Raw genomic sequence first — 87760 nt, 5'->3', positions numbered from 1 at the left:
TGCCCCGCACCGACCCGCCGCAGGCCTTGATCACCTTGCGCGCCATCGCGCGCTTGCGCTGGTCGTTGACCGCCACCACCGTCTCGACCAGCCGCAGCGGCGTGCCCGCGTCCTGCGCGGTCTTGACCAGGGCCAGCGTGTCCTTGGGGAAGCACGAGCCGCCGTAGCCCGGCCCGGCATGCAGGAACTTCGACCCGATCCGGTTGTCCAGGCCGATGCCGCGCGCCACCGCCTGCACGTCAGCGCCCACCGCCTCGCACAGGTCCGCCACCTCGTTGATGAACGTGATCTTCGCCGCGAGGAACGCGTTCGCCGCGTACTTGGTCAGCTCGGCCGTCCGGCGGCTCATCGCGACGATCGGCGCGGCGTTGAGGTAGAGCGGGCGGTAGATCTGCTCCATGACCGCCACGGCCCGCGGCTCGTCGGTGCCGACGACGATGCGGTCGGGGCGTTTGAAGTCGGCGATGGCTGCGCCCTCGCGCAGGAACTCGGGGTTCGAGACGACCGCGAACTGCGCCTCGGGGTTGGTCTCGCGGATGATGCGCTCGACCTCGTCGCCCGTGCCCACCGGAACGGTCGACTTGGTCACCACCACCGTGAAGCCGCGCAGCGCGCGCGCGATGCTGCGGGCGGCCGCGTAGACGTAGCTCAGGTCGGCGAAGCCGTCGCCGCGGCGGGAGGGCGTGCCCACCGCGATGAAGACCGCGTCCGCCTGACCGACCGCCGTCTCCAGGTCGGTGATGAAGGACAGGCGGTCCTGGCGGACGTTCTCGGCGACCAGGGCCTCGAGGCCCGGCTCGTAGATCGGCATCCGGCCGGCATTCAGCGCGTCGATCCGGCCGCGATTGCTGTCGACGCACACGACCGTGTGGCCGAAATCCGCAAAGCACGCGCCAGAGACCAGACCGACATAGCCCGACCCGACCATCGTGATGTTCATGGAATCCTCGCCGCGATCGCACCGACGCTCGGGTCTACGGCGGCCCGACAGGGCCACCAACATCATATCTTAGGCGTACGCGGCTCTGCCGATCGGGCGTAGCGGCGACGATTCGGCCCGACCGGCCCGACCCCGCCGCGGCCCGTTCCGAACCGGCAGCCGGGCCGCCCCGAACCGCGCCTTACATCGCCATCCGGCCATGGCGGCGGCCGGGCGGCTACGCCATTCGGCTGATCCGGCGGCGCCGGTCGACGATCGCGCGAACATTTTCCCGGCGCATCACCCGAATTGTCAAAGACAGGCTGCTTTTTCCCGACCGCTTTGTCCGGGAGCGCGAACGGCTAAGATGCTAACACCGGTCTATAGAACTGAACTCCCCGAAGAGTTCCGGCGGAGGAGAACCCTGTTGGCGGCGCGTTTCTACTTCGAGATCGCAAATGCCGAGGAGACGATCCACGACCACGTGGGGGTCGAGGCCGCTGGCCTCGAGGAAGCCCTGATCGAGGCGCGTAGCGTGATCGCCGAGATGGCCGATGAGATTACGGGAAACGGCCGGGAGCCGCCCTGGACCCTCCTCGTGCGCAACGAGGAGGGCTGGCTGGTCGGCCGCCTGCCCATCCGGAAGTGACGGCCCGCGCCGCTCGGACGGCGCGGGGGTGCGGCCATTAAGATATCGTTAACGGATCGTCCGGAGGATCGGCTGAGCCCTCGAACCGTGGCCATCCGGAATGCCCCTCTCCCAGAACGTCCCGCACGCCGCCCGCCAGGCGGACGCGATGGCTGCCCAGATGGCGCTGGCCGCCCACGCGCTGCGGATGCGCGGCGATGTCGGGACCGCCGAGTCGCTCCTCGCGATGGCGCGACACAACCGGATCCTCGCGCTCAAGCTGCGGATCGCGCAGGATCTGGCGCCGGGCCAAGACCGCGCCGAGCGCCGGGCCACCGCCGGCCGTTAACGCCGCGCGCGATCGGCCCGGGACGGTCACGGAGCCCGCGCCGCACGCGACGGGACGCGTCTCACCAACCCGAGCCGGGCTCACCCGGACCGGCCTGCCGGCGGTCCGTCCATCACTGTGGCGAGGATTGCTGGCGGGCGCGGCGCCCGCGCGCGTCGTGTCGGCGCTCCGACCGGGCACCGACCGCCCCGCCGGGGACCGGCCCACGGTCGACGGGAATCAATGCAGAATCCACATCACCGATCATCGGCGCGGTTGGCGCCGAATAAAGTCCGTGATAGTGTAAATAACTAACATCCGACAGGAAATTCAGTCGTCGTGTCGCCCCCGGACGCCGGACATTCTGAGGTCAGCACGACCCTGGCGCTGGACATGGTGGCGCGCGCCTACCTGGCCCTGGCGCTCCTCTACGAGACGGCCCATCCGGGAGAGTTCGTCGACGTCCAGCAGAAGATCCGCGCGTTCGTCGAGGACAATTTCCGCATCATCCAGGAGACGAGCCGCGACGAGAGCCTGACAACCGGTACAGTTGACGGCGCCCTTCACCTTGTGAACAGCGTTTTGGTCGAGGTCGAGACCAAGATCGCCACAATGATCCGGCCGACGCGGCAGCTCCGCGGCTAGACGAGACCTTGAATTGCCCCCCGCTATTCAGTGACTGTTGCAGTCGAGCCATGGCGCGCGGATAAACGGCCCCGCGCCATAGGGGATCGAAGATTGCAATGGCTCCCGACGTCGACAGTCTTAAGTGGGCATGTTACCCGGCGGACGGGGCAGCAATAAATTATCAAGCACGATGATGGGCAACGATGATTGCGATCGGGGGGCGCGCAGCGCGGATGTCGCGCTCGAGGTTCTCGTCCGAGCCTATCACGCTCTCGCGGTCGTCTACGAGTTGTCCAGTCCCGGTGCCTACACGGCGCTCCACGGCAAGATGATGCCCTACCTGCTGGACGGCTTCCGTCACGGCACGGCGCCGGACGCCGTCGATCCGGACCTAGACGCGACGGTCTCGACGGCCCTGGAGCGGGTCCGCAGCGCGCTGGACGAGGTCCGGTCCGACGTGGCGGCCGTGCGGGCGCGCAGGGAGGAGCGCGACCGCTGACGCGCCGCTGCCGGCCCGGCCCAGCGCCGGCTCAGCGCGCCGGCTCGAGGCGGCGCTCCGGTCCGAGGAGCAGGCGCGGACCGGTCTCCCGCTCCGGCACGGACGCGGGCACGAGGCGCGCGAGCTTGGCCGCCAGGGTCACCGACAGGATGTGGCGCCACGCCAGGGGCGTGCCGAGCAGCTCCCGCAGGGCCGCCGCGTAGCCCTGGGCGCGCCGCCGGTCGAGGACGCGCCGGTGCTGCCAGCGCCGCGCCGTGGCGGCGCGGTGGGCCCGGAGAGCCACCCGCGCCTCCGGGGCGAGACCCGGCCGGCCCAGCATGGCGTCGTCGAAGGCCAGCATCGCCCCGAGGTCGTCCGTCCGGTGCTGCGCGCTCAGCGAGTTCGACCGCTCGACCGCGACGTAGCCGCAGGGCGCGGTCACGGCGAACGCCGCCCCGGCCGCCAGCGCCTCGACGTAGAGGGCGTAATCCTCCCCGAGCCGCAGGCGCGCGTCGTAGCGCAGCCCCTGCCGGTCCAGGAAACCCCGCCGCATGATCGGCTTCAGGAAGCCGAGCTCGCGCCGGCTCGCGCCGGGACGGGGGATGTTGCCGCTCACGAAGGCCGCGAGGGTGAGCCGCTGCGGCCGCCCCGGTCCGGTGACGAGGCCGGCGGCGGAGGCCGCCTCGCGGCCGCGGACCATGACGATGTCGTCGGCGATCAGATCCCAGGTCCGGGGCGCGGAGAGGAGCCGGCCGAGCCGGCCCTCGAGGAAGTAGTCGTCGGCGTCGAGGATGCAGAGCAGCGGGGCGCGGGCGGCCGCGATGGCGCGGTTCCGGGCCTCGGCGGGTCCGACATTCTCGGCGAGCCGGATAATCCGCAGGCGGCCGGTACCGTCGTCGGCCGCCGCGGCGGCCGCGCCGGTCGGGTCCGCGGAGGCGTCGTCCACGACGATGACCTCGGCGACCTCCGGCTGCCGGAGCGCCGAGGCGACGGCGGTCGCGATCGTGTCCGCGGCGTCCCGGGCCGCGATGATGACGCAGACCTCCGGGACGGGGGACGAGGCCTCTAAGCTGCGCACCGGACGACTCCGCGACTCTCCGGCCGGTCCGCGCCGCGGCCGGTCCGCCGGCACGTTAGGGCGACCCCGGCGCGGCGCGCGAGATCGTCCGAAAGGAGGGGGCCGGCCCCGGGCCGGATCGTCCGAATGATCCCCGGCCGGAGCCGCCCCCGCCGCTACGATGCGCGCCGCCGCGATCCTGCGGCGACTGGTTTGAGGACGTGCGCATGACGATCTGGTCCGGCCCGGGCCGCCGCCTCTGCGTGGCGGCGACGCTTCTCCTGCAGGCCTATCCCGCGAGCGCGGGCGAGACCGCCGCGCCGCCGGCCGCGGCCCAGGCCGCCTCTCCCGCCTCTCCCGCCGCGGCCCAGGCTGCCCAGGGCGGCGCATCCTTCGTGGAGCTGTTCAGCACCCTGAACGAACGCCGCTGGTACGTCTCGGACGGCTGGGTCAACGGCGACTGGCAGGGCTGCACGTGGTCGAAGCACCGCGCCCGGATCGCGACGCCCGGCGAACTCTCGCTGTCCCTGACGGACATCACCTACAAGGAGCGCCCCTTCAGCTGCGCCGAGATCCAGACCCGCGAGCGCTACGGCTACGGCACCTACGAGGTCCGGATGCGGGCCGGCACCGGGTCCGGCATGGTCTCGGCATTCTTCACCTATAACGGCCCCGAGAACGGCGACCGGCGGACGAACGACGAGATCGACTTCGAGTGGCTCGGCAAGGACACGAGCAAGGTCCAGCTCAACTACTTCGTCGGCGGCGTCGGCGAGCACGTCAGCCTCGATGCCCTCGGCTTCGACGCCGCGACCACCACCGCGGACTACGCCTTCGAGTGGCTGCCCGACCGCCTGCGCTGGTACGTCAACGGACGCCTGCTGCGCGAGGTCGTCGGCACGCCCGACCGGCCGCTTCCCTCCCATCCGAGCAAGATCATGCTCAGCGTCTGGTCGGGACAGGGCCCGGACTTCGCGTCGTGGCTCGGACCGACGGAGTATTCGGGACAGCCGGTCACCGCGCTGTTCGAGCGGGTCGCGTTCACCCGGATGGGCGATCCGTGCGGCTTCAAGGAATCGATCGTCTGCCGCTAGCCGCACCGGCGGGCGGACGCCGCACCGGCGACCGCCCCGGGCATCGGACCACACATGACACCGCGCCGGGCACCGGACCCTGGAACCGGACCCGACACCGGACCCGACACCGGGCCGGGCTAAATCTTAACGTCTCCGCGGCAGGCTGGGCCCTCGAACGCGCCCGGAGCCACGCGATGCATTGGTCGAGCCTCGTCATCGCCGCGTACGCCGCCGGCTTCGTGGAGTTCTGGCGGCTCTGCCTTCAGGCGCCGGCCGCCGAGGAGGATCCGGCCTGACGTGTCCGCTTCGCCGCGCCGGGCCGCACCGGGCCCGGACGGCTCACCGCTCGTTGGCGATGGGCCGCAGCAGGGCGCCGAGCAGGAAGGCCAGTTGCCCGCAGACCAGCAGCGCCGTCCCGCGCCGCAGGCACGCGCCGGCGCTCAGGTTGTAGACGAGGAGGCCGTAGCCGACCTCGGCCGCGACGATCGGGACGAAGACCAGCAGCCGCCAGACCGAGCCGAAGCGGCCCAGCATCACCCCCAGCAGGGCGTTGAGCATCATGCCCTTCATCGGCGCGCTCCGCGGCGGGCGCGGCGGGCGCGGCGCGGCCGCCCGGTCATGGCCCTAGCGGCTGCCGCGCTGGCTCAGCACGGCCGGAACCGTCTTGAGCAGGATGGCGAGGTCGCGGCGGAGGCTCCACTGGCTGGCATAGGCGCAATCGAGGGCGACGCGCTCGGCGTAGCCCGTGTCGCTGCGCCCGGAGACCTGCCAGAGGCCGGTCAGGCCCGGCGGAACGGAGAAGCAGGCGGTGAAGTCGGCGCCGTAGCGCACGACCTCGGCCTGGACGATCGGCCGCGGCCCCACGAGGCTCATCTCGCCGCGCAGCACGTTCCAGAGCTGCGGCAGCTCGTCGAGGGACGTCTTGCGCAGGACATGGCCCAGCGCCGTGACGCGGGGATCGTGGGTGAGCTTGAAGGACGCCTCCCACTCCGCCCGGGCCTCGGGATTCTCGGCGAAATGCCGCGCCAGCACCGCGTCGCCGTCCGCGACCATGGACCGGAACTTCAGGCATCCGAAGGGGCGCCCGTGCCGGCCGAGGCGCTTGTGTCGGAAGATCGGCGACCGGCCGTCGCTGCCCCAGATCAGCAGGGCGATGAACAGCAGCAGAGGCAGAAGCAGGAAGAGCGCCGTCAGCGCGATGGTCGCGTCGAGGAGGCGCTTCATCGCCCAGCTCACCCGGAGGCCGGGGCCGGCCTGCCGCGGGGCCGGCAATGTCTTGACCAACGCCTCGTTCAGCGTCTCGACCATATCCTGCGGCGTCGACGACTCGATCGGCGTCGGGGTCCCAGCCGGGCGCAACATGTCGGCTCCTTGACTCGGGGTGAGACGGGATCGGAACTTGCGGAGCGACGTGCGCAGCCGGCCGGTTCGGCCAGCCTCGCCGCAGCCGGCTTCGGCGGCGCTCGGCCGGTCCGAAGGGGCGTCGATCGCAGGCGGAACCCTTGCGACAACACTGGGCCCACGACCGGTTCGGCAACAAGACGGCCGCCGATCCATCAATGGAGGTAAGGCGTTGCTGGTCGTGCTGGTGTTCGCTGCACTGATTGGAGGAGCGATCGGTTTCGCGGTTGTTCTACCGAAGGGGTTCCTGCTCGCGCTGCTGGCCGCCCAGGCCGGGGCGGCCGTCGCCGTCGGCCTCGTCGTCCTGCTCATCCGCCGCCGCTGACGGCCCTACCGGGCGGCGGGACCGCTTTCGGGGAGGTCCCGTCCGCCGATCGAGGTAAGGGCCCCCGCGCGGGGGCCGGTCTAAACCGGGCTGCCCGGCCCTCCCGGCCGGGCCCGGCCGCGCGGGCGCGTTCTGCCCCGGCGCGGCGCGGTCGATCACCGGACAGGACGCGCCGTGGCCCCTTCAGAGCGCCGCATCAACGGGTTCGACGGCCTGCGGGCCCTGGCGTTCCTGATGGTCTTCGTCAGCCACAAGGCGCCGAGCCCGAGGACCGAGGCCCTCGGCACGGCCGGCGTGTGGCTGTTCTTCGTCCTGAGCGGCTTCCTGATCGTCCGGATCCTCGCCGCGGCCCGCACGGCCGTGGAGGCGGGCGCGTCGACCCCGCTCGGCAGCCTCGGGCTGTTCTACCGGAATCGCGTCGCCCGGATCGTGCCGGTCTACTACGTCTTCCTGTTCGTGCTCTACACGGTCCGGCCCGGCGACCCGGCCAGTCTCGGCAACGACGCGTTCAAGCTCGCGACGTGGTTCTACGTCACCAACATCTACATCGAGCTGAACGGCTGGGGCACCGAGCTCGGCCACCTCTGGAGCCTCGCGGTCGAGCAGCAATTCTACCTGCTGTTCGCGCCGGCGGCCCTGTTCCTGTCGCGGCGCCACCTCGGCACGCTGTGCTGGCTCCTGGTCGGGATCAGCGTCCTGGCGCACGGTGCCCTGTGGCGGGCGGGCGCCGCGCCGCGGTGCTTCGACGTCGACACCCTGGCCAATGTCGGACTGATCGCGCTGGGCGGCCTCGCCGGCCTGCGCACCCGGCCGCTCCCGGCCTGGCTCGCCCGCGACGCCGCCCTGGCCGGCGTGCTGGCCCTGTTCGTGGCCCTGCCGCTCCTGATCGCGCCGACCGGCTGGTGGCTCGTTCTCGGCCGCCTCAGCGGCGTCCTGGCGGCGCTGCTGCTACTGCAGGTGGTCGAGGCGCGGGAGGGCCGCGCGGTCGCCCTCCTGGAGATCCCGTGGCTGCGCCGGATCGGCGTGATCAGCTACGCCGCCTACCTGTTCCACGTGCCGCTCCACGCGGAGCGCGTGCTGGCCCTCGTCGGCCTCGACGTCGCCGGACCGCGCTCGGTCTCCATGGCGCTCGACCTGATGCTGACGCTGCTGCTGGCCGAACTGTCGTGGCGGCTCCTGGAGCGGCCCGCACGCCGGCTGCTGCGGGCCCCGCGCCGGCGGGTCGGCGCCTCCGCGCTGGTCGGCCCGTAATCCGCTCGCGCGTCCCCGGCTCAGCCCTTGATCGGCACCCGGCCGACCTCCGCGCCGGTGGCGTCGCGCACGACGAGCGTCCACGCGCCGGCCGGTCCCGCGACCTCCAGTTCACCCGCCATTTCGTCGATCACGCTGCGGGCCTCCGCGAGCGCCTCGGCCAAGTCCGCGGCTTCCACGCCCTGCGCGTCGCGGATCGTCTCCTCGCCGTTCTCGATGTCGAAATAGAAGCGACTGGGCACTCATCTCCTCCCTGATTTCCGCCCTCGGGAGGGCCCTCGGATACTACCTACGTAGTTCGCCCACGTCCGACAATGCTCAGTAGGAGACATAAACCTTAACAAACATCAAAACTGTTTTCGTTGGTTGCGTTGCAATAATGTCGAGATTCCAGCCAAATAATCCATTATAGGTATCGCCGATCACCCTTGCGGCCGCTTCGGCGATGGCGGCGCGCGGTGACGGGCCTCAGGGGCGTTCGACATGGCAGCCTCCGGCGATTCGAGCCTCAAAAAAGATTCTCCTGCCTCGGCGGAGAGGAAACAAAAATTGCGCGCCCACGTCCGGACGATTCTGGCGAAGGGCCTCAGCGTCCGGAATTCCCGCCCCACGGGCGACACAGCCCCCGACACGCACTGACCTGTTCCGGCCGTCGGGGCCATCCCCCGCAATGGGAGGGGATGGCGGCCGCCCTACGCCCTTTGAGCGTCGTGCGCGCCGATCGCTTCCGGCCAAAGTCGGGGGCGGTCTCGGAGGCCGCGCCCGGCGGCCCAGGAAGCGCGATGGCGGATCAACTCTTGTCCGATGCTCGGGGCACCTTCGTGGACGTCTCGTTCATCATGGCCGCGCACGACGCGGCGCCCTGGATCGAGACGGCCATCCGTTCCGCCCTCGCCCAGACCGGCGTCGCCGTGGAGGTGGTGGCGGTCGATGACGGCTCGCGGGACGGGACCGCCTCCGTGCTGGCGCGCCTGGCGGAAGCCGATCCGCGGGTCCGCGTCATTCCTCTCGCCGATGCCGGACCGGGCACGCCCCGGGGCCCGTCGAGCGCCCGGAACGCGGCGCTGAACGCCGCCCGGGGCCGGTGGATCGCGATCCTTGACGCCGACGACCTGATCCTGCCCGACCGCACCCGGACCCTGCTCGATCTCGCGCTCGCGGCGGATGCCGACATCGTCGCCGACAACCCGATCCCGTTCACCGACATGTTCGACCCGCAGGGTCCGGGGATGCTGGAGGGCGGCCGGGAGCCGTACCTGTTCGAGATCGACCTCGCCAAGTACATCGCCAGCAACCAGCTGCTCAGCCGGGTGACCAAGCTCGGCTACCTCAAGCCCATGATGCGCGCCGAGATCCTGCGCCGGCACGGCATCCGGTACGACGAGGGCGTCCGGATCGGGGAAGATTTCCTGCTGTGCCTGGAAGCCCTCGCGGCGGGGGCGCGGTTCGTGGTCACCACCTACGCGGGCTACGGCTACCGGCGCGGACCCACCTCGCTGTCGCACCGGCTGCGCCAGGCCGACATCGCGCGCCTCGACGCGGCCTTCGCGGCCCGGGCCGAGCACGGCCGCCTCGCCGAGGCGCGGTCGCGCTCCGCCGAGATCCGCCACGGCAGCCGCGCCTACCGCGACGGCCTCGCGGTGACGCGGCTGATCGCCCAGGTCATCGAGGCGGCCCAGGCCGGCCGCTGGCGCGCGGGCGCGACCCTGGCGCTCCGGCATCCCCGGATCTGGCGGTTCCTGGCCGCGACGCTGCTGGCGGCGGCGGGCAAGCGCCTGCGGCCGCGGCCGCACGCCCACCCGATCGGACAGAGGTAAGACGATGCGCCTGTGCATCTGCATCTGCACCTGCGAGCGGCCCGTGGGGCTGGCGCGCCTGCTCAAGGCCCTGGACCAGCAGCGGCTCGGCAGCCTCGCAGAGACCGCCCTGCGCATCCTGATCATCGACAACGGGCGCAGCCGCGCCGCCGTCCCGGTGGTGGAGGCCTACCGGGCGACCGGCCGCTTCCCCGTCACCTACGCCCGGGAGGAGACCCGCGGCCTCGCCGCGGTCCGCAACCGCAGCCTCGCTGAGGCCTCCGCGGCCGGCGCGGACTGGGTCGCTCTGATCGACGACGACGAGTTTCCCGACCGCGACTGGCTCCACAACCTGCTCGAGACCGCCCTCGCCGCGGGCGTCGCGGCCTGCGTCGGGCCGGTCGTGCCGTTCTTCGACCGGGTTCCGCCCGCCTGGGCGGCCGCCGGGGGCTTCTTCGCCAAGCGCCTGCCGGTCCGCGACGGCTACGTGGAGGACGGCTACACCGCCAACGCGCTCCTGGACCTGCGGGTGATCCGGGCGCTGGGCCTGTCCTTCGACATGCGCTTCAACACGATGGGCGGCGAGGACACGTTCTTCTTCCGGGCCCTGATGCTCGCCGGGCACCGGATCGCCTGGGCCGAGACGGCCGTGGTCTACGACAGCATCCCGACGCACCGGATGCGGGTGCGCTGGCTGCTGGCGCGCTGGTACCGCAGCGGCAGCGTCGAGGCCTATCTCGGCCGGCTCCGCCCGGAAACGGTGGGCGGCCGGCTCGCCAACGCGGGCCGCGGCTTCGTGCGCCTCGGCGGCGGCCTTCTGCGGCTCGGGATCGCCGGCCTGTCCCTCAGGCCGGCGACCCTGATCGGCGGCGGCTACACGCTGTGCCGGGGAGCCGGCCTGCTCGCGGCCGTGATCGGCCTGAGCTACCGGGAATACCACCCGTCGCGCTATCGCTAGCCGCGCCGACCGGGCGCGCCCCGGTGCGGTAGCAGGAAGGGCTGGCCGCCCGGCGGCACCCGCCCGACCGGCCAGCGGACGCCGAAGACCCCGGCTATGAGGTCGTCGGTCAGGACCTCGGCCGGCCGCCCGCCGGCGACCAGCCGGCCCCCGTCCAGCACCAGCAGCCGGTCGGCGTAGGCGGCCGCGAGGTTGAGGTCGTGGAGGATCGCCACCACGGCGACGCCGGTCGCCGCCAGCCCGGCGGCGGCGTCGAGCAGCGCGCCCTGGTGCCGGAGGTCGAGGCTCGCGGTCGGCTCGTCCAGGAACAGCACCTGCCGGTCCGCCACCGTGCGGCCGGCCTCCAGCTGGCAGAGCACGCGGGCGAACTGCACCCGCGCCTGCTCCCCGCCCGAGAGGGTCGGGTAGGCCCGGTCGGCGAGATGCGCCACGTCGGCCCGCGCGAGGGCCCGGGCCAGGATCGCCGCCCGATCGCGGGCCCCGAGGCCCCGGCCGATGCCGTCGAGGCCGATCCGGGCGACCTCGGCCGCCGCGAACGGGAAGGCGAGGCGCGCCGCCTGCGGCAGCACCGCCCGCGTCGCGGCGAGGCGCCAGAGCGGGATCGTCGCCACGGGCGCACCGTCATAGGCGACGCTGCCCCGGGTCGGGCGCAGGGCGCCGCTGAGCAGGCGGACGAGGGTCGACTTGCCGGCCCCGTTGGGGCCGACGATCACCTGCAGGGTGCCGCCCGCCACCGCCAGGGAGACGTCGCGCACGAGGTCGCGCCCCGCCACCGTGACGGTCAGGTCGCGGGCCGTGAGCAGGGCCGGATCAGACATTGTCAGACATCGTCAGACATCGTCCGGTCGCACCCGGCCGAGAAGCAGCCACAGGAAGACCGGCGCGCCGACCAGCGCGGTGACGATCCCGATCGGCAGCTCGGCGGGCGCGGCGACGCGGCGCGCCACCACGTCGGCGAGGACCAGGAAGGCGCCGCCGAGGATTGCCGAGGCCGGAAGCAGCAGCCGGTGCCCCGGGCCGATCAGCAGCCGCAGGGCGTGCGGCACCACGAGGCCGACGAAGCCGATCACCCCCGCCGCCGCCACGCTGGTGCCCACCGCGACCGCCACCAGCACGATGCAGGCGCGCTTCAGCCGCTCCACCGGGACGCCGAGATGGAACGCCTCGGCCTCGCCGAGGACGAGGGCGTTCAGGCCGCGGCCGAGGAGCGGGACCGCGGCCAGCACCGGCAGGATCAGCGGCGCCGAGGCCGCGACCTTGGACCAGGTGGCCCCGCCGAGGCTGCCCAGGGACCAGAAGGCGAGATCGCGCAGTTGCCGGTCGTCGCTGACGAAGGTCAGCAGGCCGGTCAGCGCGCCGCTCAGCGCCCCCAGCGCGATCCCCGCGAGCAGCATCGTCGCCACCGCGGTGCGCCCGGACCGGGTGGCGAGGGCGTAGAGGATGAGGGTCGCGCACAGGCCACCGAGGAAGGCTCCGGCCGGCAGCGCGGCGTAGGGCAGCGGCCCGGGAAGCCCCAGCCCGGCGAGGATCCGGTCGCCCAGGACGATGATCACCGCGGCCGCGAGCCCCGCCCCCGACGAGACCCCGACCAGCGCCGGATCGGCCAGGGGGTTGCGGAACAGCCCCTGCATCAGCGCCCCCGAGACCGCCAGCCCGGCCCCGACCAGCAGCCCCAGCAGGGTGCGGGGCAGGCGGATCGAGAGGATCACCAGCCCGTCGCGGGCGCGGGCCGGATCGCTCCCCTCCCCGATCAGGACCGCGAAGACCCGGTCCGGCGGGATGGGGATCGCCCCGAGGCTCACCGAGAGCAGGGCGGCGGCGAGCACCAGGGCCGCCAGGACACCCAGCACCCAGGGCGCCGCGCGGCGGCTCACGCGCCCCGCCCGCCGCCGCGCGGCTCAGTCACGCGGCAGGTCCGGGTAGAGCGCCCGCATCAGGTCGGTGGCGGCCTCGGGCGTGCGCGGCCCGAACCCGAGGAGGTAGAGGCCGTCCATGGCCACCAGCCGCCCCCGCGCCGCCGCCGGCGTCTGGCCGAGGGCCGTGCCGGGGGCGAAGATGCTCTCGGGCTTCGGCGGCTCGGGCCCGTTCTGCATCATCACCACCGCGTCGGGGGCGGCGGCCACGATGGCCTCGTCGGTCATCGGCTTGAAGCCTTCCAGGCCCGCGGCCGCGTTGCCGATGCCCGCCAGGGCCAGGATGCCGTCCGCCGAGGAGCCGGTGCCGCCGACGACGGTCCGGCCGCCCTGGACCGACAGGACGACGAGGGCCCGGGCCGCCCGGGCGATCCGGGCGCGCCGGGTCGCGAGGTCGGCGAAGCGCGCGCGGACCTCGGTCTGGAGCGCCTCGGCCTCGCGCTCCAGGCCGGCGAGGCGCCCGACCGTCTCGATCTTGTCCAGCACGCCCTCGGGATTCGGCGGCTCCGTCACCGTCTCGACGCGCAGCCCGGCCTCGCGCAGCTGCGCCAGGACGGCCGGCGGCCCGGCCCCCTCGGCGGCGATGATCAGGTCGGGCTGCTGCGCCAGAAGGCCCTCGGCCGAGAGCGCCCGCAGGTAGCCGACACTCGGCTTCTCGCGCAGCGCCTCGGGCGGGTAGAGGCTGGTCGTGTCGACCGCGACGATCCGGCCGCCGGCGCCGAGGCGGTAGAGGATCTCGGTGACGGCCCCGCCCAGGGCGGCGATGCGGGCGGCCGCCTGCGCGGCGGCGGCGCGCGGGGCGAGCGCCCCGGCCACCGCGGCGGCCAGGAGCGCGCGGCGCGACAGAAGGCCGGGGGCGCTCATCGGGCCAGCATCGGCGCGGCGCCGGTGGTCAGCCGCAGGCGACAGGCGTGATCGCCGTGGCGGTTGACGATCTTGCCCGCCGCCTCGGAACGCGCGACCGGCCGCGTCGCGCCGGGCCCCGCGCGCGTGCCGCCCGGGACGCGGCGATGACCTTCTCCTTCGACACACGACATGGACCGGTCACTCCAGATCTGTTCTTTATAAATTTTCAAATGAGAGGATCGCGACGACAGAAACGCAGCGTATCGGCAATCGATCGCGGACGCCACCCCGCGAAAAAGTCACGGTTTTACTTCGCTGACCGGCTTGAAAAAGCGGCCTATGTCATTTTCCAGGTCAGGATATCGTCGCGCGCGCGCCGGCGGTCGATTCCGGGCGGCGGACACTGGTACAAGCGGCGCCGGTCCCCGGCTCCGGTGGGCCGCCCGACGGCGTGGTCGGGACAGAACGGGCCTTCGCTGTGCCCGCTCGGGCGGAGCGCGGCACGACCAGGTCCGACCCTCGTCCTGAGGTGACGCGTCGCGGCCCCGGCGGAGAGCTCCTTCGAGGCGGCCGCCGCGCGACCGCACCGCAGGATAGGGGAGGATCGGACGATCCGGGTCGGCCGGCCTCGGAGCGTCCCCTCCCCGTGCGCTCAGCCGAGGCTGCCGAACCCGGCGGTCTCGCGCGTCCAGGCCAGCGCCTGCTCGCTCAGGGAGAGGCCGAGGCCCGGCCGGGTCGGCACGCGCATGCGGCCGTCCTCCAGCTCCAGCCGCTCGTTGAACAGCGGCTCCAGCCACTCGAAATGCTCGACCCAGGGCTCCCGCTGCAGCGCGGCGGCGAGGTGGATGTGCAGCTCCATCGAGAAGTGCGGCGCGATCGTCAGCCCGGCGAACTCGGCGAGCGCCGCCACCTTGAGGAAGGGCGTGATGCCGCCGACCCGCGGCGCGTCGGGCATCAGGAAGTCGGCGCCGCCCTGGCGGATGAAGTCCCAGTGCTCGGCGACGCTCGTCAGCATCTCGCCGGTGGCGACCGGCGTGTCGAGGGCGGCGGCCAGGGCCGCGTGCCCGGCGGCATCCAGGCAGTCGAGGGGCTCCTCGATCCAGATCAGGTTGAAGCGCTCGAAGGTCCGGCCCATCCGCATCGCGGTCGGCCGGTCCCATTGCTGGTTGGCGTCGACCATGAGCGGGAAGGCATCGCCCAGATGCTCGCGCACCCGCGAGACCCGGCGGATATCCTCGGCCCAGTCCGGCTGGCCGACCTTAAGCTTGATGCCGCCGATGCCCTTCGCCCGGGCGCGGTCGGTGTTGACGAGCAGCTCCTCCAGCGGCGTGTGCAGGAAGCCGCCCGAGGTGTTGTAGCAGCGCACCGAGTCGCGCTGCGCCCCGAGGAGTTTGGCGAGCGACAGGCCGGCCCGCCGCGCCTTGAGGTCCCACAGGGCCACGTCGAAGGCGCCGATCGCCTGGACGGCGAGGCCGCTGCGGCCGGCCGAGGCGCCGGCCCAGGCGAGCGTGTCCCAGGCCTTGGCGATGTCGCTCGGATCCGCCCCGAGCAGCGCCGGAGCGATCTCGCGGGCATGGGCGAACTGGCCCGGCCCGCCGGCGCGCTTGGAATAGCTGATTCCGAGGCCGCGATGGCCCTCCCGGCTCTCGACCTCGCAGAACAGGATCGCGATCTCGGTCATCGGCTTCTGGCGGCCGGTGAGCACCTTGGCGTCGCTGATCGGGGTCCTCAGCGGCAGGGCGACGGACCGCAGGCGGATCCCGGTGACGGCGTCCTCAGCCATGGTTTCCTCCAGGTCTTGTCCGCGCGGGCGCGCGCTGGAAGCCCCGGAGGCGGTTCTTGGCGGTGCCTCTCGGCGGCGACCGCGACGGCTCTCCCGGGGCCGGGCCCAGGAGTGGCGCAGGCCGGACGGCCTGTCCAACGTCATTGTTGGATCGATCGATGCGCACCTGGCATCGATGGCCCCGAGGGAAGACAGCCGGTCTCAGCCGGCGGCCGTCGCCGGAGGAAGCCGGAACGCCACCAGGGTCATGTCGTCCCGCCGGGCCTCGGTCCCGCGATAGGCGTCGAGATCGGCCTCGAGGGCCACGGTCTGGGCGGCGAGGGGCAGGTCGGCGTGGCGCAGGAGGCTGTCGGCCACGCCGCGCCGGCCGAGGAGCCGCGGCGCCCGGTCGGGCGCCGCGCGGCCCATCTGGTCGGTGATGCCGTCCGTCATCAGGTAGAAGGTGGCGCCCGCCACCGGAACGGCGATGTCCGCGACGACGTCCTCCGGCTGCCCGTCTCGGGCGGGGCGCGGGTAGCCGAGCCCCCGGCGGCCGCCGCGGACGCGCTCGGCCACGCCGTCCCGGACCACCGTGAGCGACAGGCCGGCGCCGGCGAAGTGCAGCGTCCCGGCCGCGCGGTCCCAGACGCACAGGCCGCAATCGAGCCCGTCATCCGATTCGGCGCCGCGGCCGTCCTGGCGGAGCTGCGTGCGGACCATCGCGTCGAGCCCGGCCAGGATCGCCGCCGGCGCGCGCAGGCCGCGCTCGTGCAGCAGCCGGTCGAGGGCGGTCGCGACGATCAGGGTCAGGAACGCGCCGGGCACGCCGTGGCCGGTGCAGTCGGCCACCGCGATCACGCAGAGGCCGTCGATCTCCTCCAGCCAGAAATAGTCGCCGCCGACGACGTGGAGCGGCTCCCACAGCACCGCGACCTCGACCCCCGCGCCCGCCAGGGCGTTGCGGTCCGGCAGCACCGAATCCTGGATGCGCCGAGCGTAGCCGATGCTCTCGACCACTTGGCGGTTGGCGCGCTCCAGCCTGTCGTGGGCCTGCTCCAGCTCGACGAGGAGTTGCTTGGCGGCGTCACCGCTCCGCAGGCCCTCGACCATGCGGTTGAAGGCCTGGCTGATGACGTCGATCTCGTTGCTCGGCCGGTAGGCGCCCCCGAGCTCCACGGTCGTCCAGCGCTTGTGCTCGATCTCCCGCATGGCAAGCAGCAGCCGCATCAGCGGCGCCATGACGTGGCGGCGCACGGTGGCGTGCAGGGTGACCACGAAGGCGATCATCAGCCCGACGCTGGCGCCGAGGGCGAGCATCACCTGCCACGCCGCGTTGTCCCGCAGCGCCTTCGTGGAGACCGTGACGGTCAGGCTGCCCGCCGGGCCGGCGCGGCCGGGCACCGACAGGTCGGCCTGGGCCGAGAGGGTGGACCAGCCCCGCGCGGGGGGCGCCGCGCCCGCCGTTCCGACGACGTGGCCCGTGGCGTCGCGCAGGACGGCGTGGGCGAAATCGGGCTCGGCGGCCAGGGCCTTGAGCGGGCCGTCGTAGGCGTCCGGGTCGCGCGCCCAGTCGGGCCGCGCGATCGCCGCGGCGGTGAGCCGGGCGAGGAGATGCGCCCGGTCGCCGTACAGCCGGAGCTGGTCGGTGTAGGTTACCCAGGCGATCCCGAGCTGGGTCAGCAGCAGGAGGGCGCCGATCACCGGGTAGATGCGCAGGAACAGGGTGTGGGACAGGCTGTCGAGGTCGCGGCCTCGGGCCGCCCCGCGCAGGGCGCCGGGCTTCATCAGCTCGTCCGCGGGCGCGCCCGCGGCCAGCACGTCGGCGAAGCCGCGCTTCGACAGGGGATCGCCCCGGCGGATCGGGCCGGCCCCGCGCAGGCCGCCCGCGCGCCCGGCGCCGCCGGCGGCCGGGACCGGATCGATGTCGGCGAAGCCGAGCCGCGCCAGGGCATCCCCGGTCCGCAGCGGTCGCGCGCCGCGGATCCCCCCGGCGGGACGCGGGCTGTCTAGGGCCGTGTCAGGTCCGCTCACGCGACGTCACTCCGTGTCACAGCGGTTCCGCTCCGAGGCCGGGCGCGCGGCGCCTCAGATCAGGGACGCGCCCGGTTCGGCCGCGCAGCGCACGCAGTCGCGGCCGGCATGCTTGGCAGCGTAGAGCGCCGCGTCGGCCCGCCGGAGCGTCGCCGACATCGACTCGCTCGGGCCGAACGCCGCGAGGCCGATGCTCACCGAGATCGGCAGCGGGCCGTGCTCCAGGCGCACCGGCCGCTGCGCCACCGCGCGGCGGAGCGCCTCGGCGATGACTTGCGCCTCGGCCATCACGGTGCCGGTGACGAGGATGGCGAATTCCTCACCACCCATGCGGCCGATCACGTCGACCGCGCGCAGGCTGTCGCGGCAGGTCTCGACGAAGGCCTTGAGGACCGTGTCGCCCGCGCTGTGGCCGTAGCGGTCGTTGATCAGCTTGAAGCGGTCGAGGTCGAGCATCAGCACGCTGGAGGGCGTGTCGCCCGACTGGGTCCGGGCCCAGACCTCCTCGCAGATCTGCAGGAAGCGGCGGCGCGACAGGGCGTCGGTGAGATGGTCGGTGTCGGCGAGGCGGCGGAGTTCGGCCTCGAGGCGCGCCCGGTGCTCGATCTCCGCCGAGAGGGCGTCGTTGAGGTGTCGCAGGGCGCGCTGCTGCTCGGCCATCCGCTGGTTGGCGCGGTGCAGGTCGAGCTGCATCCGGTCGCTCAGCCGCACCAGCCGGCGCTGCTCGTGGTAGCTGCGCCGGTAGGCGCCGGCGAGCTCCCGCACCCCGTCGCCGACCTCGGCGAGGCGGGCCAGCATCACCTCGGATCGGCCGAGAACGGCCTCCTCGGTGTCGAACAGGCTGAAGGCGTCCGCCGGCTCGGACAGGAGATCGTGGGCCGGTGCCCGGTGCGGGCTCACGCGGGGACGCTCGCGATCATCTCGAACCGGGCATGCGCGAAGTCGGCCGCGAAATCCTCGCCGGCCTCCTGGATCACGTCGTCGTCGGCGCCGAACATCCAGCGGATCGTCACCGGGCGCCCCTCGGCGGCGGCGTCCTCCAGGGGCATGAACAGGTTCATCAGCGCCTTGGCGCTCGACGAGTTGAAGTAGGCGAGCGCGACGTCGAAGGTGATCGGGCTCGCCTCGGTCGCCGCGAGGTGGCCGCGCAGGGCCTGCAGCAGCGGGCCGAAGAATGCGGCGGCGTCCTCCGGGTAGGATTCGCCGCGCAGGACGAGCCGCCCCGACGCGAAGTCGAAATCGACCTCGGGCGAGCGCTCGGTCCGGGGCAGCGTGATGCGGTCCATGTCCGTGCGATCCTCAGATGAAGGCTTTGAGGCAGAACAGGCTGCGCTCCGCGCCCAGATCCTGGAAGTCGTACTCGACCGGGGCGCTCGACCGGCGGGCGATCTCGATCAGTCCGATGCTGCCGCCAAGGCTGCCCTCGTCCGGCGGCTGGCGCAGCTTCTCGCGGTAGACCTTCCTGAGCTCGTCGCTCGACAGGGTGGCGATCTCGTCGAGCCGCTCGCGCAGCCGCGGCACCTCGGTCCTGCCGACCTCGTTGCCGCAGACCACGAAGAACCGCCCCTCCTCGGTGCCGACGGCGATCATGCCGGCGCTGACCCGGGCGGGGCCCGGCGGCTCGGCGGGCGCGACCTTGTCGGCCGAGTAGCGGATCACGTTCTGGGCCTGCTCGACGAAGATCGAGAAGACGCGCTTGGCGACCGCGGCGTCGGTCTCCTCGTGCCGCATGCGCAGCTTCAGCACTTCCCCGAGCGAGAACAGGATGTTCTCCGAGAGATCTCCGCCGAACGACAGGATCACGCCGCTGCGCTTCGACGCCTCGTGGAAGGATCGGAAATCGCTCGCTCGCAAGGAAGCCTCTCGACCGCTTCATCGCGGCAACACACCGCGTGTTTAGGGCCGACATTAATGCAGAAATAATCAAAGATTTCTTACCGGTACTGATCGCTTTCTGAGCAACATTGCTCGTATTGCGAGCAGTGCCGCAAGCTTTACGCTGGATCCTGTCGCGGACCGCGCGGCATCGCGCGCGAGGGTCCGGGCCGCCGGCTTCAGGCGGCCGCGCCCTGGCGGGCGCCCGCGTCCCACTCGGTGCCCCAGTCCTGCACGACGTGGCCGGGCGCGACCTCCCGGTAGAGGCGCTCCGGCGGCACGTAGTCGGGGGTCCGGATCGGGCTGCGGATCTCGTCGTCCGGCAGCGCGTGCCGCTCGCCCCGCCGGGCCGGATCCGGCACGGGCACCGCGGCGAGCAGCTTCTTCGTGTAGGGGTGCCGCGGATCGCCGAAGATCGCGGCCCGGGGGCCGATCTCCACGATCTCGCCGAGATACATCACCGCCACCCGGTGGCTGACCCGCTCGACCACCGCCATGTCGTGCGAGATGAACAGGTAGGCGAGGCCGAGCTCCGCCTGCAGGTCGAGCATCAGGTTCACGACCTGCGCCTTCACCGAGACGTCGAGCGCCGAGACCGCCTCGTCGGCGACGATCAGGCGGGGGTTCAGGGCGAGCGCGCGGGCGATGCAGATGCGCTGGCGCTGGCCGCCGGAGAACTCGTGGGGGAAGCGCGCGGCGGTCTCGGGCGGGAGCCCGACCCGGGCGAGCAGGTCCTCCGCCCGCCGCCGGGCCTCGCGGGGCGCGGCGAGGCGGTTGATCAGCAGCGGCTCCGCCACCGCCGCACCGACGCTCAGGCGCGGGTCGAGGCTGGCGAACGGGTCCTGGAAGATCATCTGCATGCGCTGGCGGCGGCCGCGGAGGGTGCCGGCATCGAGGCCCGTGATGTCCTCGCCGTCGAGCAGGACCGAGCCCGAGAGCGGCTCGACGAGGCGCAGGATCGAGCGCCCGGTGGTGGACTTGCCGCAGCCGGATTCGCCGACGAGCGCCAGGGTCTCGCCGGCCGCGAGGCTGAACGAGACCCGCTCCACCGCGTGGACGCGGCCGGTCACGCGGCCGAGCAGCCCGGAGCGGATGTCGAACCGGGTGGTCAGGTCGCGCACCTCCAGAACCGGGCGCTCGGCGGCCCTGACGGTGTCGGGAGTCTCGGGCGTCGGTGCCGCGAGGCCGGTGGCCCGGTCGACCACCGGGAAGCGCATCGGGCGCGCCCGGCCCGCCATGGTCCCGAGGCGCGGGACCGCGGCCAGCAGCGCCCGCGTATACGGCTCGGTGGGTTCGGAAAAAATCCGCGCGGTCGGGCCGGCCTCCACGGCGCGGCCCCGGTACATCACCACGGTGCGGTCGGCGATCTCGGCGACCACGCCCATGTCGTGGGTGATGAACAGGACCGACATGCCCTCCTCGTCCTGCAGGCTCTTGATGAGGTCGAGGATCTGGGCCTGGATCGTGACGTCGAGCGCCGTGGTCGGCTCGTCGGCGATGAGGAGCTTCGGCCGGCAGGCGAGCGCCATGGCGATCATCACCCGCTGGCGCATGCCGCCGGAGAAGCGGTGCGGGTACTCGTGCAGGCGCGACCGGGCGGCCGGGATCCGGACCTTGTCGAGGAGCCGGAGCGCCTCCGCCTCGGCGGCGGACCGCGACAGGCCCCGGTGCCGGATCAGCGCCTCGGCGATCTGGAAGCCGATGGTCAGGACCGGGTTCAGGGAGGTCATCGGCTCCTGGAAGATCATGGCGATGGAATCGCCGCGCACCCGCCGCATCTCGGCCTCGGGGGCGGCGAGCAGCTCGCGGCCCTCGAAGCGCACGCGCCCGCCGATACGGCTCGCGTCCCGCGGCAGGAGGCGCAGGATCGAGAGGGCGCTGACGCTCTTGCCGGAGCCGGATTCGCCGACGAGGGCCACGGTCTCGCGCGGGCCCACGTCGAACGAGACGCCGTGCACGACCTCGCGCCAGCGCCCGTCCGAGCGGAAGGAGACGGTGAGGTCTGAGACCGAGAGGATCGGGTCCACTGAATCCGTCATCGCTAGAGAACCCGTCGCGGGTCGAGGGCGTCGCGCAGGCCGTCGCCGATGAAGTTGATCGACAGCACCGTCAGGAAGATCGCGCCCCCTGGGAACAGCGCCCAGTGCGGGGCGACGTCGAGATGGTCCTTGGCGTCGAACAGGAGCCGCCCCCAAGTCGGGATGTCGGGCGGGAAGCCGAGCCCCAGGAAGGACAGGGTCGATTCCGCGATAATCGCGGACGAGACCTCGATCGAGGCCGCCACGATCACCGGACCGAGTGCGTTCGGCAGGATGTGGCGGCGCACGAGGTGCCCGGTGGTCGCGCCCTGCGAGCGGGCCGCCTCCACGAACTCCTTCTCGCGCAAGCTCAGGAACTGCGCCCGCACCAGCCGGGCCACCGGCATCCAGCGCAGGCCCCCGATCACCGCGACGATCATCAGGAACACGCCGCCCTGGCTGCCGAACACGGCCTTCAGGCTGTCGCGGAACAGGTAGATCACGAGGAGCAGCAGCGGCAGCTGCGGCAGCGACAGGAACAGGTCGGTCAGCCACATCAGCACCGGGTCGAGGAGCCGGCGCGACATGCCGGCGAGCGCCCCGACCAGCACGCCGATCAGGCTCGCCACCGCCATGGCGGCGAAGCCCACGGCCAGCGAGATCCGGCCGCCGTAGATCATCCGGGCAAGCAGGTCCTGACCGAGATCGTCGGTGCCGAACGGGTGGTCCCAGGACGGGCCCTGGAGCTGGGCCGCGAAGTCGATGTCGTCTATGGCGACGGGCCAGAGCAGGCCGCCGAACACCACGCCGGCGACGAGGAGCGCCAGCACGCCGACGCTGGCGAGCGCCAGCCGGTGCCGCCGGAAGCGCCGCCACGTCTCCCGCCCCGGCGAGGCCGGCGCGCGGGCGACGGGCACCGCCTCATCGGAGGGCGATGCGAGGGTCGAGCCAGCCATAGAGCAGGTCCGCGACGAGGTTGAACAGGATGACGAGGCCGGCGAACACGAAGGTCACCGCCATCACCACCGGCGTGTCGTTGGACAGCATCGCGTCGATCAGCAGCGAGCCGATGCCGGGGATCCGGAAGATCTGCTCGGTGACGATGGCGCCGCCGAACACCGCGGGGATCTGGAGGGCGACGAGCGTCACCACCGGGATCAGGGCGTTGCGGGCGATGTGCCGGCGGGTCACCGTGCCCTCGGTCAGGCCCTTGGCCCGGGCCGTGGTGACGTAGTCGAGCCGGGCGACGTCCAGCGCCGAGGCGCGCACGTAGCGTGTGTAGGAGGCGGCCTGGAAGAAGCCCAGCACCGCCACCGGCATGATCGCCTGCCGGACATTCGCCCAGACCCAGGGCAGGCCGGAGCCCGGCAGGTCGGCCTGGTAGACGAAGGGCAGCCAGCCGAGCTTGATCGAGAACAGCAGGATGAACAGCAGGCCGGTGAAGAAGGTCGGCAGCGAGAAGCCCACGAAGGCCAGCGTGTTGGCGACCTGGTCGGCGAGCGAGTAGGGCCGGCGCGCGGCGTAGAGGCCCACCGGCACGGCGATCAGCAGCGCCAGCACCTGGGAGGAGCCGACCACGAACAGGGTCGTGGGCAGCCGCTGCAGGATCAGCGTGTCGACGTTCACCCGGCTGGCGAAGGAGAAGCCCCAGTCGCCCTGCAGCATGGCGGTGAGCCAGTGCAGGTAGCGGGTGAGGATCGGGTCATCGAGGCCGAACTTGACGCGGAGCGCCGCCCGCACCTCCGGGGGCACGTTCGGGTTGCTGGCGAGCTCGCCGAACGGGTCGCCCGGCGCGAGCGCCAGGACGGTGAACAGGATCAGGCTGATGCCGAGCAGGCTCGGGATCGCGATCAGGAGCCGTCGCAGGATGTAGGCGCCCATGGCGCGGCGCTCCCGCTCAGGCCTCCCTGTACCAGTCGGGCAGGAACGACAGGTCGTTGTCCCAGCCGCTGCGGGGCGCCGTCAGCGTCGCGCCCACCGCCGAGACCTCGGCGCGGTGGATCAGCGGCAGCACGTTCTCGGAGACCGCGAGGTCGTTGCAGGTGATCAGCAGCGCCGCGCGCTTGACCGGGTCGAGCTCGCTCTGGGCGGCGTTGTAGGCCTTGTCGTAGGCGTCGTTGCGCCAGCGCACGACGTTGCGGCCCTGCCACTTGTTGGCCTTCTGGGCCACCTCCCAGGAGGCGTACATGAGCAGCCAGATCGCCGGATCGGCCTGGGTCATGCTGTAGGCGTACATCTCCATGTCGGCGTAGAAATGCGTGCAGGTGTCGGGGTTGGCCGGGTCGGAGGAGAAGAACACCGAGCCGGTCACCGATTTCAGCTCGATCTCGATGCCGGCCTTGGCGGCCGCCTGCTTGATGATCGCCTGCGTCTTCTGGCGCGGGGCGTTGATCGAGGTCTGGAAGACCAGCTTGAGCTTCTTGCCGTCCTTGGCGCGGATGCCGTCCGAGCCCTTCTTCCAGCCGGCCTCGTCGAGGAGCGCGTTGGCCTTGGCCGGGTCGAAAGCGAAGCTCGTGTTCTTGGAGACGAAGCGCTCCGGGCCATTGACCGTGTTGGCGGTGGGCTTGCCGGTGCGGCCGTAGATGTAGGTCTGGATCGACTTGCGGTCGACCAAGAGGTTCATCGCCTGGCACACCTTCGGGTCGGAGAAGGCGGGGTGCTTGGTGGTGATCGAGGCGCGCTCGCCGTCGACCTCGACGTTCGGGTCGGTGGCGTTGAGGAGCAGGAACTCGAGCTTGCCGCCGTAGACGACATCGACCCGGCCCTTGCCGCCGGTCTCCAGGCGCTTGAGCACCTCGTCCTCGATCAGCATGTTCCAGGCGTAATCGTACTCGCCGGTCTGGAGCACGGCCCGGGCGGCCGAGACCGCGTCGCCGCCGCCCTTCATCTCGACCGTATCGAAGTAGGGCCGGTTCGGCAGGTGGTAGTCGGGATTGCGCTCGCCGCGGACGATGTCGCCGGGCCGGAACTCCACGAACCGGTACGGGCCGGTGCCCACCGGGGCGAGGTTCTGCGGCGCGTCCCGGGACTTGGCGCCGCTGTAGGGTCCGAACAGGTGCTTCGGCAGCACCATCCCGACGATGCCCACGTAGGCGTCGCACCAGTAGGGCGTGGGCTTGTCGAACAGGACCCGGACGCTGAGGTCGTCGACCTTCTCGACCTTGCAATCCTTGTAGGACCCCGCCGTCACCGCCGCGGTGGCGGGGTCGCGGGCGTACTCCCAGGTGAAGACGAGGTCGTCGGCGGTGAGCGGCTTGCCGTCGTGCCACTTCACGCCGGGCTTGAGCGTCCAGACAACCGAGCGGCCGTCGGCGGCGAGCGCCCCGTTCTCCTTCGAGGGGATCGAGGCGGCGAGCACCGGCACGAGGTTGCCGTCCGCATCCCAGGCGGCGAGCGGCTCGTAGAAGATCCGCGAGGCGTCCTGGTCCTTGGTGCCGACGGCGAAATGCGGGTTGATCAGCGTCGGCGCCTGCCACCAGAGGAGCTTCAGCGCGCCGCCGCCGCCGGCCTTGGTCGGCTTGTAGCCGGCCCGGATATCGGCCGCCATCGCAACCCCGTTCCCGGCCAGCATCAGCCCGGCCATGGGCGCGGTGAGGCCCACAGCCACCATCCGCTGCACGAAAGCGCGCCGCGACAGGCGGCCGTCCTTCACCTGCCCGATGAGGCCGCGCAGATCCCGCTCGTCCATGTACGCTTTCCCGTTTACCGCCGTGACAGGCACAGCAACATTCCGGCAGCGGCCTTGGCAAGGGGCGGGCCAGTGACGGTTCAATCGGAACGTGTTGACGGACGCTTGGTTCGGGCAGGAGCATGGCCTGGGCGGTGCATGCGGTCAGGCAGCAGCGGGGCGCGCGCCGTGTCCGTCCTTGCGAGCGGAGCGAAGCAATCCAGCGGCGCCACGCTTCCCGAGGGCGCGCAACCCTGGGTCGCTTCGCTGCGCTCGCGAAGACGGCGCGGAGCCCGCTATGGTGGCGCGACCTCGATGCGCAGCTTTCCCGGAGTGGACCCGATGGACAACCGCAACGCCGTGTGGCGCCACGTCGACGCGCAGTCGGAACGGCTGATCGCCCTGTCCGAGCGGGTCTGGGGCATGCCGGAGGTCTGCTACACGGAGAGCCGCTCCTGCGCCGAGCACGTCGCCGAACTGCGCCACCAGGGCTTCCGGGTCACCGAGGCAGTCGCCGGCATCCCGACCGCCGTGATGGGCGAGGCCGGGGACGGCGGGCCGATCATCGCGTTCCTCGGCGAGTACGACGCCCTGCCGGGCCTGTCGCAGGAGGCCGGCGTCGCCGAGCACCGGCCGGTGGAGGCGGGCGGGCACGGCCACGGCTGCGGCCACAACCTCCTCGGCTCGGCGGCTCTGCTCGCCGCCACCGCGCTGAAGGACTGGCTCGCCGAGACCGGGACGCCCGGCCGCGTGCGCTACTACGGCTGCCCGGCGGAGGAAGGCGGCGCCGCCAAGGCCTTCATGGTCCGCGCCGGCGCCTTCGCGGACGCCGACATCGCGATCTCCTGGCATCCGGGCAGCTTCTGGGAGGTGGCACCGCCGGTCGCCCTCGCCAACACCCGGGCCGACTTCGTCTTCACCGGCCGCACCGCCCACGCGGCGGCCGCGCCCCATCTCGGGCGCTCGGCGCTCGACGCCGTCGAGCTGATGAGCGTCGGCGTGAACTACATGCGCGAGCACATGCCGTCCGACGCGCGGGTCCACTACGCCTATCTCGACGCCGGCGGCATCGCCCCGAACGTCGTCCAGGCCGGCGCGACGGTGCGCTACTCGATCCGGGCCCGCGACCTGCCCGGGATGCTGGCGCTGGTCGAGCGGGTGAAGAAGATCGCGCAGGGCGCCGCCCTGATGACCGAGACCGCCGTCGAGGTGCGGATCGTCAGCGCGGTGTCGAACCTGCTGGGCAACGATCCCCTGGAGCGGGCGCTGCACGGCGTCATGGAGGAGCTCGGGCCGCCGCATTTCGACGAGGCCGACCGGGACTTCGCCGGCAAGATCCGGGCGACGCTCACCGACGGCGACATCGACGCCGTGTTCCGCGCCGTGGGGATGCCGCGCACCGAGACGCCGCTCGCCGACTTCCTCGTGCCCCTCGACGCGCCGCGCAACCCGGCGGTGGGGTCCACCGACGTCGGCGACGTCAGCTGGGTGGTGCCGACCGTCCAGGCCCACGCGCCCACGGTGGCCATCGGCACGCCGTTCCACACCTGGCAGGTGGTGGCGCAGGGCAAGACCCCCGCGGCCCACAAGGCGATGGTGCAGGTCGCCAAGGCGATGGCCGCCACCGGGGCCCGGGCGGTGACCGACGCGGCCCTGCGCGACGCCGCCAAGGCGGACCTCGCCCGCCGGGTCGGCGCGGCGGGCTACGTCTCGCCGCTGCCGCCGGAGGTCGAGCCGCCGCTCGGCATGTCGCTGGGGCGCTGACCGGGGCCCGTCTCAGAGCGTCCGGGCGCGGAGCGCCGTCACGACGATCTCGGCCAGGATGACGACGCCGAAGATCGCGGCGAGCACCACGGCGACTTGGTCCCAGTAGAGCAGGTTCAGGGCAGTATCGAGCGCGACGCCGATGCCGCCCGCGCCGACCAGCCCCAGCACGGCGGATTCGCGGATGTTGATGTCCCAGCGGAACAGCGCGATCGACCAGAAGGCCGGCTTCACCTGCGGCCAGTAGCCGAGCAGCAAAGTCGACATCCGGCCGGCGCCCGCGGCCTGCAGGGCCTCGATCGAGCCGCGATTGGCCTCCTCCAGCGCCTCGGCGAACAGCTTTCCGGTGAAGCCGACGGAGCGGAGCGCGATCGCCAGGGTCCCGGCCAGCGGCCCCGGGCCGAACACCGCCACGAACAGCAGCGCCCAGACCAGAGAGTTCACCGAGCGCGAGGTCACGAACACGAACTTGGCGAAGAGGTTCAGCGCGCGGTTGGGCGTGACGTTGCGGGCCGCCATCAGCCCGATCGGCACCGCGATCGCGATGGCGATCAGGGTGCCGAGCGTCGCGATGTGGAGCGTCTCCACCAGCGCCCGCAGGGTCGGCCCGACATAGCCGGCATCCATCGGCCACATCCGGCCGAACAGGTCGGCCAGCTGGTCGGGGGCGTCGTAGAGGAATTCCGGGATCACCTCGATGGTGCGCAGGCTCGCCACGAAGGCCGCCACCGCGCACAGCGTGAAGGCGAGCCGCGCCAGCCGCTTCCACAGGGGGAAGCGCTGCCAGCGGCGCGGGCCGGCGGACGCGGGCGCGAGGGCGAAGCTCACTGGAACACCTTGCGGGCCCAGCCGGAGACGATCTCGGCCACCATGATCAGGGCGACGATGACGATCAGGATCGCCAGCACCACGTCGAAGTCGAAGCGCTGGTAGGCGGTGAACAGCGTCGCGCCGATGCCGCCGCCGCCAACGATGCCCACCATGGTCGAGTTCCGCAGGTTGGAATCGAGCTGGTAGGTGGCGAAGCCGATGAAGCGCGGCAGCACCTGCGGCTGCACGCCCATGATCAGCGTCGACAGGAAGCCGGCGCCGGTCGCGCGCACCGCCTCGACCTGCTTCAGCGAGATCTCCTCGATCGCCTCGGCGAACAGCTTGGCGATGAAGCCCACCGAGGCGACGATCAGCGCCATGACGCCGGCGAGCGCCCCGAACCCGATCGCCTTCACGAACAGGATCGCCACGATGATCGGGTGGAACGACCGGCAGAGCGCGATCAGGATGCGGGTCGGCCACGTCACCCAGGGCGGCATCAGGTTGCGGGCCGCCAGGAAGCCGATCGGCAGGGCGACCGCGATGCCGACCACCGTGGCGATCACGGCGATCTGCAGGCTCTCGAGGATGCCCGACTGGATCAGTTCCCAGCGGGAGAAGTTCGGCGGGAACATCCGGGCCAGGAACTGCTGCCCGTGGGCGAGGCCGCCGGCGAAGCGCTCGGGCGAGAAGCCGAGCTGGGTCGCCGCGTAGACCGCGTAGACGGCGAGGAGCGCCCAGCCGGCGCGGGCGGTCCAGTTGGGCCGGAACGCGACGCGGTCGGGGGACGCGTCGGGAGAGGCCGGGCGGGCGGGCGCGCTCATTCGAGCCAGTTCTCGCCGCCGTAGATGCCGCGCAGGTCAGCCTCGCTCAGCCGGTCCGGCGGCCCGTCATAGACCACGTGCCCGCCCGACATGCCGACGATCCGCGCGGCGAAGCGCTGGGCGAGCGCCACGTTGTGGATGTTGACCACCACCGGCACGCCGCGCTCGGCCGCGAGCCGGGACAGGATCTCCATGATCTCCACGGAGCTCTTCGGGTCGAGGGACGAGGTCGGCTCGTCGGCGAGCACGATCTCGGGCTCCTGCATGATCGCCCGGGCGATGCCGACGCGCTGGCGCTGCCCGCCCGACAGGGCGTCGGCCCGGCGGGTGGCGAAGCCCGACAAGCCGACCGCGTCGAGGAGGTCGAAGGCGCGGGCGATGTCCGCCTCGGGGAAGCGCCGCAGCCACGCGCGCCAGGCCGGCACGTAGCCGAGGCGGCCGCAGAGCAGGTTCTCCATCACCGAGAGGCGCTCGACCAGGTTGTACTCCTGGAACACCATCCCGATCCGGCGGCGCGCCCGGCGCAGGGCGGGGCCGGAGAGCCGGGCGAGGTCCTCGCCCCGGAACAGGATCTCCCCCGAGGTCGGCTGGACCAGCCGGTTGATGCATCGGATCAGGGTGCTCTTGCCGGTGCCGGACGGCCCGATGATCGCCGTGAGCCCGGTGCCCGGCACCACGAGGTCGATGCCCTTCAGGACCGGCTGGCCGGCCCGGTATGCCTTGGTCAGCCCGCGGATCACCAGCGCGCGCGGATCCTCCGCCCGGGGATCGCCCTCGGGTCCGGCCGCCACCGCGCGCGCCGCGCTCCCCGCCGTCACGGCCTGCGTCACGGCCTGCGTCACGGCTTAGGGGCGCCCGCGGCCTTCTTGCGCGCCGCCTCGGCCTCGCGGGCGGCCTCGCGCTCGTAGGCGACCTTGTTGTACGGCGTGCCCGATTCCTCCGCGACCTTGCGAACGATCGCCCAGTCCTTGAGGTAGGTGATCGGCGCGAACCGGTCGTCGCCCTCGAAATCCTTCACCATGTCGGGCGGGAAGCGGAAGTCGTAGAAGCACTGCTTCAGCTTCTCGGCGAGTTCCGGCTTGAGATCGTGGGCGTAGGCGAAACCCGAGGTCGGGAACTTCTCGCTCGTGTAGATCACCCGGTAATCGTCGCCCTTGATCGTCCCGCGGGCGACCATCCGGTAGAATACGTCGGAGGCCACAGGGGCGGCGTCGTAGTCGCCGGTGCCGACGCCCAGCGCCGACTTGTCGTGGCCGCCCGAGTAGATGAGCTTGTAGTCCTCGCCGGGCTTCAGCCCCTGCTCGGGGAACAGCGCCTTGGGCGCGAGGTTGCCGGAATTCGACGACGGCGCCGTGTGGGCCACGCGCTTGCCCTTGAGGTCGGCCAGCGTCCTGTAGGGGCTGCTCGCCTTCACCACGACGATCAGGTTGTAGCCCTCGGCGCCCTTCTCGGTGCCCTTGGCGGCGAACGGGATCGCGCCGGCCATGTTCACCGCGAAGCCGAGGGGCCCGGTCGAGAAGCCCGCCACCGTGAGCCGGCCGGAGCGCATCGCCTCGATCTCGGCGGAGTTCGACTGGACCGGGTAGTAGACGACGCGCTTGCCCGTGCACTGGCTCAGGTAGGTCGTGAACGGCTTGAACGAGTTCTCGTAGACCGCGGGATCCTCCACCGGCGTGTAGGCGAAGACGATCACGCTCGGGTCGCGGGTCTTGGCCGGAACGTCGGCAACGAGGTCCTTGTTGGCGTCGCAGTAGGCGTCGTCGAGCTGGCCGCGGTTGGGGCACTCGTCGGCCCTCAAGGGCGACAGGGAACCGAAGCCGCAGAGCAGCGCCAGGGCTGCGCCGTATCGGGCGATCGTCACGCGCTATCCTCCCTGCGGGGCCGTGCCTCGGGCCGGCGCCGTCATGTCCCGCCCGGTCCGGGCCGAGCTTGAGCCGGCAAAGGTGTAGGCGCCGGCTGACGGGAGACGCAAGGCGCGACAGCGAGCGGACGTTGAGGGAAGCCGCGCGCTGACAGGGGCGTCGTGGCGTCCGTCCGGGCGACCGTACGGGCGGCGGCCGGCCTCAGGGCGCGAGCCGCGTGAACACGTAGTCGTGGTCCCGGACATTGGCGCTGTGGCAGTCGAAGCAGGTCTCGTGCTGGGCCGCGTCCGCGGGCTTGCCGTCGACGAAGCGCCCGAACCCCCAGCCCCCCGTCGCCGCGTAGCGCCGCGAATCCTTCACCATGACCTGAACCGTCGTGGCGCCGCCGGGCACGAAGGCCGGGGCGAACTCCGCGGACGGCACCCGCGTCCAGGCGCGCTTCATCAGCACCGTCCCGTCCGGGAACGGCAGGGTGCCCGACCGGTAGGCGTCCAGCGCCCGCGCGTTGCCGACCACGGCGCGCAGCTCGTCGAGGGCCCCGGTCTCCTGCGCGACGCCGACGAGCTGCCAGTCGCGGTACCCGTCCGGGACGGTGACGCCGTAGATCGGCGAGGCCGCCGGGGAAGTCCCGGCATCCACGGCGCGCACCGCAGAGCCTCCCAAAATCAGGCCCGCAGCGAGCAGGGCCGGCAGCGCGACAGCCAAGAACCGCATGGCAACCTCCGTCATCGTCTCGGGATGATCGTGTGTCCGGGGATGATCCGGCCGCGCCGGCGCGGTCAGGCCGCGGCCGCGTCGATCACGGCCTGCGCGAAGGCGCGCGGGGCCTCCTGCGGGAGGTTGTGGCCGATCCCGCCGGTGATCAGCCGGTGCGCGTAGCGTCCGGTGAACTTGGCCGCGTAGCTGGCGGGGTCGGGATGCGGGGCGCCGTTCGCGTCGCCCTCCAGGGTGATGGTCGGCACGCCGATCGTGGGCGCCTGCGCGAGGCGGCTCTCCAGCGCGTCGTACCGGCGCTCGCCATCGGCGAGGCCCATCCGCCAGCGGTAATTGTGGATGACGATGCTGACGTGATCCGGGTTGTCGAGGGCCGGGGCGCTCCGCGCGAAGGTTGCGTCGTCGAAGCGCCAGCGCGGCGAGGCGGTCTGCCAGATCAGCTTGGCGAAGTCGGCACGGTAGGCCTCGTAGCCGGCCCGCCCCCGGCTGGTGGCGAAGTAGAACTGGTACCACCAGGACAGCTCGGCCCGCGGCGGCAGCGGCTTCTTGCCGGCCTCCTGGTTGCCGATCAGGTAGCCGCTGACCGCCACCAGCGCCCGGCACCGCTCCGGCCACAGCGCCGCGACGATGTCGGCCGTCCGCGCGCCCCAGTCGAAGCCGCCCAGGACGGCCTGGGGGATCTTCAGGGCGTCCATCAGGGCGATGACGTCCACCGCGAGTGCCGCCTGCTCGCCGTTCCGGACCGTGTCCGACGCCAGGAAACGGGTGGTGCCGTAGCCGCGCAGGTACGGCACGATCACCCGGTGCCCGGCCGCCGTGAGGATCGGAACGACCTCCGCGAAGGCGTGGATGTCGTAGGGCCAGCCGTGCAGCAGGATGACCGCCGGCCCGTCGGCGGGACCGGCATCGACGTAGCCGACGTCGAGCACGCCGGCCTCGACCTGCTTCAGGACGCCCGGCACGGCGCCGGGGACCGGGGCGCCGGGGGCCGAGCCGCCCTGCGCCCGCGCGGTCCGGCCGAGGCCGAGCTCGGCGAGGGCGGCGGTGGCTACCGCGCTCTTCAGGAGGCGGCGGCGGCTCCAGGCGGATGTGTCGGGATCGGTCTCGCGGGCCATGGACAGCTCCCTCGTCGGAAAGTCTTCGATGGAGCGAAATCTATCCCGATGCTCGACACCGCGCTTTGAGAGGACCTTGAGGACACCTTCAGAGGCCCATGATTTATGCCCGCCCGGGCCCGTGCTAGAGCGCCCTCCGCCGCGGAGACCGGTTCGGTGAGCAGGGCGCGGAACGAGGACATGGCCCCGCCCAGGAACGCCCCTTGATCTACCGGTTCGGATCCTTCACCCTCGATTCTGCCCGGCGCGAGCTCAGCCGGGACGGCGCCGAGATCGCCGTCGAGCCGCAGGTCTTCGACCTCCTGCGGGTGCTGATCGAGCGGCGCGACCGGGTGGTAAGCCGCGACGACCTGCTGGAGGCGGTCTGGAACGGGCGCATCGTCTCCGAGGCGACCCTCGGCAGCCGGATCAACGCGGCCCGGACGGCGATCGGCGACACCGGAACCGAGCAGCGCTGGATCCGGACGCTCCCGCGCAAGGGCGTGCGCTTCGTCGGCGCCGTGCGGGAGGCCGCATCGGAGGTCTCGCCCGGGATCGCTCCGGAAGAGGTGGCGGAGGCGGGCGTCACGTGGCGCACCGGGCCGCGCCTGCCCGCGGTGGCGGTCCTGCCCTTCACCAACATGAGCGCGGATCCGGAGCAGGCCTACTTCGCCGACGGGATCACCGAGGAGATCATCACGGCGCTGTCCCGCGTCAGCGGCCTGTTCGTGATCGCGCGCAACTCGACCTTCACCTACCGGGGCGCGGCGATCGACGTGCGCCGGGTCGGGCAGGAGCTCGGCGTCGGCTACGTGGTCGCCGGCAGCGTGCGCCGCGGCGGGTCGCGCCTGAGGATCACCGGCCAGCTGGTCGATGCCGGGACCGGCGCCCATCTCTGGGCCGACAGCTTCGACGGCGGGCTCGACGACGTCTTCGCCCTGCAGGAGCGGGTCGCCGCGCGCGCCGCCGCCGCGATCGAGCCCACCCTCCAGCTGGCGGAGATCGGCCGGCTCGGCCGCGACGCGCCGGCCCATCCGGACGCCTACGACCGGCTGCTCCGGGCCAATGCCCGGCTCGCCGCCTTCACCGCCGCCGGCATGGCGGCGGCGCTCGATCACCTGGACGAGGCCCTGGCGCTCGACCCGGGCTACGCCCCGGCGATGGCCGCGGCGGCCTATTGCCGGGCGCAGTGCCATTTCCAGGGCTGGATCGCGCAGGGCGAGGCGGAGCGCGCGGCGGCCGTGCGGCTGGCCTGGGGCGCGGTCGAGCGCGCGCCCGGGGACGCGCAGGTGCTGTGGATGGCGGCCTTCGCGGTCTGGAACATGTCGGAGACCGGGCGGGACCGGGCGCGCGACCTGTTCGGCCGCGCGCTGCTCGTCAACCCGAACTCCGCCCTGGCGCTCACCCTCGCGGGCTGGATCGAGACCATGTGCGGCCGCGCGGAGGCGGGACGCGCCATGGTCGAGCGGGCGCTGCAGCTCAACCCGCGGGATCCGCGCGGCTGGCTGATGTCGGGCGTGATGGCGGTCGCGGCGGTCAGCGAGTCCGACTATCCCGAGGCGATCCGGTGGGCCGAGCGGGCGCTGGCGCAGAACCGGCGCTTCGCCGTCGCCCTGCGGGCGCTCGCCGTGGCCCATGTCGGGCTCGGCCAGCCGGAGCGCGCCCGGCAGGCGGTGGCCGAGCTCCTGGCGATCGAGCCCGGATTGACGGTCTCGGGCTTCCTGGCGCGGATCCCCTTCCCGGTCGCCGCCCTTGGGCAGCGATACGCCGAGGCGCTGGCCGAAGCCGGCCTGCCCGCCTGAGCGGGACGCCGGTCAGGCCCCTTCCCGGTTCAGCCGGACGACCAGCTGATCGGCGAACTTGGCGGCGGCCACCGACAGCGAGCGCCCGCGCAGCTGCGCCAGGACCAGCGTCATCGGGGTGAGGTCGCGGGTGTCGATCGGCCGGCTGTGCAGGCGCGGGTCCTCCGGGATGCCGCTGGGCACCTGCAGGCTCACCACGTCCTCCCGCAGGGTGAGGTTGCGCAGGAACTCCAGCGAGCCCGACTCCACCACGGGCCGCAGCTCGACGCCCCGCCGGGCCAGCGCGTGCTCGATGTGGTGGCGGATGGCGAGCGATCGGTCGGGCAGCGCCAGGGCGTGCGCGAGACAGTCGCGCAGCCGCACCGGCCCGCTCTCCGCCGCCAGCGCGTGGCCTCTGCGCATCAGCGCGCACAGGGTCTGATGGCCGGAATAGAGCGGGTGCAGCTCCGCCGAGGGCGGCGGCTGCAGGATCAGGGCGAGGTCGGCCTCGAATTCCGCCAGGGCTGTCACCGCCTGGGCGTGGTCGCGGACCTGCACGGTGAAGCCGACCTGCGGAAAGCGGGCGCGGTAGGCCTCGACCTCCTCGGGCACCACCTGGGTGACGAAGGCCTGGCTGCAGGCGAGCGCCACGTGCCCCCGCCGCACGCCTGACAGGTCGGCGATCTGCGAGCGGACCCGGTCGAGATCGGCGGCTTGGTCGCGGATGTGCCGGGCGAAGAGCTCGCCGGCCGCGTTGAGCCGCATCCCCTGCGGCAGGCGCTCGAAGATCGGCGTGCCGAGCTCGTACTCGAGATCCTGGATCTGCCGGGTCAGGGCCGAGGGCGTGAGGTTCAAGCGCTCCGCTGCGCGCCGGATCGAGCCGGCGCGGGCGACCTCGGCGACGTAGGTGACGGTGCGCAGGTGCTTCACGCCCGCACCCTGCCGGGCTGTTGCGTTTATGGCAACGGCACGCTCAGAAAATAGCACTTCCTCGCAACAGGTTGGTGCCCGTAGCCTCGGCACATCGAGACCCTGCAGGAGCCGTTCGATGATCCGCCGCCGCACCCTCCTGGCCGGTCTCGGGGCCGGCCTCGCCCTCGGACCCCTGGCCCGGGCCCGCGCACAGGGCGCGCCCATCACGATCCGGATGGGCTCCCTCAAGCTGATCCACTCGATCGCGCCGAGTTTCTACGCGCGCTTCACCCCGCCCGGGGTGAACGTGGAGGTGGTGCCCTTCGAGAGCCCGACCGAGTGCAAGAACGCCGTGGTCACCAAGTCGGTGGATTTCGGCACCTTCGGGATCGCCGCCGCGACGCTGGGCGCCGCCGCCGGCGAGCCGCTCGTGGTCATCGCCTCCACCTGCAACCGCGGGATGGCGGTGATCGCCAAGAAGGGCTCCGACATCCACGCCATCAAAGACCTGCGCGGCAAGCGCGTCGCGATCTGGCCCGGCAGCACCCAGGAGGTCTTCGTCCTGGAGCGGATGCGCATGGAGGGCCTCTCGGTGAAGGACATCACCCCCGTGCGCGTCTCCTTCTCGGAGATGCACATCGCGCTCGCCCGCGGCGACGTCGACGCCTATGTCGGCGCCGAGCCGGGCCCGGGCGTCAGCCTCGCCTCGGGCGTCGGCCAGCTCGTCGAGTACCCCTACGGCACCGAGATGGGCGCGCTGAACATGGTGTTCGGCGCCCACCGCGACACGCTGGCCGAGCGGCCGGACCTCGTCCGGACCATGCTGGAGATCCACCGCAAGGCGACGGACTTCGCGGCCAGCGACCGCGACGCGATGATCGCCATGGCGGTAGCGAAGCTCGGCCAGAAGCGCGAGGCGCTCGAGCTCTCGGCCCCGAACGTCGAGCTGACCTGGCGCCTCGGGCCGAACGAGATCCGGCAGGCCGATGCCTACGCGCAGCACATGCTCGCGCTCAAGCAGATCAAGCGGCTGCCGGAGCCCGGCTTCATCGATACCCGCTTCGTCGACGCGCTGGGGCGGGCGTGAGCACCGGGATCGAGGCCGGCGCCCTGCCGGCGGCGGTGACGCCGGCGCCCTCCCGCCGGGCCGGATCCGGGCCCGGGCTCGCCCACCTGCGCCGGCTGGCGCTCGCCTGCGTGGTGCCGGCCGCGCTCGTCGCGGTCTGGCAGGTCACCACCGCGGGCCGGCCCTACAGCCTGATCCCGCCCCCCGCGGAGGTCTGGGCCGAGATGCGAGATCTCGCGGTCGGCGGCGTCAACGACGACGCGTTCAGCGGCACGCTCTGGACCCATCTCGCGGCGTCGCTGAGCCGGGTCTACGGCGGCTTCGCGCTGGCGGCCGCCGCCGCCCTGCCGCTCGGCCTGCTGATCGGCCGCGTGCCCCTGATCCGGGCGCTGCTCGATCCCGTCCTGCAGGTGCTGCGGCCGGTTCCGGTCACCGCGTGGCTGCCCTTGGCGATGATCCTGTTCGGCCTCGGGCCACGCTCGGCCTTCTTCCTCGTGTTCCTCGGGGCGTTCTACCCGATCCTGGTCAACACCGTGTTCGGGGTCCGCTCCGTTGAGCCGCGGCTGTTCGAGGCAGCCGCTATGCTGGGCTGCACCGGGCCGGCGCAGTTCGTCCGCGTGGTGCTGCCGGCGGCGCTGCCGTCGATCTTCACCGGCCTGCGGCTGGGGCTGGGCTTCGCCTGGGTGGTGATCGTGGTCGGCGAGATGACCGGCGTCCAGACCGGCCTCGGGGCGATCATCATGGAGGCGCGCCAGCTCTCGCGCACCGAGATCGTGATCTGCGGCATGGCGGTGATCGGGGTCGCGGGCTTCGTCTCCGACTGGCTGGTCATGCAGCTCGGCCGCCGGCTGCTCGCCTGGAGCCCCAATCATGGCTGATCCGACGATCCCGATCCTCGACATGCGGGCGGTCTCCAAGACCTACGCGGCGGGCGGCCGCCGGACCGAGGCCCTGCGCGAGGCGAACCTCACGGTGTCCCGTGGCGAGTTCGTCTGCCTGCTCGGCGCCTCGGGCTGCGGGAAGTCGACGCTGCTGCGGGTCGCCGCCGGGTTCGAGGCCCCGACCGCCGGGCAGGCCCTGATGTGGGGCAAGCCGATCGCCGGGCCGGGGCCGAGCCGCGGCATGGTCTTCCAGGATTACGGCCTGTTCCCGTGGCTCACGGTGCGGGACAATATCGGCTTCGGCCCGAAGGCCCGCGGGCGGCCCGCCGCCGAGGTGCGCGACACCGCCGAGCGCTACATCGCCCTGGTCGGCCTCCAGGCCTTCGCCGACGCTTACCCGCACCAGCTCTCGGGCGGGATGAAGCAGCGGGTCGCCATCGCCCGGGTGCTCGCCAACGAGGCCGAGGTGGTGCTGATGGATGAGCCCTTCGGGGCGCTCGACGCCATGACCCGCGAGCGACTGCAGGACGAGCTGCTCGACCTGTGGTCGCGGACGGGGCTGACGATCCTGTTCGTCACCCACGCCATCGAGGAGGCGATCTTCCTCGCGGACCGCATCGTGATGATGTCGCCCGGCCCCGGCCGGATCGAGGCGATCCACCCGGTCGAGCTGCCGCGGCGGCGCGACGTGTCGAGCCCGGCCTTCAACGACCTGCGCCGGATTCTCGCGGCCCAGCTCCACAGCCACCACGCCCCGCGGGCCGCCGCCTGATGGACACCGCGCCCGACGATCCCCGCCGGCCCGAGAATCGCCTCGTCTACCGCGCCGCCGTGGACCGGCCGCGCCTCACCTTGCCGGGCGGCAAGCACGTGGCGGTCTGGCCGGTGGTCAACGTCGAGCACTGGCTGATCGACAACCCGATGCCGCGCCAGATCCTGGTGCCGCCGACCGCCGCGAGCCTGCTCCCGGATATCCCCAACTGGGCGTGGCACGAGTACGGGATGCGGGCCGGCTTCTGGCGCTTCCTCGAGGCCTTCGCCAGCCGCGGAATCCGCCCGACGCTGTCGATCAACGGCTCGGTCTGCACGGCCTATCCCCGCGTGGCCGGGGCCGCCCACGCGGCCGGCTGGGAGTTCATGGCCCACGGCTTTCACCAGGTCCCGACCCACAGGGTCTCGGACCAGCCGGCGATGATCGCCCGCACCGTCGCGGCGATCACCGCGACCACGGGGCGCCCGCCGCGCGGCTGGCTCGGGCCGGGCCTCACCGAGACCCTGGACACGCCCGACCACCTGCACGCGGCCGGCCTCGAGTACGTCGGCGACTTCGTGGCCGACGACCGCCCCTGCCGGGTGGCGACGCGCACGGGCGACCTCGTCGCCCTCCCCTACTCCGTCGAGCTCAACGACATCCCGCTTCTGGCCATCCAGCACCACCGGGCCGACGAGTTCGTGGAGCGGGCGCTCGCCCATCTCGACCGGCTCGCCGCCGAGGCCGCCGGCTCCGGCCCCCTCGGCGGCGCCAAGGTGATGGGCTTCGCGATCCACCCCTACATCACCGGCGTGCCGCACCGGATCGGCCTGCTGGAGCGGCTGCTCGACGCCGTCCTCGCCCGCGACGACGCTGTGTTCATGCAGGGGGGCGAGATCCTCGACTGGTACCGCGCCACCGGCGACGAATCCTGAGCCTCGCTGCGAGGAATGACCGTGCCCCCCTTCCCGACCATCCCGCTCCTGCACGCGGCCTACGCCGAAGGCCTCGACCCGCGCGCCGTCGTGGCCGAGGCCTACCGGCGGCTCGCCGCGGTGGACGATCCCGGCATCTTCCTCGCGCTCGTCCCGGAGGCGGATGCTCGCGAAGCCGCGGCGGCGCTCCCGCCCTTCGACCCCGCGGCGATGCCGCTCTGGGGCGTGCCCTTCGCCGTCAAGGACAACATCGACGTCGCCGGGCTGCCGACCACTGCCGCCTGCCCGGACTTCGCCCACACCTCCGCCGAGACCGCGCCCGCGGTGGCGCGGCTCCTCGCGGCCGGCGCGATCCTGATCGGCAAGACCAACCTCGACCAGTTCGCCACCGGGCTCGTCGGCCTGCGCACCCCCTACCCGGCCCCGCGCAACGCGATCGATCCGGCCTACGTGCCCGGCGGGTCCAGCAGCGGCTCGGCCGTGGCGGTGGCTCATGGGATCGTCGCCTTCGCGCTCGGCACCGACACGGCGGGGTCGGGCCGGGTGCCGGCGGCGCTCAACAACGTCGTCGGGCTGAAGCCCTCCCTCGGGGCGATCTCCAGCCGCGGGATGCTGCCGGCCTGCCGGACCCTCGACACGCTCTCGGTCTTCGCCGGCACCGTGGCCGACGCCGACGCGGCCTTCCGAGTCATGCTGGGTCCGGATGCCGCCGATCCCTGGTCGCGGGCCCTACCGGTGCCGGCCGCCCCCGCCGCCCTCCCGCCGGGCCTGCGCCTCGGGCTCCCGGACGCGGCGAGCCTCCGCTTCGGCGGCGATGGGCTCTCGGAGGCGGCCTTCGCGGCGACGGTCGCCGATCTCGAAGCCCTCGCCGGGGCGGCGGCGCCGGTCGATCTCGCGCCGATGTTCGCCGTCGCGGCCCTGCTCTACGACGGTCCGTGGGTCGCCGAGCGCTACGCGGCGATCCGCCCGGTGATGGAGACGCGCCCCGACATCCTCCACCCGACGACGCGGGCGGTCATCGCCTCCGCCGAGCGCCACAGCGCGGCCGACGCCTTCGCGGGCCTCTACCGCCTCGCGGCGCTGCGCCGGGCGGCGGACGCGGTCTGGGACCGGATCGACGTCCTCGCCGTGCCGACCTACCCCCGCCCGCAGACCTGCGCGGCGGTCGCGGCCGACCCGATCGGGCCGAACAGCGAGCTCGGCACCTACACCAACTTCGTCAACCTGCTGGACTGGTGCGCCCTGGCGGTGCCGGGCCGGCCCCGCGCCGACGGCTTCCCCGCCGGGATCACCCTGCTGGCGCCGCGCGGCTCGGACGGGCTCCTCGCCGCCCTCGGGGCACGCCTGCACGCGGCCTCGGCGCCGCGGATCGGCGCGGGCACGATGCCGGTGCCGGTCGTGGAGCCGGGGCCGGCCGCGGCCGGACCGGACGCGATCGAGCTGGCGGTCGTCGGGGCGCATCTCTCGGGGCTTCCGCTGAACCGCGAGCTGGCCGGCTGCGGCGGGCGCTTCCTGCGCGCCGTGCCGACAGCCCGGGACTATCGCCTCTACGCCCTGCCGGGCGGCCCGCCGCAGCGCCCGGGGCTGCTCCGGGTGGCGGCCGGGGACGGCGCCCCCATCGAGACCGAGGTGTGGGCCCTGCCGCCCGCCGCGTTCGGACGCTTCGTCGGCGCCATCCCGGCACCGCTCGGCATCGGCACGCTGCGGCTCGCCGACGGCACGGCGCCCAAGGGCTTCCTGGTCGAGCAAGCCGGCCTCGACGGGGCGGCCGACATCACGCGCTTCGGCGGCTGGCGCGCCTACCTGGCCGACCGCGCGGCCGCGTAGCCCTCGCCCCCGGGGCCTGACATCGGGCAGCGAGAGGAAACCGGTTCCGGTCCCTCCCGCGGCGACAGGCCGCCCGCGCCGCTGCTAGGCTGCCGCCCGGTGGCGGAGCGTTCCGATGCGGCGATCGATCCTGTTCCTGGCGGCCTGTCTGCTGGCCGGCATCACGCCGGCGGCCTCCGCCGGGCCCGCAGCGGACGGCGTCGCCGATCTCGGCAGCTACGCCGCCCGCGTGGAGGTTCACCCGTTCGAGAGCCTGACGCTGACCGACCGGCAGTTCCTCACCGGCACGTCCGAGGGAGCGAAGCCGGTCACGGTCGCGGGGATCCTGCGCATCGCCAAGGCGGGGACCGAGCGCCTGCCGACCGTGATCCTGATGCACGGCTCCGGGGGCCTGGGCGGCAACATCGAGTTCTGGCAGCGGGCGCTGGCGGCGCGCGGGATCTCGACCTTCGCGATCGACGGCTTCACCGGGCGCGGCCTGACCAGCGTCAACACCGACCAGAGCCTCCTGGCGCGCACGAACCTGATCCTCGACATCTACCGGGCGCTGGGCGTGCTGGCGAAGCATCCGCGGGTCGACCCGGCGCGGATCGCCGTAATGGGCTTCTCGCGCGGCGGGCAGGCGGCGCTCTACGCCAGCCTCAAGCGCTTCGACGCCGCCTGGAACCGCTCCGGCGTGATCCCCGCCCTCTACCTGCCGGTCTACCCGGACTGCTCCATCCGCTTCCGGGACGACACGGCCGTGGCGGATCGGCCGATCCGGATCTTCGGTGGCGGCAGCGACGACTACAATCCCGCCGCCACCTGCGCGGCCTACGCGGAGCGGCTGAGGGCGGCCGGCGCCGATGTCGACCTGACCGTCTTTCCCGGAGCGCAGCACGTCTTCGACAACCCGGCCGGGCCGCCCCAGCCCGTGGTCGCCCGGGGCGCGCAGACCGTCCGCGCCTGCGCGATAAGCGAGGCGGCGGACGGCGCCCTCGTGGCGGGCCCGGACGCCACGCCGTTCACCTACGCGGACCCGTGTGTGCAGCGCGACCCGCATATCGGCTCCGACGCCGCCGCCCGCGCCGGGATCCTGGCGCGTGTCTCGCACGCGCTGGACGCCGCGTTCCGGGGACGGTGACCGACGGAGCGCGGTGCGGATCTGCGCGGCCGCTGCCTGCCCGCCGCGCGCTCGCGCGGCGGCCGACTCGGTCAATTGACGTCGTCGGCTTGCCCCGCACCGCCCGGGCCGCCCCCAACCTGCGTGTCGCGTGGCGTCCTACCTGCAGGCAGCGTCATGAATGCTCACAGATCGAACGTGCTCGGCCGAACTGTGGCGATCTCGTGCCCAACTGGGCCAGTAGGCGCAGCCTCTTCGACGGCGAGGACGATCTATCGGGGCTATCTTTAACTGCCCAGAGACCCGCGACCCCGCTCTCGCGGGCACGGACACCTTCCGACCCGAACACCGCAACCAACTTCGCATGAAGGACATGGACAACCGAGAGCGTAGCTGTGCGCTTCAATCGACAAATCTACTGCGTTAGATACATCATCGAAATTCGATTTGTCTTAGATGCACGGAAATCGGAGCTGTTCATATCAGGGCCGAAAGTCACTTGTCGCGAGACGGAGCCCATCGCCGGGATCCGTCGGCAAGAATGGCCACTGAGCCCCTATACTACTTTTGGTCATTGCGTACTTCGGAGATTGCTGTAGCCAGTTTATAGGGGTTGGACTCACCCCGCCCAACACTGGTATGTCATGTGCAAGCTTGGCTAGAATGGCCCGGCGCAGCGCGAGGGCGACCATGGCTTTCAGACGAATCGGAACGCTCGTGGCGGTGCTCACTCTAGGCGCGTGCTCCCACGCGCCGCTGATGCCGACTGCCTACAGCGCCTTGCCGCCCCCGACCGCGATGCCTGCGGCAACCGCGTCGACGGGCCCGCTCGTGGGCGCCGCGGCACCGCGTGCTGAGCGCGATATCGATCCGCTCCCCGTCGTCATTCCCGGCACTCTGAAGCTCACGGACGCGCAGATCGGCCAGAACGGTGTGAACCCTCTGGCGGTTCTCGATTCCTCGATGCGCAACCGCATGAGCTGGAAGAGTCTCCGTTCGGAGAATCTGACGAAGCCGCCGATCTATTCCGGCCTGTCCCGCATGTCGAACGGTGCCGGCGTCGGAGAAGCCTCGGCCACACAGAAAGACAACATTCCCGGCTTCGATAAGGATCTCGCCACCAAGAGGATCATGTCGGAGTACAATCGCGAAGCGGCGATGGCGGCGCTCCTGAAGGGCGGCCGCGGCGCCGCGAAGAGCGTATGCTCAGGATGCTGACATCGCTCTTCGACGCGGCTCGAGAGTGAACGGCGAGTTCTCTGTATCGACCGGCACGCCTCGGTGCGTTCTCACCCGCCACGCCGGTCCCGACTACGGCCCCCAAGCCGGCGAAGCGGCCATCGCTTTCGCCGTGCGCTCCGTCAGCCGACGCCGCGCAGAAGTCCGTTCGCGGACTCCTTCCGGGGAGGATCCCGACGATGCGCCGCACCCATCCTCTCCGCCTTCTTCACACCTGCGGCCAAGCGTCAGTAGCGCGGCGAGAAATTCATCCCCGTCACGACGGTGAAGACCGGTGGCGTGCGGTCAGCAAGCTCGATGCGTGCCGGATCCTGCGAGCGCTCTGTCTGAACCGAGGGGCAGAAGACGGTGGAGGGCACCTCGACCGTCGGTGAGAGCACCCGTTCCAGAGGAGTCGGCCTCGTCATCGCGGGCTTCGGGTCCAGCCAAGTTCCGGGCACCACCTGCTGCCCACAATTGCTGACAACCGCTTCATGTATCGTCCCATCGATTGCGGCGGAAACCACACAATTGGCGGGATGGTACACCAACTCGTACTGAAACTTCCTGTTCTCGTCGGACTCCGTTTTGAACCGGTTGTCCAAAATCACGGCCGTGTGCGGGCGATCGGTCGTCCCGACAACATAGAGCCGACCGGTGGCAATGGCAGCGACCGTGATATCGGAGGCCGCCGATGCGGGCATGCTGAAGACAAGTGCCAGCACTCCGGAGAGCGTCGCAGTCGAAACCAAGCCGCGCATCCTGCCCTCACCCTCACCCGCAACCTGTTCAGACCCAGCTCGATTGTATCGTCAGCCGTGATCGCGCCCCGAACAGCGGGTCCCACAGCCATTCTACCGAGCAATGGCCAGCGTCCATCACCCGATAGAGGTACTCAGATCTCTCATCCACCGGGATATCGAGCTGGACGGACCGTATACCAACGCTCGAGCGCCGGCCCACCCGTGGTCGCCGAGCCAGGGCCCTGGGTCCGGGACAGGAGCGTGCACGAACCTGACAGCCGGCGCATCGACGCGATCGCCATCCGATACCAGGAACGTGCCACCTTTCCTGACCAGGGACCTATACGTCCCAGACCTGGAATCGATGGCGCGGCATCGCGCACCGAATCCTGAGAATGCCGCTTGCGCCGTTCCGCTCCGATCGGTGAGCCTTCCGACCGCTCCACAATCCGACGTCGGCGATGACGCGAAAGCCGAGCGACGAAGGATCGTCAACATCTCTATGATACAACACCGAAGAATCTCAACATAAAATAGACTACGCCGAACAGCGTTACACCTGCAGCAACCCAGATAAAGACCAGCAACCATCGATCAAAATATGCGACATCGCAGTCGGCGTATTCTGTGGCGCAGGGAACGCAGTATGCGTTGGAGATCTCCACCTTTGCCCCGCACGTTTGGCAGGCACCGACCGAGAGGGAGCGCTCGCTGGCGGTCATCCTGCGCGTGCGCGGCGGCCAGCCAAAGTGCCAGCGCCGAATGGCAGCCCCTGCCTCCGAGAACCTCATACAAGCACTCGCCACTCGATATGGGCAAATGACATCTGATCCCGTTCGGGATCCATCACGTCTGTCAATTTTCAGAATGGTCAATAGCGCTACTTCATAGCGTTAATATTGTCAATCTCGACCTGATGAAGCTCCCACAACCGGCGCCGCGGCTCCGAGTTCGGTATGCTCCGGACATAACCAGCCTGCGTGCCCGAGAGGTGGGCGGTGAACGGACGCTCAGATGCGCGTTCAGCGTGGCATCACGCTCACCGGAGCTCGGACGGCTGGAGGCCGCGTCGCGGGTCCGTCGGCGGATGACGTATCACGACAGGCCGCTCGAGCCCGGCGAACGCTTCACTGTGACGATGCTGCGCTCGACTCAGAGCCGCTTCGCAGCGGTGGTCCGATCGCGCAGGATCGAGCGCGCGGCCCGGCACCACAGTCGAGTCGGTAGCCAGTAGAGCGCTCGCACCGCACCGAGAGCCGCCACGATCGGCACGAACACGTGCGCCAGCAGATCGAGGATCACGCCAGGCGGCTCATCGGCCTCGATCCGATCGTACCAGATCGGATCCTCGTGCCGGTACGGGTCTCGTTCGGTCATCGCTGGAACCCGCCACAATCCGATCCGGCCCTCATCTGTCGGACCAGCAAAGTGCTGCCCCGAACCGGATCTGGGAGCGCGGTTCGTGCTGCGCCGTCGCGCAGGGCCAGAGCACGCCGTGCCCCGGCGCGGGGCGGCTCGGGGACCACCCGCGCCTCATCGGCTCCCGCGCTGCGCCAGAACCGCGGGAACCGTGCGCAGCATGATGGCGAGATCCCGGTGCAAGGTCCACCGGGTGGCATAGTCCAGATCCAGCGCGACGCGCTCGGCATAGGTCGTGTCGGAGCGGCCCGAGACCTGCCACAGCCCCGTCACGCCCGGCGGCACGGCGAAACAGGTGGGGAATGCCCGCCCGTAGCGGGCGACTTCGGCCGGCACGATCGGGCGCGGACCGACCAAGCTCATCTCGCCGCGCAGCACATTCCAGAGCTGCGGCAGCTCGTCGAGCGAGGTCTTGCGCAGCACGTAGCCGACGGCGGTGACGCGCGGGTCGTCGCTGAGCTTGTGCGTCGCCGCCCACTCGGCCCGGGCCAGAGGATTGGCGGCCAGATGGGCCGCCAGAACAGCGTCGCCATTCGTCACCATGGAGCGGAACTTCAGGCACCCGAAGCGGCGACCGTCCCGGCCCACCCGCATGTGGCGGAAGATCGGCGCCTTGCGATCACCGGCATACACGAGAGCGGCGATCAGGATCAGCAACGGCAGCAAGAGGAAGAGGGCCGTGGCCGCCACCGTGATGTCGAGCCCGCGCTTGGCCGCCCAACCCAACCGCAGACCGCGCGCCACGAACGGCGCCGTTGGCAGAACGGCCTCCGCGACAGCCTCCGCGGCATCGCCCACTTGGTCCGCCAGCTCGACACCGTACTGCGGCGCACGCAAGGCAGGCTGAAGCGGTGGGCCGACGTCGCGCAGCATGTTCTGGCTCCTCGTGACGGCAGGTGGCCGCCAGGCGCAGCAACGGTTAATCAATTGTTAACGACGGGATATCAAATCATCGCGCCTGTTTCAAGCTTAACCGTACCCTAAATGCCAGTATATTTTCCGCCCAAAAATGCAAGAATAGATTTCGATCCCGCAGGATGAAGCACAGTGGCACCGGGCCTCTGCCTCTCGACCCGGCCACGAATCCGCCTCGATGCCGCAATCCAAGCAATGTCACGAGACACCGACCTTGGCCGGATGCTCACCCATCATTGTGCACTGCGTTCGTCCGGCCCGAGGAATGCCGCGCGTTCCCACGGTTGATGGTCGAGAGCTGAGCCACTTGCAGCTCTGTGCTTCTCCCGCGCGCGCGGGCCACCCGTCCGGACCGGGACGCTCGCGCATGGGATCGCGGTGCAATGTCCGGACGTCCCGCCGCAGGCATTCCGGGAGGTCGCTGCGGCGGCGATCGCCGGGATGTTGCTGAATGGCGCGACGAAATCAATTTCGCGCCGAGGGCAATCATGACAAGGTGCGGGGCGCGCTCTAGGGATGGACTTCCGATACAGTACCTCAGGCGCGGTCGCGGGATGAGACGCGTGCCGGATCGGTGGCATCGGCCGCCGCGCCGCGACGGACCGTGCGTGCGCGGCCCTATTGCGATGCCGCGGGACTAATCCCTATGGCGGCGGGTTCCGCAGCGTGACCCGGATGGGCGAACTCAGTATCCTGCGGATGGCTAAGCGGCATCCAACGTGCAGGAGCGGCCACAATGCCGGAGCCAGTACGGATTGGGGCCACTCATGATGCATGCGCCGAGAGAGAACAGAGTGCCGGGTGGCGCGGCACGCCGGGTGGTCTGCGCCTGTTCGGCCGACTGGTGGGAGCGCAGAGCCTGATGCGGCCCCGGAGCATACCCGCCAAGTCGGCCAGGCCTGCCTGCAACGTCCATCCGCAGCGGATGGCGTGAGACCCGTCGATCCCGTCTGAAAGTCATCAATCCCCGCGGCTCCCGAGGCTCGAACCACACAGGTCCAGCCGAAGGCGCACGTTTCCGATCAAGACTGAGAATAGCGCAATCATGGTCCCTTGCCTGTGGAGCAGCTGCCTGCCAGCGACCGATCGGACATCCACCGGGCGACTCGGTGAGAGCTGCGCGGCGATCGGGGAAGCAGGTTCCGAGCGATGAGAGTCGCGATCGTCCATTACTGGCTCATCGGGATGCGCGGCGGCGAGAAGGTCGTCGAGGCGCTCTGCGACCTCTATCCGGAAGCCGACATCTTCACGCACGCCTACGCCCCGCAATCCATGTCGCCGACCATCAGGGCGCACCGGGTCAGGACCTCGTTCATCGGCCGATTGCCGTTCGCGACCAGCCGATACAAATCCTATCTGCCCCTGATGCCGATGGCCCTCGAGCAGCTCGATCTGCGGGGATACGATCTGATCATCAGCAGCGAATCGGGTCCGGCGAAGGGGATCATCCCGCCATCCGACGCGCTTCATATCTGTTACTGTCACTCACCGATGCGGTACGTCTGGAACATGTACCACGATTATCGCGAGCGGACGGGGCTGCTCACGCGCCTGCTGATGCCGCCGGTGGCCCATTACGTGCGCAACTGGGACGCGGTCTCGGCGGGCCGGGTCCACGAGTTCATCGCCAACTCGGACACGGTCGCGCGACGCATCGAGACCTACTATCGACGCCAAGCCAAGGTCATCCATCCGCCCGTGGACACGGCGGCCTTCGAGATCGCTCCGGATGGCCAGCGCGGTGACTACCATCTGATGGTCGGCGAAATGGTCCGCTACAAGCGGCCGGAACTGGCGATCCAGGCCTTCAACCGGTTGGGGCAGCCCCTCGTGGTGATCGGCGGCGGCGAGATGCTGCGTGAACTGCGCAGCATGGCCGGTCCGCACATCAAGATCCTCGGTCCGCAGCCCTTCGAGGTCCTGAAACACCACTACGCACGGTGCCAAGCCCTGATCTTCCCCGGAGAAGAGGATTTCGGCATCGTCCCGGTCGAGGCCATGGCGAGCGGACGGCCGGTCGTCGCGTTCGGCAAGGGTGGTGTCACCGAGACGGTCATCGACGGCGTGACCGGCACCTTCTTCCACGAGCAGTCCGTCGACGCGCTGATCGATGCCGTCCAGCGCTGTCGGGCGATCGGGGTGGAGCCAGAGCGCCTCGTCCGGCGCGCAGCCGACTTCGGTGTCGGCCGCTTCGCGGACGAGATCAGCCGTTTCGTCGACGGGGTCCTCGCGCGCGAGCGCTTGGCGGCCCCTCGTCCTCCGCGTGAGCCGGGCCGCGCCTATCTGGTCCAGTGAGACGGCCCCGCGTCGGCGGCCCCGGCCTCCTCGCCGAACCGCCGAGGTCACGACCGAGGCGGGGGAGGCCCCGGTCTCAGAGGGCGGCGCGCGGCGCCCGCCGGCCGAATCGACTCGACTAAGCGTCCGATGTTCTTGTCGGCATCAGGTGAGCCGCCGCGTTGAGCGTCGAAACACGGGCCGTCGGCTGGTAGTCGAAACCGCCCTGTCGTCCGAACGACTCGATCCCGAAGTCGGCGAGTTGGGCGAGCGCGCGCGACACCCGCTGATGGGCCTGCCCGGTGTAGATGGGATAGGCACAGGGCACCACTTGGCTGCCCTCACAAACCAGATCACCGGCGAAGAGCCCGTTCTTGGCGACATGTGCCCGAAAATCCTGCTCGGCGATCGTCACGGAATCGTTCGCGTGGCCAGCGATGACCTCGACTCCAAAATACTCGCGCCCCTCCACCCGACCGTAGAAATCGGAATACATCGTGAGCCGCTTCCAAGCGCCGTCATGCGCGAAGTTGTAGAGGATCGAACAGTCGAAGCCGCGATTCCCGTCGAAGCTGAAATACAGGCTGATCAGCGTTACCGAGGCGAGACCGGGATCCTCTCGGACTCCGCAGAGGGCCAACGTCCGCGCAATGGGGATCGTCGAGATGAGTCGCTGGGCGGTCAAACGGCGGCCACCGGTGCGGACATCGAATTGCGTCCCGCGCCGTGTGATCGATTCGATCCGCTCGCCCAGATGAAAGACCGAACCGCGCTGCCGCAGGGTCCGGGCGGCCACTTCGTAGAGGGCATTGAAGCCTTCGCGGGGTCGCGCCAACTGCCTGTTGGTCGGACCCGGCGCGCGATGCCGGCGGACATAGCGCAACAAGACGCGCGGGCTGGCGTGCTCCTTGATCCAGAGCATCCGCTTCTCGGCGAATTCCAGATCGACCCAGTCGGCCGGAACGCCGAAGAACCGCTTCATGTAGCTCTCGAGGCCGGACCTTCTGAGCAGATAATCACCGATCCAGTAGCGAGCAAACTCCCGCGCATTTCCGATTCTGCGCCGCGCCACGCGCGAGAAAGCGGCCGATAGCACGATCCTGAAGATGCCCCATGGACCGGCCCGGACGATGTCGTCCCGGATCGACAGCGGGTACGAGGTGACGAAAGCCTGGGGTGTCAGCTTTCCCCACGTCGGCTTGATCGGAACGTAATGTTCCAGCAACTCCGGAAAATACTTCAGCAGCGGCGAATCGTCCTGAAATATTAGACTTCCGATGTCGAATGTATATCCATTGATGGATCGGTCGATATGATTGCCGCCGATATTTTCGAATTCGTCGATGACGGCAATATTTCGACAGCCGAGATCGTGAAGAATTGAAGCCGATACGAGGCCTGTAATACCGGCCCCTAACACGATCGCATCGAAAATCTCGTCTCCCGAGTGCCCATGACAATCGAAGGCTGAAGAAACGGTCATGATTCGCTTTGCATCGGCCACGGCGTCAGGCGATGGAGGACGATGCCGGAGCATGATGGTCGGCCGCGCCGAGCACGATGATCATCGCCGACACTCGAATCAGATCGGAAGTTGCGGATCGATACCATAGGATCAGTTCGGAACCCAGTCATGACTACCGTTAACTGAGCAGAATTTGCAAACACACTATGCGCGCGGACCGAAACATCGCCTGACGATCGCACTATGGATCTGTCCCCGTTCTGAACGAGCGGACAGGCGCTCCGCGCCTTGCGGCCGACAGAGGCAGCATTGGCCGCCCTTCAGCAGGGTAAAGTCAACAACGAAAACGACAGATGTCCCATGAGCCATTTGATCAATGGCTTCGAGGCAGTGGATCCACCCAGCATACCTTGAGCGTCTCCCGCGCCCCCGGGCCGTTTCCGAGCTCCCTGCACGGCCGTCGCGGCGCGACGGCGCGGTCCGTGGTTTTGCTCCCGGAGCGGAACACGGAGCGGCAGTTCCCGGTGCCGGACGGCAGCAACGCCCGGCCCTCGGTCCGGCCATCGGCCTCCGGGGCCGCCCTCACGTGCCGAGTGATACGTTCTGAGCCGAATGGCGAGCCGGTTCGGCGAGCCGCGACCGTATCGCGACCGCGGCCGGCTCGATCGGAGTTGCGGAGACACCGATACGCCCGACTGGATGACGTGCGGGATAGGCGCAGGCGGTGGCGGCGAAGATGTAGAATATCAAGCCCTGATCGACGGTCGGGCCCGCGATGAGGCTGCCAGGGAGAAGGGACAGGCAGGCGACGCGGCCAGCAGCACGGATGTCGCTCGCGTAGGTCCGCGGCGCTCCGCGCCGAAATCCGAACACCGACGCCAGGAAAAGCACGTAGAAGACGGCTCCGGGAATCCCGACATTCGACAGCACCGCGAGCGGAAAGCTCGATGTGCGATTGGTTCCGAGGCCGACGCCCAGGCCGTTCGAGTCGATGAAGTTCCGCCACGCATAGGCGTTCCAGGCCGAACGCTGAACACCCGAACTCGTCTCGGCTTTGCTCAGGACAAGCGTATCGACGTAATCGTAGACGCGCTCAGCCACGCCGCCGACCGAGAAGGCCAGGAGCACGAGGACGCAGGCGACCAACGGACCCGCGACCACCAGCCAGGCGCTGAAGCGGTCCTGACGACGCGTGCTGCATCGCAGCAACGCGATCGTGTAGAGCATCGGGATCAGCACCGCGGCGCCGACCAGGCCAGTCGAGGATGTCGACAGGATCACGAACAACAGCGAGATCAACGCCAGAGGTCCCGTCACCAAGGGCTTGCGGCCACAGAGCCACAGCATGCCCGTGAACCCGCAACCTCCCAGTGTCATTCCCGCGAAGGCCGACGCCTCCGGCCAAGCCCCGATGATCCGCCGCATACTGCCGACACTCTCCTCGTCGTGGAACGTGTACTGAGCGTTGCGAATGAATTGCAGGGCCTCCTGCGTGCCCGTTGCCGCCGTGAGCACGTCGATGATACCGAAACATATGTTGGCAGCCGCGTAGAGGATGAGCGCCTTCGCGAGCGTCTCAATCCCGTTCTTCGAGGATCCGAAAGCGGTGATGATACTGAAACAGACCAGATCACCGATGAGATAGATCGGCTGCGTGAAATTGCTGGATACTGGTCCCAGGGGAACGACGCCGTCGCTCGTGATCAGGTGTGACGACGTTCCCAGCGGCACGATATAGGTCTGCCCCGCGAAGAGCCGCGGCAGGATGTAGCTGCTCGCCACCCCGTAGAGAGTGAGACAGAGAAGCCAGAAACCCGGTTCAGGTAGGCGGAACGAACTCAGGACCTGTGTCGAGATGTTGCGATGGAACAGTGTCGCGATCATCAGGAACACGAGGAAGAGATGCGCCGGCTGCACGTTGGCGCCGCCCAGCAGGAGTGCCGCGGCCGAGCCGAGATTGCAGAACACCACGAAGGCGATCACCACCGATTCCCTGCCGAACAGCAGACAGAACAGGCCGATGACGACCGCGATGGCGCCTATTGGTTCGAAGCTCATGTCAGGCTGATCCAGGCATGATCGACGGCGGAGCGGCGGTGGCACTCAGGCGACGCACCGGCACCCCCGGCGGTCGTGCCGGGCCGGGATCGGGCGATCGCGTCGTCTGGTCACCGCCCGGATCGATGCGACGCGCACGCATCGACCATCTCAGCGATTCGCACTCTCGGTTGGCCGCAGTGGCGCATCCGAAGCGGCCGGACCGCGGCTCACCGGAGCGCCCGATGATCCGGGCCGCGGCGACGGGGACGGCCGCGTCTCCCCGGCCTTGTCGGCCGGCTGGCGCACGAGCGTCACCCGCACGACGTCGCCGGGCTCGACGACGGCCTCCTCGGAGGCGAGCCATGTGCCCGCCTTCACCCCCTGCTTCCGGGTAATCTCGTAGCGCGCGCTCACGGCTTCTGCCGCGTCGTCGGTGCTGCCGACCATCTGAGACTCGGCATCGGCCGCGAGCCGCTCGGCTGTCCGCGCCTTCTCGTCGATCGAGGCGAGCTTCTGACGGGCATCCGCTGCCTCCGACAGAGCTTCGCGGCGGAACCGGGCCTTGAGGTCGATGATGTCGCGCTCGGCGCGCGTGAGGCTCTGCTGAGCGCGCAGCATGGCGACCTGCACGTCGAGTCGGCTGCTCTCGAACGACGCCTGACTCTGCTCCGCAGCCAGCTTGCGCGGCGCGATCGTGAGCCCCTTCGAGACCAGATCGTTGATCAGGCCGAGCTCACCGCGACTGAGCTCGATCTGGCGGTCCAGCGTTTTGGACTTATTATCGAGCGTGCTCATTTCATTTTGAAAGCTGGCGATCGACTGTTCAATCGACTTGATCTCGGCCTTCAGCGCGTTCCGACGCGTGTCGAACAGTAGTTGCTCACCGCGGACGGCCTGCTCCGCGTATATCCTGTCCACCGTGCCTTTCAGCTCGCCGCCGAACGCGATCGTCTCCGCGCCGCCGACCTCCGCTTCGAGACGCGCCAGCTTGGCGGCCAAGGCGACCCGCTCCGCGGCCAGATTTCGCAACTCGCCGCGCGTTGTGACCGCGTCGCGCTGGATACTGCGGGGGTCGGTGCCGCGCATCAGTCCCTGAGCCGTGCTGACGGCCTGTAGTACGGTCAGGCCGGGTTGATACTCGTACTTGCCGGGCTGCTGGACCGCACCGATGATGTAGAAGGGACGGTAGGTCGCGACTTCGACCGATGCCGCGGGCTTCTCCGCGAGATCGGCGACCTGTTTCAGAGCGACACCGATGGCGTTCGCGAGATCGATCGGCGTGCCGCCCGCCGCCTTGATCTGGCCGATCAGTGGCATGGACACGGTTCCGTCCGCTGCAACGACGAACTGACCGTTCAGTGCCGTCCACGAGTACGCTTCGCCGGTGTTGCGACGCAAATCATAGACGCGGATCGTCAGATGATCCTGAGGGCCGAGCAGATATCGACCGGCTTCGTCGGCGGCCGCATTCGCGTGCGGGCTGCCGAACAGCAGGACGCACGCCGCCGCAACTAGACGCAGACGCATCAAATTCTCCCCGACCAGAGCCAAATCTTGAGTATAAGTCTGCGCGCTGCGATCGCCCTACGGTATCCGTAGCACAGAATCCCGAGGGCCACATCGAAAGGTAGCAGACGCCGCCAAGTTAGCCAAGATTTAACGACCCGAGGTCTGTCTTGCGGCCGCTGCTCATCCGAGCCGTTGAAGTGAGCGCGGCCAGAATTATACCCTCCGCAATCTCGTGGATCAGCCCGATGGCGGCTGTAAGTTCTGCGTTCTTCGCCGCTGGCCCTCGCGCGACCGGCCTCATGGATGCAGGGTCCGCAGGCGAAAGCCGAGCAGCAGCATGCTCACGCCGTAAGCCGCCGCGCCGCCGAGGATCAGGGCCGCGAGAAGCCCGGCCGAGCCGATATCCAGGCGGCTCAAGGCGGCCCGCAGCGCGAGGACGGCGGCCGCCATCGCCGCGCACGAGAGGCCAATCTGCCAGAGATTACGGATCTGCCCCGCCACACCGGCACCGACGAGACGCCGCGCGTAGATCGCGCTGATCAGGAAGTGAAACAGGGCCGCGGCAAGGCGCGCGTAGATCATCATCATCACGCCGCCGAGATAGAATCCCAGTGTCATGCTCAAGACCTTCGCCACCGACTCGAGGAGCGTGATCTTGAGCATCACGTTCGGCTCGTCCATCGCGAGGCAGAGCGTTGAGACAGGTTGGTAATAGGCGGTGAACATGACGGCCAGCGACAGCCATCGCAGATAGGGCGCCGCGGAAATCCATTGCGCACCGAGGATGACGCTCACGATCTGGTCGGCGGTCAGTGCGATGCCCACGCCAGCCGGGAGCGCGATGATCATCGTGAGTCGAGCCGCCTTCAGGAAGGCGGCTCGTAAGCGGAGGCGGTCATCGGCCATCGTCGCGAACGCGGCCATGACCGGCCGCATAGCCGGACCGATGACGCTCTGGGTCGGGAGGACGGAGAAATCGCTCGCCACCCCGTAGCGGCCGAGTACGGCCTTGTCGACGTGGTAACCGAGGAACATGCGATCGAACTGCCAACTGAAGGCAGCGAGGATCTGTGAGGATGTGAACCAACCTGTGAACGCCGAGAAGGCACTCAGGCGCGCCAGGGAGAGCCCCGGTCGGTAAGGCGCCAGCACGTAGGACAGGATGGTCGGCAGGATCGCGGATGCAGCCGGGTTGATCACCAGGGCCCAGTAGCCGGCTCCCAAGTAGAGAGACCCGATCGAGATCAGGGCCGCGGCCACTTTTCCGGAAAAATCCGCGAGAAACGACGCACGGAAGTCGATCTTGCGGAACAGGTGTACCATGGCCGGGCTGTAGAGGCTTCGCGCGATCGGGGCCGAGGCGAGCGCGAGCGTGATGGGGATCAGTCGGACGTCGTCGTAGATGTGGGCGACCGGCCAAGCGGCGGCCATCATCAGGACGGCGATGACCCCGCCCCGGAGAAGGCCCAGCGTGAATGCAGTATCCAGATGCGACTTCTCGATCTTCTGCAGACGCAACAGGGCCTGAACCAGCGGGATCTCGAGGATCATCTCGACGATCGAGATCAGGGACGCGGCGATGGCCGTCAGGCCGAAATCGGCGGGCGACAGGATCCGTGCGAGGACGAGCAGCGTGCCGAGATCGATCGCGCGCGCGGAGATCCGCGCGGCGACACTCCATCCGGCGCCGCGCAGCGTCTTAGAGGCGAGCATGAACGTGTCCCACGGAGGACTGACCGGCGCCACACCGGCCCGGAACGACGTCGTGCCTCGTGGTCACGACATGGATCCGGATCTGAGCAACATGGCGATTCCGATCCTGACACGCTCTGCAAGGCAGTCCTGAACCAGCATCCGGCGGCGGCATCAATCTAGCTAATTTGGTCAGCTTGCGATCGAGCCGCGCCCGCGGTGCGTTGTGGGAGCCGTGTCCGGGTTCCGCGCACCGGGACGCGCATCACCCCGCGAGGCCGGCAGCGCGCCGATAGACGGTCAAGGTCTCGTCGGCCACCCGTGCGATCCGCAGGTGATCCAAGTTGATCTGGCTCTTCGCTCTCAAAGCGCCCAGGGCGCTCGGATCGGTCGTGAGCGTGATCAGCGCCTGCGCAAGCTTGTCCGGATCGTTTGCCGGGACCAGAATGCCCGCCCTTCCCCCGTCGAGCAGCTCGGGAATCCCGTCGACGTCGGTGCCGACGATCGCGCAGCCCGCCTCCCGGGCTTCGGAGAGCACGAGCGGTGCCGGATCGGCGTGGGACGGGAGCACGAAGATGTCGGCGCCCAGCATCCAGCGGTACGGATCGTCCCGCGGCCCGGCGAAGGTAATGGCATCCGCGCAGGCCAGCGTGCGCGCGGTCTGCTCGTAGGCGTCCCGGTGAGGACCGCCGCCGACGACGTAGAGCCGCATGGCGCGATTGTGGGGGAACGCCTTGTCGAAGGCCTGCAGCAGATCGGGCAATCCCTTCCGGGGATGCAGGCCTCCGACGAAGACGATGGCGGGATGATCCAGAGCCTGCGGTTCCTCGGACCGACCGCGCATGCGGGCTGAGCCGATGGTCCCGTTGAGCACGACGTCGATGCGGGAAGCCGCGATGCCGCGCTTCCGCATCGACGCGGCGACCGCGCCGCTCACAGCGATGACCCTGGTCCCAAGGCCCATGAGGACGGCACCCTTCTCGAACTCATTGTGGACGGTCGTCACGAGGGGAACGCGCAGCAGCTTGCAGGTCGGCCAAGCCAGCACGGCGCTGGTCATCATATGGGCGTGGACGACATCGGGACGCCAACGCCGGAGCACACCGCCACATCCGAGGAACGACGTCAGGATCCGGGCCGGCGTGCGCGCGTGGCTCGCGAAGATCGACTCGACGCCGTTGGACCGGAGCAGCGCATCGAAATCCCCACCCTGACTGGCAATCGCGACCCGGTGTCCGGCCTGCGCCTGTTGGCACGCGAGATCGACGGCCGCGTGGACATGGCCGTTCAGTCGGCGCGTGTGATTCAGCAGATGGAGAATACGCATGACTTACGAGCGCTCGTGTCGGATCCGAGCCCCGGCCTGCGCTGGACTCCATGCAAGCCGCGGCGCTGATTAGGCGGGAGATACGACCCTGGCCGAACAGGAGAGCCGCCACATATTCCGGAGCCATCTAGGTGTAAAAGCGCGACCGGGCGCAACAGAAAAATCCGGCGCATTACTGATTTTCAACAATGCCCCGCACCGATCGTGGCGCGCAGGATCTGTCGGACCGGCCGGCGCTTGGGCGAGAAGCGGAAGGCGAGCAATGCCTGCGCACAGCGAACGGGCGCGAGAAACGTCGCGACTACGAAGAGCGCATTCGCCATTTTCCACTTCAGGGAACGCGGCTCGATCAGGACAGATCTGATCAGGCCCAGGAACGGCCTGCCACCGTACCGGACACCCCGGAGGATCGCCATGCAGAACTCGAGGAACTGAAAATAGTATGTCTGCTCTGGCTCGACGAGGGAGATCCCGGGACGCCAGTCGTGAAGAAGACCGCGCAGATGCCTCAGACGTGACTGGAAACGCTGAAGATCCCGCTCGACGGTGGCCGCCTGCGGGACGCGGCCCAGACCGGCGTCATTGCGGCCATGGACACGGTAGAGCCCGAGACTTTCGGAAAGGCTGACGATCTCGCCCATGAACGGGGCAGCCAACAGGATCACGCCATCGACAGCTTGGTCGTACGCGCATTGATGGAGCAGATCGCAGACATCGCGGCGGAAGACATTCCCGGACGTGGGCGGCGTCTGGTAGACGCCTGAGCGCAGGATGTCGCCGACAGTCCTGTCCTGCCCGCGGAACGCGCCGAGAGCGGGGTATGGGTCCGCCAGGATCGCCCCCGCCGAGTCGACGCATCTCAGACAGAACTGAAGTTTGGCGACAGTCGGATCTAGTTCCGCGAGAATACGGTCGAGAGCACCCGGCAGAAGCTCGTCGTCCGCGTCGAGAAAGAGCAGAAACGGGGCAGAAGTCTTGGCCAATCCATACAGGCAGGCCGCCCTCTGACCGCCGTTCGGAATCCGGAATGCCGCGACGCCGGACCGCTGGATAATCGACCATGAGTCATCCGTCGATCCATCGTCTATCACGACGATCTCACAAGAGTCGTTGTGCTGGTCGACGACACTCTGAATCGCTTTATCGACAAAACTTTCGTAGTTGAAGCATGTAATAATGACTGCGAGCTTAGGATCCTTGACCACGACAGACGTCTTTCTCGCTCGTCGCTCCGCGCTCCCGTCTCTCACTGTCTCGAGCGCTCAACAGGATGTTGGCTAGCACGGCATCCCGCCGAGATCCACAATCGATACATGAAGACGCAGCCACAATCCAAGTATAATTGCCGGATTTATCGCTGACGAGCTCAGCATTTCACGTTGTCTCGATGACAATAGTCAATTCTCCGTGATCGAGAATCGATCGAGGTCCATCCCTTTCCGGCCCGGGCCGGGCTTCCAGGAACGTGTTGAACCCCGGATGAGGCGCGAGATCGAGGTGACATCCAGGCAAGTCGAGCCTGTCGGTCGATCCGTCGCGGCCGACGGCGCCGACCGCCCTCCCAGCGCGGGCGGTCGTACCTTTGATCTCCCGGACCTACTCCGAACGGCGGTCTTGTTGGGCGCCCCCAAGCTCCACTAAGGCCCCCTTTCCCGGAAATTCCCCCTCGGTCGGGCCGATCAACCCGCCTTTTCGGGGGGTGCGCGGTCGCCTCGTCAATTCTTATGGCCGTAGCAGCACGCCTTCATTGATGTCGGACGGGACAGATTGTTGCTATACTCGTTGGAGGATGGACATCGCGCGCAGCGTGGTGCCGTCACGGCACCGTCATTGCAGAAGGGATCCGCCGGACGCGGCCCGGCGGGCAGGCATCAGGTTCGATCGCCATCGATCGGGAGAGATCTAGCCATCATGCACCTACCCGAGACGGCAGCCCGTATCGTATCCTGCGACGTCTTCGACACGCTGCTCCTGCGCGATCACCGGTCCGAGCGCTGCCGCTTCCACGAGATCGCGGCCGTCGCGTCGCAGCTGCTCGCGGCGGAGCACGGCGTGGTGCGCCGTCCGGGCGCGATCTACGCCGCGCGCCTGGAGGTGCAGCGAGCGGCCTACCGGGCGCTCGACTTGGCCAATCCCTCGGGCGACGTGCGCTTCGCCGACATGCTCGCGGCCATGACGCGCGTCCTCGGTCTCGATGATCGGGCCGCGGATATCCTGTATCGGGCCGAGATCACGGTCGAACGCGCCCAGTTGCGCGCGAACACCCGGCTGATGACGTGGCTGAGGGGCCGGGCGCGGGCCGGGGGCAGGATCATCGCGGTGAGCGATACGTACCACCGCGGCGAGACGATCGCGCATCTGCTGAACGCGCTGGCTCCCGACCATCCCATCGCGCGCATCTACACCAGTGCCGACCACGACGCGACCAAGCGGACACGGGCGCTCTTCGATGTCGTTCTCCGGAGCGAGAAAGTGCCCCCCGCCGAGATCCTCCACCTCGGCGATGACACGCTGGCGGACGTGACGATGGCCGCCGCCGCGGGCCTGAGGACGGCACAACTGCTCCGGCCGCGCCACGTGGTGCTGCGTCGCCGCCTCGATGCCGTCCGCGCTCGCGTGATGCACCGGCACTGGATCGGTGCCGCCCGCAGCGGGGCCAGGAGGATCGGGCCGTGAGCGCGACCGACGCCGCACGCGGCCCCGCGGGCGACGACGCGGGCGACGACGCGGTCGCGTTCGGCCAGCGCGTGCTGGGCCCGATCCTCGCCGAGTTCTGCCTGCGCCTCTGGCTCGCGGAACGCTTCCTCGCGCCGGACAGGACCGTCCTCCTGTTCTGCGCCCGGGGTGGCCTGCGCCTGCAACTCGTCTACGAGCGCTTCCTCCAGCGAACCGGCCTGCCACAGAACCTCCCGCGCGCGGCCCTGATGGTCTCGCGCCTCGTGGCCGCCCGCACCGCCTTCGATCCGCCGAGCCCCGGCATGCTCTCCGAACTCGGTCGGGAGTTCAGCGGCCGGTCGATGGCGGAGATCGCGGCGGCGCTGGCGCAACGCGACGATCTGGCCCTTCCGGCGTCCTGGGATGAGCCCTTCGAGGAGGGGGCTTTCACCGCGCTGCTGTCCGGCAACCAGCCCGGCGTGGCCCGCCTTCACGCCGCGGTCGCCCAACAGGATGCCCGTTTCCGCACGCATCTCGAGGCCTGCGCCGGCCCGGCGCGCCACTGCGTGCTGGTCGATACCGGGCTCTACGGCAGCACGGTCCGCATGCTTCAGGAGGGCCTGCCGGAGCGGACGTGGTCAGGGCTCCAGCTCGCCCGCTGCAACTACAAGCGCCTCGCCACACCGCATTTCCGCCGCACGTTCGGCCTGAGTGTCGAGAGCGACTGGTACAAGCCCTGGGACGCGCGCACGTCGGTGCTGCGCTTCTGGCACCTGATCGAGGCCTGCCTGGAACCGGACCTGCCGAGCGTCCGCACCTTCGCCCAGGCCGTCCCGGGATCGCCGCCGCGGGCCAATCTTCAGGACGACGGCTGGGAGGCGCGGATCGCATCGACGCGGCCGGACCTCTTCACCGGCGTTCTGGCCCACATCGACGATCTTCGCTCCGAGAGCGTCGCGGCGATCCCGGACGACGCGGCGCGGGCTTGGGCGGCCCTGAAGAAGGCAATCATCTGGCCGGATGACCGGACCGTCTCGACCTTGAGTCTCGGCGGCAGATCCCGCGATTTCGGACGCGTCGAGCTGAGCGCGCAGTACGCCACACCGCGGCCGGCCCGACCCGCGCAGCAGATCCGCGACAGTCTCTGGCGCGAGGGCGCGCTTCTCCGCTTCTTCCCGCGGGCCGGCCGGTTCCTGCTTCCCGTGATCGAGGCCGTCTACGCCGGTCGCGCCCTTCGAAGGGAGGCCACGTCCCGTCTCGTCCGCCGCCGCGAGCCCGCGCCCGAGGCGCGCGCGGAGCCGCCCCTGTGGCGCCGGCAGGCCTCTGGCGCGAACTGAGGTCTCTCCGTGTCGTCGAATGCAGCGTTCGGGCCTCGGCTACTGAACTTGGATTTTCCTGTCGAGAATCAGAATGCTGCCTATAAAATAATTAGCGTCCCGGATTTTTGCCTCTATTACGTACACGAATTCTGCGCACGCGCGGGGTCATGCGCGATCCCGGCTCCTGGGATCGCGGGTCCGACCGCGCCGCCCACGCGAAAGGTGGAACACTCTTGTTCTCGTATTCGATCCGCGAATCGGGGCTCCGACAGGAGTAGAGCGACAGCATGACGGCAGTCGGATCGTTCGGAATCAACGGTCGGTTCCTCACCCAGCCGATGACCGGGGTTCAGCGCTACGCGATGAACGTCACCCGGGCGCTGAGCGCGGCCCTGACCGCTCGTGGCGAGAGCGCCCCCTTGCTGTCCGTGCCGGACGCGGAGGATCCCCGTCTCGCAGGCACGCCGCTCCGCACCGTCGGACCGGCGGGTGGGCATGCCTGGGAGCAATTCGTCCTGCCGCGCGCCTGGCCCGGCCGATTGCTCAACCTCTGCAACACCGCCCCCGCGCTGAAGGCCGATCAGGTCGTCTGCATCCACGACGCGAACGTGTTCAACGCGCCGGAGAGCTACAGCGCGTCGTTCCGGACCTTCTACAGGACGCTCCAGCCGCTTCTGGCGCGCCGTGCCGCGCGGATCGCCACCGTCTCGAGCTTCTCGGCCGGACAGATCGCCAACCATCTCTCGGTGAGAGCCTCCGACATCGTCGTGCTCCCGAACGGGCACGAGCACGTGCACGCCTGGGATCCGCGACAGGCCGTCCGGGCGCCGGCGGCCCTGGACCGGGACGCCGACGGCCTGGAGCGCCCCTTCGTGCTGGCCCTCGGGTCCCGCGCCCGCCACAAGAACCTCGATCTGCTGCTCAAACTGGCGCCCGCCTTGGGCGAACTCGGGCTCGACCTCGTGGTGGCGGGCGGCCAGGCGACCATCTACGCCGCCGAGGACCTGCGGCGCGGCGAGAATGTCCGCCACCTCGGCTTCGTCACCGACCACGACCTCGCCTACCTGATGGAGCGCGCCCTGTGCCTGGCCTTCCCCTCCCTCACGGAGGGGTTCGGGCTTCCGGCGCTGGAGGCGATGGCACGCGGCTGCCCCGTCGTCTCGACCGACCGCGCGAGTTTGCCGGAGATCTGCGGGTCGGCGGCCCTGCTCGCTCCGCCGGACCGGCCGGAACGCTGGCTCGACCAGATCCGCGCCCTGGCCGCGAGCCCGGACCTGCGATCGGACCTGATCGGCCGCGGTCGCGATCAGGCCGCCCTCTTCTCGTGGGAGGCTTCGGCGCAGGGCTACCTCGATCTCATGCGGGCGCCGAAGGTGCGGCCGACCGCGCGCCCCGCCGCGCGCCCTGCCGCGCGATCCGCAGCACCGCCATCTCCGCCCAGCATCGCCGTCGCCATCGCGACGCTGGGCCGTCCCGAGGTGGTGACCGGCACGCTGCGGCGGATCCTGGATCGGCAGACCCTGAAGCCCGCCGCCATCCTGATCTCCTGCGTCACCCCGGACGATGCCGGCGAGGCGGCCGCGTGGCCCGGCGTGACGGTGATCACGGGGCGTCCCGGCCTCGCCACTCAGAGAAATGCCGCCCTCGCCGCGCTGCCCGAGGCGATCGATATCGTGGTCTTCTTCGACGATGACTTCGTCCCCGAGGCCGGCTGGCTCGCGGCAGCCGCGCAGCGCTTCGAAGACGAGCCGGACATCGTCGGCCTGACGGGCGACGTCGTCGCGGACGGCATCAAGGGGCCCGGACTGCGCTTCACCGAGGTCGACCGGATGCTCGCCGCGCTGGCTCCGGTCGAGCCGGCGGCGCCCATCGAGGCCTTCAGCCCGTACGGCTGCAACATGGCGTTCCGTCGCTCGGCCATCGGCACGCTGCGCTTCGACGAGCGGCTCGTCCTGTACGGCTGGCTCGAGGACCGCGATTTCGGCGCGGCCCTGGCGGCCCGAGGCGGCCGGCTCGTCAAATGCATGGAGGCCCGCGGCGTCCATATGGGCGTGAAAGGCGGCCGCATCTCCGGCGATCGGCTCGGCTATTCGCAGATTGTCAACCCGCTATACATGCTGCGCAAGGGCACGATGACCCTGTCTCAAGTCTTCGGCCAGATTACCCGCAACGTTCTCAGCAACGTGACGCGCTTCGCGGCCCCCGAGCCGTTCATCGACCGGCGCGGCCGGCTGCGCGGCAATCTGCGCGGCGCCGCGGACGTGCTCCTGGGACGGCTGGAGCCCGAGCGGGCCCTGAAGATCCGACGGAAAGTGTGAGATGAACATCCACAACACCAACCGGATCCCGCCGGACCAGTCCCAATCGGTCTCCCATTTTCCGGAGACGACCTCCATTGGCGTGCAGGACGGCCCGCTGGCCGTCATCTCGGCGGCCCTCAAGGCGGCCCGCCGGCACAAACTGGCGGTGGCCGTCTGGGTGGTCTTCTGCATCGGCTGCGCGGCGCTCTACACGGTGACCGCGACCCCCTTCTACACGGCGACCGCTGTGCTGCTGCTCGAGCCGCGGCGCCCGGTGGGCTCGGGCTCCTCCGATGGCGCCCTGATGCCGAGCCTCGATGTGGGCCGGGCCGAGAGTGAGCTCCAGGTCCTCCGCTCGGAACGGCTGCTGGCGAACGTGTTCAACAGTCTCCAGCTGGCGAACAATCCGGAATTCGGTCCTCCGGAAGCCGAGAGCCCGAAGGAGCCGGGCCCGGGCGCGTCCGAATTGTCGGGGCTGCGGACCGCCCCGCCGTCGACGGCAGCCATCCTGCAGCAGAGGAAGTTCGAGAACTTCGCCGAGCGATTTACCGTCAGGCGGGTCGGACAGTCGTACGTTGTCGAGGTCTCGTACACGTCCAGAGACCCGAACCTGGCGCGGCGCGTCGCGAACGCGGCCGTCTCGGCCTATCTCCTGCAATCCATCGCTGCCAAAGCCGATGCGGCCAAGAACGGCGCCGAGTTCCTCCAGGGTCGCGTCAATGCCCTCGCCTCCCAGGCGCGGTCCGCCGCGGCGGCCGTCACCGAGGGCACGCTGCCGGACGCGCCGACGCCCGATGCCGACGCGCGGGTGATCGGCGCGGCGCTGCAGCCCCTCAAACCCTCGGCCCCGCGGAAGACCCTGATCCTCGGCCTCGGCGCGATGATCGGCCTCGTCGGCGGCTTCCTGGCCGTGGCGCTGCTGCAGGCCTTCGACCGCCGGATCCGGACGCCGCAGGATCTCGTCCAGAGGGCCGGCATCCCCTGCCTCGCCGTGATGCCCGAGGTCCTGCGCAAGACGGCCGAGGGGCGCCGCGAGACCGTGGATCTGCGCAACGTCAACGCGCCGTGGTTCCTCAACGTCAAATTCTCCACGGGTGTCCGCGACCTTCGGACGTCGATCCAGCTGGCCCTCTCCGCGCGCGGCCACGATTCCGACTGTGTCATCGCCCTGGTCGGCTGCACCCCGCGCACCGGCACGACCCTGATCGGCCTGAGCTTGGCGCGCCTGCTGCAGGAAGGTGGCCGGACCGCCCGGCTGATCGACACGAATATCCACGGCGCCGGAACCTTCTTCCTGACCCCGGACTCCAAGGCCGGAGTCGGCGCGAGTCTCGCCGACCTGATCATCAATCCGAGCCATCTGGCCCTCGCCAAGTTCGTGGATTTCGGGGGCGTCTCGGTCCTGCCGTCGCGGTCGCCGTACACGGCGGTCGGCACCGGCATCTCCCTCAGCTCCTCGGTCTTCCAGAGCGTCATCGACCAGATGCGCCGGGGGGGCTACGTCATCCTCGACCTGCCGCCGCTCTCCGTCTCGGCCGAGTCCCGGGTCGCGGCCCGTCGAGCGGATGTCGTGGTGATCGTCGCCGAGGCCGGGCGGACGACCGTCGACGAGCTGTCGGACGCGGTGAACGGCCTGATCGGTGCCGGCGCGAACGTGATCGGCGCCGTCCTCAATCGCGCGTGAGTCGGACTCCGGCATCGTCGACGGGCCCGCGCCCGGATCGCCGGAGCTTCGAACGGAAGGAGTTGGTTGGGATGGCGGCCGGAGATCGTGAGAAGGTCCAGATCCTCTATCTACAGCCGGGGTCTTCCGTCTTCGCCGGCATCGAGCGAGTGGTCGACACGATCGGCGGGGAACTCGCGCAGAAGTGCGGCACCGAGTTCGCCGTCGACGTGCTGCGAGTCACGCAGCACGCGAACTACCCGGCGGAACCGCGGCCTTACAGAAGCGTCTTCCGGCCGGTCACATCGCGCCTGCACCTCCTGCGGATCTTCAGGGATGTCAGCAAAGGAGGCCGCTACGATCTGGTCATCGTCCCGCAGATCGAGCCGACCGTCATCTTCTGGCTCGCCCGGTTGGGCATCCCGCAGCGGATCACGATGCACCTGCACGGCAACCCGCGGCGCGAATCCGCCAGCCTGAAATCGAAGGTCAAGTTCTTCCTCCTGAAGCATTACATCCTCCCGCGGATCGCTTCCGTTTTCGGCACGTCGCCGCGGCAGCTCCGGGCGTTCGAGGCCGATTTCAACTGCAGACGGCCAATGTACTGGGTTCCCAACCCGGTCAGGCACTTCGAAGCGTCGGACGCCGACATCCGGCCCGACCCCGCCGTCATCACCTTCGTGAATGTCGGACGCTACGCCTTCCAGAAGGGTCAGGACCTTCTGGTGCGCGCGTTCGCGCGATTGTACGAGCGGCGCAGGAACGTGCGGCTCAACTTGGTCGGCCACGGATCCGACAAAGCGGCGCTGGCGGACCAGATTCAGGCGCTCGGCCTGTCCGAGGTCGTCCGGCTCGTCCACTACCCGGACAACCCGCAACGGGCGCTCTTCGCGAGTGATGTCTTCGTCGCGACGTCTCGATGGGAGGGCTGGTCGCTGGCGATCTGCGAAGCCCTCCGGTGCGGACTGCCCGTCATATCCACCGACTGCGAATTCGGCCCCAGCGACATCCTGGTCGACCGACGTCTCGGGCGCCTGATCCCACCCGACGACGAGGAGGCGCTCATAGAATCCATGGAGTATTACTGCGACAATATAATCCTGGAGAGATCGTTTTCGGAATTCAGGAAGCTTCACATCGACCAGTACAGTGCCGAGAGGATCGTGCACATTCACGCCGACGCGATCCGGCAATCGGCATGCTGAACCTCGGCCAGCCCCCGGTCGCGCAGCGGCCCGGCCCATCCTCCACCTCGACCCTAGAGCGCTCTCCGCCGAAGTGGATACCGGTTCGGCGTGAGAGAGCGCGTCAAGACAAAGGTCTAGAGCCGTGCCCGATTGCAACGCGATCGGGCACGGCTCTAAGTCGTCGCGCGCGCCGCGGAAGCAGCATCGACGCGGAGGCCCGCCGAGCGCGTCAGGGTTCGCAGCCGCGATGCGCCGGCCGGCCGGTACGGGGCGATAGGCGCGCGTCGCACGGGAGAGCCGCACCACCGGCCGACAACGTCCGGACCGCGCCGCGGAGCGTCATGGATCGCCGTCCTCACGACCGCGCGCAACCGTCGCGCCCGCTCGTCGACGGATCTATCGCTGGTCCATATCCGCGTCGTGCCCGAAGAATCACTGACGATCCGGCGTCATGGCAAGTGGACACTGAGCATATTCATGCCTCCTCAACGCGTCGATCGTCCACGTCCGCGCTTCAGCAATAAGTGCGCGACGGTAGTCTCGATGGAATGAGCCCGGGAGCCGCCCACCGTGATCCAACTGCGTGCCGCACGTGAAATCGAGGGTCTTCTGGATGCGGCTTGCGATGTCTGCATTGTCGGGACGGGCCCGGCCGGGAGCACCTTGGCGCGCGAGCTGTCCGGCGGCGGCCTGAGGGTCGTGCTGCTGGAGAGCGGCGGCCTCGACCGGATGGAGAGCGCGGACGCGCTGGACGCCATCGTGAATGTCGGCCGGCCGCGCGCGACCCAGTGGGCCGTCCGGAACCGGATCGTGGGTGGTAGCTCGCACACGTGGGGCGGCCGGTGCGCCCCTTTCGACACGATCGACTTCGAGCAGCGTGCCTGGGTCCCGGAGAGTGGGTGGCCGTTCCAGCGCGACGCACTCGATCCTTATCTCGAGCGGACGGCCAAGTATCTCGGGCTCGCCTACGGCAACCATTTCAGCGACGCGCGCTTCTGGGACCTGTTCGGTTCGCAGCCGGCCTGGTCCGAGCCGGATCCTCGGATGCTCCTGCCCTTCTTCTGGCAGTTCAGCCGCGACGACGCCGAATCCTATCCGTTCGAGTACACGCGCTTCGGGCGGAAACTGGACGAGAAGTTGGGCCCGAACGTCACGTTGATCAGCGGCGCGACCGTCGTCGCGATCGACGTGAACGGGACGGGCGACAGGGTACAGGGCGTCCAAGTCGCGGCGCCCGACGGCGCGATCGTCAAGCTGCCGGCCCGCCATGTCGTCCTGTGTGCCGGCGGGATCGAGAATGCGCGGCTCCTCCTCGCCTCCGATCATCAGGTCCCGGGCGGCCTCGGCAACAGGTTCGACCGCGTGGGTCGCTACCTGATGGATCACCTGCGCGGGCCGGTCGCGCATTTCGACCCTCACCGATCGCGCGCGCTGCAGCGGCGGTTCGGCCGCTACACCATCGAGGATCGGCTGTTCCGGGGCGGGCTCCGCCTGAGCCCGGACGTCCAGCGAAGCCGTCAGCTCCTGAACAGCGCGGTCTGGCTCGGGGAGACGCTCGCCCCCGACGACCCGGGCGACGCGATCCGGAGGATTCTGGTCGGCAAGCCGCGGGCGAAGGACATCCTGACGCTGACGTCGAACCTGCCGCTGCTCCTGCGCGGCTGCCGGGACCATTTCATCGCGCGCAACGGCTTCCCGCGGAAGCTGTCCGAGCTGAGCCTCGAATGCATGGTCGAGCAGCGGCCGGATCCCGAGAGCCGGGTCATGCTCTCCGATCAGCGGGATCACCTGGGCAGCCGGCTGCCCCTGATCGACTGGCGCAGTCACGAAGATGAAGGCCGCACGATGCGCGAGACGGCGCGGCTCGTCGTCTCCGAGTTCGCCCGCCTGGGCCTGCCCGTGCCCGAGCTGGCAGACTGGGTGCGCGAAGAGGCGCCGATCCCGCTCAGCTTCGTCGATGTCGCCCACCCGACCGGCACCACCCGCATGTCCGACGATGCCGCCAGGGGCGTCGTCGATGCGCGCGGCCAGGTTCACGGGATCGACGGCCTGTTCGTCACGGGAAGTTCGGTGTTCCCGACAGGAGGCCACTGCAATCCCACGCAGATGATCGTCGCTCTGGCGATCCGCCTCGCCGACCTGCTGAAGGTCCGGGAGCAGCGCGACACCGTGGTCCCCGACCTCCGAACGTCTCCGCCCGTCCCGGGCGATCTCCGCGTCCTCGTGACGGGGGCGACGGGGCGGATCGGCCGCATCCTGGTGGAGGACCTGCAGGAACGCGGCTACGCGGTCAGGGCCGTCACGTCCCAGCCCCTGACCGAGGCGCAGCCGCGCACGGGTCGGGTCGAGTGGCGGACCTTCGACTTCACGGCGGATCAGGATTACGCCGGCCTCGTCCACGGCTGCGCGGCCGTCATGCATCTCGCCGCCGAGCTCGGGAAGCAGGATCGGATGGAGGCCATCAATGTCGAGGCGACGCGGCGACTGGCCGAAGCCGCCGAGCGGGACGGCGTCCGGGCCTTCTGCTACATGAGCACCGTCTCCGTGTATGGCAGCGGCCGCGCGCGCACCATGACGGAGACGGCGCCGGTTCTCACCAGCAGCGTCGACGTCAAATCCGAATACTGGGCCCTGGACTACGTTCGCGCCTACGGTCGAACGAAGCTCGCCGGCGAAGAGGCCATCAGGCGGATCGCCTCGACCCTTCCCTACGTGATCCTGCGCCCGACGGTGGTCGTCGATCTCCATAATCTCATCGGCTTGCGCGACTGGAGCCTCTCGAAGCGCCTCTTCGCAGCGCATCGGCCCTCCCATCACGTCTACGTCCGGGACGTCACGGACGCGGCGATCTGGACGATGACGCGGTCCCTGACCGGGGCTTGGCCGGCGGGCGAGGTCCAGGTCTTCAATCTCTCCGATCACGAGGCGCGCGATGCGCGGATCGGCGACTTCATGCGGCGGGCGTTCGCGATAAGCCGCGATCCCCGCTTCCGGGTCATCCCGATGCCGGCCCTCGTCGACTGGCTCCACGATTTCCTGCGCAACCGGACGCTGCCCTTGCGCAATCCTCTCTGGAGGATGCGGTTCCCCAACGATCGTCTGCGGCAGGCCGGGTATCGACACCGCTACGGAATGGCCAGGGCCCGCGCCATGGCGCTGGACATCCTGCGAGCGGAAACACGGGAGCGAAACCGGTCCTGAAAGCCGTCAGCCTCACCACAGCGGCGCGCCGCCGGGCACCGGCACGTCCCAGATCATGGCGTCGCCGCGAAAGGGAGGTTCGTGCCGCGAAGTTCTCTCTCACTTGCCACGCCGGAACTCGGAGCCTGAGCCATGACGAAACCTCGCTGGGTACGCCGCGATCTGCTGAAATCGTGCTTCCGGGATCTACCGATCTGCGCGGCCGCGTCCCTGCTGCCGACCAGCCGCTCGAGCGCGGCGATCGACGCCTCCGTGGATCCGACGCAGGGCCGCACGCTCGTCTTCGATGAGCCCTTCGCGGAGATCAACGGACGGATCTGGAATGGCGGACCGAAGGCCACGACAGGGCCGTCCGGTTTCTACGGCCGTTCCGCCTTCGCTCCCCTTGCCGGGGCGGAAGGCTTCAAACCCTACGAGATCGTCGCGGATGCGGAGGCCACGGGCGGCACGGCCCTCCAGATTTCCGCGAAATACATCGGACGCAAGATGAGCGTCGTGAATTACTATGGAAACAACACATCCGACTATCAGTGGATTTCCGGAAATTTGCAGACCGGCAGCCGCAGCGGTGTCGTATCGGTCGGCTGGCGCCAAGGCTATCTCGAAGCGCGGATGAGATTTCCGCGGCATCCGCTCACGTGGCCGGCGTTCTGGCTTCTCAACCGGGATGGCATCACCAATGCCAAACGGAGCATAGAGGTCGATATCGTCGAGCATAAGGGTTTCGAGCCGAAGCTCTACGGCGCGTACCTGCACGAATGGGGGCAGCCCGGCGAGCACAACGAAGGCACCGGCGTTCCCACGCCCGTCGACATGACCGAACAGTACTGCCGGTACGGCGTGCTGATCCAGGACGGTCAATGCATTCCTTATTTCGAGCGCAAGCCAATCATCAATCCTAAGACGAACCAGCTCAATATCTGGACACTCACCCGCGCGTCGGAGATGGAACAAGCCGGCGACGTCTTCTGGCCGCTCCTCACATTGGCGTTGCGGACGGATGTCCCGGCCCCTCAACTGACCGAGGCGCAGAAGCTCACCCATATGCGCGTCGATTACTTTCGCGTGTACGCGTAGCCTCGGACGCCGCGCCGATGAATCCGTGAGGGCGGCGAGGCTCGCGCCCGCGACCTGTTCTCATCGCGGACGGCACACCAAGCGCGTCGCTCCGAATCTGACCTGACCGGCTGGCTTTGGACCGGGCTGATTGAGAGGATCAGCCAGGACCGAAGGCGTCGGACATGCGGCGCGGTCAGAAGACGAGCGGGGAGCAGGTCGTGCTGAAGCTGCGCCTGATCGAACGCTGGCCGAGCGCTACGGCATCAACCTGAAAGCCGTGGCGAAGTGGAAGACGCGCACGTCCGTCCTCGATCAGCGTACTGGACCGAAGGAGCGGCATTCGACCGTGCTGTCGGTCGAGCTACGAGGCCATCAGCAAAGCCTGGGCCGCAGAATCAGAGCACTTCAGGCTCGACCCGCTCCACCAAAAGCCGGGACCAAACACGCTCTCGTCGCGAGTTCAGAGACTTCGTGGGTTGGTCGTCCGATAGTCGTCAGCGGGAAGGGCATTGCCCCGGCATCCGCTAAGCACTTGATTTGAATGGCGCGCCCGAAAGGATTCGAACCTCTGACCCCCAGATTCGTAGTCTGGTCCAGACCACTGAAAACATTAGCTTTTTCGGCAAAACAGGACCGAAACCGGCCACAAAGAATCAATGGCTTAGCGAGGGTTTTGCAAACCAAAAACCCTTGACGGCCGAGGTCAAAAAAGGAAACGCCGTCGCGGGGGTTGGAGCCCGCAACGGCGCTGCAATAGGTGGTCCCGACCAGAGGACAAGGACCAAACATAGCGCAGATCACTTCGTCCTGACAAGCACTCTGACCGCGGCCTTTAACCGCGAGTGCGTGATGATCAGCGCACTCGCCGAGCACGCTGCATCGCAAGCCTTAGTGGTGGAGGGCTGCGCGTGATTGATCTTCGCTTCGCAGCGCGTGCGCTCGGGGGCGAGGTGTACAATCGGCGCATCGTCTGCCCCGGTCCGAACCACAGCCGCCACGACCGCTCCCTGAGCATCCTGTTCGACGCCTCAGCGCCGGACGGTTTCCTCCTGTATAGCCATGCTGGCGACAACTTCGCTGCGTGCCGCGACCATGTCCGGGAGAGGCTTAGGCTGGAAAATCTGCATAAGGCGCAGAAGCCTATCGCTCGGCCAGAACCGATCAAGGCTGGCAAAGTAGGCCCTGAAAGGACCTCGGACCGCTCAGCCTTGGCCCTTCGGATTTGGCGTGAGGCTCAGGCTGCCGCTGACTCGCCTGTCGCGGCGTACCTCGCCAGCCGTGGCCTCATCCTGCCCGACGGTGCGCACGAGGTGATCCGGTACGCTCCGGCCTGCCCCTTCGCAGGCACTCGCACCCCGGCGATGGTCGCGCTCGTCCGGAACGTCTGCACCGACGCGCCACAAGCAATCCACCGGACGGCGATTACCCTCGAAGGCCAGAAGTCAGTGGTGAACGGCCGCGACCGCCTTGCGCTCGGACCGCTCGCTGGCGGTGCTGTGATGCTGACGGCCAGCGCCGAGGTGACCTATTGCATCGGTGTCGGCGAAGGGCTCGAGAGCACTTTGTCCCTTCGCGGTCTCCCCGAGTTTGGGGGCACGCCCGTCTGGGCGCTCCTGAACACTGCTGGCGTCACCGCCTTCATGCCGCTGCCGGGCATCGAGTCCCTATGGCTGGCCGTAGACCACGACCCTGGAGGCGAGCGCGCCGCCAACGCCTGCGGTGAGCGCTGGCGTCGCGCGGGCAAGGAGGTGTTTCTCGTAACAGCGACCGCGCTCGGCCAAGACCTCAACGACATAGCAAAGGGGCTGGCAAATGGCTGAAGCTGCCTACAAGATTGAGCAGTTGCTGCCGCATTCGGCCAAGCCGTCGCCCCGCCGCTTCGGATCTGCCACCGCTGCCGAGCTAATGGACGAGGTGTTGCCGCCCATCCGCTACATCGTCCCCATGATCTTCGCCGAGGGGCTCACCCTCTTCGGTGGCAAGCCAAAGCTCGGCAAGTCGTGGTTCCTACTTGGGACCGCCATCGCGGTCGCCATGGGCGGTGTCGCGCTCGGCAACATCGAGGTCGAGCAGGGTGATGTCCTCTATCTCGCTCTGGAGGACAACAAGCGTCGTCTCCAAAAGCGTCTTTCGCAGCTCCTTCCCACCGGAAAAAAGCCCGAAAGATTGCACTACGATCTGGAGTGCCGGCGCCTGGACGATGGCGGGCTCGAAGATATCCGCGACTGGATCGAGAGTCGGCCTGATCCGCGCCTAGTCATCGTAGACGTGCTCAACAAGGTGCGCCCCGCGATGAAAGGCAACGAGGGCATTTACGACTACGATGTGCGCTCGTTGGCAGGGCTTCAGGCGCTCGCCGCGGAGTTCGGCATCGCAATCGTGGTGGTCCACCACACGCGGAAAGCTGAGGCGGAAGATCCCTTCGATTGCCTGTCCGGCTCAACCGGTCTCACCGGTACAGCCGACACGACGCTGGTGCTGGCCCGGAATAGTCAAGGAACCACCTTGTACGGACGCGGACGCGACATCGAGGAAGTCGAGCGCGCGCTCACCTTCGACAAGACGACTGGACAATGGACCATGTTGGGCGCAGCTGCTGACGTACGCCGCAGTGACGAGCGCAAGATTATCCTCGACGTGCTCCGGGATGCGTCAGAGCCGATGTCGCCTAAGGAGATCATGATCGCGGCCACGCTGGACAACCGCAATGCTCTCGACCTCATGCTCTACAAGATGTCGAAGGCCGGCGAAATCGAGAAGCCAAAACGCGGTTTCTATCAACTTCCAGGAGCGCATACTGCTGGAAAGGTCGGAAAGATGGAAAGATCGTGGGACCGGTATGGCGAGGGAGATCACGAGTGAACAACCACTCTCAATCTTTCCGTCTTTCCGATCTTTCCATCCCCTTCGGTTCCCCGAGAAGAAAACGAGAACAAGGCGCACGGCGGCCGCGCTCAAAAAGCCAACCCAAGCTAAGCCGACGCACTCTTCCATTCCTTTGAAGCGGTGCGCAGGATCTTGGTCGGCGCTAAAAGTTTCGCTGCCAGCGCGAGACACAAACCCGCGAGTTGAAATTTACCATACCACGCGGACCGCTCGCACATTTCGCTGGTCAAATCCTAATTTGCTGGCAATTTTGTAGGGCACATTATCACTGGCAACCGAGAACGACATTCCAGATCCAGTCCTGGTTGAGTTCTCGACCTTTTATGGGGAACGCCACTGCGTCTCGATGCCTCCATCTCTGACAATGGTCGTGGGACATTTCGCCAGCCCGTGCCGATCATCGGCTGGGCGCTTGAACCACTGATGCGGCTCGATCGGGCCGGCGCGCGTGGCCTCGTCTCCGACCTCATGGTTTCCAGCCCGCTACGACGACAGGCAGCTTTCGCCACCGCTGCGGAGATCCTGAAGCATGGGCAGCCGGCGCTCGACGCGCTCTGCGCACCGTTCGGCCTCGCCACCAGTGACGTAGCCGTTGGCCAGATGCTGCGACAACATCGCGCTCGCGATGTCATCGGCGCCTTGTATGGCGTCCAGCCAAGTGCCCTGCCGGGCGGCTATCTGCGCGCACTGCTCCGTGTTCAGGAGGCAAGGGCGGAGGGTGCTGGCATTGAGCCCTTCGCCGAGCCTACCGCTTATCGGCGGCTGTTTGAAATCTACACTCAGGATGGGCACGGACTTGCCGCGCAAGCCTTGCGTTATGTCGGGCGCTTGCGCGCTCTACATCTTCGGGCTGTCGATGAGCTGGACTCCGTGCTGATCCTGCCCGAGGTTTTGCAGGGGATGCATGGGCCAGACACGATCCTGGCCGCCAATCGCCTTCTGGAACTGCTGCGAGTTTCAGTCCCCTCTGCCGACGACATTGCCCTCAAGGCCGCCTTGCGGCAGTCGCTCGGCCGCGACGAGCCACTCCGGCAATTCGGATGCAGGATGCTCGAACGAGCGGATCGCCTACCAGTCCCGGACTTGCCGCCGTTGGCGGGCTTGCGCGTCCTCGCGAGCGCGGCCGAGGTTGAGCAGTTTGCGGAAGAGATGTCGAATTGCGCCGCGTCTTACCTCGTCGAGGTTGCCATCGGCCTCAAGCTGATCTGTGCCTACGACTTTGCTGATGAGGCCGGCGCAACGGTCCCCTTAGCGATCCTTCTCGCGCCGATGACCGACGGCGGCTGGGAGATCGATCAGATCGCGGGCAAGAACAATGAGGGTCCGGCCAAACCCGTGTTGCGCGCTGCCTTGCAGCGCCTGATGTCGATCGGTCTGCGCGTGTCGGGACCAGCTCCAGGTGGCGTCTACGACCGGCGTATGGCCGAGCTTCTTGGGCACCATCCTGGCTATCGTTACGGTGACACGCTCGCTGATGCCCTCGGTGAGCCGGACCGTGACCTGCCCGGCTCGGGAGGTGGAGGTGCAGCCAAGCGGCTCGCGGGGATTGAGGAGGCGCTGAGACAAATCGTGGAGGCCGCCTGAGACCGACATCATCGCGCCTCGCCATCCTACACCGCGTTGGTCATCAGCCATGCGGACCCTCGTCGGCAACGGTCTCATGGTAATCGAGCAGAGGCTGACAGCCCTCGACGAGGCCGGATTGCGCCTCGTCTTCGGCATCGGCGCTGCGGCGGTCCTTGCCACCTTTCCGATATGGGGCGCCTTGGTGCTGGGCTGGGGTGGTCTAATCCGCTACGCGCCACGTGCCATCGGGGGCAGCCAAGAGCTTGATCAGCTACGTGCAGCCTGTCAGGCGGCTCGAGCAGCCGCTACCGAGGCTGGAACCGCGCTCGACGAGGCATGCGAGCGCATAGCTGAGCTGGAGCGCGATCTGGCCGCGGCTCGTACCGCGGTCCGGCCGGCGCAAACCCCGAACCCACTCTACCATCGCATCGGGCTGCACGAGGGTAGCCCGACATTTCTGATCGAAGCGGCCCGAAGAGCGTTCCGGGCACGTTTGCACCCGGACCGGCACCCACCGCGACACCGCGCGGAGGCGCATCGGCGCTTTGTGCAGGCCGAACAGACGTTCGACCGCATCTATAGCGAGCGCGGCATCAGAGGATAAGGCGAGTGCAGGTGCGATCGATGCGGTGTAGTGTCCAAGGGATGAGCAACGTAAGCTATGCTTAGCTCTTGCCGCGGCGTCAGGTGATGAACCTGGAAGCGCCGAGCTGCTTCATCTCCTGATAGAAGCACTCCAAGCGCAGTCTCATCGCCTGCGTTGCGCCGCACTCGTTGAGCGGCTTAAGCCAGCCGGAATACGCTCTTAGCGAACCGCGTTAAACGTCATGCCAACTCTTCGACAGCTATAGACGAAAATAAAGACCCGCAGATTGCGGGTCAGTTGGGGCGATGCTGGCCTTGAGCTAGTTATTGTCTATGGCCTCGTTTACCGAGTGCACATGTCCCCATCTCCGCCGGCCTCCACACTGAAGCCGCTTAAGTAAGAGGTGGTTGGCTCCCCGGCACATGTCAAGGGCTGTCGCAAGCTCTCCCAGGGGTAGCATCGGCTACCCTTTTCAAAGGCACTCTAAAAGTTTTCCTATCAATCGCTTTCCGCGGAAGCAACCAGTCCTCCACCTCGACTATCACGTCCCCAGACCAGCGGCGCAACTCCTCTGCCTTAGCACATTGGATCGACAGCGCGACTGCAATTTCATTCCGCCCCGGTCGTAGCTCGGAGTTTACTCGCTCCGCGCCGACCTCGATAGGTATCTGAAGCTTATGTTTCCAATCGTCGACGTGCGTCGCCTCCCAAGTGGTTCTCCATGCATCTCCTTCTTGGCCATTGTTGTGAACACCACGTGTGGTTATCTTCAGATTAATGGTTCCGTCGATTTCTCTCGCAAATCCAGAGACAACGAAACCATACGACATCAAGAAATTTTCCGCGCTGCCAACAACGAGTTCCTTTTCATTCGGGCGCTCACGAAGCTCTTTTAACTTCCATTGTCCACCTGACCATTCTTTGGATTCTTCATCGAATAGCTTTACTCGTTTTATGGCTAGAGGCTCTTGGGATGGCAGCGGCGGATGGCGCTCTTCTAAAAAGTTTACTATCTCGCCGCGAACCCAAAGATAAACAGGGTCATCAGGACCTGTAGGTTTCACAATGCTGATGTGATCTCGGTTTTCAGCCCTATGAGGCCCGCTGCATCTTGTATTAGCATATATCCTAGGGACAACAACTACCTTTGTCCATGGAACGCTTTGTGTCTCATACATGCAAAATACTTTCGGCATCTCGGCCGCTCTTCTCGTCATGAGGAGCGTCCATTGATCATCGACAAGCTGAAGGAACGTATTGGCATCAACTGTTTTCATGTCAGCCAGGAGGCGATTATCTTTGAACACGACCGGCAATGAGTTGACAAAATTTGCGGCTTCCGCACCCTGCGACGGCGTAGATATGAGAAATACTGCTGCCATTTTGCGCAGAAATTTATCATCCGTGAGGGCCATATCGGAAATAAAACGCTTTATTATTAGGCCTCCCATGCTATGGGCGACCACAAACACCTGATTATAGCGAGGACCTAGAACTCCAGAAGACTCTAAATCTGATCTTAACTGAATAGCTATCTCTTGGATGGATAGGCGACTGTTCATTCCTCCATCATACTGGACGGACGCTATGTCGAAAGCACCAAGCTTAGGAATGCCATTGCTGGACGCTCTATCATCTATTACTAAGCTTGACCACGATGTAGTACCATTAGTGAATGTAGACATAGAGTCGCCAAATATGCCATGCAAAAATACTATAATCTTGTTAGACCGATTTTGCGATAAGTAATTGATGGTTGCGGCCTCTGAGGGTGCAATCACCAGCAAAAATGTAGCCAACGCGGAAATCATGCTGATGATGAAAGAGGCGACACCGCGATTCATGGGGGTTCCCTCCAAATCTGTAGCTGTGTCCAGGCGTCGAAGGCCGTGAGATTGGCCCTGTTTGCATTGGCAGCATCTCTGCGTGCGGTTATTGGCGCAAGAGGCTCCCGTTCAAGGCCCGTGCTACGATCTCATCGCGGTCCATTGCTGCCAGCATTTGCCCGATCTCGGCTGCAACGTAGGGCGGCGACCGCTTGGCCACGCCGATCAGGTTTACCCGCAGCAGCGCCGACGTGCCCGGGTTCACCGTCCGCCATCCTCGATCCCGGAACTCGATGTCCCTCAGGTAAGTGCCCCCGCGCTTAAGCCAACGAGTCGCAAAATCTCTTTTCGAGCGGACCAAGCCGAGACTTCGCAAGGTCCAGTAATGCCTCAGAAGCTGTGCGCCGTACAAAATAGACCTCGAAGGTAAATCCTGTAGGCGATTTAGCCATGCAGCGCTGACGCCACGACAGGAGATCAAGATGAAAATGTACGAAATCATCGAGACCGCCAACGATGTGGCGTTCCAGCGCCTATTAGTGCGTGAACAGCTGTGCCCAGATGGAAAGCGCAGCACTTGGACAGTTGGGGAAGCTTCAGTGGTCGCCGAACCGGCACGGCACCGAACCGGCATACCCAGCGACGCTACTTGCCTGCGATACCTTGTTGAGCATCCAGAGGAAGCCTGGACTTTTGCCGGGCGCGCGGTTTGGCGCTCGGGCGAGCTGTTCCGGCCCCTAGCAACCCACGTTCGGATCGAGCGCTTCTGGGACGATAGCGAGCGCGGTCGGAGCGCCAATGAGCTTGCCGAGGCCGTCAACGAGTGGCTCCGGAGCCTGTGACAACCCTGCCGCGCGACACCGCGTGTTCGCAGTGAGCTCCGCTTGCCGTACCGGGCTCATCATCGGGACGCGCGATCGGCAGCTTATAGGCTTCGCAACCTATTATTCCGAAAAGGGCGATGGCAGGATCAGAGCATACTGCGATCTGGACCCCATTCGAGGTGGGGCAGCATAGCCGGCTCCTGATGATGATGCTGAAGCCTCCACGCAGCACCGGGAACGGGTAGCGAAATGACCGAGCGCGGCAACCGGAGGAGAGCTAGGGCCTCCAAATAAGCTTGACCGTAAGATGGCAGAACTGCCACCATCCGGACGCTTCGGCATCCCGTGGTTTCCGTGGCTCGGATGAAGGGGCCAGACGGGCCTTGGGGAGGGAGCCGATGCAGAGGAGCAGGTTAGCCCGACGCGCGAAAGCGCGGCCCCTGCCATGACGTTCGGCCTCTCTAGCTCTGACATCCCTCAACAAACATGAAACCTCCAGCCCTGACCGCAGGAAGGGCAACGGAAAGACGTAAGCCAATGACTGATATGGGCGCGCATTTTCACAAGTGCGATTTCCAGGTTCATTCACCTCGCGACGGACGTTGGACCGGGAGCAAGCCTGTAACACCCGAGGATAGGCTGGCTTACGCGAAAGCCCTGGTTGCCGCCTGCCGTGAGAAGGGCCTGCAGGCGATTGCAGTCACAGACCACCATGACATGGCGTTCGTCAGCTATGTTCGGCAAGCGGCGCGCGAAGAACGGGATGTCGACGGGAACCTATTGCCTGCAGAAAGGCAGATTGTAGTTTTCCCCGGCATGGAGCTGACGCTTGGCGTACCATGCCAGGCAATCATCATCTTCGACGCCGATTTTCCCGAAGACATGTTCACCCTGGCGATGACCGCCATGACCATTGTTCAGGCGGCGGCATCAGAAGCAAGCAACGGGAACGTTACGCGTCTCGATCATATTCAGTCATTGCTTGCTCTGAAGACTGATCTTGACCGACACACTTACCTGAAGGGTAAGTACACCGTATTTCCCAATGTGTCGGATGGCGGAACCGCCACCCTGCTGCGGTCAGGCAACCAGGGCAAATATGTCGAAATGCCCTGGGTTGGCGGCTATGTGGACGGCCCCGTAGACAGGCTCGGAACGGGGAACAAGCAAATCACGAGCGGCCGGAACGGCGCGTATGGCAACAAGCGGATTGCAGTCCTGCAGACCTCCGATAGCCGGCGCGAGGATCACGAGCATCTCGGGCAGCATTCCACATGGATCAAGTGGGCCATCCCTACGGCGGAAGCGCTCCGGCAGGCCTGCCTTGCCCAGGAGTCGCGTATCAGCCACGTCGAGCCGGTGCTGCCGCAACGAGTGATCGAAAGCCTGAGCGTCAGCAACAGCGGGTTCCTGGGTCCGGTCGATGTCGAGCTGAGCAGTCAGTACACAGCCCTGATCGGCGGCCGTGGCACGGGCAAGTCCACCATCCTGGAGTACCTGCGATGGGGCTTGTGCGACCAGCCACCGACTGATGCGGGTGAAGATGCGCCGCGGTACGAAAAGCGCCGTGACCAGCTCGTCGCTGATACGTTGAAGGCGCTGAAGGCCAAGGTTGATATCAAATTCAGGATCAACGGTGTTTCGCACCACGCGCGGCGGGATAGCGAAACGGGCAAGGTGATGCTCAAGGTCGGCGACGAGGAGTTCCGGCCATGCAGCGAAGCCGAGCTTCGCGGCATATTGCCAATACAGGCCTACAGTCAAAAACAGCTCAGCGATGTGAGCGTCCGGCTAGATGAGTTGTTCCGGTTCATCACTACGCCTGTGCAGGAGCAGCTCGAAAGAAACAGGCAGCAGATACAGCAGTCCGCCGACCAGATCCGCGCTTTGTATGCAAACAAGTTAAGGAAACGCAGTATCGAACGCGAGATACAAAGGGGACAGCTGACGATCAGCTCATTGACGCAGCAGGTTGCCTCCCTTCGCTCGAGTATATCGGGCCTGTCCCAAGAAGATCAGGACGTTATCTCAAAATCGCAACTCTACACCGAGGCTGACCAGAACGCGACAGCCTGGCGTCGCTCACTGAGTGAGATCGAGTCTATCGCCACTCAGCTGACGCAGAAAATAGCCGGCGCGGCAGAAAAGGCGAAGTACCTTTGCGAGCATGACGAACTCAGCGCCGTTTCGAACCTGTGCACCTCCTTCCAGGGCTTCCTTCATGGGGCCCAGGATCACGCCAGGGCGATTGTCAGCAGCGCCGGGACATTGAAGGCAGCCAAAACCGCATCCGGAGCGGACGCCTGGGAAGATTGGCAAGCGCGGCTCAAGGATTTCAGGGCGCGCTACGAGGCCGCGATCAGCAAGGACTCGGCTCACGCTCAGAAGCTGCAGCAGATCGCCGGACTGGAAACGCGGCTTGTGGAAGCCAATGCATCCATCGCTTCAGCACAGGAGGCGCTGAACGAATTGCTTACGGCAGAGGCCGCCCTGGATGCGGAGCGGCAGCGTTGGCGCGATCTGATCGCGGCGCGCGCAGGAATCCTGTCTGGGGAATGCAGCAAGCTGACGGCCGCCTCAGAGGGAATCATCAGGGCGGAAGTGCGCCAGGCGGCGGACGGTGCGAGCTTCGCCGAACGGCTTCGTGAAGCCGTGCAAGGATCGGGTGTGACCAGGGCAAAGCTGGACGGGCTGATCGAGCGGATGCTCCACGAGGATGACCGCCAGCGGTCGCTTGAAGGGGTGCTGGAGGACCTGGAAGCCCTCGCGAATTTTGACTCGGCACAACAGGGGAATGAACAGCTCCCTGCGACGCCGACGCTGTCGCGCTATGGCCTGACCGCCAATGAGCTGCGGAAAATCACTGCGGTTCTGAACAGCGACCGGTGGCTGCAGCTGGCTCTAACGCCCCTCGCTGAAGTGCCGGTCTTCCAGTACCGGTCGCGAGAGGGAGAATACATTCCGTTCAAAAACGCCTCTGCCGGGCAACAGGCGACTGCACTTCTAAAAACCCTTCTCAACCAAGAGGGGCCACCCCTGATCATCGACCAGCCGGAAGAGGATTTAGACAATCCCGTTATTCTCGAAATTGTAAGTCAGCTCTGGACAGCGAAGTCTCGTCGGCAGATTATTTTCGCCAGCCACAATGCCAACCTGGTCGTCAATGGCGATGCCGAGTTGGTCGTCTGGTGTGATTACAGGACGACAGCCGATCAATCAGGCGGGAAAATAGCAGGCCAGGGCGCAATCGATGTCCATTCAATCAGGGACGCCATCAAGCAAGTCATGGAAGGTGGCGAGGACGCTTTCAACCTGCGCATGCGCAAATATGGGTTTTAGCCAGATACGACTTTCGCTCTCTTTGCGATAATGGAGATAGTCGAGCGGCTGGCACCCGTCGCGGCCCGTATCTGGCTCCAGGGCGAGCCGGCGCGCAGCATGGCCGCGATCCCCTCGTTCCGGGCCGTGTCCTCCTTGCGGCCTTTGTAGAGGCCTTCGGCCTTTGCGCGGGCCTGGCCCTGCGCCTGCCTGCGACGCCGGTCGTCATAGTCCTTGCGCGCCACGGCGGCGAGGACATCGAGCAGCATGCCGTTGATGGCCTGGAACACGCGGCCGGTGAATTCGTCGGCCGGGGTTGCCAGGCTCCAGGAGGTCGGGAGGTCGAGTGCCACGATGCGCACCCGCTTGGCGTCGATCTCGGCCCGCAGCTTGGCCCAGTCCGCGGAAGTGAGGCGGGACAGCCGATCGACCTGCTCGATCAGCAGCACGTCGCCGGGCCTGCAATCCGCCAGCAGGCGGAACAGCTCCGGCCGGGCCAGCTTCGCCCCGCTCTCGTTCTCGACATAGGCCGCCGCAATCGCGAGGCCCCTTTCCGCCGCGAAGGCGTCGAGCTGCGCCCGCGCCCGGGTCGCGTCCTGTTCGGAGGTGGAGGCACGCAGATAGGCGCGGACGAACATAAAACCTGCCCACCGGTTCGATTAGGATCGGTTCGATGATACCGGTTCGATTTGAATGGTCAAGCTGGCATTTTCGAACCAGCCTTGAGCTAGTTCGATTGAGGCGTACCCAAATCGAACCGGGCGACACGCGACCCGCGAGGCTTAACGGTTTCTGCGCAGCCGTCGTATAAGGCGGTAGGAAGCTTTGCAGCTGAATGAGGTGCCCTCGTTCATGTCGCCCGCTAAGAAAGGGAGGCCATTTACGAACGTGATTTGAGATGTCGCCGAAGACAGCAACAAGCACCCACTCGCAACCGGCACCTATGTGTCAGTACAGTAAGATACAAAGTCGAGCATAGACCCGAATGCCAAAAAGTTTGTTGGAACTGCTTCCGCAAATCGTTGCCGAGGGGAAGCGTGAAGCTGAGCGTGTAATGGAACGAGCCGAGAGCAGTTACCGGTTAGGTCTGCAAACACGCGAATTAGTAATGCCATCCAAAGATAGCAACTGGCAGGACATGCTGCGCCAAGCTGACGGAGTTGTATCTGGCGGCAGTCCAAGCCGGCTGGTTTACGGCGACAATCTGCTTGCCATGGCGGCCTTACTGGCTGGAAATGATAGCACCCAGTCGTACCGCAATAAAATTGACTTGATTTACATTGATCCGCCTTTTGATAGCAAGGCCGATTATAGAACAAAAATACGCCTCTCCGAAACTGCATTAGAGCAGAAGCCCACGACATTAGAACAGTTTGCATATTCTGACACCTGGGTCGACGGAACCGTCAGCTATCTTAATATGCTGGCACCGCGCATCAGTTTGATGCGCGAATTCCTTTCTTCAGAGGGGAGCTTGTACTTCCACGTGGGGTGGACGGTGTCACATTACGTTAAAATCCTACTCGATGACATTTTTGGACGAGACCGCTTCGTGAATCAAATAGTGTGGAAACGGCAGACCGCCCATAGCGACACTCTACAGGGAGCACAGCATTATGGTCGACTGCACGATGTTATACTATTCTACACAAAATCGGAAGAATTTATTTGGAATACTCAATACACACCCTATGATGCCAAATATTTGGAAACCCATTACAAATCTATAGACAGCGAGACTGGGCGGCGTTTCGAAGCGGGAGATCTAACGGGACCCGGCGGTGCCGGAAATGGCAATCCCTACTTCGAATTTCTTGGAGTGACACGCTACTGGCGGTATTCGAAAGAGCGAATGATGCAGCTTTATGAAGCTGGTCGTATCATTCAGCCGAGGCCTGGAGCTGTTCCCAGATATAAACGCTTCCTTGACGAAATGCCGGGCGTGCCGATACAGGACATCTGGTCTGATATAAACGCGATCAATTCGCAAGCTCGCGAATCTGCCAATTACGCCACACAGAAGCCCGAGAGCCTTGCCGAAAGAATAATAAATATATCCAGTCGTAAAGGCTCTACAGTTGCTGATTTCTTCTCAGGATCGGGGACGACGGCTGCCGTGGCCGAGCGCCTAGGCCGCCGATGGATCGCGACCGACCTTGGCAAGCCGGCGTGTATGATCGCACGCAAGCGCTTAATCGATCAACATGCGAGGCCGTTTTTGTATCAGCACATTGGCGATTACCAAGTCGAACAGATGCGCTCGACGATGGGCGCAAAATTTCGCATTGGCGATTTAGCTGAGATCGTGCTGGGCCTTTATGGCGCTCTCCCTTTGCCGGCGGAAGAGAACCCGAACAAGAATATGGGAAGAGTGCAGGGCAGCAAAACGCTCGTGCTGGCTGATAGCCCGAATAAGATGACCGGTCTCGCCACGCTACGCCGTGCGATTGAGATACGCGATAATCTTATGGGCGGTTGGGACAAAGTGGTTGTGCTGGGCTGGAATTTCGCAGCGACAATTGGGCATGATATTGAGGCATTGGGTCAGAGAGACCGGCTCGAAGTCTTGGTAATCCCGCCTGACCTTCTCGATCGTCTAAAGAAAAAGGGTCACAAACTCAAGGCCAGTGAGGTGCGCTTCTCGTCCCTTCAATACCTCAAACTGAGTTCGGTCAGGCGTGATCGAGAGGGCGAAGGAGAGTCGCTGTCCGTGTCCATCGCTAATTATGTGCTGCTTTCTCCAGAAGCCTTGAATCTCGATGAGGCCAATCGCGACAAACTGCAGGACATCATCAATAAAGATCCCATGGCGTTGATCGAATACTGGAGCGTTGACCCGGATTACGATGGCGAAGTGTTCCGATCTGTTTGGCAGGACTACCGCGGCAATACGGAGAATGATGGTGACGCCTACCGCGTTGTGACGACAGCGCGGCTCTCGGGTTTGCCGAAGAAGGATGGAGCGCGGCGCATCTGTGTCCGCGTCGTTGATGTGTTCGGCTTTGAAGCCGAGGCTACGGTCGAGGCGGCGTGATGGCGAGCATCAACGAGCTTTCTCTTGCCAAGGGCTTGACCGCCAAGGTCGAGGAAGTGTGCGCCGGTCTGGAGACGGGCGGAGCCCCTATCCTCGATCAAGTATCAGGGATGACCGCCGAGCTGCTGAAATGGTGGTTTCAAGCGGAATTCCAGGATGCCCGCGCCTTCAATTTTCATCCGGGTCAACGCCAGGCGTTGCTGAACGTCATATATGCCCATGAGGTGCTGGGCGTCTCGACGCTGCAGGATCTGTATCAGTCTGCGGCGCCGGAGGTAATGCTGGGAAGCGCGAAAGAGTCCGAGACGATCCGGGCCGGCAAGAACGGTTACCCAAAATACTGCCTGAAAATGGCGACCGGGACCGGTAAGACATGGGTGCTGCAGGCGCTTATGGTTTGGCAGATTCTGAATGCCAACCGCGCTTCAGAAGGCGGGCGATACACCAAGAACTTCCTTGTCGTCGCACCAGGTCTGATTGTCTACGATCGGCTGCTGGACGCCTTCATGGGCAAGGAGCGCGACGGCAAGCGCGACTTCTCGAATTCGGACCTCGCCACCTTCCAGGAGCTGTTCATCCCTGACGCTTACCGGGATGAGGTGTTCCGTTTCGTACAGGGGGCCGTCTGCCCCAAGGAGGACATTGGCCGCAAGGTTACGGCCGGGGGGCTGATCGCCATCTCGAACTGGCATGTGCTGTCCGACGAAAGCGAAGACCCGGAGGACACCGATATTAAGGCGCCCGGTGAGGCGGCCGATCCCAAGGCTGTCGTGCAGAGCATCCTTCCGCTCACGCCGGGCACCAGCCAAGGCAACGACCTCAACGTGCTGAACCGCCGCTTCGAGCGCGGCAGTATCCTTACCTACCTCAGAGAGCTGCCGGCCCTGATGGTGTTCAACGATGAGGCGCACCACATCCACGACTTCAAGCGCGAAGGCGAAGTAACCGAGGTTGAGTGGCAGAAAAGCCTGAACCTGATCGCCGCTCCGAAGGGCAGCCGCTTCGTCCAGGTGGACTTCTCCGCGACACCCTACAACGAGGTGGGCACGGGCAGGAACGCCCGCCGCACTTACTTCCCTCACATCGTTGTAGATTTCGACTTGAAGACAGCCATGCGGGCCGGCCTCGTCAAATCGTTGGTTCTCGATAAGCGGTCTGAAATCGGGGCGCTCAGCGACGAGGAGCTGGATTACAGGGCCGAGCGCGACGAGAACGGCGACCCCAAGCTGTCCGAAGGGCAACGGATAATGTTGCGGGCGGGCTTGACCAAGCTGCGTCGGCTGGAGGCGGATTTTGCGGGCCTCGACCCCGACAAGCATCCCAAGATGCTCGTCGTCTGCGAGGACACGACTGTAACCCCCCTGGTCGAGGAGTTCATGCGCCTGGAGGGCATGGCCGACGACGAAGTACTGCGCGTCGACTCCGGGCGTAAAGGCGACCTGAAGCCTGACGACTGGAAGGTCCTCCGCGAACGCCTGTTCGACGTTGATCGCCACAAGGCTCCCCGCGTCATCGTCAGCGTGCTCATGCTGCGCGAAGGCTTTGACGTGAACAACATCTGCGTGATCGTGCCACTGCGCGCCTCTGGCGCTGGCATCCTCTTGGAGCAGACGATCGGGCGCGGCCTGCGCCTGATGTGGCGTGGCAATGAATACGAAGATATCAAGCGCGAGAACCGGCAGCGCATCAAGGCCGGCCAGACGCCTACCAACATGATCGACATCTTGTCTATCGTTGAGCATCCCGCATTCCAGAGCTTCTATGATGATCTTATCAACGAAGGCTTGGCAGCGGAGTCGGAAGACGAAGATGAGCGCGAGGGCAGCTCCACGGGCGACTTGATCTCAGTAGGTTTGAGGCCTGATTTCGCGACCTTCGACTTCGCCATACCGTTCATTTTGCGGGAGCAAATCGAGGAGCTGGAGGAAACGCAGATTAATCCGGCGGAGCTGGAGGCTTTCGGCGCTTTCTCTCTCGATCAGCTCAAAAAGCAGATCGGCACAGGTGAAAAATTCCACTCCGAGGACGTTCAGGCCCGCACGCGCTTCGGAGATTATCGCGTGCACGGTGGCGTGATGACTGCCACCGGCTACAACGATTACCTGGCTCGCATCACTCGGCGGATCACGGAAGCCGTGACCCTGACCGAGGCGACGGGCAGCACGACCAAGTTCGCGAACGCCAGCAAGTTTCCCTACATCCAGATCAATCGCGCCGAAATGGCTGAGGGCATCGACAGCTTCATCCGTTCGCACTTGTTCGGCCGTGCCTTCGATCCCCTTACCGATGAAAATTGGCGTGTCCTGCTGATTGACCCCGTAACGGAGCACATTATCAAGGTGTGGGCGCGCGCGATCCTAGAGGCCGAGGAAAGCGTGGTGGTCGCCGACGCCGAGGTGGCGCACCGCCGCCTGTCCGAGGTGCCGAAGCTTGCCATGCGGGTTGGCTCGTCGCTCGCCGTCGATAAGGCCATCTACCTACGCCTGCCTTATCCGTCCCGCAGTGGCGGCCTAGAGGCGGCTTTCATCGAGACATGCAGCCGGGACGGCAGCGTCGATGCCTTCTGCAAGATCAACGAGCAGAAGCATACGTTCACGCGCCTTCGATACATCAAGGAGGATGGACTTCCGGCTTTCTACTCGCCCGACTTCCTCGTGCGAGCCGAAGGGAACATCTACCTCGTTGAAACTAAGGCACAAGGCCAACTCACCAGCCCGAACGTACTGAGGAAACGTAGGGCCGCGGTGGCCTGGTGCGACCGCATCAACGGCCTTGCGGCCGAAAGCCGGAGCGGGGTGGAATGGCATTACGTCCTATTGGGCGAGGACACATTCTACAACTGGCGTGACAAGGGCGGTTCAGTGGCCGACCTGCTGGCTTATGCGAAGCTCCGGCCTGTTACAGAGACGACGCAACAACGGTTCGCGTTCTAAAATGTCGGAAAATTCCCTTCATGTTGTCAGCGCGCCGCTTCTCCTGTCTCTCTACTCGCGACACTTCGCCGGGTGTGACCTGTCCGGCTTGTAGGGCTTCGTCAGGGCGTAGCGGCCGGGCTCGCTGCGCTTCACCCATCCGCTCGATCTCGTGATCGCCTTCTCGCCTCGCATGCGCTCGACGATCGGCAATCACTTCGCCGAGAAGCGATGGGTAGACCTTACGTCATCAAGAGGTGATCTCGGATCTTAATGTCAGCCCGTCCGGCTCGGACCCACGTAGATCGAGGCATAGACCTATCCCCCGCCCTCACCGAAAGCTTGTAGATCGGCGGTCCAATGCTGATCGTCTTTCGATGAGGGCGGGGGTAGTTAGTGTCGAGATCCCACTTGAGTCTCGGCAGCAGAACGCAGGGCGGTGTACCTATTTTACCAGGACCGGGCGGCTCCCTGGCGGGACCCGGCTTTAGCCGCCCACTACGAACCCCAAAGGGTCCAGCGGGTGCCTTGCGGCGCATCCTTGCGAGCCCGTTCTACATGACAGGCAAGGATTGATGGTCGAGGCGTACTCGGAGCCATCTCTTGCGGGAGACTTCAACAGTCGAGCTGCGAACGACCTCCCAACGTCCCGGCTGCCGTGCCGATTTCACCCCCGGTCTGAGTCCCGGCCTGAGTGCTTTTGGCCGGGCCGGCCACCGAAGTCCCTGCTGGAACTGCCCTCGACGTGATCCTCTATTTAGCTACGGAGTGTGGTTGCGGGTCTACTTCTTCCTGCGTCCGCTCTGCCGCTTCCTTTCTCGCCGCTGCTCCCGCCTGCGGCGCTCGTAATCACGCGCGTCAGCGGGCAGCACAGGGTACTCGTTCCTCTGCGCGCGCATCTCATCGTAGGTCAGCCGAACCGGCGACCCCGAGGCTTCGGTCTCGGACTTGACCGTACTCGGCCGGGCCACCGGCTTGATCAAGCGTGTCTCGGGCTCAAACGGCTGCTGGGCCTCGACGGCCGCGTAGCTCGGCCGGCGCCGCATCTCGATCAAGTGGTCGCGTTCGGCAGCCTCGGTCTTGGCCTCGCGCTCGAGCGACTTGCGGTTCCTCTGCGTCTTCACACTCAAGCCCTCGGCGGCGAGACGGGCAGCGAACTGGCGCGCCAGCAGCTCGGCGCGAGCCTTTCGATCGGGGGTGCGCATCCGGCGAAGGCCGCCTTGTTTGGAGGTTTATCGGCGTCCAGCTTTTCGGTGATCTGATCCGGCATCGGTGCTGGCATCGGTGCTGGAGATGCTCGGATGGACGATGCGACCTACGTCCGGCGCCGCCGCTGGAGTCCTCAAGAGAAGCGCGCTGTCGTGACGGAGTCTGTGACCAGCGGCAACGTGATCGCGACGGCCAAGCGCCACGGCATCCAGGCGCAGCAGATCTATCGCTGGCGTGAACGGCTGGAGGCGCGGCCGGCCTGTGGCGCTTTCCTGGCTGTGGCGGTCGCGTCGGATCCAGGGCCGTCCAGTCCGGCACCGCTGTCGGAACCGGT

General features: G+C 67.8%; 72 protein-coding genes and 1 pseudogene. 36 read left to right on the top strand and 37 right to left on the bottom strand.

Annotated elements, in window-relative coordinates; genetic code table 11:
- Positions 1-940: UDP-glucose dehydrogenase family protein (locus tag BM419_RS24590; protein ID WP_091927941.1), on the bottom strand; the 940-nt coding region annotated here is incomplete at its 3' end.
- Positions 941-1346: 406 nt separating this feature from the next.
- On the opposite strand from BM419_RS24590, the gene BM419_RS24585 reads away from it, so the two are divergent.
- From BM419_RS24585 to BM419_RS24570, 4 genes are all read left to right on the top strand, one after another.
- Positions 1347-1568, top strand: a complete 222-nt coding sequence (locus tag BM419_RS24585) for a DUF6894 family protein (RefSeq protein WP_020091195.1) — start codon at positions 1347-1349, stop codon at positions 1566-1568.
- Positions 1569-1668: 100 nt separating this feature from the next.
- Positions 1669-1896 (top strand): hypothetical protein, encoded by a 228-nt coding sequence (locus tag BM419_RS24580; protein ID WP_020091196.1) that lies wholly within the window; start codon positions 1669-1671, stop codon positions 1894-1896.
- 318 nt (positions 1897-2214) lie between these two features.
- A complete protein-coding gene (locus BM419_RS24575) occupies positions 2215-2520 on the top strand; it encodes a hypothetical protein (RefSeq protein WP_091927940.1) in 306 nt (101 codons plus the stop codon).
- Positions 2521-2692: 172 nt separating this feature from the next.
- The gene (locus BM419_RS24570) at positions 2693-3001 is read left to right on the top strand and encodes a hypothetical protein (RefSeq protein ID WP_244534870.1); all 309 of its coding nucleotides are present in this window, start codon (positions 2693-2695) and stop codon (positions 2999-3001) included.
- Positions 3002-3032: 31 nt separating this feature from the next.
- Here the strand turns inward: BM419_RS24570 and BM419_RS24565 are convergent, their stop codons facing one another.
- Entirely contained in the window at positions 3033-4058 is a 1026-nt protein-coding gene (locus BM419_RS24565) for a glycosyltransferase family 2 protein (protein ID WP_091927938.1), read from the bottom strand.
- 206 nt (positions 4059-4264) lie between these two features.
- Here BM419_RS24565 and BM419_RS24560 point away from each other — a divergent pair, with 206 nt between their 5' ends.
- Positions 4265-5131, top strand: a complete 867-nt coding sequence (locus BM419_RS24560) for a glycoside hydrolase family 16 protein (RefSeq protein ID WP_091927937.1) — start codon at positions 4265-4267, stop codon at positions 5129-5131.
- 321 nt (positions 5132-5452) lie between these two features.
- Here BM419_RS24560 and BM419_RS24555 read toward each other — a convergent pair whose 3' ends face one another.
- On the bottom strand, positions 5453-5683 hold the full coding sequence (locus tag BM419_RS24555; protein WP_020091201.1) for a hypothetical protein: 231 nt from the start codon (positions 5681-5683) through the stop codon (positions 5453-5455).
- A 54-nt stretch (positions 5684-5737) separates the two neighbouring features.
- Positions 5738-6475 (bottom strand): sugar transferase, encoded by a 738-nt coding sequence (locus tag BM419_RS24550; protein ID WP_091675700.1) that lies wholly within the window; start codon positions 6473-6475, stop codon positions 5738-5740.
- A gap of 211 nt (positions 6476-6686) precedes the next feature.
- On the opposite strand from BM419_RS24550, the gene BM419_RS32570 reads away from it, so the two are divergent.
- Both BM419_RS32570 and BM419_RS24545 read left to right on the top strand, forming a co-directional pair.
- Entirely contained in the window at positions 6687-6839 is a 153-nt protein-coding gene (locus BM419_RS32570; RefSeq protein WP_020091203.1) for a hypothetical protein, read from the top strand.
- A 174-nt stretch (positions 6840-7013) separates the two neighbouring features.
- On the top strand, positions 7014-8090 hold the full coding sequence (locus tag BM419_RS24545) for an acyltransferase family protein (RefSeq protein WP_091927936.1): 1077 nt from the start codon (positions 7014-7016) through the stop codon (positions 8088-8090).
- A 20-nt stretch (positions 8091-8110) separates the two neighbouring features.
- Here the strand turns inward: BM419_RS24545 and BM419_RS24540 are convergent, their stop codons facing one another.
- Positions 8111-8332: a DUF6894 family protein gene (locus BM419_RS24540; protein WP_020091205.1), complete on the bottom strand. Its 222-nt coding sequence runs from the start codon at positions 8330-8332 to the stop codon at positions 8111-8113.
- A gap of 555 nt (positions 8333-8887) precedes the next feature.
- Here BM419_RS24540 and BM419_RS24535 point away from each other — a divergent pair.
- Together BM419_RS24535 and BM419_RS24530 are read left to right on the top strand one after the other, a co-directional pair.
- Positions 8888-9907 (top strand): glycosyltransferase family 2 protein, encoded by a 1020-nt coding sequence (locus BM419_RS24535; protein WP_234081757.1) that lies wholly within the window; start codon positions 8888-8890, stop codon positions 9905-9907.
- Between the two features lie 4 nt (positions 9908-9911).
- Positions 9912-10844 carry a glycosyltransferase family 2 protein gene (locus BM419_RS24530; protein ID WP_091675696.1) on the top strand — a complete coding sequence of 311 codons (933 nt, stop codon included), beginning with the start codon at positions 9912-9914 and terminating at the stop codon, positions 10842-10844.
- Here BM419_RS24530 and BM419_RS24525 read toward each other — a convergent pair.
- The 13 genes from BM419_RS24525 to BM419_RS24470 all read right to left on the bottom strand — a co-directional run bounded on the left by BM419_RS24525 (position 10841) and on the right by BM419_RS24470 (position 24977).
- The gene (locus tag BM419_RS24525; protein WP_091927935.1) at positions 10841-11662 is read right to left on the bottom strand and encodes a heme ABC transporter ATP-binding protein; all 822 of its coding nucleotides are present in this window, start codon (positions 11660-11662) and stop codon (positions 10841-10843) included. The two genes, BM419_RS24530 and BM419_RS24525, sit on opposite strands and share 4 nt — an antisense overlap.
- A gap of 12 nt (positions 11663-11674) precedes the next feature.
- The gene (locus BM419_RS24520) at positions 11675-12718 is read right to left on the bottom strand and encodes a FecCD family ABC transporter permease (RefSeq protein WP_091927934.1); all 1044 of its coding nucleotides are present in this window, start codon (positions 12716-12718) and stop codon (positions 11675-11677) included.
- Between the two features lie 24 nt (positions 12719-12742).
- Complete coding sequence (locus BM419_RS24515; RefSeq protein WP_091927933.1) at positions 12743-13621, bottom strand: heme/hemin ABC transporter substrate-binding protein; 879 nt, start codon at positions 13619-13621, stop codon at positions 12743-12745.
- Positions 13618-13890, bottom strand: a complete 273-nt coding sequence (locus tag BM419_RS32030) for a hypothetical protein (protein WP_139257107.1) — start codon at positions 13888-13890, stop codon at positions 13618-13620. Before BM419_RS32030 ends, BM419_RS24515 begins: the two co-directional genes overlap by 4 nt.
- 365 nt (positions 13891-14255) lie before the next feature.
- Positions 14256-15386, bottom strand: coding sequence for an L-talarate/galactarate dehydratase (locus tag BM419_RS24510; protein WP_020091212.1), 1131 nt, complete (start codon positions 15384-15386; stop codon positions 14256-14258).
- A gap of 201 nt (positions 15387-15587) precedes the next feature.
- Positions 15588-17396 (bottom strand): SpoIIE family protein phosphatase, encoded by a 1809-nt coding sequence (locus BM419_RS24505; protein ID WP_091927932.1) that lies wholly within the window; start codon positions 17394-17396, stop codon positions 15588-15590.
- 54 nt (positions 17397-17450) lie between these two features.
- The gene (locus tag BM419_RS24500) at positions 17451-18296 is read right to left on the bottom strand and encodes a GGDEF domain-containing protein (protein ID WP_020091214.1); all 846 of its coding nucleotides are present in this window, start codon (positions 18294-18296) and stop codon (positions 17451-17453) included.
- A complete protein-coding gene (locus BM419_RS24495; protein ID WP_012321503.1) occupies positions 18293-18682 on the bottom strand; it encodes a DUF1987 domain-containing protein in 390 nt (129 codons plus the stop codon). Before BM419_RS24495 ends, BM419_RS24500 begins: the two co-directional genes overlap by 4 nt.
- A 13-nt stretch (positions 18683-18695) precedes the next feature.
- Positions 18696-19250 (bottom strand): SiaB family protein kinase, encoded by a 555-nt coding sequence (locus BM419_RS24490; RefSeq protein WP_020091215.1) that lies wholly within the window; start codon positions 19248-19250, stop codon positions 18696-18698.
- 200 nt (positions 19251-19450) lie between these two features.
- Complete coding sequence (locus BM419_RS24485; protein ID WP_091927931.1) at positions 19451-21310, bottom strand: ABC transporter ATP-binding protein; 1860 nt, start codon at positions 21308-21310, stop codon at positions 19451-19453.
- 2 nt (positions 21311-21312) lie between these two features.
- Positions 21313-22245 carry an ABC transporter permease gene (locus BM419_RS24480; RefSeq protein WP_053609320.1) on the bottom strand — a complete coding sequence of 311 codons (933 nt, stop codon included), beginning with the start codon at positions 22243-22245 and terminating at the stop codon, positions 21313-21315.
- On the bottom strand, positions 22211-23170 hold the full coding sequence (locus BM419_RS24475; RefSeq protein ID WP_091927930.1) for an ABC transporter permease: 960 nt from the start codon (positions 23168-23170) through the stop codon (positions 22211-22213). The genes BM419_RS24480 and BM419_RS24475 overlap by 35 nt, the downstream gene beginning before the upstream one ends.
- Positions 23171-23186: 16 nt before the next feature.
- Positions 23187-24977 carry a peptide ABC transporter substrate-binding protein gene (locus tag BM419_RS24470; protein ID WP_091927929.1) on the bottom strand — a complete coding sequence of 597 codons (1791 nt, stop codon included), beginning with the start codon at positions 24975-24977 and terminating at the stop codon, positions 23187-23189.
- Positions 24978-25298: 321 nt separating this feature from the next.
- Here BM419_RS24470 and BM419_RS24465 point away from each other — a divergent pair, with 321 nt between their 5' ends.
- Positions 25299-26720, top strand: a complete 1422-nt coding sequence (locus BM419_RS24465; RefSeq protein WP_091927928.1) for a M20 family metallopeptidase — start codon at positions 25299-25301, stop codon at positions 26718-26720.
- 12 nt (positions 26721-26732) lie between these two features.
- On the opposite strand, the gene phnE (BM419_RS24460) is transcribed toward BM419_RS24465, so the two are convergent.
- The 6 genes from phnE (BM419_RS24460) to BM419_RS24435 form a co-directional block, all read right to left on the bottom strand.
- A complete protein-coding gene (phnE, locus tag BM419_RS24460) occupies positions 26733-27548 on the bottom strand; it encodes a phosphonate ABC transporter, permease protein PhnE (RefSeq protein ID WP_091927927.1) in 816 nt (271 codons plus the stop codon).
- Positions 27545-28354, bottom strand: coding sequence for a phosphonate ABC transporter, permease protein PhnE (gene phnE / locus BM419_RS24455; RefSeq protein WP_091675666.1), 810 nt, complete (start codon positions 28352-28354; stop codon positions 27545-27547). The genes phnE (BM419_RS24460) and phnE (BM419_RS24455) overlap by 4 nt, the downstream gene beginning before the upstream one ends.
- Positions 28351-29145: a phosphonate ABC transporter ATP-binding protein gene (gene phnC / locus BM419_RS24450; RefSeq protein ID WP_024828718.1), complete on the bottom strand. Its 795-nt coding sequence runs from the start codon at positions 29143-29145 to the stop codon at positions 28351-28353. The genes phnE (BM419_RS24455) and phnC overlap by 4 nt, the downstream gene beginning before the upstream one ends.
- A gap of 47 nt (positions 29146-29192) precedes the next feature.
- Positions 29193-30215 carry a phosphate/phosphite/phosphonate ABC transporter substrate-binding protein gene (phnD, locus tag BM419_RS24445; protein WP_091927926.1) on the bottom strand — a complete coding sequence of 341 codons (1023 nt, stop codon included), beginning with the start codon at positions 30213-30215 and terminating at the stop codon, positions 29193-29195.
- Between the two features lie 202 nt (positions 30216-30417).
- A complete protein-coding gene (locus BM419_RS24440) occupies positions 30418-30930 on the bottom strand; it encodes a cytochrome P460 family protein (RefSeq protein WP_091927925.1) in 513 nt (170 codons plus the stop codon).
- A 65-nt stretch (positions 30931-30995) separates the two neighbouring features.
- Positions 30996-32045 (bottom strand): alpha/beta fold hydrolase, encoded by a 1050-nt coding sequence (locus BM419_RS24435; RefSeq protein ID WP_091927924.1) that lies wholly within the window; start codon positions 32043-32045, stop codon positions 30996-30998.
- Positions 32046-32248: 203 nt separating this feature from the next.
- Here BM419_RS24435 and BM419_RS24430 point away from each other — a divergent pair, with 203 nt between their 5' ends.
- Positions 32249-33826, top strand: coding sequence for a winged helix-turn-helix domain-containing protein (locus BM419_RS24430; RefSeq protein ID WP_091927923.1), 1578 nt, complete (start codon positions 32249-32251; stop codon positions 33824-33826).
- A gap of 12 nt (positions 33827-33838) precedes the next feature.
- Here the strand turns inward: BM419_RS24430 and BM419_RS24425 are convergent, their stop codons facing one another.
- Positions 33839-34735 (bottom strand): LysR family transcriptional regulator, encoded by an 897-nt coding sequence (locus BM419_RS24425; protein WP_042671102.1) that lies wholly within the window; start codon positions 34733-34735, stop codon positions 33839-33841.
- Positions 34736-34853: 118 nt separating this feature from the next.
- On the opposite strand from BM419_RS24425, the gene BM419_RS24420 reads away from it, so the two are divergent.
- From BM419_RS24420 to BM419_RS24390, 7 genes are all read left to right on the top strand, one after another.
- Positions 34854-35804, top strand: coding sequence for an ABC transporter substrate-binding protein (locus BM419_RS24420; protein ID WP_091927922.1), 951 nt, complete (start codon positions 34854-34856; stop codon positions 35802-35804).
- Entirely contained in the window at positions 35801-36661 is an 861-nt protein-coding gene (locus BM419_RS24415) for an ABC transporter permease (RefSeq protein WP_020091229.1), read from the top strand. The genes BM419_RS24420 and BM419_RS24415 overlap by 4 nt, the downstream gene beginning before the upstream one ends.
- Positions 36654-37436 carry an ABC transporter ATP-binding protein gene (locus BM419_RS24410; RefSeq protein ID WP_056524883.1) on the top strand — a complete coding sequence of 261 codons (783 nt, stop codon included), beginning with the start codon at positions 36654-36656 and terminating at the stop codon, positions 37434-37436. The genes BM419_RS24415 and BM419_RS24410 overlap by 8 nt, the downstream gene beginning before the upstream one ends.
- Complete coding sequence (locus BM419_RS24405; protein WP_091927921.1) at positions 37436-38350, top strand: polysaccharide deacetylase family protein; 915 nt, start codon at positions 37436-37438, stop codon at positions 38348-38350. The genes BM419_RS24410 and BM419_RS24405 overlap by 1 nt, the downstream gene beginning before the upstream one ends.
- Before the next feature lie 15 nt (positions 38351-38365).
- Entirely contained in the window at positions 38366-40177 is a 1812-nt protein-coding gene (gene atzF, locus BM419_RS24400; protein WP_091927920.1) for an allophanate hydrolase, read from the top strand.
- A gap of 115 nt (positions 40178-40292) precedes the next feature.
- Positions 40293-41300 carry a dienelactone hydrolase family protein gene (locus BM419_RS24395; RefSeq protein ID WP_091927919.1) on the top strand — a complete coding sequence of 336 codons (1008 nt, stop codon included), beginning with the start codon at positions 40293-40295 and terminating at the stop codon, positions 41298-41300.
- A gap of 669 nt (positions 41301-41969) precedes the next feature.
- Complete coding sequence (locus tag BM419_RS24390) at positions 41970-42497, top strand: hypothetical protein (RefSeq protein ID WP_244540847.1); 528 nt, start codon at positions 41970-41972, stop codon at positions 42495-42497.
- A gap of 248 nt (positions 42498-42745) precedes the next feature.
- Here BM419_RS24390 and BM419_RS24385 read toward each other — a convergent pair whose 3' ends face one another.
- The 3 genes from BM419_RS24385 to BM419_RS24375 all read right to left on the bottom strand — a co-directional run bounded on the left by BM419_RS24385 (position 42746) and on the right by BM419_RS24375 (position 45532).
- Entirely contained in the window at positions 42746-43258 is a 513-nt protein-coding gene (locus BM419_RS24385) for a hypothetical protein (RefSeq protein ID WP_026604632.1), read from the bottom strand.
- Between the two features lie 1134 nt (positions 43259-44392).
- Positions 44393-44617, bottom strand: a complete 225-nt coding sequence (locus BM419_RS24380; RefSeq protein ID WP_091927916.1) for a hypothetical protein — start codon at positions 44615-44617, stop codon at positions 44393-44395.
- Positions 44618-44773: 156 nt separating this feature from the next.
- Positions 44774-45532: a sugar transferase gene (locus BM419_RS24375; protein WP_020091236.1), complete on the bottom strand. Its 759-nt coding sequence runs from the start codon at positions 45530-45532 to the stop codon at positions 44774-44776.
- 1191 nt (positions 45533-46723) lie between these two features.
- On the opposite strand from BM419_RS24375, the gene BM419_RS24370 reads away from it, so the two are divergent.
- Positions 46724-47869, top strand: a complete 1146-nt coding sequence (locus BM419_RS24370) for a glycosyltransferase (RefSeq protein WP_091927915.1) — start codon at positions 46724-46726, stop codon at positions 47867-47869.
- Between the two features lie 118 nt (positions 47870-47987).
- Here BM419_RS24370 and BM419_RS24365 read toward each other — a convergent pair whose 3' ends face one another.
- From BM419_RS24365 to BM419_RS24340, 6 genes are all read right to left on the bottom strand, one after another.
- The gene (locus tag BM419_RS24365) at positions 47988-49331 is read right to left on the bottom strand and encodes an FAD-dependent oxidoreductase (RefSeq protein WP_091927914.1); all 1344 of its coding nucleotides are present in this window, start codon (positions 49329-49331) and stop codon (positions 47988-47990) included.
- A gap of 564 nt (positions 49332-49895) precedes the next feature.
- Positions 49896-51371, bottom strand: a complete 1476-nt coding sequence (locus BM419_RS24360; protein ID WP_056524859.1) for an O-antigen ligase family protein — start codon at positions 51369-51371, stop codon at positions 49896-49898.
- Positions 51372-51521: 150 nt separating this feature from the next.
- Positions 51522-52880 (bottom strand): polysaccharide biosynthesis/export family protein, encoded by a 1359-nt coding sequence (locus tag BM419_RS24355; RefSeq protein ID WP_091675635.1) that lies wholly within the window; start codon positions 52878-52880, stop codon positions 51522-51524.
- 279 nt (positions 52881-53159) lie between these two features.
- Positions 53160-54575, bottom strand: a complete 1416-nt coding sequence (locus BM419_RS24350; RefSeq protein WP_091927913.1) for a lipopolysaccharide biosynthesis protein — start codon at positions 54573-54575, stop codon at positions 53160-53162.
- A 244-nt stretch (positions 54576-54819) separates the two neighbouring features.
- Positions 54820-55881 (bottom strand): glycosyltransferase family 4 protein, encoded by a 1062-nt coding sequence (locus BM419_RS24345; protein WP_091927912.1) that lies wholly within the window; start codon positions 55879-55881, stop codon positions 54820-54822.
- Between the two features lie 182 nt (positions 55882-56063).
- On the bottom strand, positions 56064-57086 hold the full coding sequence (locus BM419_RS24340) for a glycosyltransferase family 2 protein (RefSeq protein ID WP_091927911.1): 1023 nt from the start codon (positions 57084-57086) through the stop codon (positions 56064-56066).
- 625 nt (positions 57087-57711) lie between these two features.
- Here BM419_RS24340 and BM419_RS24335 point away from each other — a divergent pair.
- From BM419_RS24335 to BM419_RS24280, 12 genes and pseudogenes are all read left to right on the top strand, one after another.
- Positions 57712-58557, top strand: coding sequence for a hydrolase (locus BM419_RS24335; RefSeq protein ID WP_244539983.1), 846 nt, complete (start codon positions 57712-57714; stop codon positions 58555-58557).
- Positions 58554-59873: a rhodanese-like domain-containing protein gene (locus BM419_RS24330; RefSeq protein WP_056524842.1), complete on the top strand. Its 1320-nt coding sequence runs from the start codon at positions 58554-58556 to the stop codon at positions 59871-59873. Before BM419_RS24335 ends, BM419_RS24330 begins: the two co-directional genes overlap by 4 nt.
- Positions 59874-60142: 269 nt before the next feature.
- The gene (locus tag BM419_RS24325) at positions 60143-62173 is read left to right on the top strand and encodes a glycosyltransferase (RefSeq protein ID WP_091927909.1); all 2031 of its coding nucleotides are present in this window, start codon (positions 60143-60145) and stop codon (positions 62171-62173) included.
- 1 nt (position 62174) lies between these two features.
- Positions 62175-63839: a Wzz/FepE/Etk N-terminal domain-containing protein gene (locus BM419_RS24320; protein WP_091927908.1), complete on the top strand. Its 1665-nt coding sequence runs from the start codon at positions 62175-62177 to the stop codon at positions 63837-63839.
- Between the two features lie 71 nt (positions 63840-63910).
- Positions 63911-65023, top strand: coding sequence for a glycosyltransferase (locus BM419_RS24315; RefSeq protein ID WP_056524834.1), 1113 nt, complete (start codon positions 63911-63913; stop codon positions 65021-65023).
- 552 nt (positions 65024-65575) lie between these two features.
- Positions 65576-68206, top strand: a complete 2631-nt coding sequence (locus tag BM419_RS24310) for an FAD-dependent oxidoreductase (RefSeq protein ID WP_091927907.1) — start codon at positions 65576-65578, stop codon at positions 68204-68206.
- A gap of 132 nt (positions 68207-68338) precedes the next feature.
- A complete protein-coding gene (locus BM419_RS24305) occupies positions 68339-69283 on the top strand; it encodes a glycoside hydrolase family 16 protein (protein ID WP_056524828.1) in 945 nt (314 codons plus the stop codon).
- A gap of 223 nt (positions 69284-69506) precedes the next feature.
- Positions 69507-69620, top strand: a pseudogene (locus tag BM419_RS32975) (IS481 family transposase); the annotation flags it as partial.
- Positions 69621-70173: 553 nt separating this feature from the next.
- A complete protein-coding gene (locus BM419_RS24295; protein WP_139257106.1) occupies positions 70174-71085 on the top strand; it encodes a DUF7146 domain-containing protein in 912 nt (303 codons plus the stop codon).
- Positions 71078-72127 (top strand): AAA family ATPase, encoded by a 1050-nt coding sequence (locus tag BM419_RS24290; RefSeq protein ID WP_091927904.1) that lies wholly within the window; start codon positions 71078-71080, stop codon positions 72125-72127. The genes BM419_RS24295 and BM419_RS24290 overlap by 8 nt, the downstream gene beginning before the upstream one ends.
- Positions 72128-72541: 414 nt before the next feature.
- Complete coding sequence (locus BM419_RS24285) at positions 72542-73735, top strand: hypothetical protein (RefSeq protein WP_139257105.1); 1194 nt, start codon at positions 72542-72544, stop codon at positions 73733-73735.
- A 49-nt stretch (positions 73736-73784) separates the two neighbouring features.
- Positions 73785-74321 (top strand): hypothetical protein, encoded by a 537-nt coding sequence (locus tag BM419_RS24280; protein ID WP_091927902.1) that lies wholly within the window; start codon positions 73785-73787, stop codon positions 74319-74321.
- Positions 74322-74728: 407 nt separating this feature from the next.
- Here BM419_RS24280 and BM419_RS32025 read toward each other — a convergent pair whose 3' ends face one another.
- Entirely contained in the window at positions 74729-76147 is a 1419-nt protein-coding gene (locus BM419_RS32025) for an esterase/lipase family protein (RefSeq protein WP_139257104.1), read from the bottom strand.
- A 464-nt stretch (positions 76148-76611) separates the two neighbouring features.
- Between BM419_RS32025 and BM419_RS32020 the strand changes: the two genes are divergently transcribed.
- A complete protein-coding gene (locus BM419_RS32020) occupies positions 76612-76971 on the top strand; it encodes a hypothetical protein (RefSeq protein WP_139257103.1) in 360 nt (119 codons plus the stop codon).
- Positions 76972-77490: 519 nt separating this feature from the next.
- Positions 77491-80292, top strand: a complete 2802-nt coding sequence (locus BM419_RS24275; RefSeq protein WP_091927901.1) for a TrlF family AAA-like ATPase — start codon at positions 77491-77493, stop codon at positions 80290-80292.
- On the opposite strand, the gene BM419_RS24270 is transcribed toward BM419_RS24275, so the two are convergent.
- Positions 80289-80909 (bottom strand): recombinase family protein, encoded by a 621-nt coding sequence (locus BM419_RS24270; RefSeq protein WP_091927900.1) that lies wholly within the window; start codon positions 80907-80909, stop codon positions 80289-80291. The two genes, BM419_RS24275 and BM419_RS24270, sit on opposite strands and share 4 nt — an antisense overlap.
- A gap of 362 nt (positions 80910-81271) precedes the next feature.
- On the opposite strand from BM419_RS24270, the gene BM419_RS24265 reads away from it, so the two are divergent.
- On the top strand, positions 81272-83305 hold the full coding sequence (locus tag BM419_RS24265) for a site-specific DNA-methyltransferase (RefSeq protein ID WP_244540845.1): 2034 nt from the start codon (positions 81272-81274) through the stop codon (positions 83303-83305).
- Complete coding sequence (locus tag BM419_RS24260) at positions 83305-86238, top strand: DEAD/DEAH box helicase (RefSeq protein ID WP_091927898.1); 2934 nt, start codon at positions 83305-83307, stop codon at positions 86236-86238. Before BM419_RS24265 ends, BM419_RS24260 begins: the two co-directional genes overlap by 1 nt.
- Positions 86239-86999: 761 nt before the next feature.
- On the opposite strand, the gene BM419_RS24255 is transcribed toward BM419_RS24260, so the two are convergent.
- Positions 87000-87422 (bottom strand): hypothetical protein, encoded by a 423-nt coding sequence (locus BM419_RS24255; RefSeq protein ID WP_091927897.1) that lies wholly within the window; start codon positions 87420-87422, stop codon positions 87000-87002.
- Positions 87423-87518: 96 nt separating this feature from the next.
- On the opposite strand from BM419_RS24255, the gene BM419_RS31725 reads away from it, so the two are divergent.
- On the top strand, positions 87519-87760 hold a 242-nt coding region (locus BM419_RS31725; protein ID WP_139257102.1), incomplete at its 3' end, for a transposase.

Source organism: Methylobacterium sp. yr668, from assembly GCF_900116245.1.
GTDB lineage: Bacteria > Pseudomonadota > Alphaproteobacteria > Rhizobiales > Beijerinckiaceae > Methylobacterium.
This window is presented reverse-complemented; position numbering and strand designations above follow the sequence as displayed.

What these genes read in the sequence shown, in the direction of transcription:
- BM419_RS24580 (WP_020091196.1), top strand. Translation starts at nt 1,669, where the DNA reads ATGCCCCTCTCCCAGAACGTCCCGCACGCCGCCCGCCAGGCGGACGCG.
- BM419_RS24570 (WP_244534870.1), top strand. Translation starts at nt 2,693, where the DNA reads ATGATGGGCAACGATGATTGCGATCGGGGGGCGCGCAGCGCGGATGTC.
- BM419_RS24560 (WP_091927937.1), top strand. Translation starts at nt 4,265, where the DNA reads ATGACGATCTGGTCCGGCCCGGGCCGCCGCCTCTGCGTGGCGGCGACG.
- BM419_RS24555 (WP_020091201.1), bottom strand. Translation starts at nt 5,683, where the DNA reads ATGAAGGGCATGATGCTCAACGCCCTGCTGGGGGTGATGCTGGGCCGC.
- BM419_RS24550 (WP_091675700.1), bottom strand. Translation starts at nt 6,475, where the DNA reads ATGTTGCGCCCGGCTGGGACCCCGACGCCGATCGAGTCGTCGACGCCG.
- BM419_RS24530 (WP_091675696.1), top strand. Translation starts at nt 9,912, where the DNA reads ATGCGCCTGTGCATCTGCATCTGCACCTGCGAGCGGCCCGTGGGGCTG.
- BM419_RS24525 (WP_091927935.1), bottom strand. Translation starts at nt 11,662, where the DNA reads ATGTCTGATCCGGCCCTGCTCACGGCCCGCGACCTGACCGTCACGGTG.
- BM419_RS24515 (WP_091927933.1), bottom strand. Translation starts at nt 13,621, where the DNA reads ATGAGCGCCCCCGGCCTTCTGTCGCGCCGCGCGCTCCTGGCCGCCGCG.
- BM419_RS24510 (WP_020091212.1), bottom strand. Translation starts at nt 15,386, where the DNA reads ATGGCTGAGGACGCCGTCACCGGGATCCGCCTGCGGTCCGTCGCCCTG.
- BM419_RS24495 (WP_012321503.1), bottom strand. Translation starts at nt 18,682, where the DNA reads ATGGACCGCATCACGCTGCCCCGGACCGAGCGCTCGCCCGAGGTCGAT.
- BM419_RS24485 (WP_091927931.1), bottom strand. Translation starts at nt 21,310, where the DNA reads ATGACGGATTCAGTGGACCCGATCCTCTCGGTCTCAGACCTCACCGTC.
- BM419_RS24480 (WP_053609320.1), bottom strand. Translation starts at nt 22,245, where the DNA reads ATGGCTGGCTCGACCCTCGCATCGCCCTCCGATGAGGCGGTGCCCGTC.
- BM419_RS24475 (WP_091927930.1), bottom strand. Translation starts at nt 23,170, where the DNA reads ATGGGCGCCTACATCCTGCGACGGCTCCTGATCGCGATCCCGAGCCTG.
- BM419_RS24470 (WP_091927929.1), bottom strand. Translation starts at nt 24,977, where the DNA reads ATGGACGAGCGGGATCTGCGCGGCCTCATCGGGCAGGTGAAGGACGGC.
- BM419_RS24465 (WP_091927928.1), top strand. Translation starts at nt 25,299, where the DNA reads ATGGACAACCGCAACGCCGTGTGGCGCCACGTCGACGCGCAGTCGGAA.
- phnE (WP_091675666.1), bottom strand. Translation starts at nt 28,354, where the DNA reads ATGAGCGCGCCCGCCCGCCCGGCCTCTCCCGACGCGTCCCCCGACCGC.
- BM419_RS24440 (WP_091927925.1), bottom strand. Translation starts at nt 30,930, where the DNA reads ATGCGGTTCTTGGCTGTCGCGCTGCCGGCCCTGCTCGCTGCGGGCCTG.
- BM419_RS24435 (WP_091927924.1), bottom strand. Translation starts at nt 32,045, where the DNA reads ATGGCCCGCGAGACCGATCCCGACACATCCGCCTGGAGCCGCCGCCGC.
- BM419_RS24420 (WP_091927922.1), top strand. Translation starts at nt 34,854, where the DNA reads ATGATCCGCCGCCGCACCCTCCTGGCCGGTCTCGGGGCCGGCCTCGCC.
- BM419_RS24410 (WP_056524883.1), top strand. Translation starts at nt 36,654, where the DNA reads ATGGCTGATCCGACGATCCCGATCCTCGACATGCGGGCGGTCTCCAAG.
- BM419_RS24405 (WP_091927921.1), top strand. Translation starts at nt 37,436, where the DNA reads ATGGACACCGCGCCCGACGATCCCCGCCGGCCCGAGAATCGCCTCGTC.
- atzF (WP_091927920.1), top strand. Translation starts at nt 38,366, where the DNA reads ATGACCGTGCCCCCCTTCCCGACCATCCCGCTCCTGCACGCGGCCTAC.
- BM419_RS24395 (WP_091927919.1), top strand. Translation starts at nt 40,293, where the DNA reads ATGCGGCGATCGATCCTGTTCCTGGCGGCCTGTCTGCTGGCCGGCATC.
- BM419_RS24390 (WP_244540847.1), top strand. Translation starts at nt 41,970, where the DNA reads ATGGCTTTCAGACGAATCGGAACGCTCGTGGCGGTGCTCACTCTAGGC.
- BM419_RS24385 (WP_026604632.1), bottom strand. Translation starts at nt 43,258, where the DNA reads ATGCGCGGCTTGGTTTCGACTGCGACGCTCTCCGGAGTGCTGGCACTT.
- BM419_RS24380 (WP_091927916.1), bottom strand. Translation starts at nt 44,617, where the DNA reads ATGACCGAACGAGACCCGTACCGGCACGAGGATCCGATCTGGTACGAT.
- BM419_RS24375 (WP_020091236.1), bottom strand. Translation starts at nt 45,532, where the DNA reads ATGCTGCGCGACGTCGGCCCACCGCTTCAGCCTGCCTTGCGTGCGCCG.
- BM419_RS24370 (WP_091927915.1), top strand. Translation starts at nt 46,724, where the DNA reads ATGAGAGTCGCGATCGTCCATTACTGGCTCATCGGGATGCGCGGCGGC.
- BM419_RS24365 (WP_091927914.1), bottom strand. Translation starts at nt 49,331, where the DNA reads ATGACCGTTTCTTCAGCCTTCGATTGTCATGGGCACTCGGGAGACGAG.
- BM419_RS24360 (WP_056524859.1), bottom strand. Translation starts at nt 51,371, where the DNA reads ATGAGCTTCGAACCAATAGGCGCCATCGCGGTCGTCATCGGCCTGTTC.
- BM419_RS24355 (WP_091675635.1), bottom strand. Translation starts at nt 52,880, where the DNA reads ATGCGTCTGCGTCTAGTTGCGGCGGCGTGCGTCCTGCTGTTCGGCAGC.
- BM419_RS24350 (WP_091927913.1), bottom strand. Translation starts at nt 54,575, where the DNA reads ATGCTCGCCTCTAAGACGCTGCGCGGCGCCGGATGGAGTGTCGCCGCG.
- BM419_RS24345 (WP_091927912.1), bottom strand. Translation starts at nt 55,881, where the DNA reads ATGCGTATTCTCCATCTGCTGAATCACACGCGCCGACTGAACGGCCAT.
- BM419_RS24325 (WP_091927909.1), top strand. Translation starts at nt 60,143, where the DNA reads ATGACGGCAGTCGGATCGTTCGGAATCAACGGTCGGTTCCTCACCCAG.
- BM419_RS24320 (WP_091927908.1), top strand. Translation starts at nt 62,175, where the DNA reads ATGAACATCCACAACACCAACCGGATCCCGCCGGACCAGTCCCAATCG.
- BM419_RS24315 (WP_056524834.1), top strand. Translation starts at nt 63,911, where the DNA reads ATGGCGGCCGGAGATCGTGAGAAGGTCCAGATCCTCTATCTACAGCCG.
- BM419_RS24305 (WP_056524828.1), top strand. Translation starts at nt 68,339, where the DNA reads ATGACGAAACCTCGCTGGGTACGCCGCGATCTGCTGAAATCGTGCTTC.
- BM419_RS24290 (WP_091927904.1), top strand. Translation starts at nt 71,078, where the DNA reads ATGGCTGAAGCTGCCTACAAGATTGAGCAGTTGCTGCCGCATTCGGCC.
- BM419_RS24280 (WP_091927902.1), top strand. Translation starts at nt 73,785, where the DNA reads ATGCGGACCCTCGTCGGCAACGGTCTCATGGTAATCGAGCAGAGGCTG.
- BM419_RS32025 (WP_139257104.1), bottom strand. Translation starts at nt 76,147, where the DNA reads ATGAATCGCGGTGTCGCCTCTTTCATCATCAGCATGATTTCCGCGTTG.
- BM419_RS32020 (WP_139257103.1), top strand. Translation starts at nt 76,612, where the DNA reads ATGAAAATGTACGAAATCATCGAGACCGCCAACGATGTGGCGTTCCAG.
- BM419_RS24275 (WP_091927901.1), top strand. Translation starts at nt 77,491, where the DNA reads ATGACTGATATGGGCGCGCATTTTCACAAGTGCGATTTCCAGGTTCAT.
- BM419_RS24270 (WP_091927900.1), bottom strand. Translation starts at nt 80,909, where the DNA reads ATGTTCGTCCGCGCCTATCTGCGTGCCTCCACCTCCGAACAGGACGCG.
- BM419_RS24260 (WP_091927898.1), top strand. Translation starts at nt 83,305, where the DNA reads ATGGCGAGCATCAACGAGCTTTCTCTTGCCAAGGGCTTGACCGCCAAG.
- BM419_RS24255 (WP_091927897.1), bottom strand. Translation starts at nt 87,422, where the DNA reads ATGCGCACCCCCGATCGAAAGGCTCGCGCCGAGCTGCTGGCGCGCCAG.